At 36.8% G+C, this 115,343-nt stretch carries 98 protein-coding genes and 4 tRNA genes (1 of these 102 running past the window's edge); 21 read left to right on the forward strand and 81 right to left on the reverse strand.

Features of this window, described 5'->3' with window-relative positions; translation table 11 throughout:
* Positions 1–287: 287 nt before the first annotated feature.
* From K9B36_RS13215 to K9B36_RS13235, 5 genes are all read right to left on the reverse strand, one after another.
* A complete protein-coding gene (locus K9B36_RS13215; protein WP_223702670.1) occupies positions 288–1,241 on the reverse strand; it encodes an ABC transporter permease in 954 nt (317 codons plus the stop codon).
* 3 nt (positions 1,242–1,244) lie between these two features.
* Positions 1,245–2,318 carry an ABC transporter permease gene (locus K9B36_RS13220; protein ID WP_223702672.1) on the reverse strand — a complete coding sequence of 358 codons (1,074 nt, stop codon included), beginning with the start codon at positions 2,316–2,318 and terminating at the stop codon, positions 1,245–1,247.
* A complete protein-coding gene (locus K9B36_RS13225; protein WP_223702673.1) occupies positions 2,315–3,838 on the reverse strand; it encodes an ABC transporter ATP-binding protein in 1,524 nt (507 codons plus the stop codon). Before K9B36_RS13225 ends, K9B36_RS13220 begins: the two co-directional genes overlap by 4 nt.
* Before the next feature lie 135 nt (positions 3,839–3,973).
* Positions 3,974–5,068, reverse strand: coding sequence for a BMP family lipoprotein (locus tag K9B36_RS13230; RefSeq protein WP_223702674.1), 1,095 nt, complete (start codon positions 5,066–5,068; stop codon positions 3,974–3,976).
* A 367-nt stretch (positions 5,069–5,435) separates the two neighbouring features.
* Entirely contained in the window at positions 5,436–6,839 is a 1,404-nt protein-coding gene (locus tag K9B36_RS13235) for a mechanosensitive ion channel (protein ID WP_223702801.1), read from the reverse strand.
* Between the two features lie 142 nt (positions 6,840–6,981).
* On the opposite strand from K9B36_RS13235, the gene rluF reads away from it, so the two are divergent.
* Positions 6,982–7,698 carry a 23S rRNA pseudouridine(2604) synthase RluF gene (gene rluF, locus K9B36_RS13240; protein ID WP_223702675.1) on the forward strand — a complete coding sequence of 239 codons (717 nt, stop codon included), beginning with the start codon at positions 6,982–6,984 and terminating at the stop codon, positions 7,696–7,698.
* A 71-nt stretch (positions 7,699–7,769) separates the two neighbouring features.
* Here rluF and K9B36_RS13245 read toward each other — a convergent pair whose 3' ends face one another.
* The 4 genes from K9B36_RS13245 to K9B36_RS13260 form a co-directional block, all read right to left on the reverse strand.
* Positions 7,770–8,816, reverse strand: a complete 1,047-nt coding sequence (locus K9B36_RS13245) for an NAD(P)/FAD-dependent oxidoreductase (protein WP_223702676.1) — start codon at positions 8,814–8,816, stop codon at positions 7,770–7,772.
* Positions 8,817–9,409: 593 nt separating this feature from the next.
* Entirely contained in the window at positions 9,410–10,087 is a 678-nt protein-coding gene (locus K9B36_RS13250) for an ABC transporter ATP-binding protein (RefSeq protein ID WP_223702677.1), read from the reverse strand.
* Positions 10,087–11,727, reverse strand: a complete 1,641-nt coding sequence (locus tag K9B36_RS13255; protein WP_223702679.1) for an ABC transporter permease — start codon at positions 11,725–11,727, stop codon at positions 10,087–10,089. Before K9B36_RS13255 ends, K9B36_RS13250 begins: the two co-directional genes overlap by 1 nt.
* Before the next feature lie 140 nt (positions 11,728–11,867).
* Entirely contained in the window at positions 11,868–12,992 is a 1,125-nt protein-coding gene (locus tag K9B36_RS13260; protein ID WP_223702681.1) for a Fe(3+) ABC transporter substrate-binding protein, read from the reverse strand.
* A gap of 423 nt (positions 12,993–13,415) precedes the next feature.
* On the opposite strand from K9B36_RS13260, the gene K9B36_RS13265 reads away from it, so the two are divergent.
* The 4 genes from K9B36_RS13265 (at position 13,416) to K9B36_RS13280 (ending at position 18,539) form a co-directional block, all read left to right on the forward strand.
* Entirely contained in the window at positions 13,416–14,594 is a 1,179-nt protein-coding gene (locus K9B36_RS13265) for a glycoside hydrolase domain-containing protein (protein WP_223702688.1), read from the forward strand.
* Between the two features lie 329 nt (positions 14,595–14,923).
* On the forward strand, positions 14,924–15,892 hold the full coding sequence (locus K9B36_RS13270) for a TAXI family TRAP transporter solute-binding subunit (protein ID WP_223702690.1): 969 nt from the start codon (positions 14,924–14,926) through the stop codon (positions 15,890–15,892).
* 114 nt (positions 15,893–16,006) lie between these two features.
* A complete protein-coding gene (locus tag K9B36_RS13275) occupies positions 16,007–16,555 on the forward strand; it encodes a DUF1850 domain-containing protein (protein WP_223702692.1) in 549 nt (182 codons plus the stop codon).
* Positions 16,536–18,539, forward strand: a complete 2,004-nt coding sequence (locus K9B36_RS13280; protein WP_223702693.1) for a TRAP transporter permease — start codon at positions 16,536–16,538, stop codon at positions 18,537–18,539. Before K9B36_RS13275 ends, K9B36_RS13280 begins: the two co-directional genes overlap by 20 nt.
* A 55-nt stretch (positions 18,540–18,594) precedes the next feature.
* On the opposite strand, the gene K9B36_RS16905 is transcribed toward K9B36_RS13280, so the two are convergent.
* Both K9B36_RS16905 and K9B36_RS13285 read right to left on the reverse strand, forming a co-directional pair.
* A complete protein-coding gene (locus K9B36_RS16905; RefSeq protein ID WP_263399369.1) occupies positions 18,595–18,720 on the reverse strand; it encodes a hypothetical protein in 126 nt (41 codons plus the stop codon).
* A gap of 46 nt (positions 18,721–18,766) precedes the next feature.
* Positions 18,767–19,012 carry a hypothetical protein gene (locus tag K9B36_RS13285; protein WP_223702694.1) on the reverse strand — a complete coding sequence of 82 codons (246 nt, stop codon included), beginning with the start codon at positions 19,010–19,012 and terminating at the stop codon, positions 18,767–18,769.
* 169 nt (positions 19,013–19,181) lie between these two features.
* On the opposite strand from K9B36_RS13285, the gene K9B36_RS13290 reads away from it, so the two are divergent.
* Positions 19,182–20,642, forward strand: coding sequence for a M20 family peptidase (locus K9B36_RS13290; RefSeq protein WP_223702695.1), 1,461 nt, complete (start codon positions 19,182–19,184; stop codon positions 20,640–20,642).
* Positions 20,643–20,703: 61 nt separating this feature from the next.
* Here K9B36_RS13290 and K9B36_RS13295 read toward each other — a convergent pair whose 3' ends face one another.
* On the reverse strand, positions 20,704–20,895 hold the full coding sequence (locus K9B36_RS13295; protein ID WP_223702696.1) for a hypothetical protein: 192 nt from the start codon (positions 20,893–20,895) through the stop codon (positions 20,704–20,706).
* 339 nt (positions 20,896–21,234) lie between these two features.
* A complete protein-coding gene (locus K9B36_RS13300; protein ID WP_223702697.1) occupies positions 21,235–21,669 on the reverse strand; it encodes a ferritin-like domain-containing protein in 435 nt (144 codons plus the stop codon).
* A 303-nt stretch (positions 21,670–21,972) separates the two neighbouring features.
* On the opposite strand from K9B36_RS13300, the gene K9B36_RS13305 reads away from it, so the two are divergent.
* The 7 genes from K9B36_RS13305 (at position 21,973) to K9B36_RS13335 (ending at position 29,617) form a co-directional block, all read left to right on the forward strand.
* On the forward strand, positions 21,973–23,274 hold the full coding sequence (locus K9B36_RS13305; RefSeq protein WP_223702698.1) for a voltage-gated chloride channel family protein: 1,302 nt from the start codon (positions 21,973–21,975) through the stop codon (positions 23,272–23,274).
* 77 nt (positions 23,275–23,351) lie between these two features.
* On the forward strand, positions 23,352–23,963 hold the full coding sequence (locus K9B36_RS13310) for a DUF421 domain-containing protein (RefSeq protein WP_223702699.1): 612 nt from the start codon (positions 23,352–23,354) through the stop codon (positions 23,961–23,963).
* A gap of 585 nt (positions 23,964–24,548) precedes the next feature.
* Positions 24,549–25,628, forward strand: coding sequence for an iron-siderophore ABC transporter substrate-binding protein (locus K9B36_RS13315; protein WP_223702700.1), 1,080 nt, complete (start codon positions 24,549–24,551; stop codon positions 25,626–25,628).
* Positions 25,628–26,662 carry a FecCD family ABC transporter permease gene (locus tag K9B36_RS13320; RefSeq protein WP_223702701.1) on the forward strand — a complete coding sequence of 345 codons (1,035 nt, stop codon included), beginning with the start codon at positions 25,628–25,630 and terminating at the stop codon, positions 26,660–26,662. The genes K9B36_RS13315 and K9B36_RS13320 overlap by 1 nt, the downstream gene beginning before the upstream one ends.
* The gene (locus K9B36_RS13325; protein ID WP_223702702.1) at positions 26,659–27,696 is read left to right on the forward strand and encodes a FecCD family ABC transporter permease; all 1,038 of its coding nucleotides are present in this window, start codon (positions 26,659–26,661) and stop codon (positions 27,694–27,696) included. The genes K9B36_RS13320 and K9B36_RS13325 overlap by 4 nt, the downstream gene beginning before the upstream one ends.
* On the forward strand, positions 27,696–28,511 hold the full coding sequence (locus K9B36_RS13330) for an ABC transporter ATP-binding protein (protein ID WP_223702703.1): 816 nt from the start codon (positions 27,696–27,698) through the stop codon (positions 28,509–28,511). Before K9B36_RS13325 ends, K9B36_RS13330 begins: the two co-directional genes overlap by 1 nt.
* 203 nt (positions 28,512–28,714) lie before the next feature.
* Positions 28,715–29,617 carry a DUF899 family protein gene (locus tag K9B36_RS13335; protein ID WP_223702704.1) on the forward strand — a complete coding sequence of 301 codons (903 nt, stop codon included), beginning with the start codon at positions 28,715–28,717 and terminating at the stop codon, positions 29,615–29,617.
* A 119-nt stretch (positions 29,618–29,736) separates the two neighbouring features.
* On the opposite strand, the gene K9B36_RS13340 is transcribed toward K9B36_RS13335, so the two are convergent.
* From K9B36_RS13340 to K9B36_RS13485, 31 genes are all read right to left on the reverse strand, one after another.
* Positions 29,737–30,537, reverse strand: a complete 801-nt coding sequence (locus K9B36_RS13340; protein WP_223702705.1) for a TMEM164 family acyltransferase — start codon at positions 30,535–30,537, stop codon at positions 29,737–29,739.
* A gap of 350 nt (positions 30,538–30,887) precedes the next feature.
* Positions 30,888–31,280, reverse strand: coding sequence for an SMI1/KNR4 family protein (locus tag K9B36_RS13345; RefSeq protein WP_223702707.1), 393 nt, complete (start codon positions 31,278–31,280; stop codon positions 30,888–30,890).
* Entirely contained in the window at positions 31,280–31,843 is a 564-nt protein-coding gene (locus tag K9B36_RS13350) for an HNH/ENDO VII family nuclease (RefSeq protein WP_223702709.1), read from the reverse strand. The genes K9B36_RS13345 and K9B36_RS13350 overlap by 1 nt, the downstream gene beginning before the upstream one ends.
* Positions 31,840–35,079 (reverse strand): ATP-binding protein, encoded by a 3,240-nt coding sequence (locus K9B36_RS13355; protein WP_223702711.1) that lies wholly within the window; start codon positions 35,077–35,079, stop codon positions 31,840–31,842. Before K9B36_RS13355 ends, K9B36_RS13350 begins: the two co-directional genes overlap by 4 nt.
* 18 nt (positions 35,080–35,097) lie before the next feature.
* Entirely contained in the window at positions 35,098–35,694 is a 597-nt protein-coding gene (locus K9B36_RS13360; protein WP_223702712.1) for a hypothetical protein, read from the reverse strand.
* Positions 35,681–37,987, reverse strand: coding sequence for a dynamin family protein (locus K9B36_RS13365; protein WP_223702713.1), 2,307 nt, complete (start codon positions 37,985–37,987; stop codon positions 35,681–35,683). Before K9B36_RS13365 ends, K9B36_RS13360 begins: the two co-directional genes overlap by 14 nt.
* A complete protein-coding gene (locus K9B36_RS13370) occupies positions 37,987–39,150 on the reverse strand; it encodes a dynamin family protein (protein WP_223702714.1) in 1,164 nt (387 codons plus the stop codon). The genes K9B36_RS13365 and K9B36_RS13370 overlap by 1 nt, the downstream gene beginning before the upstream one ends.
* 706 nt (positions 39,151–39,856) lie before the next feature.
* A complete protein-coding gene (locus K9B36_RS13375) occupies positions 39,857–41,863 on the reverse strand; it encodes a putative dsRNA-binding protein (RefSeq protein WP_223702715.1) in 2,007 nt (668 codons plus the stop codon).
* 80 nt (positions 41,864–41,943) lie between these two features.
* On the reverse strand, positions 41,944–43,275 hold the full coding sequence (locus K9B36_RS13380) for a coiled-coil domain-containing protein (RefSeq protein ID WP_223702716.1): 1,332 nt from the start codon (positions 43,273–43,275) through the stop codon (positions 41,944–41,946).
* A gap of 32 nt (positions 43,276–43,307) precedes the next feature.
* A complete protein-coding gene (locus K9B36_RS13385) occupies positions 43,308–45,020 on the reverse strand; it encodes a hypothetical protein (RefSeq protein WP_223702718.1) in 1,713 nt (570 codons plus the stop codon).
* 16 nt (positions 45,021–45,036) lie between these two features.
* A complete protein-coding gene (locus tag K9B36_RS13390; protein WP_223702719.1) occupies positions 45,037–46,827 on the reverse strand; it encodes an Hsp70 family protein in 1,791 nt (596 codons plus the stop codon).
* A 1-nt stretch (position 46,828) separates the two neighbouring features.
* Positions 46,829–48,340, reverse strand: a complete 1,512-nt coding sequence (locus K9B36_RS13395; protein ID WP_223702720.1) for a hypothetical protein — start codon at positions 48,338–48,340, stop codon at positions 46,829–46,831.
* Positions 48,341–48,348: 8 nt separating this feature from the next.
* The gene (locus tag K9B36_RS13400; RefSeq protein WP_223702721.1) at positions 48,349–50,853 is read right to left on the reverse strand and encodes an MBL fold metallo-hydrolase; all 2,505 of its coding nucleotides are present in this window, start codon (positions 50,851–50,853) and stop codon (positions 48,349–48,351) included.
* Between the two features lie 194 nt (positions 50,854–51,047).
* Positions 51,048–52,676: a hypothetical protein gene (locus K9B36_RS13405; RefSeq protein ID WP_223702722.1), complete on the reverse strand. Its 1,629-nt coding sequence runs from the start codon at positions 52,674–52,676 to the stop codon at positions 51,048–51,050.
* A 200-nt stretch (positions 52,677–52,876) separates the two neighbouring features.
* Positions 52,877–55,081, reverse strand: coding sequence for a Z1 domain-containing protein (locus K9B36_RS13410; protein ID WP_317889877.1), 2,205 nt, complete (start codon positions 55,079–55,081; stop codon positions 52,877–52,879).
* 471 nt (positions 55,082–55,552) lie between these two features.
* The gene (locus K9B36_RS13415; protein ID WP_223702723.1) at positions 55,553–56,200 is read right to left on the reverse strand and encodes a hypothetical protein; all 648 of its coding nucleotides are present in this window, start codon (positions 56,198–56,200) and stop codon (positions 55,553–55,555) included.
* A gap of 21 nt (positions 56,201–56,221) precedes the next feature.
* The gene (locus tag K9B36_RS13420; RefSeq protein WP_223702725.1) at positions 56,222–58,141 is read right to left on the reverse strand and encodes an N-6 DNA methylase; all 1,920 of its coding nucleotides are present in this window, start codon (positions 58,139–58,141) and stop codon (positions 56,222–56,224) included.
* Between the two features lie 49 nt (positions 58,142–58,190).
* Positions 58,191–58,514, reverse strand: a complete 324-nt coding sequence (locus tag K9B36_RS13425) for a DUF2325 domain-containing protein (protein WP_223702727.1) — start codon at positions 58,512–58,514, stop codon at positions 58,191–58,193.
* A 412-nt stretch (positions 58,515–58,926) separates the two neighbouring features.
* Complete coding sequence (locus K9B36_RS13430) at positions 58,927–59,145, reverse strand: hypothetical protein (protein WP_223702729.1); 219 nt, start codon at positions 59,143–59,145, stop codon at positions 58,927–58,929.
* 288 nt (positions 59,146–59,433) lie between these two features.
* Entirely contained in the window at positions 59,434–59,625 is a 192-nt protein-coding gene (locus K9B36_RS13435) for a hypothetical protein (protein WP_223702731.1), read from the reverse strand.
* A 261-nt stretch (positions 59,626–59,886) separates the two neighbouring features.
* Positions 59,887–61,578 carry a recombinase family protein gene (locus K9B36_RS13440; RefSeq protein WP_223702732.1) on the reverse strand — a complete coding sequence of 564 codons (1,692 nt, stop codon included), beginning with the start codon at positions 61,576–61,578 and terminating at the stop codon, positions 59,887–59,889.
* A complete protein-coding gene (locus K9B36_RS13445) occupies positions 61,571–63,034 on the reverse strand; it encodes a recombinase family protein (RefSeq protein WP_223702733.1) in 1,464 nt (487 codons plus the stop codon). Before K9B36_RS13445 ends, K9B36_RS13440 begins: the two co-directional genes overlap by 8 nt.
* A 6-nt stretch (positions 63,035–63,040) precedes the next feature.
* Entirely contained in the window at positions 63,041–63,229 is a 189-nt protein-coding gene (locus K9B36_RS13450; protein ID WP_223702734.1) for a hypothetical protein, read from the reverse strand.
* A 207-nt stretch (positions 63,230–63,436) separates the two neighbouring features.
* Positions 63,437–63,559: a hypothetical protein gene (locus K9B36_RS16910; protein WP_263399372.1), complete on the reverse strand. Its 123-nt coding sequence runs from the start codon at positions 63,557–63,559 to the stop codon at positions 63,437–63,439.
* Positions 63,560–63,601: 42 nt separating this feature from the next.
* Entirely contained in the window at positions 63,602–63,775 is a 174-nt protein-coding gene (locus K9B36_RS13455) for a hypothetical protein (RefSeq protein WP_223702735.1), read from the reverse strand.
* A 49-nt stretch (positions 63,776–63,824) separates the two neighbouring features.
* The gene (locus K9B36_RS13460; RefSeq protein WP_223702736.1) at positions 63,825–65,336 is read right to left on the reverse strand and encodes a recombinase family protein; all 1,512 of its coding nucleotides are present in this window, start codon (positions 65,334–65,336) and stop codon (positions 63,825–63,827) included.
* On the reverse strand, positions 65,336–65,497 hold the full coding sequence (locus tag K9B36_RS13465; RefSeq protein ID WP_223702737.1) for a hypothetical protein: 162 nt from the start codon (positions 65,495–65,497) through the stop codon (positions 65,336–65,338). The genes K9B36_RS13460 and K9B36_RS13465 overlap by 1 nt, the downstream gene beginning before the upstream one ends.
* Positions 65,498–66,086: 589 nt before the next feature.
* Positions 66,087–67,439, reverse strand: coding sequence for a nucleotide-binding domain-containing protein (locus K9B36_RS13470; protein ID WP_223702738.1), 1,353 nt, complete (start codon positions 67,437–67,439; stop codon positions 66,087–66,089).
* Between the two features lie 15 nt (positions 67,440–67,454).
* Entirely contained in the window at positions 67,455–68,549 is a 1,095-nt protein-coding gene (locus K9B36_RS13475; RefSeq protein ID WP_223702740.1) for an SAVED domain-containing protein, read from the reverse strand.
* Between the two features lie 327 nt (positions 68,550–68,876).
* Positions 68,877–69,068, reverse strand: a complete 192-nt coding sequence (locus tag K9B36_RS13480; RefSeq protein ID WP_223702742.1) for a hypothetical protein — start codon at positions 69,066–69,068, stop codon at positions 68,877–68,879.
* Positions 69,069–69,442: 374 nt separating this feature from the next.
* Positions 69,443–70,954, reverse strand: a complete 1,512-nt coding sequence (locus tag K9B36_RS13485; protein ID WP_223702744.1) for an RES family NAD+ phosphorylase — start codon at positions 70,952–70,954, stop codon at positions 69,443–69,445.
* Between the two features lie 261 nt (positions 70,955–71,215).
* Here K9B36_RS13485 and K9B36_RS16990 point away from each other — a divergent pair, with 261 nt between their 5' ends.
* Entirely contained in the window at positions 71,216–72,928 is a 1,713-nt protein-coding gene (locus K9B36_RS16990) for a recombinase family protein (protein ID WP_223702746.1), read from the forward strand.
* Here the strand turns inward: K9B36_RS16990 and rlmH are convergent.
* From rlmH to K9B36_RS13620, 26 genes are all read right to left on the reverse strand, one after another.
* Entirely contained in the window at positions 72,872–73,351 is a 480-nt protein-coding gene (rlmH, locus tag K9B36_RS13495) for a 23S rRNA (pseudouridine(1915)-N(3))-methyltransferase RlmH (protein ID WP_223702748.1), read from the reverse strand. The genes K9B36_RS16990 and rlmH overlap by 57 nt on opposite strands.
* Before the next feature lie 82 nt (positions 73,352–73,433).
* Positions 73,434–73,589, reverse strand: coding sequence for a CxxH/CxxC protein (locus tag K9B36_RS13500; RefSeq protein WP_317889878.1), 156 nt, complete (start codon positions 73,587–73,589; stop codon positions 73,434–73,436).
* Positions 73,590–73,746: 157 nt separating this feature from the next.
* Positions 73,747–74,976, reverse strand: coding sequence for a S1C family serine protease (locus tag K9B36_RS13505; protein ID WP_223702751.1), 1,230 nt, complete (start codon positions 74,974–74,976; stop codon positions 73,747–73,749).
* Positions 74,977–75,082: 106 nt separating this feature from the next.
* Positions 75,083–75,877 carry an MBL fold metallo-hydrolase gene (locus K9B36_RS13510; protein WP_223702753.1) on the reverse strand — a complete coding sequence of 265 codons (795 nt, stop codon included), beginning with the start codon at positions 75,875–75,877 and terminating at the stop codon, positions 75,083–75,085.
* Positions 75,878–75,883: 6 nt separating this feature from the next.
* Complete coding sequence (locus tag K9B36_RS13515) at positions 75,884–76,672, reverse strand: two-component system regulatory protein YycI (RefSeq protein ID WP_223702754.1); 789 nt, start codon at positions 76,670–76,672, stop codon at positions 75,884–75,886.
* Between the two features lies 1 nt (position 76,673).
* Positions 76,674–77,996 carry a YycH family regulatory protein gene (locus tag K9B36_RS13520; protein ID WP_223702756.1) on the reverse strand — a complete coding sequence of 441 codons (1,323 nt, stop codon included), beginning with the start codon at positions 77,994–77,996 and terminating at the stop codon, positions 76,674–76,676.
* Positions 77,993–79,828, reverse strand: a complete 1,836-nt coding sequence (gene walK / locus K9B36_RS13525) for a cell wall metabolism sensor histidine kinase WalK (protein WP_223702757.1) — start codon at positions 79,826–79,828, stop codon at positions 77,993–77,995. Before walK ends, K9B36_RS13520 begins: the two co-directional genes overlap by 4 nt.
* A gap of 5 nt (positions 79,829–79,833) precedes the next feature.
* Complete coding sequence (gene yycF / locus K9B36_RS13530) at positions 79,834–80,535, reverse strand: response regulator YycF (RefSeq protein ID WP_223702758.1); 702 nt, start codon at positions 80,533–80,535, stop codon at positions 79,834–79,836.
* 276 nt (positions 80,536–80,811) lie between these two features.
* Positions 80,812–82,302: a peptidoglycan DD-metalloendopeptidase family protein gene (locus K9B36_RS13535; RefSeq protein WP_223702759.1), complete on the reverse strand. Its 1,491-nt coding sequence runs from the start codon at positions 82,300–82,302 to the stop codon at positions 80,812–80,814.
* Positions 82,303–82,591: 289 nt separating this feature from the next.
* Positions 82,592–82,664 (reverse strand) — tRNA-Phe (locus tag K9B36_RS13540).
* 208 nt (positions 82,665–82,872) lie between these two features.
* Positions 82,873–82,948, reverse strand: a tRNA-Asp gene (locus tag K9B36_RS13545).
* 31 nt (positions 82,949–82,979) lie between these two features.
* A tRNA-Glu gene (locus tag K9B36_RS13550) sits at positions 82,980–83,054 on the reverse strand.
* Between the two features lie 4 nt (positions 83,055–83,058).
* Positions 83,059–83,134, reverse strand: a tRNA-Lys gene (locus tag K9B36_RS13555).
* A gap of 489 nt (positions 83,135–83,623) precedes the next feature.
* Positions 83,624–84,913 carry an adenylosuccinate synthase gene (locus tag K9B36_RS13560; RefSeq protein ID WP_223702760.1) on the reverse strand — a complete coding sequence of 430 codons (1,290 nt, stop codon included), beginning with the start codon at positions 84,911–84,913 and terminating at the stop codon, positions 83,624–83,626.
* Positions 84,914–85,150: 237 nt separating this feature from the next.
* Positions 85,151–86,518, reverse strand: coding sequence for a replicative DNA helicase (gene dnaB, locus K9B36_RS13565; protein WP_223702761.1), 1,368 nt, complete (start codon positions 86,516–86,518; stop codon positions 85,151–85,153).
* A gap of 124 nt (positions 86,519–86,642) precedes the next feature.
* Positions 86,643–87,092, reverse strand: a complete 450-nt coding sequence (gene rplI / locus K9B36_RS13570; RefSeq protein ID WP_223702763.1) for a 50S ribosomal protein L9 — start codon at positions 87,090–87,092, stop codon at positions 86,643–86,645.
* Entirely contained in the window at positions 87,089–89,059 is a 1,971-nt protein-coding gene (locus K9B36_RS13575; RefSeq protein ID WP_223702766.1) for a DHH family phosphoesterase, read from the reverse strand. Before K9B36_RS13575 ends, rplI begins: the two co-directional genes overlap by 4 nt.
* 121 nt (positions 89,060–89,180) lie before the next feature.
* The gene (locus K9B36_RS13580) at positions 89,181–90,113 is read right to left on the reverse strand and encodes a YybS family protein (RefSeq protein ID WP_223702767.1); all 933 of its coding nucleotides are present in this window, start codon (positions 90,111–90,113) and stop codon (positions 89,181–89,183) included.
* 316 nt (positions 90,114–90,429) lie between these two features.
* A complete protein-coding gene (gene rpsR / locus K9B36_RS13585; protein ID WP_223702768.1) occupies positions 90,430–90,669 on the reverse strand; it encodes a 30S ribosomal protein S18 in 240 nt (79 codons plus the stop codon).
* A 67-nt stretch (positions 90,670–90,736) separates the two neighbouring features.
* Positions 90,737–91,264: a single-stranded DNA-binding protein gene (gene ssb, locus K9B36_RS13590; RefSeq protein ID WP_223702769.1), complete on the reverse strand. Its 528-nt coding sequence runs from the start codon at positions 91,262–91,264 to the stop codon at positions 90,737–90,739.
* 45 nt (positions 91,265–91,309) lie between these two features.
* Positions 91,310–91,600 (reverse strand): 30S ribosomal protein S6, encoded by a 291-nt coding sequence (gene rpsF / locus K9B36_RS13595; protein WP_223702804.1) that lies wholly within the window; start codon positions 91,598–91,600, stop codon positions 91,310–91,312.
* Positions 91,601–91,718: 118 nt separating this feature from the next.
* Positions 91,719–92,819, reverse strand: a complete 1,101-nt coding sequence (gene ychF, locus K9B36_RS13600) for a redox-regulated ATPase YchF (protein ID WP_223702770.1) — start codon at positions 92,817–92,819, stop codon at positions 91,719–91,721.
* A gap of 491 nt (positions 92,820–93,310) precedes the next feature.
* On the reverse strand, positions 93,311–93,493 hold the full coding sequence (locus K9B36_RS13605) for a hypothetical protein (RefSeq protein WP_223702771.1): 183 nt from the start codon (positions 93,491–93,493) through the stop codon (positions 93,311–93,313).
* A gap of 713 nt (positions 93,494–94,206) precedes the next feature.
* A complete protein-coding gene (locus K9B36_RS13610) occupies positions 94,207–94,407 on the reverse strand; it encodes a DUF951 domain-containing protein (RefSeq protein WP_223702772.1) in 201 nt (66 codons plus the stop codon).
* Between the two features lie 71 nt (positions 94,408–94,478).
* Positions 94,479–95,357, reverse strand: coding sequence for a mechanosensitive ion channel family protein (locus tag K9B36_RS13615; RefSeq protein ID WP_223702774.1), 879 nt, complete (start codon positions 95,355–95,357; stop codon positions 94,479–94,481).
* 110 nt (positions 95,358–95,467) lie between these two features.
* Positions 95,468–96,484, reverse strand: a complete 1,017-nt coding sequence (locus K9B36_RS13620) for a YkvI family membrane protein (protein ID WP_223702775.1) — start codon at positions 96,482–96,484, stop codon at positions 95,468–95,470.
* Between the two features lie 98 nt (positions 96,485–96,582).
* Here K9B36_RS13620 and yyaC point away from each other — a divergent pair, with 98 nt between their 5' ends.
* Positions 96,583–97,221, forward strand: coding sequence for a spore protease YyaC (gene yyaC, locus K9B36_RS13625; RefSeq protein WP_223702776.1), 639 nt, complete (start codon positions 96,583–96,585; stop codon positions 97,219–97,221).
* Between the two features lie 127 nt (positions 97,222–97,348).
* Here the strand turns inward: yyaC and K9B36_RS13630 are convergent, their stop codons facing one another.
* The 11 genes from K9B36_RS13630 to rpmH all read right to left on the reverse strand — a co-directional run bounded on the left by K9B36_RS13630 (position 97,349) and on the right by rpmH (position 108,818).
* Positions 97,349–98,053 (reverse strand): DUF554 domain-containing protein, encoded by a 705-nt coding sequence (locus K9B36_RS13630; protein ID WP_223702777.1) that lies wholly within the window; start codon positions 98,051–98,053, stop codon positions 97,349–97,351.
* 117 nt (positions 98,054–98,170) lie between these two features.
* The gene (locus tag K9B36_RS13635; protein ID WP_223702778.1) at positions 98,171–99,019 is read right to left on the reverse strand and encodes a ParB/RepB/Spo0J family partition protein; all 849 of its coding nucleotides are present in this window, start codon (positions 99,017–99,019) and stop codon (positions 98,171–98,173) included.
* Entirely contained in the window at positions 99,012–99,773 is a 762-nt protein-coding gene (locus K9B36_RS13640; protein ID WP_223702779.1) for a ParA family protein, read from the reverse strand. The genes K9B36_RS13635 and K9B36_RS13640 overlap by 8 nt, the downstream gene beginning before the upstream one ends.
* Before the next feature lie 318 nt (positions 99,774–100,091).
* Positions 100,092–100,952, reverse strand: a complete 861-nt coding sequence (gene noc / locus K9B36_RS13645; RefSeq protein ID WP_223702780.1) for a nucleoid occlusion protein — start codon at positions 100,950–100,952, stop codon at positions 100,092–100,094.
* Between the two features lie 380 nt (positions 100,953–101,332).
* Positions 101,333–102,049 (reverse strand): 16S rRNA (guanine(527)-N(7))-methyltransferase RsmG, encoded by a 717-nt coding sequence (rsmG, locus tag K9B36_RS13650; RefSeq protein WP_223702782.1) that lies wholly within the window; start codon positions 102,047–102,049, stop codon positions 101,333–101,335.
* A gap of 92 nt (positions 102,050–102,141) precedes the next feature.
* A complete protein-coding gene (gene mnmG, locus K9B36_RS13655; protein WP_223702783.1) occupies positions 102,142–104,031 on the reverse strand; it encodes a tRNA uridine-5-carboxymethylaminomethyl(34) synthesis enzyme MnmG in 1,890 nt (629 codons plus the stop codon).
* Between the two features lie 17 nt (positions 104,032–104,048).
* Positions 104,049–105,437: a tRNA uridine-5-carboxymethylaminomethyl(34) synthesis GTPase MnmE gene (gene mnmE, locus K9B36_RS13660; protein WP_223702785.1), complete on the reverse strand. Its 1,389-nt coding sequence runs from the start codon at positions 105,435–105,437 to the stop codon at positions 104,049–104,051.
* Between the two features lie 1,109 nt (positions 105,438–106,546).
* Complete coding sequence (gene jag / locus K9B36_RS13665) at positions 106,547–107,176, reverse strand: RNA-binding cell elongation regulator Jag/EloR (protein WP_223702786.1); 630 nt, start codon at positions 107,174–107,176, stop codon at positions 106,547–106,549.
* Positions 107,173–107,949, reverse strand: coding sequence for a YidC family membrane integrase SpoIIIJ (spoIIIJ, locus tag K9B36_RS13670; RefSeq protein ID WP_223702788.1), 777 nt, complete (start codon positions 107,947–107,949; stop codon positions 107,173–107,175). The genes jag and spoIIIJ overlap by 4 nt, the downstream gene beginning before the upstream one ends.
* 111 nt (positions 107,950–108,060) lie before the next feature.
* The gene (gene rnpA, locus K9B36_RS13675; RefSeq protein ID WP_223702790.1) at positions 108,061–108,408 is read right to left on the reverse strand and encodes a ribonuclease P protein component; all 348 of its coding nucleotides are present in this window, start codon (positions 108,406–108,408) and stop codon (positions 108,061–108,063) included.
* A gap of 275 nt (positions 108,409–108,683) precedes the next feature.
* Complete coding sequence (gene rpmH, locus K9B36_RS13680) at positions 108,684–108,818, reverse strand: 50S ribosomal protein L34 (protein ID WP_223702791.1); 135 nt, start codon at positions 108,816–108,818, stop codon at positions 108,684–108,686.
* Between the two features lie 815 nt (positions 108,819–109,633).
* Here rpmH and dnaA point away from each other — a divergent pair.
* The 6 genes from dnaA to gyrB all read left to right on the forward strand — a co-directional run.
* The gene (gene dnaA, locus K9B36_RS13685) at positions 109,634–110,980 is read left to right on the forward strand and encodes a chromosomal replication initiator protein DnaA (protein WP_223702792.1); all 1,347 of its coding nucleotides are present in this window, start codon (positions 109,634–109,636) and stop codon (positions 110,978–110,980) included.
* A 190-nt stretch (positions 110,981–111,170) separates the two neighbouring features.
* Entirely contained in the window at positions 111,171–112,307 is a 1,137-nt protein-coding gene (gene dnaN / locus K9B36_RS13690) for a DNA polymerase III subunit beta (protein WP_223702793.1), read from the forward strand.
* Between the two features lie 129 nt (positions 112,308–112,436).
* Positions 112,437–112,655, forward strand: coding sequence for a S4 domain-containing protein YaaA (gene yaaA, locus K9B36_RS13695; RefSeq protein ID WP_223702794.1), 219 nt, complete (start codon positions 112,437–112,439; stop codon positions 112,653–112,655).
* A 14-nt stretch (positions 112,656–112,669) separates the two neighbouring features.
* The gene (recF, locus tag K9B36_RS13700; RefSeq protein WP_223702795.1) at positions 112,670–113,791 is read left to right on the forward strand and encodes a DNA replication/repair protein RecF; all 1,122 of its coding nucleotides are present in this window, start codon (positions 112,670–112,672) and stop codon (positions 113,789–113,791) included.
* Between the two features lie 10 nt (positions 113,792–113,801).
* Positions 113,802–114,056: an extracellular matrix regulator RemB gene (gene remB / locus K9B36_RS13705; protein WP_223702796.1), complete on the forward strand. Its 255-nt coding sequence runs from the start codon at positions 113,802–113,804 to the stop codon at positions 114,054–114,056.
* A 100-nt stretch (positions 114,057–114,156) separates the two neighbouring features.
* On the forward strand, positions 114,157–115,343 hold the 5' portion of the coding sequence (gene gyrB, locus K9B36_RS13710; protein ID WP_223702805.1) for a DNA topoisomerase (ATP-hydrolyzing) subunit B. Its footprint extends 739 nt past the window's final position; the window shows 1,187 of its 1,926 coding nt (coding positions 1–1,187); it begins with the start codon at positions 114,157–114,159; its stop codon lies beyond the right edge, outside the window.

Genomic DNA, 115,343 nt, shown 5'->3' on the forward strand with positions numbered 1-115,343 from the left:
GCGTACCCAGCTGTGAATCGGAACGAAAGGCGGAGACTCCTGCGGGAGATAGTGCTTTGGGAAGACCCCGCAGGCGTTTAGCCGAGGAGGCTTCCCAAGCGCCCCGCGGACGCGAAGCCTTTCGTGAAGAGAAACAGCGGTCTATAGCCGAACCCTCCATTCACCATATAGAGCAATTTCACTAAAATATTTAAAGAGCACCCTTAATTCTAGACATTCCCAGCTAAGGATCGGAACGAAAAAAAGACATACTTCCCAAAAGGAAATATGCCTAAGTTAACAACTATTTATCTTTTACCAGAATCAAATGGTTCTCCGACAGCTTTTGGAGCTTGAGAAGACTTAGAGAAAATGATCAAGGCAATTAATGTTACAACATAAGGGAAAATCTTCAGTATCACCGGCGGAAACACAGCAAGATTAGGAATAACCTGAGAAACATTCGCGACAGTACTTGCAAACCCGAAGAATAAGGTCGCCGCAAGTATTCCCATCGGCTTCCACTGCCCAAAGATTAGAGAAGCAAGTGCTAAGAACCCAAGACCTGCCACCGTACCCGTGAACTCTCCACCGAAGGTTACGATAATAATCGCTCCACCTAAACCTGAGAACGCTCCGGAAATCATAACTCCGATATAACGCATCTTTCTTACACTGATACCCGCAGCCTCTGCAGCATGTGGATGCTCACCACAAGCTCTTAAACGCAGTCCAAATGGAGTCTTATATAGTACAAATGTACTGACAATCAAGATGGCAAGAATCAACCAGGTAGTCGGGTAGGTTCTTGTAAAAAAGAGACTTCCTATAATTGGAATATCCGAAAGAAAGGGAACATCAAAAGGACGAAACCCGCTATTAATTCGGATGTTTCCGCTTCCTGTTATATTACGTGCCAAGAACACTGTTAGAGCTCCTGCAATCATATTGATTGCTGTCCCACTGATTATCTGATTTGCACTCAGGTTGATACTGGCAAATGCGTGTAATAGCGAGAATAATAAACCTACTATTGTCGCTACTAGTAAACCAATCCAGATGGCCCTGGTCTGACCTGGCATCAACTGCTGCATTTTCAAAATAACGAGGGCACCAGAGAAGGCTCCTACTACCATTAACCCTTCTAACCCAATGTTAACGACTCCGCTTCGTTCACTAAAAAGTGCTCCTAATGCAGTAATTAAAAGAGGGATCGTAAATATAATTGCATACGGGGCTATTTGCTGAATAGTTGTCCACATAATCTATTCCCCCTCCTTCAATTTCGTTGTTGTGTTTTGTTTGTTTTTTCTTTTGTTCAACAAGAAGCGCACAAAACGTTCAATGAGAATACTTGTTGCAGCAAAATAAATGATGATCGCAATAATGGAATCTGCTATCTCTGGTGGAATATCTGTCATTGCATTCATAAAGCCACGACCAGAATATAGCAATCCAAAGAAAACGGCTGCTAATAGTACACCGATTCCTGTATTAGCACCAAGTAATGCCACAGCAATTCCGTCAAACCCTTGTGTTGGAAGAATACCTATCTGAATGCTTGTTGCATTTCCTGCATAGTAGGCCACTCCACCAAGTCCGGCTAGTCCTCCAGAAATTAGCATGGATGTGATGATACTGCGGTTAACAGCAATTCCTGCATATTCTGCAGCATCCCTGTTAAATCCTACTGCTTTAAGCTCATAACCGAGTGTTGTTTTATTTATAATAAATGAGAAGATAATTACTGCAATAACGGCTAGGAATAACCCTAGATTAATATAAGAACCGTCAAATGCTTCTGTTAGAAAAGATACTCTTAACGAACCTGAATCAGAAAGCTTTCTGGATTCTGTTTCCAAAAACTCCCCTTTGAAATAGGCTGGTACAGCATAATATACCGTCCAGTATGCAATCCAGTTCATCATAATAGTAGATACTACTTCATGAACATTAAACTTAGCCTTCAGGAGACCAGGTATAAATGCCCATAATGCTCCACCAAGAAAACCTGCAAAGATCATGATTGATAATAGCAATGGTTTTGGTAAATCGAAGGTTAAGCCCACGGCCACCGCCAAAAATCCACCAAAAAGCATTTGTCCTGCTGCACCGATGTTGAATAGTCCTGTTCTGAAAGCAAATGCCACAGATAATCCTGTAAAAATAAGAGGAGTTGCAGTAGCAAGTGTATTTCCTATTCTAGAAGTATTTTTCAGGCCACCTTCAAACAAATACTGATACCCTTCAATTGGGTTGTTTCCTGTGATAGCCATTAATATCGCACCTGCAAGTAAACCAAATACTACAGCAAGTAACGAGATAATTCCGCTCCTCATTCGTCTTCCCCCTTCTTCACTCCAGCCATCATTAGTCCAATCTCGTTTTCATTTGTCTCTGAAGCGTTAACAATGCCGACGAGTTGACCGTTATTGACGATAGCAATGCGATCAGATACATTTAATATTTCATCTAATTCCAAAGAAACCAAAAGTACCGCTTTTCCTTTGTCTCTTTGTTCTATTAATCTTTTATGAATATATTCAATGGAACCTACATCCAAGCCCCGTGTTGGTTGAACGGCAATTAATAGTGTAGGGTCAAGCTCAATTTCTCTTCCAATAACCGCTTTTTGCTGATTTCCACCTGAAAGAGATCTTGCAATCGAAGTGGCACCTTGACCAGAACGAACATCAAAGCTCTTAATAATATGGTCTGCATGTTTTCTTATAGCAGAAAAGTTTAGTAATCCTTTTTTTGAAAATGGTTGACGATGATAAAGTTCTAGTACCATATTTTCCTCAATGGTATAGTCCAGAACCAGTCCTCGTTTATGACGGTCTTCAGGAATATGGGCAATTCCTTTGGCAATTCTGGTCCGAACAGGCATCTTGGTAATATCATGCCCTTCATAATGGATGGAACCTGAATCTACATTAATCAATCCAGTTATGCTTTCCACTATCTCGGACTGGCCATTCCCGTCGACACCGGCAATTCCAAGTATTTCACCCTTTTTTAACTCAAGTGAAACATTATCCAAACCGATAACATCCTTGCCATGTTTTACTGTAACCGAATTCATTTTCAGTACCACATCACTTGGGGAGCTCTCTTTTTTGCTCACCTTAAAGTTCACTTCTCTACCAACCATCATTTCAGCCATCTTTTCCTTGCTTGTTTCCGATACATTGACTGTACCAATCGTTTTACCTCTTCGGATGACCGTGCATCTGTCGGCCATTGCTTTAATTTCTTTCAATTTATGGGTGATTATGATAATTGACTTGCCTTCTGCTATAAGGTTTTTTACTATTTTTCCGAGGTCTAAAATCTCTTGAGGAGTGAGCACGGCTGTTGGCTCATCCAAGATAAGGACATCCGCTTGACGATAAAGCATTTTCAGAATCTCCACACGTTGTTGCATTCCTACCGATATATCCTCTATTTTTGCATGGGGATCAACATTTAGGCCGTACATTGCCGATAACTCTTCTATTCTCTTACTCGCCGTTTTTGTATCAAGAGCGTAATAATTGTGTGATTCAGAACCTAGAATAATATTTTCCGTGACGGTAAAATTACTTACAAGCTTAAAATGCTGATGTACCATCCCTATTCCGAGCTTTGTTGCGACGTTTGGGCTAGCAACCTTCGTTTCCTTACCCTTCACTTTAATTGATCCTCTATCTGGTTGATACATTCCGAACAGTATGGCCATAAGTGTTGATTTACCGGCCCCGTTTTCCCCAAGCAAAGCATGTACCTCTCCCTGCTTCAGGCGCAACGTAATGTCATCATTAGCAACTATTCCAGGAAACTCCTTCCTGATATTGAGCATCTCAACTACATATTCCATATAGCGATTCTCCCTTTAATAGAATTTATCTCTTTTTTTGAAGAGGACAGACAACTAACCTCTATCAATATAGGCAACAAAAAAGACGGGACAACCCGTCTCTTTTGTTATTACCTCGTTCGAACTTTACTCGGATTACTTGATAAGATTGCCTTGTTCAGGAGAAACTGTTACTTCACCGGATTTAATTAGTTCAAATACTTCATCCACTTTAGTTGTTGTTTCATCGCTTAAGTTAGGGTTTTCTGCAGGTAGACCAACACCATCGTTTTTAGCATCAAACATTAGTGTTTCTCCACCAGGGAATTTCCCTTCTTTTTCTGCTCTAATCATATCAGCTGCTGCTTTATCAATTTGCTTCGTAGCAGAAGTTAGTACAACAGATTTTGTTCCATCTTCGTTTAAGCCGTCTTCATATTGATCAACGTCTACTCCAACGATCCAAACATTCTCTCCATCTGCTACACGAGTTTTCGCCTCATTAATAGCTCCAACCCCAACGCCGCCTGCTGCTGCGAAGATAACGTCTACTCCACGGCTGTACATTTGTGCAGCGATTTGCTGTCCTGCTGCCATGTCATCAAATGAACCTTGGTAGACAACATTCTCTTCTTTGATTGTTACGTTCGTACCAAGATTCTCGTTTGCATAAGCAAGACCTTGTTGGAAGCCCCAGTTGAACTTCTGTACAGGTGGAATTTCCATTCCGCCGATAAATCCTGTTTCACCTTCTTGAAGCTCAAGTGCAGTAGCAATACCAGCAAGGAATCCTGCTTCATGCTCAGCGAAGAAGATGGAAACCGTGTTTTCTCCTACAACTGAATTAAAGTCTCCGTTATGAGGAGTTCCATCAATTAATACAAATTTTGCATCTTCAAATTGACTTTGTGCATTAAAGATTGCTGTTTCGAATTTAAAACCAGGAGTAACAATAAATTTAAAGTCTGCATCATACAGGTTTGTAATTTCTGCCATGTAATCTGATTCTAAAGTACCTGCAGGTTTTAAATATTTGTTTTCTAGATTTAACTCTTCTGTAGCTTCCACTACACCGTTCCAAGTACCTTCGTTAAATGATTTATCATCAATGGTTCCAGCATCTGTAACCATACCTACTTTAAAACTTGTATCCTTTTCTCCGTCGCCGCTGCTGTTATCGCTGCCACAACCAACTAAAAAGAGCATAGTTGTCATTACTGTAATAATACTAGCAAGTAATCCCTTTTTCATGCTTGTACTCCCCCAAAAAGTTTAAATTTATTGTGTTTTGTAAACCCTTACTATTCCTACTATATTCTTAAACTTCTTATTTTTCAATATATGTTTATAAAAGATTTGTGAAAATTACTGATTCTTTTTTACTAGAAAACTATAACCTGCAAAAAATGTCGATTATTATTGGGTTTGTTCACGGAGTGTTGGTATTATTTACATGTTTGAATACGCTTAATTATTCAATCTGTAGGAGAGCACTTAAGATATGATAACTAACTATCTTCTTGATCTTATAGCAACAATCTTTAAGAAAAGAGCCTAAAAAAGACAGGAAGAGGTTGTCCCTTTTCCTGTCTTTTCAATATTATATCGCATTATTTTCTTATACTTTAGGTCCATTAAAGCCATTGTTGTCGAAGTTATTCGGTGTGTTTGGTGTATTAGGCGTATCCGGTGTATTTGGTTTCTTTTTATCTTTTTGGATTTTGTTTTCAAATCTTTCTAGGTTACGCTTTGCAAATTCTCTTCCACCGATACCGAAGGAGATAGCGAATGCGATGGAGAGACCTCCTAAGATTAGCAAGAACCCTATGTTTACAATGGTGCTTGCAAAGCCTAATTGGGAGAGAGCCATAAATACAGCAAATACGATAATAATATATTTCACTGTTGCTCCAGTAAATGGGCTGTTAGTGTACTTGGTGACGAGGTTTTGTAGGAAATTGCCCCCTACTAATGCCAGTCCGATAATGATCATTGCGCTAATTAACATTGGCAGGTAAAGAATAATCGCATTACCGATATTATTTAGCACGTCTAGCTGCAGCACATTTAATGCTTCTACTGTAAAGAAAAGAATAATTAATACTTTAACAACTTGTCCAATTACCAATGCTAGATCAAACTTTGGTTTCGGTTGATCTTGCATTCCTAATGACTGGTAGATATTACTGATTCCTGTACGTTTCAGTAGGCTTACTAGCAATTCAGATACAAATTTAGCTAAATAGTAACCTACAAGCAATAATATGATTGCGACAAAAATATTTGGAATCATGTTAAGGATTGTATTTAATACAGATACAATTGGCTCGGAAATCGTTTCAATATTTAGCGTTTCCAATGCAATTGTTACTATTGGAATTAAAATGATTACGAAAATAATGTTAGAAACAATTTTAGCTAATGTTCCTTTGTTGTCCTTTACTTCTGCTTGAAGATTTGTTGCACCTTGAGGATTGTTTGGTGTTTGCACTCTACTATTTCCAGCACTACCACCTATACGGTCAAACCAATGATCAATATTAAGACTAAGTAGTAGGTTATAAACAAGGTCTTTTACAAGACGTGCTACGAAATAACCAATTGCTATGATTATAGCCGCTGCAAATAGATTTGGAAGGAACGCCAAGAATTTCTGTACCATATCTGTTATAGGCTGGGATACGCTTCTCATATTCAACGCATCCAAAATACTAGGCAGGAAGAGGATGAAGACTAAAAAGAAAACGATTTTACCTAAAGAATCGATTACACTTTTCCCCTGTTCCTCGCTTCTGACCATACGAGACCTTGTCATCGCTTTATGCATTCCCGCTTTTTTAGAGAGCTTGACAACAATTCCTTTTACTACGGTAGCTACAATCCATGCTAGCAGTAAAAGCAGTAAAGCGACAATGACGTTTGGAATGGCTTCAATTAAAGAATTTATTGCTGATTGAAAACTGTGGTTTACATCGTTCAAAAAAATCACTCCTTCTATTTTTATGAGGGCAAGTGCTACAATCCATTAATCATGAACGGCTAGCACTCTATGGATTAAATAACCTATAATGCCCATCATTAAACAATGATTTGTAAGGTGCTAATTGATTGTTGTATGATGAGGGTATTGAAATGGGGAAGACAAACAATTTTTTCTTAAGGACGTGGGTACACTGAGAATTAATAAATTTATAAGCGATTCTGGAGTCGCATCCAGACGTGGTGCAGATAAATTAATAGAAGAAGGAAGAGTTAAAATTAATGGAAGAGTTGCCAAGATTGGCGGGCAGGTTGAGCCAGGAGACGAAGTTCTCGTCAATGGACAGCTTATCCGAATAGCTAGAGATAATGTGTATATCGCCCTCAATAAGCCGATTGGGATTACAAGTACGACAGAAAAAAATGTTAAAGGTAACATAATTGATCTGGTGAATCACCCTTTACGCCTGTCCCATATAGGCCGATTGGATAAAGAATCCGAAGGGCTAATTCTCCTTACAAATGACGGGGATATTATTAATGAGATTTTGCGACCGGAGAATAAACATGAAAAAGAATATATCGTTTCAGTAGACAAGCCGATCACTCCGGAATTTGTAAAGCAGATGTCAGAAGGTGTGAAGATTTTAGGAACAAAAACGCTTCCTTGTGAAGTGGTACAGCTTTCAAAATTTGATTTTCAAATCATCTTAACACAAGGGTTAAATCGCCAAATACGACGGATGTGTGGCGAGCTAGGGTACGAGGTACTCCGCCTTCAACGTACGCGCATTATGAACATTCAATTAAACAACCTTCCGATGGGACAATGGCGCGACTTATCTAAAAAAGAAAAAAGACAGTTGTTTGCAGAGCTTGATTACGAGCCAAAAGAATGGTGATCAAGCAACAATGTATACAAAAGGCGACCGGTCACAACGCTTAAAGCATTGTGACCGGTCGCCTTTTTCTATTAACTCATCATTTCCTTTACTAACTCCCTGTTGCGCTTTTTAAATACATCATTATGCGAGGAAACCATTGCCGCTTTTTCTGCTTCTGGCTGGATATAGAGTTTCGCCTTATTTACCGCATTCGCTGCATCCTGGAAGGCACCTGCAATCAGATGAAGCTTTCCATCGTGCTTTAAAATGTCCCCAGCGGCATAAAGCCCCTCCACCGATGATTCACTGTTTGCATTGCCAGCGATATAGAAGTTTTCTGCAATCTCTATATTTAACTCACTTTTTTGAAGCAAACTTGCATCCTGTTCGTAGCCATGATTGATGATAACTTCATCTATAGAGAGAAAGCTTTTCTCCCCTGTTTTGTTGTTTGTCAGCTCGACACGCTCGATTTCCTCTTGGTTCGAGGAAGCAATTAGCTTAGTAATGGAAGAATGGAAGATGCATTCAACCGAACTGTTTAACAACTGCGACACTTGTGCTTCATGTCCAGCCAATGCATCCTTCCTATAAGTTATATAAACTTTTTTTGCTATCGGTTCTAACTCATTTGCCCAATCAATTGCTGTGTTTCCTCCACCTGAAATGATGACGGTTTTATCCTTAAAATGTTTTAGGGATTTTACAGTGTAATTTAGATTGGACACTTCAAATCTTTCTGCGCCTTCAATATCAAGCTTTTGAGGATTAAGAATTCCGCTTCCTACTGCAACAATGACCGTTTTGGAGTAATGCTTTTGGCCTGAAGCAGCTTGCAGGATGAAGTTACCCTCTTCATCTTTTGTGATATATTCGACTTTTTCATTTAATACTACCTCTGGATTGAATGTCAGTCCCTGCTGAACAAGTTGATGGATTAATTTCGCTCCGGGAATCGGTGTCTGGCCTCCAATATCCCATATCATTTTCTCAGGATACACATGGATTTTGCCACCTAATTGTGGTTGAAATTCAATTATTTTGGTTTTCATTTCTCGAAGGCCACTATAAAAAGCAGAGTAAAGACCTGCTGGACCGCCTCCTATTACCGTAACATCAAAGATTTCATTCCCCATTACCGATCACTCCTGTTCCCCATTTAAAACTGATTATCATTCTCACTTAAGACCAATATACGTCTTTTTCTTCACTTTTACAACCAAAAAAACGGTGGACGACCAAAAAAAGAAGTGCTCTTCATAAAAGTTGCATATTACTTACAATTACAGAAAAACAAAACTGGAGAAAAGCGTTCCGTGCGCAAATCTCGAGAAGTGGTACGGAAAAACCGAGTTACGTGCGCAAGTCCCGAGAAGTGATACGAAAAACCCGAGTTACGTGCACAAGTCCCGAGAAGTGGTACGCAACACCGGAATACCGTATGCACGCAACCACGAAGTCTACCCACTAACCCCGTTCCATGGGTAATGTCCCCAAAATTAAAGGACGAAAACACCTCGTTTATAGTAGAAAGAAACCCAAATGGGAATTTATCGTTAACAGAATTAAAAATCAAAAACCCAAAACCAATAGGTTCTGGGTTTTCACTATTAAGATACAATTACTAAATGTACTTTATTTCTATACCTAATTTAGGTGTAGATTAAGGTTTTCTCTTCCAAAATGGAACCCCTTAGATTTTTAAAAGGGGTTTTCATCCTTAACTTAGTCAGCTCATCACTAGTTCACAAGGCTTTACCACGAGCTGCCCTTCATCAATAAACAAGATTCGGTCGGCAATTGCCTTTGCATCATTAAAATCATGGGTAACCAAGATCGAAGTGATCTGGGCCCTTTTTAAAATATCTTTCAACTCTTCCCGAATTTTTTCTTGTAAGTGTACATCCAAATTACTAAAAGGCTCATCTAAAAGAAGGAGGGACGGTGAAGGAGCAAGGGCCCTTGCCAAAGCCACACGCTGCTGCTGGCCACCGCTTAATTCATAAGGATAGCGTTGGCCATAATCCGCAAGATTAATCAGTGACAGCATTTCCTCTAACCGCTCTTGTTTTTGTTTACGCGACATTTTTCTTAGGCCAAATTTAATGTTTTGAGCGACTGTCATATGCGGAAATAGTGCATAGTCCTGAAAAACTACCCCAACCCCCCGCTTTTCTGGTGATAGTAGTGTCTTGGAATCAAAGATTTGCTTCCCATCAATCTTCATGGTTCCAACTTGGGGAGTTTCGAGTCCGGCAATAAGTCGTAGAAGGGTACTTTTCCCGCTCCCACTTTTACCAAGAATCGAGATGATTTCGCCTTTATTAATATCCACCGCAATGTCACGAAGCGTATGGCTTTTCGAGTTTTTATATTGAAACTGCAAGTCTCGTATTTGGACGAACATTATTTACCCTCCTTATCTAGCACACGATAAAAAATAAAGATACTTAAAGCGCTGATGAAAATAATCAATAGTGATGCGATGGATGCTTCTTGTACTCTTTCATCATTCGCATATTTAAAAGCCTGTGTGGCTAACGTCGAAAAATTAAAGGGCTGTAAAAATAATGTTAGCGGCAACTCTTTTAGGATATCAATAAACACTAAAATGAATCCGCTCACAATTGCTCCTTTTAATAGAGGAAGATCAACCTTTAGGAACGTTCTGAAAGTAGATGCACCTAGCGTTCTAGATGCTTCCGTAAATTTATTCCCTACCTTTTCAAAGCCTGATTCCACCGCATTAAATCCGATTGCAAGGAATCGTATCACATAGGCAAATACAAGCATAACCAAGGTAGTTCTAAGAACAAATTCCGGCTTTAAATTAAATAGCGCAAGAAACGAGACAATTTGCTCATCTAACATAATAAAGATTGTAATAACGGCAATGGCGATCGCTGCTCCAGGAATAGAATAGCCCAGTGTCGTTACTCGGGAGAATATTTTTGTTATGACACCCGGCTGCAGCCTTGTGTAATTCGAAATAATTAGTGCTATTACAATAATAAGTAACGCCGAAATACTCGCAACAAAAATAGAGTTTGCAGCCAAACTTAAAAATTCCTCTTTGAAAATTTGATCATACGTCATGGATGCCCATCGGATAAGTTGCAGCACTGGAATGATAAAAGCAATGGTAAAAATGCTAAAACAAAAAGCAAAAACAGTCCATCCTTGTACTCCTTTTAGATTCTTCGGTTGTATTGGACGAACTTTGGAGGAGGGATCAAAAAACTTTTTCCTTCCACGAAGCAAACGCTCCATGGATAAAATGACCATTACCATAATCATTAGGGTTCCTGCGAGTTTTAAGGCAGAGTCCAAATCCATCATGCCGTACCAGGTCCTAAAAATCGCAGTACTGACTGTTTGAATTCCAAAATAGCTTGCCACCCCATAGTCGTTTAATACTTCTAAAATGACAAGCGTTACACTTCCAACGATAGCTCCTCTGGCGATCGGCAAAGCGACACGGAAAAAGGTACTTATGCTATTACTGCCTAATAATCTAGCATTTTCAATAACCGAGGCAGATAAGCTTTGAAAGTAGCTCAGGGTAATAGAATACACATAGGGAAATAGCGTAACTGTAAAAATAAATATTGCACCTGGAATGCTCATGATATTAAAGTAGGCTTGATTGACCTGTAGCTCAAAGTTATTACGTAAGCCTGACTGGACCACACCGGTATAGTTAAGTATGCCGTGGTAGGTGTAGGCAGCAATATATGGCGGAATAGCGAGGGGTAAAATGAGCCCCCACTTAAGAAAGTTCCGAAATGGAAAGTGATAGATTGTTACCAGCCATGCTAAGCTTGTGCCGATGAACATCGTAGCAAGCGCAGTGAAAAGGATGATAATCAGTGAATTTTGAAGATAGTCTCTTAATAGATATTCTTTTATATGAAGCCAATTTTCATTAGGCTCTGTAAAAAACTCCACTGCAATCAAAATATTGGGAATAAGAATGATAGAAATGAAAAATATGCTAGCAAGGGCCCACCCTTTATGCTTAACCCTCGACCAATGGAACTTCTTCACAGATGACACATCCTTTTAAACATTAAAACTAAATTAATCCAGGTTAATTATAACGAAAATCATTCTCAAATGGAATGTAATGTGCAAAAAAAAGAATAGAACCGAATCATTGTTACAGATCCGGTTCTACTTCCTTTTTCTTATTTCCAACCTACTTCATTAAATAAACGTATTGCAGCTTGTTGGTTTTCCCCTAAAATAGAGAGCTTCACATCTTGTTCTTTGAATTCTCCCCATGATTGTAGAAGTTCGGAAGCTTCTACATTCTCTTTCACTGGGTATTCATAGTTTGCTTGTGCAAATTTCCCTTGTGCCTCATCACTAGATAAGAATTCAATAAATTTAATCGCATTTTCTTTATTTTTTGCATGTTTAGTCACACCAGCTCCACTGATGTTGATGTGTGTACCAGTTGTATCTTGGTTAGGGAAAAACACCCCAACGTTTTCTGCCACTTTTACTTCCTCAGGATCGTCAGAGTTTAACATCCCACCCAAATAGTAGGTGTTCATAATTGCTACATCCGCTTCCTCTGCTACTACTGCTTTTGCTTGGTCTCGATCTCCACCTTGCGGATCACGCGCCATATTATTTACAATTCCTTGTGCCCACTCTTTTGCCTTCTCTTCCCCCATCACTTCAATAAAAGATGCCAATAAAGAAATATTGTACATATTTTCAGAAGCACGTACCACTACTCGACCTTCCCATTCAGGTTCTGTTAGAGCTTCATAGGTTGATAGTTCCGACGGATCTACGCGGTCCTTGGAGTACACGATGACACGCGCACGCTTTGTTAATCCAAACCATTGGTTATCTTCATCACGAAGCTTTTCTGGAATATTTTCAGTAAGTACATCGCTTTCTACTGCTTGTAAAAGATCACTTTCTTTCGCTTGATAAAGGTTTCCAGCGTCTGCTGTAATATAAACATCCGCTTCAGTCGCTTCCCCTTCAATGTTTAAACGCTCCATTAATTCATCGCCTTTTCCTTCAACAACATTTACCTTAATGCCTGTTTCTTCTTCAAAAAGTTTGTATAACTCTTGGTCTGCTTCATAATGACGGCTTGTATATAAATTAACTTCTCCCGCTTCTTCCTCTTCGTTTGTCGCTTCATCACTGTTAGTCTCCTCAGTGTTTTCAGAAGAAGTATTTCCATTGGTATTATTCGTGCTGTTACCATTATTCGTGCTGCTGACACATCCTGTTAATGCTAGCACTAGTACAAGCATTAAACTAATGAATATATTTAGTTTTTTCATGTTTGAGACACCCCTTATGTAATTAGTATTGATAATCAATCTCATTTGTATATTACATTGATAACCGTTATCATGTCAACACTTTTTTAGCATTTTACTAGTTTATGAATTTTATATTTTGAAACGCTATTACAAAAAGAGCTTTTTTTGAAGAAACACTTGAAATTAGAGATAAATTGAGCTGAAATATATAGGATTCCGTTTAACACCGCTGTTGATCTCCATGAACAACAGCTAGGAGTGCCTAGTATCAAATAATGTTCTTTTTCTGCGCAGTTGCGAAAAGTTACTCGCTATTTATAAACAGATTCAAAGATGGCATATCCCTCTAATCACTCACTTATATGCAGTTACTTTCATAGGATAAAAAGAATTTCACAAACGCTTATGAGAGTGATTTGTATGAAGGAGGGATATGTTTTAATGCGGCTAGCAGGGAAGTATCCGTTACAGTTATTGGCAGCTTTCTTTGTTTTCCTTTCGTGTGTTGTTCTATTCTTTTGTTTCCTTGAGGTGGATATAAGAGACCGTCATACAAAGTCTGATAATATCAATATCCAGATTACAAATAACATTCAGAACAATATTAGTGGAGAGTCTTCGGCTACTATCCAAACAACGGTAACGAATCATATTGAGAAAGATGGGGAAAGTTCTATTGACAATAATTTGATTAATACAATAGATGGCAGTGGGGATGCAGATATTAACAATACTGTGGAGAATGATTTGGCTGGGAATGGAAAAGGGTTAGTTGAAAATACTTTAGAAAATAACTTGAATGGCAGCGGACAATATAATCTCAGTAATAACCTGGCTAATAATGTCGGATCCGATGTGAATGCAAACGTGCAGAACAATGTAACGAGTAGTGCAGATGGCAACTCAAGTGACGAAGATAATGGCAATGGCAACGGAAATGGCGAAGAGGACCAAGGTGACATCGTTTGGGGAATTGACTCAGCAAGTCTTACTACAGAAGATTTTTATGGCTGTGTGCGTGATAACTTTGGTGATCCAGTAGTATTTGGTCGTTACCTAGGTGACAAGGAGGGCGTTTCCTTTGGCCTTACCGAAGACCAAGTAGCATTGATTCATGGAGAACAAGATTATATTCTTCCCATCTATAATATGTTCAATGATGCTACAGGTTTTGATAATGGCGTTACTCAAGCAGAAAATGCGATTCAACTTGCACAAGAGATAGGCATTCCTGAAGGGGTCGCCCTATTTGCAGACATCGAGCCCAATTACCCGGTAGATAGCGAGTTCATCCGTGGCTGGTATGAGACAATCACCTCAGCAGGCTATGAATCTGGAATATACGGGATATTCGACCCGGAAAGAGCCCTCTTTGACGCCTATATTCAAGCAAACGAAAATAACTCGGAATTAGGCGAGAATAACATAATCTGGACTGCTTCTCCAAACATAGGCATTACAACTGAAGCAGAAGCACCAGACTTTAATCCAGAGGCACCGGAAGATACTCTAGCATGGGGCTGGCAGTATGGATTAGATGCTGAGACGTGTAATATCGATACTAATCTATTTTCCAGTGAGATACTGGAATTTCTATGGGCTCCTGATAGCGAACAATAAAAATTAAAGTTTCATAGAAAAGGCAACTGTAGACAAACTCGAAATATTTCGAAGATGTCTACAGTTTTTTGCGTACCTGCCTTAAAAAGCCCGTTGATTTCCGTTTCAGGCACTTCGCTTTGTCCCAGCTCAGCCGAGGCGGCTCGAGCACCGCCCCATAGAACGCGTAGCTTTTTGCGGAAAACAACCACGGCGTTTAACACATTCGTCTTTAAAAAACCCATAAAGAAATCATGATTACATCTTTAAACTATTTCAAATTATTTGATAAATCACTGTAATAATTGTAAAATAAGGAAAGTACTAAATATTATTTTAGGGGGAATTGGATGAAGAAGAAAAATGGTTTTTTACTCCTATCCATGCTTTTAGTGTTATCATTGTTTGTCGCTGCATGTGGAAATGATGAAGCGTCAACAGGAGATGATCCTGAATATTTAAGCATGCTAACTGGTGGTACGAGTGGTACATATTATCCACTAGGTGGGGCAATGGCAAAGATTATTACTGATGAAACAGGAGTTCAAACAGACGCAGTGTCTTCCAACGCTTCTGCTGATAATGTTATTGCATTAAAAGAGGGCAATGCTGAACTTGCATTTGTTCAAACAGACGTAGTGGCAAATGCCATCGAAGGTGTTAACGCATTTGAAGGAGAGCCTGTTGACAACGTAATGGCTATTGGATCGCTGTATCCGGAAACGATCCAAATTGTCACTACCGCTAATTCTGGTATTAGTAGTGTAGAAGACTTAAGAGGAAAAACCGTTTCTGTAGGTGCCCCTGGTTCTGGTACTTACATTAATGCAGAACAAATCCTAGAAGTCCATGGAATGACAATGGATGACATTGATGTACAAAACTTGGATTTCGGTGAATCTACTGGCGGAATTCAAGATGGTAATATTGATGCAGCCTTCATCACTGCTGGAACACCTACTGGTGCGGTAGAAGGATTAGCTGCTACTACAGAAATATCAATTGTACCAATTGCACAAGATAAAGTGGATGAGTTGATCGCAAGCTACCCTTACTATGCAGCAGAAGTTATTCCTGCAGGGACATATAATCTGGAGGAAGAAGTGAGTACGGTTGCAGTACTTGCCATGTTAGCTGTTACGGCTGATCTTTCCGAGGATCTAGTATACAACATTACAAAAGCAATCTATGAAAATACCGATAAAATTGGTCATGCTAAAAATGAGTTTATCACGCTCGAAACAGCAACCGATGGGATCGGAATTGACTTCCATCCTGGAGCAGAGAAATACTTTAAAGAAGAAGGATTAATGGACTAAGCAAAGCTATAAACTTTAGAACGACCGACTGTCAATCCTATAATTATAGGAAATTGCTGTCGGTCCTTCTTTTTTCAACCAGGACAGACAGAACTTATTTTTAGGTGGGTTACAATGAAATATGTTCTTAGAAGACTCAGAAATATAATTATGGCTGCTTTTATTGTTATTTGTGTGTTGTTGCTATTATTTGTTCCTTTCCGAACTGCATTAGTATTTTATGTAGAGAACACCTCCCAAATCAAGGCCTTTCTTCCGATTGACGAAGGTGACCATTTCCAAATCATATTCAAGCATTCCATTCATTTGAAAGATGTTGTAGAAAAGTACAAGGTCTCAGAAAAAGGAGAGATTGTACAATATGAAATCATTTATGAAGAATTCGGTATTGGAATGCCTTCTAACGCAGAAGAAGGATCTGAGTTTGTCTATGAAGATGGAAAATATCATATTAAAAATTTAAACAACGTCTTTCCTTCTATGAATATTCGTAACGGTAAAACCGTTTCAGAAAACCGCCTTCTTTGGGGAGAGCGTGGGGAAAAAATGGTTTGGTTTAATGAGGTCTTCACTCCAGGAGCTTGGTATAAAGTAAAAGTCGAAAAACTATCACTATGGCATTATTGGAAAGGGTTGAAAATTCATGAGCGACTCGAAGGATAAAAAGGAACTGACTGCAGAAGAACAAGAAAAGCTTTTAAAAAAGTATGATGCCGACTCCAATACCCGAGAAGTAACAGGGTATATGGCTAAAGTGGTCTTCTTTCTATTAATTGCTTTTTCTTTATTTCAGCTATATACAGGGATATTTGGACAATACACTGCCTATATTCAACGAACGGTTCACTTAGGCTTTGCTTTAACACTTATTTTTCTATTATTTCCAGCGAAAAAAGGAACCACCAAAACAAAAGTGGATTGGTATGACTACATCCTTGTGTTACTAACCATTATTGTCTGCGGATATTGGCCTGTATTTTATGAAACAATGGTGCAACAAATCGGCAGTATCACGACAGGTCAGGTGATTATCGGTGGGTTAGCCATTTTGCTCGTTATCGAGGGAACCAGACGGGCAATTGGCCTTCCGATAACCATTATTGCGGTCGTTTTCATGATCTACGCCTTGTTTGGACCGTATATGCCAGGAATGTTGGGGCATCGAGGTCTTAGTATAAATCAATTTGTCCAGTCTATGTTCTTTACAACGGAAGGAATCCTTGGTACACCTTTACAGGTTTCTTCGACCTACATTTTCCTATTCCTATTATTTGGAGCATTCCTCGTCCAGACAGGTGTGGGAAATTATTTTAATGACTTGGCGATTTCCTTTGCAGGCAGAAGAATTGGTGGGCCAGCGAAGGTTGCGATCTTTTCTAGCGCATTACAAGGAACCATCTCGGGTAGCTCTGTCGCAAACACCGTTACAACTGGTTCCTATACCATTCCTTTAATGAAAAGACTAGGTTATCATCGGAATTTCGCTGGTGCAGTTGAAGCAGCTTCTTCCACTGGAGGGCAGATTATGCCTCCTATCATGGGTGCTGCTGCTTTCCTTATGATCGAATTTGCAGGGGTAAAGTATTGGGATATCGCGAAGGCGGCTACCATACCAGCCATCCTTTATTTCTCCGGGATATGGATTATGACTCATTTGGAAGCAAAGAAACAAGGGTTGCTCGGCTTGCCAAAAGAGGAAATTCCTCCTAAGAAGGAAGTATTAAAGAAAATCCATTTATTGCTTCCGATATTAGTAATAGTAGTATTGTTATTCCAAGGTTTTAGTATTGAAAGAACGGCTCTTCTTGGTATTTTGAGTACGATTATCGTTAGTTTATTTAGGAAGGATACTCGAATTACGCCAAGTAAGTTTATTTTGGCTTTAACTTCAGGTGCTCGTACTGCACTAGGGGTTGCAGCAGCAACAGCCTGCGCAGGGATTATCGTTGGGGTTGTGACCAAAACTGGGCTAGGTCTTAAACTTGGAAATGGACTGGTAGATATTGCAGGTTCAATCGCTCCCACTCCGACCTTTCAATTGTTGCTCACACTATTCTTTACTATGATTACTTCTATCATATTAGGGATGGGGTCGCCTACAACCGCTAACTATATTATTACTTCGACAATTGCGCTTCCAGCAATTATTGCCTTAAATACACAATTGGATGTAGCCATTCCTATACTTGCTGCGCATATGTTTGTTTTTTACTTTGGTATCATTGCAGATATAACGCCGCCAGTTGCATTAGCAGCCTTTGCTGCAACAGGAATATCCAAAGGGGATCCACTCAAAACAGGAATAAATGCGTCTAAACTAGCAATAGCCGCTTTTATTATCCCTTATATGTTTGTCTTCCAGCCTCAGTTACTAATGATTGATACAACAATCCCTGAGGTCTCATGGATTTTGGTCACTTCTATTGTAGGTATGATTTCAATCGGTGCTGGTTTAATAGGCTTCTGGTATCGCAAGCTTTATCGAATTGAAAGAATTATTACCGTCCTTACCGGCTTGTTGTTAATTTATCCAGAGTCTTTTACTGATATTATTGGACTTAGCGTTTTTGCCGTCATGCTTGCATTACAAAAATTTCATAAAAAAGATAAAGGCAATTTCTCAAAAGGAATTGGAGCTTCTACCTAATAGTGCGCAGAATAAAAGCAGGTGCCTACAGTTGATAGTGTAGGCACCTGCTTTCTTATTTACGCTTTTGACTTTTTAGTTTATTCATTTCCAGCTCGGCAGCATACTCTTCTTTAGATTTTCCCTGCTTCTGGCTTTCGGACTCAATTTTTCTAAATTTGTTATCATTTCGGTTTGGCATGCTGACACCTCCAATATGTGGTAGAATTCCTTTCCCACATTTTATTTTATTCGTTATCGTCTATAACCCCATCTTCAGCGTTATTGTCTATTTCTCCATCTTCTTCGTCCAAAGGCTCTTCCATATTTTCTTCCTCTTCATCAAGTTCTTCTTCTGCTTCTTCAAGAGGATCATTTTCCGTGTTCATCATATTGTTGTCCTCAGGAGGGGGATTCCCGTTATCAGCTGCACATCCAGTTATAAGGAGTATCGCTAAGAAAGAACCCACTAATTTTAGTAGTACACTTTTCATTTTTTTATCTCCTTTTTTTTGTGATTAATTTCGTATGTAGTATGTCCATTTTTTAAAAAAACTTGTAGTTTTTATCACTTTTTTTGTTAATGGAAAATAGTAAGTTCGTAATAAAGGTATTTCCTCTTATAGTACGAAAATATACTTAGATAGAATGGGGGAATAGTTAATGAAAAAACGAAAGGTCATCACACTACTATTTGGAATAGTACTTTTTTTACTTTTGGTTGTAACCGCTTTTAATACTGTTACTTTAAAATCTAAACAACCGTTACCTACTCCTAAGAATTACGCTATTAATAAGGAAAAAGCACTTGCTCACTTATCCGAAGCTATCTCATACAAAACAATCTCCTATCAAGATCGAGAAAGAATGGACTTGGAGGAGTTTGATCGCTTTATCACTTTTTTAGAGAACAGTTATCCAACTGTTCATGAAAAACTGGAATTGGAAAAAATAAATGAATATGCACTTTTGTATAAATGGAAAGGCAAAGTTTCTGCTATAAATCCCATTGGATTGACTGGTCATTATGATGTCGTCCCAGTTTTAGAGGGTACAGAAGCGAATTGGGAGCAAGGTCCTTTCAGTGGAGCCGTTGTAGAAGATAAAATATGGGGCCGCGGGTCACTTGATGACAAAATTGGCGTAATCGGAATATTGGAAGCCATTGAGTATTTAGCAACAGAGGGATTTCAACCTAATAGAGATATGTACTTTATGTTTGGCTTTGACGAAGAAATCGGTGGAGAGCATGGAGCTATGGCTATTGCTGGCACTTTAAAGGATAGAGGGATACAGTTTGATTTTGTGCTAGATGAAGGTGGTGCCATTATTGAAAACATGGTTCCAGGAGTAGAGCAGCCTGTTGGAGTTGTAGGAATATCGGAAAAAGGCTCTGCCACCGCTGAACTTACAATTGAAGGAAGTGGCGGGCACTCATCTCAACCGATGGACCGCACCAATATCGGTAGAATTTCAAGCGCAATCGCCAAGCTAGAAGAAACTCAATTTAAAGCAAACCTTCAAGGCCCAGGTGAGGACCTATTTGAATACGCCGCACCTGAAATGAATTTCGGTATGAAGTACGTTTTTGCAAACAAATTTCTTTTCAAACCAGTTATAGAACATATTTTGCTTCAAGAGCCAGCCTCTGCTGCGTTAATCCGAACCACCATTGCACCGACGATTTTTCAGGCGGGAGAGCAATATAACGCTCTACCGGAACAGGCTTCCGCTTTCATTAACCTTCGACTTATGCCAGGCGATTCTTTGGAAGACGTCAAAGCATATATTGAAAGTACTATTGAAGATGATGCGATTCAGGTGTCTGTAACGGGAAGTGAAGCAACAAGTGTATCTTCCATTGACGGCTGGGAATTCGAAGCCATTCAACAAGCAGCCAGAAATATCTATAACGATGCTATTATTGCACCCTACTTAATGGTTGCCGGCTCAGATGCCAAGCACTATGACCTTGTTTCTGAGAATACGTACCGTTTTCTTCCGGTTCAAATCACTTCAAGCGATCTTAATAGAATGCACGGGACAAATGAACATGTAAGTGTAAAAAATTACTTGAAGGCGATTATGTTTTATGCAGAAATTATAGAAGAAGTGAATAAGTAAAATTTTAAAAAAGGCCAGCCCCTGTAATGATTTATCTACAAGGGCGAGCCATAGATATTACTTAACTTTTGGGCGGATCAAGCTCTTGGTAGTCTAGTTGATATTTCCCGCCTTCCGCCACTTCCGAATGATAAAGAGCCTTTAATGCAAAGTTTTTTTCAAGTCCGTGCTCCTCCATCAGCTCTCTTAATCGTTGTTGCAGTTCATTATTTTCTTTAATTAACTGTTTCATTTGTGATTTCATGAATTTCATCAATGTTAACTCCTTTAAGATACAAGTTTTAATTTGTTACTTATATCTTCTCACAGATAATACAGATAGTAAAAAAAGGAGTTAATATCGTTGTAGATTTTCGAAAAGACTTCGTTTTCCACTGGGCGGTAGGCTGGACGTTGGAGTCTTCCCCTTTTGCTCCAACCTTCTGCTGAAGAGTCATTAATATTGAACAGATCTTAAGGTAAATCTTCATAATATTTTTGTTGATTAATAACAAAAGAAACCATGCAAATCTGCTATGGTTTCTTTTTGTGGGATACTTTTTAACTCAGCCTATTCTCTATTTTACGTAATATTTTACACAGTTAACAAAGCTTAGTTAAAACGGGCATCTGTTAAAATGCGATCCATTTCTTCCATATGGTGTGTTTCATCGGAAATCATGTCTTCAAGCTTGACTACAAGCTCCGTTTGACCTAATTCTTCAGCCTGTTTTTTTCGTGTTTCATAGCGGTCAATGGTTGCCTTCTCTGCGTTACGTACTTCTATAAGCATTTCCTTCACATCATTCGTCTGTTTAACCTCAGCTGGTGTCGTCGTTGGAGTCCCGCCAAGAGTTTTGATTTTTTCTGCTAAATAAAGGGCATGTTTCTGCTCATCCGCAATTTCCGACTCGAATAGAGGCTTCAGTGTTTGTCTGTATAGCCCTGATACCACGGCAGCATAATTCGTATACATAATGCTGGCAGCATATTCATTTGCCAAATCTTCATTTAGACCATCAATTAACTCTTTTGTTCTGTTATCCATTTAACTCACCCTATCCTTTAGTTATTTGTCTCTACTATCTTTATACCCGGATATTTTTTGGATAAACAAATAGAAATTCCATCGTATACATTTGGTGTCATTATATTCACATAGATTTCTTTCTACCTATTTTTAAGATTAGGCTGTGTTAAACGACGCTGTTGATTTCCGCAAAAGGCTATATGTTGCTTGGGGGCAGTGCTGGTCAGGCAAACCCCGCCATCAGTTTAATAATTTCACTAGAATGGGCCAAAATAGAATCGATGAAACTTATTAGAGGCGGGAATTGAGGTGAGCTGAGAAATGCGGATAAAATATAAAAATTTTTTAACTATTATGGGGCAGTGGACCTTCTTTGGAAGTTTAATTGGGATAATTGTTGGTTCTGCAACAAACTTGCTTTTAGAGACAAATGATTTTCTAGGAGATGACATACGAGCAAAAAGAGATTGGCTTATTTATCTCCTTCCCTTTGCAGGAATTATTATAGGATATATATATATGAAATACGGAAAGGTAGTATTGAATAACACTTTAAATGACACTGCAGAATTAAACAATCTAGTGATCGATTCCGTCCATGGAGAAAAAGAGGTTCCACGTAGAATGGGTCTTATTGTCTATCTTGGGACCTTTATCACAGTTCTTTTTGGTGGTTCAACGGGAAGAGAAGGTGCAGCTGTACAAATGGGAGGAAGTGTAGCTGCAGCGGTCAACAAACTTTTTAAGGTAAACCGCGTCGATAAGAAAATTTTAATGATAAGCGGCATAAGTGCTGGTTTTGGGGCCGCCTTTGGAGCCCCCATAACTGGGGCTGTATTTGGTATGGAAATGGCTGCTTTAGGAAAGCTGAAATTTGAAGCACTTGTTCCTTGTCTTGTGGCTAGCTTTGTTGGCCACTATATAACTTCGGAAGCTTGGGGACATAAACACGAAGAATTTATTATACAGTACATTCCTGAAATATCGATTGTGACGTTTTTAAAAGTTATTCTTATGTCTGTTGTTTTCAGTCTAATCAGTGTTTTATATTGTCAGTTAAGACATGGAATCCAAAAATACTCCGAGAAAATTTTCAAAAAAAATCATATGCAGAGAGCCTTTTGTGGAGGAATCATTATTGTAGTATTAACATTGACTGTTGGTTCCCAAGACTATAATGGACGGGGATTAGATATATTAGAACAATCTTTTCATGAAGAAGTCCCCCCGTTTGCCTTCTTAGCCAAGCTGGTATTTACAGCAGTAACTCTCGGAAGCGGATTTGTTGGAGGGGAGGCCCTCCCTCTATTTTTCATCGGGGCAACTTTAGGTAATACCTTACACACGTTCATGGGTTTACCTATGTCATTTCTTGCTGCATTGGGCCTAATCGCCACTTTTTGTGGAGGTGCAAATACTCCTATAGCAGCTTTCCTCCTGGCAATGGAAATGTTCGATGGAAAAGGATTAGAGTACTTTTTTGTTGCTTGTTTAGTCAGCTATCTATTCTCGGGACATCATGGACTCTGGCCTTCTCAAAAAATATATGAACCAAAAAGCAGATTATATAATATCCCTCGAGCAGAAACTATTGAAAATGCTGAAAAAAAGAAAAGGCTTTAGAAACCCTAATTGCTATAGACTGATGAATTATAACTACAAAGCAGCATTTAGATATTGTTTGAAAAGAGGCGATGTTGGTGGATTTACACTTTATATGGAAAGCTGTTGTTGTCGTCGTTGGAGGAGTCCTTATTTTACGATTAGCTGGAAGAAAATCAATTTCCCAGCTTACGGTTGCTCAAACTGTCATGATGATAGCTGTTGGGTCATTAATTATTCAGCCTGTTGGCGATAGGAACATTTGGATTACCATGGTGATTACATTTCTCATGGTAAGTACACTTATCCTTATTGAGTATATTGTTTTGAGATCGAATGCTATGGAGACTTTTATTTATGGAAAATCCCTTATAGTAATAGAAAACGGCCAAATTAATGAAAGCAATTTGAAAAAACTGCGGTTAACGGTTGATATGCTTGAAGTCAGGTTGAGACAACAAAGCATTCAGCATTTTTCTGATTTACAATGGGCAACAATCGAACCGAACGGGCAGTTAGGTTATATGTTAAAGTCTGATAAACAATACGCTACGAAAGAAGATATTCAGATGCTGAAAGCGCTGATTGAATCATATCGATCTAATCCTCCGAGTGAAATACTAAAACCGCAAGCGATTGTTTCAGATAATATTTTTACTGAAGTGAAAAATAGAAAACATAGGGAAGAACCTAAAGAAAATCTTGATTAGAGCATGTAGCGGATAACAGGCAACATGCTCTAAGTCCGTATAAGGAAGCAAAGCATAAGCATCTCTTTTATAGAAGTAAACGGTCAAATGAACTCTGTCACAACAAATGGATCTGATAATATATTTCCTGACGTGAAATAATTTAATATGAAAAGAGCACGACAGTAACGATTGTAACGAGTAGTACCAACTTACGTAAAGCCAACAACCAATGGGATTAAAGTAACCTCTGCTACTAAACAAACCAAGATAGGCAAACAGCATTTATTCTGTTTGCTTGTTTCTCTCCTATATGTGACAAGTTAAACTGTAGAAGCAATCAATTTTTTTGATTTTCTATATATTTGAATATAATATAACTTCCCTCAACATCCTATAACAAGATCTCCTCATGCTTACTTATATCTTCTTCTACCTAACCTCTTTATGACCATAAATTATATTCTTACAACTAATCTCCTAATCTTCTTAATTTTATTTGTATTATTAAAATAGTATTGACAGTATAATTAATAAGATTTATATTTATGACAATGATAATCATTTTCACACAAAATATAATCAATTAAAGGAAGGTTTTTACAAATGAATTCAAAACGAAAAATGCCTTTTATAACAACATTATTAATTGCCCTGCTAATGCTTGTACTTGCTGGGTGTTCTAGTAATCAATCTAATTCAGATTCAGAGCAATCATCAAACAAAGAATCTAATTCTGAAACATCTCAAACAGCTGATTCTGAAGAAGCAAACGCTGAATATCCAATCGTGATTAACCATGCATTTGGCGAAACAACGATTGAAGAAAAACCGGAACGTGTTGCTACTATTGCATGGTCAAATCATGACGTTGCTCTAGCTCTTGGTGTTGTGCCAGTCGGATTCTCAGCTGCAAATTACGGTGTTCAGGATGATAGCGGAATGTTACCTTGGACTGCAGAGAAATTACAAGAGCTTGGTGAAGAAAATCCTAATATCTTTCAAGATACTGATGGTTTAGATTTTGAAGCAATTTCAGATTCTAATCCGGATGTCATTCTTGCAGCATACTCAGGTCTCACTCAAGAAGAATATGATACATTAAGTGAAATCGCTCCAGTTGTTGCTTATCAAACTAGCCCTTGGGTCGCTTCATGGAGAGAACAAGTTACTTTCAATTCAATGGGTATGGGAATGACAGAAGAAGGGGAACAACTGATTGCTGATACAGAACAGTTAATTCAAGATAAGAAAAATGAAAACCCTGAATTTGAAGGTAAAAAAGCTGCTTTCGTAAGTATTAATGCTGCTGATTTATCTAACTTCTATATTTACTCAGCCACAGACCCGCGTGGTGCCTTCCTTACTGAGTTAGGCTTTGAATATCCTGAAAGTATTTCAAGCCAAATTGATCCTAACAGCTTCTATATAGAAGTAAGTGCCGAAAATGCTGATATGTTGAACGATGCCGATATCTTCGTAACATATGGTAATGAAAATACACTTGCAACGTTACAGGCTGATCCTATTTTCGGACAAATTCCAGCGGTTAAGAGAGGTTCTGTTGTAGTTATTGAAGATAACACACCACTTGCAGCTGCAGGAACTCCAAGCCCGCTTTCCATTAATTTTACCATTGACGAGTACGTTACTTTACTCTCAGAAGCAGTAAGCAACGTGGAATAATGATTACTTCATCCGTTTCAGAAAATAAGCAGTTTCTTTTACCGAAGAATTTTATAAAGATATTGATTCTTTTTATCATCTTACTAGGTATTAGTGTATTGGCTTCTCTTGCCTTTGGTTCTCGTATGGTAGGATGGAATGAGCTGATGAATGGCTTTTTCCATCCTGAAGTGCAGACACACGGAGCTAATGTAGTCCGCCAAAGAATTGCCAGAACGGTATTTTGTCTTATGTGTGGTGCTGCATTAGGCGTTTCCGGAGCACTTATGCAATCCGTTACTCGTAATCCTATTGCGGACCCTAGCATATTAGGAGTAAACATAGGCGCAGCACTATTTGTCGTTATTGGTATTTCCTTTTTAAACATTGGATCTGCTGGTCAGTATATTGGGTTTGCATTAGTAGGAGCGATATTAACTGCGATTTTTGTATTCGGAATTGGTTCTATGGGGAGTGGCGGTGCCACGCCCCTTAAACTCGTTTTAGCGGGAGCAGCTACAAGTGCCGCGTTATCCTCTCTCGTTATGGCCATTATGATTCCTCGCTCAAGCGTTATGGACCAATTCAGATTTTGGCAAGTAGGTAGTGTTGGAGCAGGAAATTGGGACTCTATCTCTATTTTCACTCCTTTTCTTATTTTTGGGATACTTATAGCATTATTCACCGCTCCAGCATTGAATGCTTTAGCCTTAGGTGACGAAGTAGCCAAAGGCTTTGGAGTACGCACTGGCACACTTCGAATTATTGCTTCTTTTGGTGGTGTCTTATTGTGTGGTGTAACAACAGCATTGGCAGGGCCGATTGGCTTTATAGGGTTACTCGCCCCCCATTTGATTCGACTTATGATTGGTCCTGATTTACGTTTTGTTATTCCGATGTCAGCACTTTCAGGTGCCATTATTTTAACATTATCCGATGTCAGCGGCAGACTTCTTGGTAGTCCTGGTGAGTTAGAAGTTGGTGTCGTTACAGCCTTCATTGGTGCCCCTATTTTAATCTTATTAACTATGAAAGCGAAAATGCGTGCATTATGATGAATGAATCTATTACTTTAAATCATATTATGATAGGTAGAATAAAGAGGCGCCGCCGTTTTATTCTCGTAACTTCCTTACTTGCAATCATTTCCTTGGCACTTTGCTGTACGATGCTTATGCTCGGAAATACAATCTATCCCGCTCTTGATGTTGTGCGTGTTCTCCTAGGTGAGGATGTAAAAGGTGCCTCGTTTGCAGTTGGTACAATCCGCCTGCCAAGAATGGTTGCCGGTGTCTTTGCTGGCTTTGCTTTCGGGATTGCTGGAACGGTATTTCAGACGATGTTACGTAACCCTTTAGCAAACCCAAATGTAATTGGAATTACAGCAGGTTCAAGTGCTGCCGCTGTATTCTGTATTATTGTTCTTCAGACCAGTAGTATGTTCGTTTCCATTGCCTCTGTAGTGGGCGGCCTTGTTACAGTAATCATAATTTTTCTTTTATCAAAGGGAACTTCTTTTTCAATTGGCAGATTAATATTAGTCGGAATTGGAATTCAGGCTATGTTAAATGCTGTTATTTCCTATTTATTGCTTATTGGACAGCACCACGATATTCCTACTGCCATGAGATGGCTAACTGGAAGTCTAAATGGAGCTAAGATGGAGACTCTTTATCCTCTTATCCTAATTGTTCTAATCTTCGGGCCTATTATCATCCTATTTGGGAAACAATTAGAAATGTTAGAACTCGGAGAACAAGCAGCAACGTCACTTGGTATCTATACTGATAAGACGAGACTTATACTTATTGTCAGTTCTGTGCTTATTATTGCATTAGCTACTGCTGCAACAGGGCCGATTGCTTTTGTTGCATTCCTTTCAGGACCTATCGCCAAAAGATTAGTTGGTGTTGGATTTTCACCTCTTATTCCAGCAGGACTTATTGGAATTATTTTAGTTTTAGGAGCTGATCTGATTGGACAGTTTGCTTTTGTTGCTCGATATCCTGTAGGTGTCATTACAGGTATTCTTGGTGCACCTTATCTAATCTACTTGCTCATTCGAATGAATCGAAAGGGAGATTTATAATGAAACCCACTCATATTTTTAACTCTGAAGGAATTACCGCTGGCTACGATGATAGTACCATTTTACATGATGTTACTATCAGCATACCCAATAATAAAATTAGCGTGATTATTGGAGCCAACGGTTGTGGGAAATCTACACTATTAAAAACGATGGCCAGACTTATTAAGCCGACTTCCGGACAGGTTACTCTAGACGGAAAATCAGTTAATAAAATCCCCCCAAAACAACTGGCACGTGTGTTAGGACTTTTGCCGCAGTCACCTATTGTTCCGGAGGGAATAACCGTTGCTGATTTAGTTGGGCGTGGACGTTACCCCCACCAAACATTTTTAAAGGGTTGGACAAAACAGGATTATGAAGCTGTTACCGAGGCAATGGAAATTATGAATATCACTGAATTTGCTGACAGAAGTATTGATGAACTTTCCGGTGGTCAAAGACAGCGTGTATGGATTGCTATGGCTCTGGCACAACAGACAGACATATTGTTTCTTGATGAACCAACAACCTTTTTAGATATTACCTATCAAGTCGAAATTCTAGATTTACTAACAGATCTTAACAGAAAACGCGGAACAACCATTGTAATGGTCCTTCATGATATTAACTTATCAGCACGATACGCAGACCATATTTTTGCGCTTCAAAAAGGGCGGCTCATTGCAGAGGGGGCGCCATCGGAGGTTATTACAAGTACATTAATAGAAGATATCTTTGGCCTTCATTGTACAGTAGTATCAGACCCCGTTTCAGGTTCTCCTTCCGTAGTACCGATTGGACGTTATCATAATAGACTTAAGGTGTATTCATAATTTTAAATTTTAGCAGGTAGTGAAAAGGTCCATGTGAAAAGGGGCATTTTACTACCTGTTATTTTTTTCGGCTGAAATCTTCACAAGCTGTTTAGCCATTGTAATTGAAAGAAGAATTAACGATAAAAAACTCTTTAAAAAGGTAAATCATGTAATGCTGAAGAATAAATTAAGTAGTTAAAATTAAATTGGAGGGATTTATAGTGACTGAAGAGGATATTTTCGAGCAGATTGAACTCCTCGAGCATGAAATCATGGAAAAAAAGAAAAAGCTAGCTCAATTAAGAAAATCAGTTCCCGATAAAAAAGCAGCAAACTACCAATTTACTAATTCGGAGGGAAAAAAAGTAAATTTACTAAGCCTATTTCAGGATAAAGATGAACTTATTGTTATTCATAATATGGGAAAAAGCTGTTCTTACTGTACGATGTGGGCGGACGGCTTTAACGGTGTGTACGAACATATAACTCAGAAATGTGCCTTTGTCCTCTCCTCTCCTGATACACCAGAAGTACTAGAAGATTTTGCAGCCTCTAGAGGTTGGAAGTTCCCTATCATTTCCACTATAGGCACTACATTTAAACATGATTTTGGATTTGAAAAAGATGGACATTACTTGCCTGGGATTTCTATCTTTAGAAAAGATTTAGAAGGCTCCATTTTTCATCATGCAAAAGCGCCCCTTGGACCAGGGGATGATTATAATATTGTTTGGCATCTATTCGATCTACTGCCATCAGGTTCGGAAGATTTTCAACCTAAGAGTAGATACAACTCTCAATCTCTATTTCAATTAACTAATAATGTAGCAATACAAGTTAAAAACTATAAAGAAGCGATTAACTTTTATGAAAAGTCATTAGGTATGAAACTTGAAAAAAGCTATGAGAACGAAGCAAGATTTTCGGTAGGGAGAAACCACTTTTTTGTAGAAGACTCAAAAGGAAATAATGTTTTCTTTGAATTTGCTGTTGATGATTTTCAGCAGGCCATAGAGAGGTTAGTAGATCAAGGCTGCACAATAACAAATGAATATCATGAAAGAAGTGTTATGGTGGCAGACCCATTCGGTTTGAAGTTTCATTTATATGAGGTAAAAAAGTAAAAAACCAACCTATAGAGAGTGCACATTATTGGTGTGGGAACTCTATAGGTTTGATTTTGTAGTTTAGTAGTTTAGCCCATCCCATTTGTTCACCTTGCTTATTTAAGAGGCAAAAAAGCTTAGGTTATTGTGTTTCCGCCTTTATATATATTGGTAATCATTTCATACTTCGTGTTTATTTTAAGGAAATTCAACAAAGTATAAATTGCATAAAACAAAAACATAACACAAAGACCGATAAATAAAAGGGTTCCAATATAGATGGGGTTAAAATGAATTCCCAAGATAGTTGTTTCTTTACCCATCCTATAGAAAATTTCTAACGGCGTTCCCTTCTCAGGAGATATCGTGTAAAAGTAATTTGATTTGTAAGGAGACATCCATTTCATGAACAAGTTGTTCACAACGATTGAAATTAAGAACATTGAAGTTATAATCCACGCTGATTTCCACAAAATTTTAAAATTAATATGAATCAAGTTATTAAAGTAAGCCCACAATACGACTCCCACGATTAGCATATGCCCCCACAGATACGCCATTCCCTGCCATGTGAGTATCGTAGTATAGTTTGTAAGACTGTCAGCAAACACTATACTTAGCATAGCAGCTGGAAGGTTAAAACAAAATGCAATTGAAAATAGAATTTTACTTCTAAGTAAAAATGCAAAGAATAAGAGGAAATTAGCAAGATGGCAAATTTGTAGTGGAATTTCTTCAGGGATGATTTGATTTACTTTATAATAAATTTCAACATTACGCCCAACTAAAAGAACAATTCCTATAAGTGAGAATCCCATCCCAATTAATCGCAATGTCTTTTGGTTACAACGCTTAAAAAGAAAATAAAACAATAGTACAAAAATAAAAGGACTTATCATAAAAAAGAAATGAAAAGGACTCCACATTTCAAATGTCATTGACTCTACCTCCCTTTCCTAAAATTTTACTTTATACGTCTGTTTTATTTTAGTCTAAATTAAGGAAAGTAAGAAGCTAAAAATTATAAAATTTCATTAAGCTTAAATTAATGGGGTGCTCAGCAACAATAGAGAAATTATCTACAAGGATTAAACCATTAATAAAAGGAGACCGTTTTGTTCGGTCTCCTTCTCTTTATTTAAGTGTTTTTAATACATCACTATTTAATAATACTTCCACTCTCAATTTTACCACTATTTGTGATAAGGTTCACCGTGATTATTTAAGAGGCAAAAAAGGCATTGGTGAAACCTTTATCCAATGCCTTTTTCTTTAATATTTTAAATTTTTATTTTAGAATTTGACTCTTAATATATTCTTCTGTATTACTGAATAAATTTGTAAATGCTCCATTAGTATACTCAAAAATATTATCATTTTCATCCACAACAATTAAAATACCTTCTATTCCTAAATTTTGAATGACAATATACTTGTCTAATTCACCATTTGCTAAGGTACGTTCTTCTTTTGTGGATTCTACGACATTTAAATATCCACTCACACCTAAACCAAATATTTCATCCGTTCCTGCTGAAATTACTCCGTATTTCTTAACAATCTCTTTATAAGAACTCGGGAAAGCAACATTCAATTCTTTTTCAGCTTGTTTAATTACGTCCTCATCTATTGGCCCCACTGTTCTAATATCAGCATTATCTAAAATATTTAATACATCCATTATTCATTACCTCTTTCTTCTAAGACTTGTGCTGCACGCTCTTTCCAATGGTCTTCACGTTCTTTTTTAAATTCTTGACGGTTTATATCAGATTCAACCGTTTTGTCATGTAAAATGCCGTCATTCCCTGGCCCCCTATGCTCTTCAACCTTTAATTCAGCTAAAGGAGAGTCTGATTTTTGGCCAATATGATGTAATTCTATAGGTTTTCCATCAACCAGTGGCGGCAACCCTTGCTGCATTCTTTCTAAGTTTGTCCGTCCTAGAGGATCCACTGCATCATAGTCTATATCTGTACGTTGAAGTACTTCACGGCCATTTACTTCACCTTTTTCTAGGTTAGCCTCTTCATAGATAGCCTTTTCTTCTTCTGATGCTTCATCTAATGCTTCGTCCAAGGTTTTATATTCTTTCGCGTCCTCAGTTAACTCCCATACTTTTCCTTCTTTTAGTTCTCCGACAGAGGAATCATCCAACGGTAATTTTTCAATATCTGTATTCCACTTATCTTTATCACCTGTTTCAACTTGTAATCTTTCTGTCGTTTTTGCTAATTCAATCACTTGATTTTACCTCCCCGAACGGCTTCTATCCAAGACTCATAGATTTCACGGTTATTCATGATTCCGTCCGTATGTAACAAACATTGAATGGTCGCCATTAAATATTCGTGGGATAATCCAGGAATTTGTTTTTCGATAAGCTCATATAAGCATCGATTTAATTCCTTAATATTGTGACTTTCCTTCACATATTTGGGTACATTTGTTTTCCCATTCAATAGCTCATAGACTACTTTTGATAATTCACTAAACATATCCTTTTCAAATAATTTACTTCGATAGGATTCTTCATGGACTGCTCTTTGAATCGTAATTTTCACCTTTGTTGATAGTAGCAATCCTTCAGCAAATTGATTAAGGTGTTCTTGCTCATCAACTTCAGCTTCACGAACACGCTTTTGTAATAAAAACTTAAGAATTCTCTTTTTCTTCTCAGATGTATTTACAGTTTGTTTAAGAATAGATTCTTGATATAATTTTGAACTTTGATTAAAAAAATTGATTTTACATAACACTGGTTCAACCCAATCATTCTGAAACACAACAGCTACACCTTGAGGCAATTTGATAATTTCATCTAATTGCTCATCCTTCATACCTGCTGATTTTCCAATTAAACGTCGATCCGTTTCATCTGGTAAACGCATAATTATTTTCGTATTCGTGTTTCGGACTGCTGACATGTCTAACGTACTCGGAGATTGATCTGCAATAATAAAGCCTTCACCAAAAGTTCTCATTTCGGCAATTGCATTCGAAAGCATTTCTACAGATTTCCCTAATACATTTGAGCTTTCACTCTGTTGTTCTGTGCTTGTACGCTTTAAAATATTATGTGCTTCTTCTAACACAGTCACATGTTTCAATGGTTCATTCATGCCAATTGCATTCGCCATTCGATATTCACTTAGTCGCATCACAAGAATCCCCATAATTAATGCTTTTGTTTCTGAAGATCCGACTCTACTTAAATCAACAATAACATTTTGATCAAATAAAAGTTCATTATCTAATTCTTTAGAACAGAAGATTTGACCGTTAATACCATTTGTTAATGATTTAATACGTGTCACTAAAGACCCAGTGTAATTTCCTTTTGTCTCCGCATCGTATGCAGAGTGTTGGATGACTTCTTCTAAGCTGTTTAAAATGTCCTTAAATGTAGGAATACTATCTGAATGTTCATTTACAGAGTACTCTAAATCCCAGCCACATTGTTCATATGAATGAATGATCGCTTCTTTTAAAATAGCTGGCATTGCTGCATACATTGGCCAACACACATTGAATATTTCAACCAATCGGTCAATATGTTCTAAGACGTGAATATCTTCAGGGAACGAAAATGGATTGATTTTTAATAACGTTGATTTATTAGGATTAGTTCCTAGTACTCTTACATCTGAATTATGTCCAAAAACATGTTTATATTCACCCTTTGCAGGCTCGATTACTAAAAACTTAATTCCCTGATTTTTTAGTTGAAGCAGGATTTCATAAACGGTATTTGATTTACCAGAACCTGTCGAACCTGTTATAAGTGTGTGCATCGATAGACTTTGCAAATCAATTTTTACACGCGAATTGGTAGGTTGTCCCATATTGTAAATAGAACCTAAATTAATATTGCGCCCTTCCGTTTCACGATAAGTAACAACTTCTTGAGCAAATTCTGCATGTTCAATTACAGGGAAGCCATTTATCGACTTACGAGGTAAACTCATATGAATTGCTAATTCTTTCCCACTTACTAATGAAGTGGGCAAAATTGGCCACTCTATCCCCTTATTACTGTAAGTAAATACTGGATGTATGAAGTTCTTTACATAATTTTGAATTTCATGAGTTTCTTGCTTATTCCCAGACCAACTAGAGATATGAGATATCTCTACTCCTGTATTTTCACCTTGCATTAAAGATTTGTAAGTAGCAGCCGCGATGTCTGCCGCATACGGGGTATCAGACATAAAATATGCCGCACATTCCCACATACCTAAACTCTCAAATTCTTGAATTCTTTCTAATTGTTGGTCAATTTTACTTAAATAACTTTGAATGGTTTTATTATGTTGTGTTAGTTGAATTGTTTCTGTATTTCCAATTGTTGTACCTAAAGCATCTGAATGGCTCTCTGTAGTTGTTTGTGACACTGCCTCTGAACTACCAGTCGTTGTAGCTGAGCTAGTATTATTTGAATTCGTGGTTCCAACAGTTGTACTTATTGTCTCATGGGTAATTGCAGCAATCGCCCCACCAGCAAGTCCTCCAAGGGCTCCTCCAATTAATGTTCCTATTCCAGGTACAACACTTCCTACCATTGCCCCAGCAACCGTTAACACACCAGCTGCTGTTTTACCTGCAGCACTTTTACCTGTATTGTTTGAATGGCTAGTTGTCGTATTGGTAGATTCTGAAGATCCGACTGTATCCGTAGTAGACTTATTTTCAGTATGAGTCATACCTTCTGTGGTACCTTGAGTATGAGTTCTTGTCTTATTAGTAGATTCATTTAGTCCATATGAAACTTGTGTGGTTGCTAATGGCGAAAGCATCGAATAAATATTCTCATATTGTTTTCTTACTTCTATTAATTGGTTCGTATTTGTAGGATTGGCTAAAATAACTCCTGTAAAAACTTCACCCTGCATTGTTAAAGCCAATTTCTCTAAACCTTGAATGAAAAATTGATTGTTTTGTAATCCACTATCTTTGTAATTAGCTACTCCTGTAACAATAGATACAGCGTTTGTACCGATTCCATCTAATATCTCTTCAATCTCATCTTTTAAAACATTTTCAGTTTTAATCCCCGGAAAATGTCCATTCATTGCATTTTTCAACGTATCATATGATGTTTTTGTGCTATTACTTTCATTAAGTGAGCGGATTCCCATATAAAAGTCAACTTTCGTTCCATCGCTATCTACTAAAATAAAAACAGAACTTTCTGTTACAGCCCCTGCGTTTAACACACTGGATAATTTATACGTGGAATCCTCATCTTTAGCATAAACAATCTCATTAATTTTAAACATCCGTACTGATTTTGCTAGATTTTTTTCTAATACACTTTGATCTAACGGGATAATATTCATCTGTTCTAATTTCGAGATATAATTTTTAAAAACAACATCATCTACTACTTCAAAAGCCGTACTTACCTGCTCTTGGAAGGTATTAAATTTAGGTATGAAAATATCTTTTTTAGAAGATTCAACTAGTTGGATTTCTGACATATCAAATACATTCCTTCACTATTTTTTCACTAAGTAATATGTAATTCCACCAATGACACAAGTTGCAATTACAGTACTCGTTGCAATCTTACCAATAGTCGCATCTCTAATTACCCCGAATAAAATAGATGCGGCTGCTACTCCAACAGCTGTAATTAAAGAAACCATTGTACTACTATCAACATCTCTTGATGAAGATTGAGGGTGACCGCTTACTCTTGGATAAGACTGGTTATATTCTGACGGCTCTCTAGTTGATGAATTTGATACTGGTATTGCTTTCGCTTTCGGTGCTGCATATTGCTCTTGAGCCATTACTTTATCAGCATGTACAAAACGCTGAACTTCTTTAATATGGGCAATACGTTCAGAAGAAAAGTTATCCATCAAATCTGCCTTGATATCACTCGCATAATCTCCATTCCAGTTTTTCTTTCCTTCAAATGTTGTACCATCATGAACTTCTATTAATGCCGGAATCCGCGCAATTGAATAATCCAACATTTCTTGAAACTGTCTAAATGTAATATCCATTGTCAAACTATTTTTCATCATTATCCTAACCCGATTAGTATCCCCTGCCATTACAGCTTCTTTAAACTTATCTGAGAGCATAAGCTACCTCCTCAATTTCAATGATATTGTTTACTTTTCTTTCAATCTTTTCAAGCCATTCTAGTTTTTTCTTTGATTCTTCGATTAATTGTTGAACTGTTTCTGCATCATTTGTGAATTGTGTTAATTCATTTAGCTTTTCACGTAATAATTGGTCTACTTTTTCAAATTTACGGTTATATTCAAACTTTAATTTTTTCATCTCTTCTTTTGCATGTAGCTCAATTGATTTTGCAAGATTACGTGTATGTTCTTCAATTAATACTACATATTCATCTGCAATTACTTGTGCTTTAATTATCTCTCGATTTTCACAGACATCTTCTGTTACATAATATGGCTTCCAGACTTTAAAGAATCCAAAGAATCCTTTTCGCTCTTCATTTTTAACTTGCTTTTCTCCAACTTTTACACGCTCTGTATATTTAGCTGCTTCCATGATTCGATTTTCCTCTTGTGTGAAGTCTATTTCTGAAGAGATTAAATGGAAAGGTTCAAAGAAAATTTCATCTGTTTCTAAACCATCAATCAAATTTACAATCTTATTTTTATACTCTTCTAGTAATTGCATCGCCGTATTAACTAATTTGTTATCAACTAACTTTTCCAACTCAGTTGCTAGTTTTGCCTGAGACTGGTTTGCATGATTAGATAATTTATTTATAAAGGTATCTGCCTCACTTCGTGTGAATTCTTGGTTGACTGTACCAGTTAAAAACTTGTCCATTTCCTTTTGTTCTTCTCGTAATATTTTTTTTGTTTCACTTTTTACTTCAGTCATAACATCTAAAGCGGCAATTTTTCCTTTAAATTTCTTCGCCTCTTCACCAGAATTTAATTTATCTTCAATAATAGAAATTTGCTCACGAATTTGTGCGTGCTTTTCCGTATTTTTTGCAATCGCATTTTTCGTTTCTTCAAATGCTTTAGAGCTTTCCAGTTTTTTATGGAACGTATCAACTACATTTTTAATTTTTGCTGTGCGCGCGTATTTCTCAACATACAATTTAATAGTTTCCTCAATAGCTGGGATACCTGAGTGAATTAATGCTGTTTCTAAATTCATTATATCGCCATCATCAACTTGTTCTAATCGCTCGAAAATTTTCTTCTTCGTACTTGATGTTAATGTCGCATAATTTTCTAAATGTAACTGATTATTACGATTAAGTTTGCGTGCTGTCATTAATATCTCATCTTCTAAATCTTCATCAATTGCAGCTGGGTTTTTCATTAATTCCCTAATATCTAGTGCAGGAAGTGCTGCTGCTGGAAATAAGTTTGGATTATGAATATCACGATCTGCTAAGTATTTTCGAACTTTTTCTAAGGACTGTTGAACATCATCATCGCCTTTACGGAAATTATCGATTTTATTAACGACAAATAAATAGCGATCTTTTGATTGTTTTCCCCCTACTTTCATACTGTTTGCTACAGCGTCAAGCAGTTTAGAATCATCATTAACACCTAATTGTGTCGCATTTAAAATGTATAATACCAGCGCCTTTGATGATTCATCTAAATTTTTAAAAGTCGTTTTTAAATGGTTTTCGTTACGCGAATTATTTGGTCCAGGTGTATCAATTAAGACTAGTGACATTTCTTCAGTAGTGGTAAACGGAATATCTCCTTCAATATGAATTGTAGATACATTTTCATCAGAATTTAATTTTGACATATCTTCAAGTGTTACATCATTTACACTTTTAATCTTATTTCCATTATCATCATAAGCAACTGCGAAAAAATCTTGGTCATCCGTATCTTTAATCCTAGCAATTGTTGCTGTACATGCTTCTTGACTCGATGGCATGAATTTACGTTGTAGCAAAGAATTAATTAACGTCGATTTTCCAGCACTCATGGTTGCTACAACTGTAATTTCAAATTCACTATTTAACGCTTTCTTAAAAGCATCTTGCAAGTCTTTTGTCTTTAATTCATCAATTGGGCCATGAATAATTTCATCAAATACTTCTTCAATCGCTAACTCCATATGTGTGACTTCTTTTGCTGGAATATGGGATAAATAAGTCATAATTCCTTTTGCTTTTGCTTCTTCAACTGATTCTTGTAAATCTTCAAAGTCCATTAATGTTCCTTGAAAGGTTAAATCAAAACTGTCCTCATTACATTCCTCTTGCAATAACATTGGTAGGTCTCCAACCCACTCTTGTAAACGTTTGTCTCCTACATTTAGTTCACTGTTATCTGCTACTATTTCGCCATCAATTCGAACGACTGTTTCAAGTTTATACGGATTATACTTAATAAAAATTTCTGTCATCATTATCCGTCCTTTCCTACAAGTTCTGCTTCTAAATTTGCTATACCAGACTGTTTTAAAATGTTTTTTGTTTCAATTAATGAAAGGTGTTGGTGATTCCCATAAGGTGATAAATCCCATTCCTTCCGATTAAACTTACGTTTAAAGAGAGTTAATTCATCCGCTTCTTCTTCATCCAAGGCTTGTCCTAATAATTCAATTTTAAATAAAAAAGCCGCATAAGCTGAAAGCGGAAAAACTCTAGGCTTTTTAAACTTAAGTCCTTTTAGATGTTTTACTACTTGTTTAAAGCTTGTTTTAATTGAATCTTGTTCTTTTCGGAACTGGTCTACTTTATTAATTATAAAAATGATTTTTGAATGATCTACATGCTCTCTTATGAACTCTAAATGCTCTAAATCATCATTACTTCCCAAGTGATTTCCATTCATAACATAAAGTAAAAAATCAAACTGGTTTCTTTTAATCATTTCATGCGTAATTTGTTTATGTTCAGGGTCAACAGAAGAGTTAATTCCTGGTGTATCAATTAATTCCCAAAGGAGATTATCTCTCATGTGATACATGCTACTCCGAATTTTAATATTCGAATTTTCTTCGTTATGTATAATGGTCGCTACATCTTTCTTTAATTCTAGCTGCTTATCTGGAAAAACACAGATAACATCAGCAGCTTCTGGATCCTCCATGATTTCATAGGTTCTAGCAGTACATGATTCGTTTTTTGTTGCCATTATTTTCTTTCCAATAAGGGCATTAATTAAAGTTGATTTGCCCGCACTCATGGTAGCTGTAACAATTATTCTCTTTACTAATGTTCCATCTTTCGAATTTCCGTTGAAGCCGATGCTTTCCAACAGGTAATCAATTTCATTTGCTAATTTTATTGGATGTTTTGGATTGATCACAAATTCATGAACTAATCTTGGTAATTCATCCACATAATCTTTATATCGATGGATGTAAAACTTATTTCTTTTTAGTTGTGTGTACTTCTGATTAATAAACTTTGATTCATTAATTTGCTCAGAAAAAATACTAGATGCATATTTATTGATTAACTTCCTTGATTTCGTGAAATCTGATGAGTATTTTTTTGCAAAATAGTATAAAATGGCTAGCCAATTTTCCTTAAAACTATTAGTTTCTTCTATCAATTTAATCACCTACCAATCTACTTTTTCTATGCCACTCTGATTGCTATCTTTCTTGATCATTTCGACTACTAAATTCGGAGTGTGGTTTTATAGAATTGTTACTTATAGACAGACGACTTTAATTCATTTATCACTCATGCCTTTTTAACTTTATTCTAGTGCTATTTTACTAAAGAAACTTATAGAAACATGTCACTATTTGTCGATAATTATGCGCTTATGTAGGAAATTGTAATCAATTTCCTGTTCCACATACAAAGATAGCCTTAAAAATTGCCTCCCTGTACATTTCCACCTCTAAATATTATATCATTTCAGCTGATTATCTCGTTGATTATCCTTAATATTCAAAAAACTCCCGCAAGTCCTAAGACCCACGAGAGCATCATCCCTTACTCTTATATCCAACATCAACCGTCACACCAGATTATATTGACCGACGTTCTATGTGGAAGCTCCGATACTATCAGGCCAATCAAGTGCCGCTTCTGATGTTTGGTCCAAAAACAGCTTGTTATTATCAGGTATATGATTTACGAATAGTAGATAATTATCGAATTTCCCATATAATCGCATATGGAAAACTATTGATATTACAAAATATAGCATTTCTTGAAGCAGGAAAAAGGAGCAACCGACTTATTATAATAACTCTCCCTATTCTAACTTACTTTGAGTATACTTTAATTTTATACTTAATCTTTTCTTAAAACGATTATTTTGGTATGGGTTCAAAATCCAACAAATCACTTATATCGTCGTATTCTTCATACTCATCATATGCTTCATTCTCATCTTCTACTTGTTGATCAATAATTCCAATTTTACCGATTATTTTATTTTGATTTTTAGTAGGTTTAAATTCAAGGTCCTCAAGCAGTTTAAAGAAATCACCTTCAAGTTCTTCTTCATCGAGTAGATGGTTGTCTTTATTAAACTCATCCCTCTTCTTACTTGTTTCATTCCATTTTTTTAGAACAACTTCTTTTGCTTCAGAAGGGAATTGATTGATACATTCTTCAACAATCTCTTTAGAATATAAATACTCCCATTTAATTAATAACATTATTAACCTTGATATCAATCCTCTGCTATATAGATGATTAGCGATATTTACTGCATGTGCTAAAGACCATCGCTGTGTACAAAGCCCACCTATAACTTCAAGAAATTTTTGAGGATTTTTGTTATTTAATGCACTATAAACAAAGCGATCTAATGTGTGATTGAATATAAGTTTGTTTGGTAGCTCAAGTTCCTTATTATTTAAATTGTAAAGATTAATCATCTTTTCGATAATTTTTTTGCAAGCGATGTTTATACTTTCTTTTTTCGTAGAGGCTTTACCTGTCCCCTCTAAGTACTTTCCTCCATTAGCAAAAAAAGTAGACACTATTACTTCATGCTTGGATTGATGAGCGGGACCACTTGAAATTAGTTTTTTTGCCTTTGTCTCAATTCTCAGTTCTTGTATTAAAATTTGAAGGTAACTCCTATAGTCCACAGCTGATGAGTTATTGTCAAAAGACGCAATAATAAAGGTATGAATAAATGGCTTGATATTTTCAAATAATCCTTCATTATTCTGTTCTAGATTTTTTATAAACATTGCACCAACTAAAGTTTGTACGATATCAGCTCTAATTGCTAGTGAGTTTAGATCATTTGTAGTAGAAATTTTAATTGATTTATAAGTTGAATCAGGCAAGCAAGTACTTAAATGTTTTTTTGATACAAGACTACCCGTTAATTCCATTAAGCGGCTATACATTCCATTTGCCATATTCACAAAATCTTTAAGAATATATTCACCAAGCATAAAAGGGATGACAATAGCTCCAACCCAAGCAAAATATGATGGTTTTTCCATCGTACTTAGCCTTTTCTCATTCGCAAATGATTTATGGGTTAAGCATATATCTAATTCAACAAGACATATATCATCTTTTGATAAATTAAGATTTTTATATACTTGCATTAACTCAATTTCCCTACTTTTTGTAATCCTTAAATTCCCTTTTGCTTTTTGAACAGGTTGTTTCCTTTCTTTCGAAAAAATCATTGCTTTGCTGTTTTCAAACCAATTTTGTGCGGCAATTTGTTGTGCTTTTTTCTTTGAGTTTGCAACTCCCAAACCTTCATACCCATTTACACTTACCTTAACTGTAAATTGACGGTCATGAGGAGGTCCTTCTTCCTTTAACATTTCATATATAATAGATTCTGAGGTAATTTTCTGTTTTTGAACATGTTCCTGTAAAGCGGATTTATAATCAATCTGTATATCTACATTTTTACTTACTTTATAAAAAGGATAAATGATTTCCTCAAGTCCTTTAAAACCTACTTGTTTATATATATGATAAAAGAGAATTAAACAATGCTCTAAATAACGTTCCTTTTTATAGGTTAATTCCCCTTTACCAATATACATGAAATCATTCAGATTATTTTTATCGTAAAACTGAATTAAAATCTCATCCTTGTATTGAGCGAGTTTTTCATTAATTTCTTTATGATTTATTGTTTCTTCCTTTGCAATTAAGGATGCAAGAACTAGATGATAAATTAACTTCCCAGTGTGGGTATAAGCCTTTTGGATTTCTATTTGATGTTTTTCAATTCTAATTTCATTAGAATAACTTGCATGATATAAACATTCATTTAAGATATGAGGATCCATATTTACACCTAATTGATTCTTTAATTTTTCCCCATTCATAGAAACCACACTCCAATCTTTTATGCTTTCACTTTATGTTAAGTGGAAAAACAACAATTATCAGTAGCCTAATGGATATATTAATTTCTTGTTGGTTTGTTATCAAACTCAACAAAATCTTCTATATCATCTTCACTGAAACCTAATATGTTATCTTTAGAATTCTCTCCACTATTATTAAAAGCTTTTACTTTTTCAGCTAATTCATTTCGTTCCTGCTCAACCACACTTAAATCATTCTTAACGTTTTCAAGCTCCTTTATTATTCTTTCAACTTCAACTGAGTTCTCTTCGCTGTTCTTTTCTACTTGTTCCCTTTCTTTATTGTCCAGTTCTCTTTCTAATATATTTAGTCTTTTTTCATACTCATCCTTCATATGAAGAATTTTCAGGTCATATTCTCTTTTTAGTTCTTCCTTTATTTTTTCCCCAATGGAGTTTTGTTCATTTTCAAGTATGTTTACTTTTCTTTCAAGGTTATCTTTTATTTTTTCCAATTCTTCTTTTTCTTTACGTACCTCGCCAAGTGAAAGTCCTAATTTTCCAAGTTCTTTTTTTGTTTGATCTAGTTTTGTAGTTAGTGTATCAACGTTTTTGGATAGTGTTCTATTATCTTTTAAAAATGCCTGGTGTTGTGATTCTTTTGTTTTGATTTCCTGACTTAGATTTTCTTTTTCTTTGGTTAGCTTTTCTGTTTTCTCTTGCTCTTGTTGATAAAGAGTTTTATATTCTCCATATTGGCCCAATTCTGTTATTTGATTAGCAACCAAGTCAATTAAACTGGAAGCTAACCGCAAGTTTTCTTCAGGCTTTCGCTCAATATCTTCAGACAAATTTAGTTCCCCCGATTCAACTACATTTTCAACTTTTTTCTCATCAACTTTATCCCAATCAACACCATAGCCATTCAACTGAACTCCTGTTTCATAATAGAACTGTACGGTAAAATCCCTCATAATTAATTGAATTAGTTCCTTAAGCTCCCCATTATTATAAAAACGTAGAAGGTTAACAGCAGCAAATACTGGGATATCTTTATCTTGAATTAAGCTTCTAATCTCTTCGTCCCATTGCTCTAATGAAAATGAAGAAAGATCTGTTTTAATAAAGGTTTTAAGTGTCTTTATTTGAATATCATCCCATTTTTGAACTAAGTAATTATAAAAGTTATAGTTTTCCAGTAAATGTGGTGATACTAGCCTAACTAATTCTTCTTGATTAAACTTATTAAGTTTAAGTTCAGCGGGGAGAATACCCGCTTTTTTTAGAATCTTAAATTCATTCCTTAAAGTGAAGACTAAGGATTCATTATCTAAGCATTGTAAAAGGGCTGCATCTAGATATTGATTCTGTATTCCTTCCACTTCTATATAAGGAAACCTTTTACTTTTGTTACTTTTTTTACCTATCAAACTCTTCCCCATGTTTAACCACTCTTTTCCCTTTAATCTTCTTGTCTAATAGTGGAGATTCTACCTTTCTCTTTTCTCATATTCTTAATAATTTGGTCTAATTCTCGGACAATTCTTGGGTTAGTCTCTTCTTTTCTTGCTTGATATAGAATATCCTGAGAAAGAATTTCTCTTCGTTTATTTACATGTTTCCCAATCAATCGGTATATTTCAATTTTTAATGCAGGTATTGGGTTTTGATCAAGTTTCTTCTTTAATATTGGACCAACTTCTCGTGGTAATAGGTTTGCACGTTGGAGAGCAGTTACCAATAGAATTGCTTTTTCATCAGGACAGCTAAGTATTTGCTCCCCCATCTTGACAATGAGTTTAAAAGACATTGTTGCTAAATACTTTTGAAGTATATACTGTTCTTCTTCATCTCCATCTATTAATAGATTTATATAGTTACCAAATGCCTCTTGATCACCTAACCGAACTAAACAATTAAGAGCATCCAAATATAATTTGTTTCTTTTTTCATTTAAAAATGGTTTAATCGTCAGCATTAGGTTCATGTTTTGCTCAACCAGATACGGGATTGCTCCAAGACATTCTCCTTTTATCCTCAAATCTGAAGTAGTTTTTAATTCTTCCATAATTAGTGGGATGAGAGAGTTATCATTTGTATGACTAAATCCTCTTATGATGGCACGCCTCTTACTAGGATACTTTTGAAAAGCTTCCTTTAATAAATTTGTGGCAAATGACATTCTTAATCCACCTAGTGTCATACAAATTGGAATTAACCTATTTTCATCAGTCTCCTTTTCTAAGACTTCTGTTAGTACTGGAATCGCATCCTCTTTAAAGGAGCGAAGTGCAATTGTAAATATAGGTCTTAAGGGCTTCTTATCACCATCAAGGTATGCATTAAATACATATTTAACAGCCTCTGGACCAAAATCAGAAAAACGAGGTGCTAATTGAATCGCCTTGTCAATCAAATCATTTCTATTAACATCTACATCGTTAATAGCCTTAATTAAGGGGTTAACAGAATCTTTATCTCTAATACTCAAAATCGCCTCTAATCCCATACTAAAGAATTCAGGATTACGCATATGTTGTAAGATGCTATTTACAGCTTCTCTTTCACGAATAGCTCCTGCCCCTAGAATAGCCAATGAAATATGTTGATTACTGTTTGCTTTTTCAAGTACTGCCTTAATAATTTTACGTCCCTTTAAACTTCTTGCGGTAAGTCGGCTTAAAAGATGAACAAGCTCATGTTTTCGGTTTTCATCCGACAGGTCAAATTTACGACATTCTCTAAAAATCACTGTAACTGCTTTATCCCCAAACTTTTCCACCTCTTTGGTAGCATTCTTTCTTTTGGAGATGTCATCGCTATAAGCCATTATTTCTAGAGCATCTAGTATGATTGTGTAATCCTTCTCATCTAAGTCGTAATCTAAGTTCTCAAAGGATATATCAACATATCCTATCCTGCCAAGATATTCTATCTCAACCAGTTTTTCATTCCCTTCTTCATGAGCTGGACCTGATAATGACGAAAAGAAATCATCATCAATTCCCTCACTTTCCTCTTCTTGTTCTGCCTGTTTCAATAACTCTTTTCGTATAAGTTCGTTTTCTTCGTCTGAAAACACTTCTTTTTCTTTGATAGATTCTTTAGGTAACTCTTTCTTTAGTTCATTTAACTTTTGAAGGATGTTTACTGACATGCGATCTTGTAATGACATTATCACCATCTCCTAATTACTTTATCTTATTGATTTTCTCTTGTTTTGCCTTTATTGATTCAATCTCTTCAACAGTAAATTCTCTTGCTCCGATATTCACGTCAATTACTTCTGTTTCGTCTTCCTCGAGCCAAGCCTTAACAGATACTTCACGTTCTTTATTACATTCTACTTTTAGTACTAATTTTGAGTTAACTGCTACTGGTTTTTTGAAATTTACAATCGCAGATTTTAGCTTTTTAGTATGAATTGATTTAGCTGATGTTGCGGTGAATAATTCCAATTGCATTGCATTAACTTTAGTTGTATTACTAGGACCCGTGACTATAAATCTATCTTCAATAATGCGTTCAAATGGAAGTTTTGTTCCTTTTTCTAGTAATGCTACAGGATCTGCTCCAATTACATCAATATAAACATTATTTGGAACAGTGTTGGTGAATACCACTTCTTGACCTGAAATTTCTGTGTCAGCGATTTGCAATTTATCGCTTGATTTAAAATTTATATTGTCAATTTGATGGTGATAAATAGCTGCTCCTCGACTTACCGCAAACATTGGATTAATTGACTTAATTGGTTTGCTTCGACGGCCTAAGATTTCATATATACGCTCCTGTATGGTGTGATAAAATGTCATACCACCTACAAGGAATACCGCATCAATGTCCTCCATGGACATTTTTCCGATTTTTGAATGCTCAAGTGCATTCAGAATTGGCTCTTCAATATTTTTACCTTGTTTACTTTTTTCTTTATAAAGTAAATCTTCAATAATTTCGTCATACTCTTTCTTAGTGATTGATAGAGTTGTTACAAATTCCTTTGGTAATTGAGAAGATAACATTTCTCGATAAGTAATGTTGTTGAACTTTTCTTTATTTTCAAAATAGTCTATTTGCATTGTGCGAAGTTGATTTTCGATCTTGGTACTAAAACTCTTTTTAGCTCTTTCAGCAAAATCAAGAAGGTTTTCCAAAAGGCGTAGAATTTCTTTTTTATCATAGTTCGTTTTTAATTGGTTTGGAGTTACTCCTATTTGTTTTAATAGTTTTCTTCTTAGTTCAATTGCAACCTTTTTATCAAAATCAAGGCCACCTAATTCCGTGTACTGAGAAATAGATAGTTCTTGGATATCGATTCCCCCATTTTCCCCTTCTCCTACTTGTAAAATGGAAACGTCACAAGTACCTCCACCTAGATCAAATACCATTAAATTCTTTTTTCCATCTTCTAGTTTCAAACGACGTGCAGATGTTGCCATTTTCTTTTCTTCATTAAGAAAGTCTATTAGAGCAGCTGTCGGTTCGGGAATCATATGAATTTTTTCTTTATCAAATCCGCTTAAGACTCCTGCTAATTTTGTTGCTTGTTGTTGCTGGAAGTTAAAATTGGCTGGAATGGTAATTACTACACTATCAATCTTTTCACCACCATAATACTCCTCAGCTTGTGCTTTTAAGATTTTTAATACATAAGATGAGACAGTTTCAGGACGTATAGATTCCCCGTCTCCATCTATTTCCCATGAAACATCATCTCCAATATATCGTTTTGCTTCCTTTATTACACGTTGTGGATACACGCCATTCATCCTCTTTGAAAATCTTCCTACATATGGATGCCCTTGATCGTCAATATAAAGGACTGATGGAAGAGTCGGATCTAAAGTAATGGCGTTACCACTCTCATCTACTTGAGCAACCTCTAAAGTGTGAGCATCTATATCTCCTCTAACAGTTAAGTTTGCAACACTTACTGTAGAATTAGTTGTACCTAAATCAATTCCAATATATCTTTGTGACATGTTAATTCTCCTCCTTAACTTGTGTAACTAATGGCTGAACAATTACAATGCCATTCATCGTCCAACCGTATTTCAATAATTTAACTAGAATCTCTTTGTTAGGACTCTCGATTGGTCCGTCTATCCTATAATTTTTTATTAGCTCATCCTTTTGTATTTTGAATAATTCACCTAAATTATGGCCACCATTAAATTCCTCTAATCCAATTGCAAGACTTAAACTAGAGAATAGATTAACCAATCGTCCAGAGCTAATATTTGGATTGTCTGGTATTTTCCCTTGACTCTCCTCAAACAAGTCAGATAATAAGTAATTACTACTCTCTCCACCGATTGCTTGAAGAACAGTTCTATATGCTTTTTCCTCCGCCTGCGCTACTTTTTCCCGTTCCTGATTTAAAGCTATCTGCAAGCGATTTACCTCTTCCTCGGCAATCGCTAGTCTATGAGTGGAATTCATATTTTCTATAACCGAAGTCTTCTTTTCATTATCTAATAATGTAATCTGGGTGATTGCATGTTGTAAGGAACCAAAAGCTTGTTCTAATGAAGTAAGGATTTCGTCTCTTGGAGTAATTTCACAACCTATTTCTTTTGCAGTATTTTCAATACCAACTGTTTCCGCCGATGAATCCTTATAACCCATAAATTCATCCTTATCTTCCACAGCATTGGTTATATCTTCATTTTTTTCTAATTCTTTAGGTGTTAACGAATTTGGAGAATTGTTTTCAATTAAGTTATCTACTTCATAATCATCAGTTTTTACTTCTCTTGAATTTGGGGTTTCCAATAAACGCTTTAACTCTATTAAAGCTTCCGTTTCTTCCTCTTCCTTTAGAGAATCAAGTAAAATAGATTTTATACCTTCAGCAAATACGAGATTATCCAGCCTCATGTTTCGCTTATATTTGCCCATTTGCGGGAAACTCATCAAATTCTTATTCTTTCTGAATGCAAAACCTAATCTTTCAAATGAGTCTTGGTTTTCTGCTACTTTCCAATTCTCAAAGAATCTTGGCATAATGGCTTCCAACATAGTTCGCACACTAGCAAATTTTTTAGGATGACATTTGCATATTAGATAACGTACCAATAAATCTATAAATACTCTTGAATTGTTGTTAAAGGCTTTATAACTTTGTAGGTCCCCATCACAGACAGAAGCAAAAGCCTTTCGTGAATTTGGAAATTTAAAGTTAAGGACATACAAAAAGGATAAAACAACTGATGAATTCACTTTTATTCCTTTCGCTTGGTTCCAGGACTCTGAGATAATTTCAGACACTCTTTCGGAGTCATCTATTACAATATTTTCATATATTTGTTTCTCTACTTCGGCTTGAAGTTCCCAAAAAAAGATATTACGTTGATTAAATTCTTTAAGATTTAGTGTCTCTAAAACATTAAGGATTTCTTCTTCAGAAACTTTCTTAATGCTTGATAATAGATCCTTATCGGACTTTCCATAATTCCTTAAAACAGCTTCTATTACTTGTGATTTAATATCCATATTTCCTCCTAGTTCTTATATAAGTTATATCTTCTTCCATTAAAAGCTGGAATAACTTCAATCTCCTCTTTAAGGTTTGATAGTAGTTCTATTAAAGATGGATAGATTTTTTCTCCCTTAACAATTGTCTGAATTGGTTCAAATCGTTTTTCGTGTTCTCCATGCATAAGGAATACTTTTTTGGGTTGTAAATCGACAATTAGCTGTAAAATTTGTTCCCTGCTTGCATGAGCTGATAACCTAAACGATTCAATTCTTGCACGGACAACTTTATCACTTCCATTAACTTTTACAGAAGATTCATCTTCTATTTTTGATGTTTGAAGAATGTGTTGACCTGGGCTCTCTTCATCCATATAGCCTGTAAAGGAGATTGCATTTCGCTCTTCTTCAATTAAGTATTCTGCATACCGTGCAGATGCACTATAATCAGTTAGCATACCTGAACTTGCAACAATACAGTTGTTTCCTGGAGAAATGAAATCTTCTATGAAGTTATTAAACGTAAAATTACTGCCTCTACGATTTGAATAAATGTATTGTGCAGCTTGCACTCCTCCTCCCAAAAAAATCTGTTCTTCATCTTCGTTTTGATAATATGTTGGATTAATATACTGATGCTTCTCCGCATATCTTTGGTAGACTTGGCATACATCCGTTACCCTACCATCCAAGAAAAGATTAAAAGGGAGATATTTTTCCTCTCTAAAAGCTTCTCTCAAAATAAGAATAATTTCTTGCGCACGACCAACCGCAAAAGAGGGAATTAACATAGAACCAGCCTTATCCATTGTACGTTTGACCGATTCCAAAAATAGATGTTCCTGTCTTGGTCTAGCGACACTTGCATTAGTTGGAAGGAATCCATAAGTAGACTCTGTAATTAAAATATCGACCTTTAAACTTTCAGGTAAATTCATTCCCTTAACAGTTTTTTGATCATCGACTGAATAATCCCCAGTAAAAAGTATGGAAATACCTTTTAACTCAATGTGAATTGCCCCAGCTCCTAATATATGTCCCGATGGATAGTATGTTATTTTCCATGTATCGTTTTGAGTTTGTATTTGAAAAGTTTGATAGAAATCTATAGTTTTAATAGAAAATAATGCCCTCTGTACATCCTCCTCACTATACATATTAATATTAGATTCTTGTGCAATTCGAACTGTATCTGTGAGTAATAACTTCATTAAACTAGTTGTCGCTTCCGTTGCATACATTGGTAAATTGGGATTGAGTTTATGAACAAAAGGTACTGCACCTGTATGATCCATATGTGCATGTGAGATTAACAGGGCATCAACATCATCAAAAGTAATTCCTTTTTCAAACATTGGTGAATAATCAGGGTGGTATGGATCCTCATTTAAATGCATTCCAGCATCTAATAATAAGTTATTACCTTTTATACTAATTAAAATTGATGTGCCCCCGATTTTTTGACCTCCACCAAGAAACGTTACGTGGCAATCTTTTAAGTCCAATTTTGTTTCTGTATTACTTAACTGTTTAGAAGCATTCCAGTATGCTTTTATTGCTTCTGTTCGATCTGCATGCTTTGGAAATTCCAATTTCCAAAAGTTTCTCAAATTCTGTGGTAGGTTAGATTTTAAGTAGTTTCCATATAAAAGGGTTGTCAATAAATCATTAGGTGACTTTAAACGATCCTGCTCTATTCCGTCATACCAATTGGGATGACTACTCATCCTCTTGATTAACCTAATATAACTATTCCGTTTCTTTTCAAGTGCTTCATCTGCAAAACAATTATTTTGTAGTTGTTCCACAGTATTTTTAGTAAGGACATTTTGTGATAGTTCCTTATAAAAATGTCCAATGAACTTCACATCTCCAGTAATCTTAGAATCTATTATCGCCCACTCTTCTCGTGTAACAAAATTAGATATTTCATCCAAAACAATAGCCCAATATACGATATCCTGCTCTCTAGATAGTCGTTCATTATTTAAATAAATTAGCTTTCTTAAATGAAAACGGGCCTGTGTATAGTTCTTATAGAGAAACTCTATTTCAACTAAGTTGAGAACAGTATCAATATAAAGTTTGTATTCAGTAGAATTCCTACGAAATTCTCGATCCATCCTATCTGCTATTTCAAGTGAAATCATATAAGCTTTATCTTTTTTACCTTCAAAAAACAGATACCTAGCTATATAGAGTTGTATTTCAGTAACATATTCAATACCAGGTTGGGTAAGTAGCCATTCCAAGTAACTTATATCCCCTCTTAGCTTTTCCCATGAAGTAATAAACAAAGGGGCAAGGACCTGTATACTGCCAGAGGTCTCAATTGCTAGTTTACTAGCTTCAAAAACAATATCGTATTCTTTTTGTGAATGATAAAATTTACTGATTCTAGTAAGTCCTTCAATATCTAGCAGTTGTATATTTATTTTGAGTAAATCATAATATTTTTTTGCCTCTTTTTTAAATCCTCTGTTCTCAAGAAATATTGCCTCTTGCAAACATTCCTCAATGTTTTTTGACATTTCCGACCACCCACCAGATATAGCTTTTAATAGTAAAATGTTCCTGATTAAATTTTACCAAATACTCGCTATATTTAATACATTTATTAACAACTTTCTGCTTTTTTCCATTTTATTCGACAACTCCTAAATAATAAAAAAATAGACAACCGAAAAGTTCTGCTTTCGGTTGTCTATTTTTAAATTTTTAGATATTAAGTCTTCGGCCAGTTAAAATCTTTATTATAAAATGATTGTTTTAATTTAATTAAATCATGTTCCCACTCAGTTATGGAGTTTCTATTCCTAATTAATCCATTCTTCATGCTTTTTCTACCTCGCACTAAAAAAGCAATAGTATAAACAACTTTCTTAAGCCCAAGCTGTGGTACTGCTTTTTTAGAAAGTATTTCCCACCGCTTTTGTCGTGTTAGTCCTGTAATTTGATAACCAATTTTTTTTAAATCACTATTATTTCTTAGTTCCTTTTCACTTAATGGACTAGTAGCTTCTGAAATCTCAGTTGATGGCCATTTAAATAGTGCTAAGTTATTCTCTTGGAAAACACTCTCACTAATGGGCTCTCTTACATCAAACCAGAGATTGGTAGACTTGTTAATCTCTTTAACCATATCCTCTGTTATATAGTGTTTGCCTGTATTTTGACTAAATAAAGAATCTACTACTATTTCTTTTCTCACAATAAAATCTTGTTTGTTTTTATAAAGATTTAAAATAACATTTTCCTTAATTAAATAATTTATTAAATCTGTATACACTTTCATAATTGTATTGGGTATATAATAAAGTTGGTTTGTTCTTTTGAGACTTTGTTGTTCTAAAATCACCACCTCCTGCTTTACTTCATCTAGAAAGTTGGTTTGAAGTTTAGATAATTGTTGATATATCTTTTCTGAAATCCATTTAAAATGATTCTCATTAAAAATAGTTTGTTTAAGTTTTAGATCCTCTATTCTATCCCTACCAATTTGATAAGGGGTTTCTTTATTGATAATACTGTAAAGGGTGTTATATAAATTTATTTCTGGGGAATGTAATAATAAGAATTCCCTTCCTATTTTAGCTTTATTAACAAGCTCAATATCTAGTTCATTTAAGTATGAGTAGAATAATATTCTAGTGAATTCCGTTTCTGATACATTAGCATCTAGGAAAAGCCAATCATCTACTAAGTTATTCATTATCTTTGAGAATATCTCTTTATGGTTATAATCCAATATACAATCTATATATTTCAATATAATTATTGGTTCATTATTATCCATAATTAAATCATGGAAATAATCATAAAATCTCTCCAAATAGTCAAAAATCACATCGTGGTATTCTGAATATATAAGGTCATGTATAAATTGAAGAACAGATAAATACTTTTTATTTCTTTCTTCAATAACTCCATATTCCTTATCCATAATCTGATTTAAAACTTCAATTATAATTGGTGTCCATTTTTTCACATCAATAGTATCAGAAAACTGCAATGATATAATATGCTTGCTCCAATTAAGAACGAAGTCATATTCTCCTTGTTTCAATAATTTGTGTGCTAACTCTAACCTATTGGTAATATTGTCTTCATTATTTTCAGCTAAAAACAACTGAATAGCTTTAAAAGACGTGTTTTTTAACATGTAACTAAACAAAGATTGTAGTGTTGAATCCATTAAATTAGTTTTTTCCAATTCCATCTGTTGTTTATTGTTTGCCATTACAAGTCTTTCAATTTCTTCATTTAGCTTTTGAATCTCCAATTCATAGTCAACGTAAGCATTATCTAATTTATATAGGAGTTCCTGAACCATCTTATTATTAGCTTTTAGCACATATAACACCTCGTTCTAATTCGCTTCAATTTACTAATTTACATGTACACAAGTAGTATTAATACCATTATAAATGAAATTGTTTACAAAGTTGAAGATTATTGTTCGAAGTAAAAAAGTGTAAACAAAGGGGAACAATTTCCTTTATTTTAAGAAATATTGTTCCCCTTTTATAACCACAACCTCCCCCAGCCCTGGATCTACCTAATCGTCTTCTTAGCAAACACTGTAGGCGTTGTATGAGCTGGCGCTACAATTACCGGCCACCAAAACGGCGTGCCGTTCCATCCATTTTCTTTTAGCCCGTTCTGTCTTAAGAGAATAACTGCTGGTATATCTTGTGCTATATCTCGTGCAATACGTAGTTCACCTTTTTCGCCTTTAGGTGTGTCTGGTGAATTCTCATAGACTCCATTAGAATCAACTCTTTTAATATTACGATTTTGTTTGGTTACCACCCATACATTACCCGACAGTTCAGTTTCTTGTTCATAGGATAAATAATCGAGAATTGACTCATATTCTTCTAGATCCCAATCATACCCATCTTCCATGATAAGAGTTGAATGAATTATGGAGAGAATATATTTGACTTCATCCACAGGCATTAAGAAATAACCCTTACTCTTATCATGGGTTTGAGATTTATACTCTGCCTGCTCTAACAACTTATCTATCATCTCAACTTTTGACTTTATATGAGTTTTATAGCCGGTTTGGAAGCCAATTGGTAATAAACGTTTTTTGGGCTTTATAATAGAAATATTAGATAAGAGTATCTTATTAGGACTACATGGGATTATTTGATTAAGACCATCTTTTTGGATAAATACAACCCCTTGTTGATGTCCACCTTTTTCAAAAGCATTACGGAGCTCACTGTCAAACTCATGCATTCTCTTCATGACATTGTATATTTTTTGCGTTGTATAGAATCTTGTGACGGCTACATCTTCAATCGGTCTTGCACCATACATTCTTGAATGTTGTAATACGGTATCCTGTTGGAATGTCTTAGGATTACGACCATAATAAAAACCAATTAAATTCCCAATTGTTACACCACGATCTAAAATCTGGCCCCCAATAAAAATATTGAAAGGAGAGCGAAGTCTGAGTTGCCCAGTTTCATCAAGTAACTCATTAACGTCTTTTTCAGAGTTAACGATAGAGATAATTAGATATTCATCAACTAATGCTTCTTTAACTATCTCAATAGTTTCCTCAATAGTAGGTTGAGATATATCTATTGTTGATAAAGAATCCTTTAGATTGTTATAAGACTCTTTGATAAGAGAATAAAACAATTCATCATCAACTATGGCCACGTCTCTAAGTTGTTCCTCAATACCAATAACTACATTCTCCTGCCATGCATGGGCGGCTTTTCCTCTTTCAGTATGAATAATGAATGAGTATTTTAAGAGTTTTTCACCCATTTGTGACTGTTGCCATCTCCTGATTGAAGCACCAACTAAAAAGTTCACTATTGCTTTACGGATACCGGCAACTGATTTACTAGTTAAGAGATCATTGTTTTTAACCCGTCTTCTATCTTGCTTTTTGAGGACATCTAATTCCTTTTCAAGTACTTCTTGGTATAAAAACGATGCCATATGACCCTCTATCTCTGACTTTTCAAAGTACATGTCTCCGCCTACATATTTATCATGGATAGGCACTAATTCAGTAAAGGCTGGTCGTATTGGTTGAAACGACTTATGTTCGTGAACAGCCATGTCTTCTGGCTGAAGGTAAAGAGAGTATGGTGTTGCTGTTACTTGCAAAAATGAAGTAGAGGATAACTGATTTCTAAGACTATCAATCTTTCCAGCTATAACCTTCATCTCTGTTATGTTTGACTCTTTATTGTTTTCATAGGCAACACTTGCAAAGTCCGCCTCATCATCAATAAATAAGATACGCTTATTAGCAAGGTCCGGATATGTCTCGAATAAAGCATCATAGATTCTATCCAAATTTTTTGTCTCTTTTTTTACGATAAAAGCAAGTTTTTGAGAAAGGTCATATTTTCTTAGATTAGTTGGTAATGACATGATATCAAATATTCGCATTTGATCATCTTCAACAAGTTCACTAAACTCTCTTGATAGACGCTCGTATGTTTGTTTTACAAGAGCGTTCGAAACCTTAGTAAAAATTATAACTAAATCGTATCCATTATCATATGCAAGCCCCATTACACCAATAAACGTTCTAGTCTTACCGGATTGAATTTTACCTAGTAACATACCTGGGCGATTCGAAGTTGTTGGTTCACTAATTAGGTTTGTAACGGTACTTTCTATAGTACCTTTTAGGTTTTCATCATAATTATTTTGTTCATTTAAGTAATTGTAGAACATTCCATTTTTCTTTATATTTACTTTAGTTTTAGTATTCAAGGTAATAATCTCCTCCCCACAATATCCTTTAAAATAATTTAAGAACAAAATCATTAACCATTGGTCTGTGTTACTTTCTTATGCAGCACTAAATATACAAACGGTATATTTACTCAAAATTGATTATATGATTGTCAGAAATAGCCTGTTGAAGATCATAAGTATAAGTAAACCCCTCTAATTCCAGAATTCTTAAGACCTTATGATAATTAAAGTTAAACTAGCCAGAATTGAAATACTCCGCTTAGTTAGACAAGTACTGGTATTACCATTTGATTTAAAAAGTAACTCTGATGAATCATCCCCGTTGCAAACATGTTAAGCTTCTCCTCTGCCCAGTTGGTGTTTAAAAAGTAAACCAATAATTTAGGTAAGATAACTGCACCTTTAGGTTGAAAATTAGCAAGGTTATGATTTGCCAGTGCTCCCCTCTTTTTCCTTCTCTCTTCCATTCGCTGTAAGGCTTAATTCTTAACGAATAGTTTTAGAGTAAGTGTTTATTAGGAATTCTGAAAAAGCTAAAGCATCATCTTGTACTTTACCTACATCCCATCTTTCACTGGATAGACGTTTTATTCCTTTTAGAACAAAACCGACTCTTTCCTTTTTTACTTCCCAATCATAAGCAAAGCTGATTTCTTGACTAGCAAGTTTAATAAGATGTTGAACCTCTCCTAATTGGTCTCCGTTAAACCATATCTTTGCAGCTTCTCTTCCATGACCATCACAACTCATAGATGTATATAATCCGACTTTATTCAAAGAAAATACTAAACATGCAATACCGTAGTCTAAGTGGGAGATAGGAAGGCCATTTCTGGAACTCTCCTGAAATAACATAGGTAGATGAATCGTTCTGTTATACCATAGATCATCATTATAGCTAGCAGTTTCTATTTTAGTTAAAATACTGTCAGGGATAGAGGAATTCGATTTCACTAGAATTCCTCTATTACCTACTTCTAAAGAGAGTTCAAGAGAAGATAGAAGGGAAACCATCCCAAAATAATTCGAACTTGAAAACCAGCTATCTAAGACAAGTTCACCCTCAAGAATATCCACCCAAAAGCCACGTCTACGCAAACTATTTCTAAGGTCTATTAAGTGCCTCTTTTTCATATTAATCATTTCCTTTCTTATTTAGTTCTTTTGTAGCGCAGCCCCAAAACCTAGTTTTTGATATGCTTCTAAATATTGCTCTTTTCTATTTTCATTTGCTTGACGTATTAAATCATCAGCTTCTTCTAATTGTCTTACCATTTCATTCTGCTGTTCTAATGGAACTAATGGTACTTCAATCGACTTAATATCACTTGGTGTTAAGACTGTCGCTACTGAGCCACTTTGATTTACTTCAAAGTAATACTGGCCTACAGGACTCTCTAAGAAACGTTTAATATAAATTGGATTTACATCACTAGTAGAAGGAATGCGTATAATAATAAACATATTTGAAACTAAATATTCCCCTTCATACTCTGGTACAATTGCAATTTTTTGCTGAGTACCTCTACTTGAAACTAATATATCACCTGGTTTAGCTGTTACTCGATCTATGTCTCGGGTTTGAATTGGAAATTTATCAACTTTCCCGAAATTTATTTCCCCATTCTCTACATCTCGTATTTGAATAACCGGATAACCTTCACCATTTTGGGCTTCTATCTGTCTACGGCTCGGCAAGTTAACTCCTCTTATAATGCCAGCTATTTTATCCATTTGAACTAATGATTTAGTTTCTGTTTCATATTTCCTTTTGTTGAAAACAATCTTTCCTAGTTCAGTATCAAGTTCTACATTTACAAAGTAGAGAGAAGGATTGAGATCGAACTTATTCTCTGAAACCTCATCTATTGAAACAATTCTTGAATATCTCTCTTTATTTTCATATGCATCAACACTAGCTGTGACTTTAGAAATATGTTCTTGATTTAAAAACTTTTGTGTTCTAGTTCTTTCATAGTCACCTTCAGCGTTTATAAACTGTATTTTGCCTTTTTTATCTGTAGGTTTGTTTTTGTTTAAAATAAGAAGAGCAACTTGAATTCCTGTTCCGCTAAACAAATTGGTAGGAAGTGAGATGATTGTTTCAACTACATCATCCTTTAGTAAAATCGAGCGAATTTTTCTTTCTGTGGCTCCTCTTACAAGAGTCCCAAATGGTACAACTATTGCCGCTTTTCCTGTATTTTTTAATGCTGCTAATGCGTGAAGAATAAATGCATAATCACCTTGTGACTTTGAAGGGACTCCATACAATTCAAATCGACCAAACGGATCATTAACGGCGAATTCATACCCCCAGTCCCTAACCCCGAATGGATAATTAGTTAGCACATAATCAAACTGTTTTATCCGATTATTATCTAACCACTTTGGATCACTTATTGTGTCCCCTAACTTGATATCTCCCTTCTCTGGGAGGATGTTGTTTATAAATAAATTCAGCTTTCCTATAATAAAGAGCTCTTCGTTAATTTCTTGGCCGAATAATGATACTTCTCCTCCCTGCTGCTTTGCAAAGTTATAAGCAGAAACTGTTATATTTGAAATTCCAGCTGTCGCATCATAAACTGTTCCAGTACTTATCTTTAGAGATTGAATCATTAATTGGATAAGTCCTGGTGGGGTCAAATCAAGTCCCTTTGAGCCTCCGAATATCTCATCAATTAGTGTATTAAAAAACTCTACAACCGCCTCGTGATTTCGATACTCTTCTCTAGTCAATCCATACCTTTCGAAAAGAACAACCATTTTGTATAGATTATTCCCATCAATCCTGTCAAAGGTTTTATTTAAAAACACACCCGCTAATGTCGGCTCAACCATTTCGATTTTCTGATAAAGTTTGGTTAGTGTATTTTTCACACTCATTTGGTTACTGCGTAGTTCTTCTCTACTCACAATTTCAACTAATTCATTCTGAAATTTTGTATGTTCCATTGCAAAGAATAAAGAGTGTAATTTAAACACTTCTAATGCAAAATTGCCTTCAATTTCTCTTTTACCAAACTGACTTTCCAACTCTTCATTAAATGTAAGTGCTTTTTCTCTCAACATAATAATACCTCCTAAATTTCTTATAAAAGTATTTTTAATTCCTTTTTGTTTAAGATGCAAAAAAAGAGACTTTATTTTGAAATACCTCAATTGCTGAATTTATTGCTCCTGAAACACCTCTGCTTCTTGGGTAGGTCACAGGTACTTCATACTTCTTCGACAACTCCTTAACTTCCCACATCGTTTTATGAGAACATGCAGATTGTAACAAAACAACGCAATCTGATTGTTTGACTAATTTTTCAAATACTGAAGTACTTGCCCTTTTTATTATACCATCATGAAACAATACATTATAGTTTCCTTTTCTCTTACCTAGCTCTTGAAAAGTTCTTTCATTAAATCCACCTATTACAAGTATCGTTTTCTTCACCTTATTACCTCCCTAAAAGATGTTATGTATTTTACTGGTTGGTAACTTCTGCATTTATAATATAACATTTAACAAAATTCTTGTAAAGGGTATTTAAAATTCTTTTTAATAAAAATTATAATTCTTAAAATTTTTATTGCGGTATTTTTTAAGAAAATATATTTCTCAGATTCCTTTTCCCTTGACAATTAGGCCGTATTTATTAAAACGTTACCTTTGTATACTTGTTGATTTTATGAAAATCTTCTGAGCCTTTGCAGGTTCATTCACTAACAACGTAATCCTCCTAGTCTCCTCTTTTGTATAATTATTTTAAGGATCTCACGAAGAATTTTCCTAGCGCCGACAAATTCTGGATAGTTTTGATTACAGATAAGATGATATTGATCAATCACACTCAACTGAAGTTGATTCAGGTTAAATTTATTTCATAATGGGATAACAAACTTTTTATTATAGTCACTTGATTGGAATCTTTTAATACATTCAGACCCAATTTGGAATGCTTATTGGTTTTTACATTTAGAATTACGATATTATCGTTATAGATGGCTGCGCCACAGAGTTCACAATGGGCCTTGAAATTCACTTCAAACCTGGTGATGATACCTACATCAATCCACTCCAACATGGCATCATCTTATAAATCTGATACAATTCTCCCAATAATACCTTCAACAAAAATAGGTCAGGTTTACACATAATCATCTCACCCTTATGTTTATTATCTATACCTATCAAACTCGTTCTTAATTTCACACGCCCCTATTAAAACAATCTTCTGGATTAGGGAAGGTTTATATGTAAAATTAAAAACACCACTAACAATAGTCGAATATATATCTTCAACAGTTTATTAGCGGTGTTCTCAATAAGTTTATCAAGTAATTACCACATATTTAGTTGGCAATACTCCTATTTATTTCAGTAAGTGAGCGAAAATTACACTACCTTTATTCTTTGTTATTTCCATGAAGACTTCAGCATCTTCTAGTGTATCGAACACTTCCCTAATAAGTCTTCCGTTAGAAATTCCTATTTCACTTCCCACCTTATAATTAACGATATACTTCTTAGTATTTCCTTCAGTGCGTACTAATAATTCTGGCATATTTGTTTCCTCCATATTCCATATGTTTTTTGTGATAGTTGCGACAAATACTCTATTTATATTTTTTATTGTTATATGTTTACAACTACGGTAATTTGTCTACAATGAATAATAATTAAACGGTTACACGTATAGCGAGGTATACCTATCTATACGTATGACCGTACCCTTTCCTTGAAAAGGCCTTGATATCAAGACCTTTTCCATAAGGTACAGTGAGCGTTTAAATTAAACTATATTTTTCTGCGGTAATCTAAACACTCACACTGCTAAATCTGCGGTAATGTGACTAATCCACTTTTCAAGGTCAATGAATGGAGTAATTCTATAATCAATTGATGCATTCATTGTTGTTAGATTTAGCTCAACTTTATCAATTAAAAATAATGATAAGCTTCGTAATTCAAGATCATTTAAGGTATTACTCGTATGATCAAAGAAATTCATAAAGATTATATCCAGCTCACTTGGATTAAGCAATTTTTCAATTTTCTCAGATAGCTCTTCTAATTCTGATCCTTTTTCAGAAAGTCGATTATGTGTAAAAGCAATAGAATTAGCAAGCTCCATTTCTTCAGGGGTGGTAACGTTGACAACAAATCTTTCTTGTTCCTTTACATGCTGAATTGCTTTTGTTACGTTATCCTGTTTTTGTCTCAATATTTTTTTCCATTTTTTCAACATGTTTACTGCTTCTTTTTTCATGACAATACTGTTTTTTGACAAGTGCTCGAAGATCTTTTTAAAGACAAAATCATGTACTTTTTCAGCAGCCACAAACTTTTTACAATTTGCACATCGATATACATACTTTTGTATGTCACTTTTACTTTTACCGGATGTAAAATTCTTTGAAGTTAGTGGTGCATTGCAATTCTTGCATTCAAGTAAATTTTTCAGAGTAAATGGTGTATCCATGTTTCTACCATATTGGTTTTTAAAGATCTTCATCTGCTTAACAGTTTCTGCTAAATGCAAAGGTATAATTGCTTTATGGTTGTTTTGAAAGAGATCTATCTGGTCTATTTCATTCCTTGCACTGTTTGAACGACTTTGACGTACATTCCAAGTCAGATGCCCCTGATAAAAGAGATTCTGTGTGATTTTATCAATCATAGATGCTACCCATGTTTTACCTTTTGGTGAAGGAATACCACCCTCTTCTAACAGTGTAGCTATAAATTTATTGCTATACCCAAAACTAGACAAGTAATGAATTAAGTAAACGATGTCAGCCTTATTTTCAGTATTGTCGATGACTACTTCGCCATTTTCATCCTTAGCATATCCATAAGGAAGCTGTGAACCAGGTCTTGTTGGTTTTTGACCGTCTGAAGGGTATAGGCAACTTTGCTGATATCGAATTGTTCTATCTTTTTTGTATGCAGATTCATCCCTATAGATTAACAGCTTTGCTTGTATATGTGGTTTAGAAGGATTCCATTCACCCGGCTCACTTGTGCTAAAGAACTTTAGTGTTGGTTTATCCTCTTTTAATGGATCATGGGCATCTCTGACAAAATCCTTCACTTGACGGCTAACACGACTTTCTTCACAAAAGAAAATTGCTCCTGCAAATATTTCTGATGAAGCGCATTCAAAGAGTACTTTCATCCACGGGCGATTAATAGCATCTTTATGTGTAGCGGATACCGCTTTGTCCATACACCAAAGGATGATATAGTAACCTTCTTGATTCGCCTTATTTTCTATTTGCCTCTTTTGAATAATAATAGAGTTGTTGCCATCTTGTTTTTTGTCCGAATATCGAATATATCCGATTGCAGGCTTGAGATTTGTTTCCAAAACTATACCTTTAAACGGTGGGAAACATTGATCTTTATCAAATGCGCCTATTATATTCAGAATGATACCTTTAAACTCATCTTGTAGAGTTAATATAGTTTCAATAACACTAACCTGGTGGTCTTTTTTTAGACTGTCTTTAGGCAAGTTTATCCACTCCTAAAAATTCTGCTAGATATATCTCAAGTTCAACCTCGTCAATAGAAACAGTTACTTGCTTAATCATAAAGTTAACAAACAAATGTAGTTTTTCCTTACTCATTTCTTGAATTAACCTTGATCTCATTACATTAATCAAATCATTTACTAGTGATTGCGTATTAGTCAGGTCTACAATTTGACTGTTTAAACTCTCTATTTCAGCAAGCATGCCTCTGACTTTATCCATATGTTGATCGATATTTTTTTGATTATTCGGTTCATAATTCAAAACAAATTTTTCCCGTATATTCATTAGTTCATTACCAAGCTCTTTCTTCTTTTTACTCAATGCTTTAATAGTTTTGTTAATCACCCTTCTACAGACAACCTTTAAATCTTCCTCCCGAAAAGAACTAATTGCTGCAGTTACTGTTTCCGTTAAATTCTGACTAACTTCCTTTGTTGTAATACAAACTTTCTTGTGTTTGGGGCACTTGTAGTAAGCTGATTCACCTACTTTTGTATTTTTGTGAACCATTTTCTTGCCACACTCTTTGCATATTGGAGTGACATAAGATTGTTCTCTAGATGTAATTATGCTATCAATGAAATTTTGTTCAAACTTGTCTAGAACACTTTGAACTCTCTTATACAAATCCAAGTCAATAATTGGTTCTACATGCTCTAATAGGTAGAAGTGTGGACCCTTTTGATAATGACCTGCATAGAATGGGGAACGGAAGAACTTCCAGACATCCTCTACACCATTTCTGTTCAATTCCTTTTTATGTCTTAAAATAAGGTCTAGAAGCTCATCATAACCATTAACCAAAGAGGTACTTTCAAATGCCTTTATGATTTTGTAGTGGTACCTCTCATCAACGTAATACTTCTTATCCTTACTTTTCACATATCCGAACTTCGCGGGAGGATTCATATTATGAACATCTTGAAGCCTTGCCTTAATATTTGCTCCCTCACTCTGAATTTGTATCCCATAAATCCCCTCGATTAAATAATCCTTACTAAAAGGAGGAGTTTCTGTACATGTAAAGAATACATCGATATCCGGGGCATAAAATATATCAACAATCTCACTGTACTCAAAAAAGTTTCTCGCTAGTCTACAACGAGTGAAGACAAGTACACAAGTAACTTGACCCGATTTCACAGCGTTTAACAGTCTCATTAACTGTGGTCTATTTTCCATAACTACTTTATTAGCAGAAAGAGCATGCTCATTAAAGAATTCCACTTCACTTATCGGAATGCCGTTAGCTTCCAACCATTTCTTTGCCGCCTCTTTTTGGAGACTCTCACTCTGTGAGCTACCACTTACACGGATATAAACTCCATATCTCTTTTTGAGTCTTATTTCTTCAACTTTGTAATGGTTTGTAGAATGTTTCACATTATGACTGAGCAATTTATTGTCCTTACTATTCTTCTTTTGATTAACCACTAAAATCTAATCCCCTCTTGATATGATCTTGTTTAATCTGCTTTGATTTGTACGTAAGAGTTCAGCCTTTATAGTTGGATGTATATCCAGTTGGTCTAGAATAATCTTTTCCATCACTCTATACATCCATAAATCTGTTTCACTACTGTTTTCTTCAGAATAAGTAATCTTAACAACTTTTCCTTTTTGACCCATTGATCCATTCACCTCCCGACAATTTATTAAGATGATTGACGGGAAAGGCAAATTTCATACTATACTATTGTAATTTTATGATTTACTAGTTTTAAATTCTAATTGAAGCTGGTATTCAGTCTTCCTTTTATCTGTGCGTTGACGTTCTAAAACTACCTTTTCAGTCTTACTGCCAGGAAGACCTAACTTAACAAAAGTCAAATGCACTTACTTCACCTCAATTCTGTTTGTTACTTGATCTACATAAATTTGTATTACCCTTTTAGGAATACCAACTTTTTCAGAGTTGACTAGCAATAACTCAAAGAATTCTTTTCTCTTATCCTTCATTTATGTTTCCTCCCGCTTGACTACTGTTTATGTATCTTTTGGCTATCTAATGTTTCGAGCAACTTGTTGAGTAAGAAGTAAATTGAAGAACTCCTGCATACTACTACTCTTGTTTGGTAAATGAATTCTGTGTTCCACTAAGTTATCACTTAGCTTTAAATTAAACTGGTTAACTGTTTCTTTTTTGGAATATCTGATTACTCTTTCTGAATGCATAACTGCTTCTCCTTTTGATGTAAAATCCGCAAACAAGTCGTCATCTCCTTTATGTTTTAACAAGGTTACCTAAATCTTCTAAATCAAAATAATAATTAATATCTTTGATTTTTCGGTCTTTAGGTTTTTCACCTGTTTCTATATGGATTTCTCTAATAACACTGTGAAAGAACATCTTCTTTTCATCATCTGAGATTGTAAGATAAAAATCTTTAAAGTTTGTAATTGTAAACATAATAATATCCATGATAGATTTACTACGCTTAAACTTTAATTGCTTTTTAATGTCATCAAGAATTGATTTTTTCTTGTTGATTCCCTCTTGCTTAGTAACTAATTGTTCCTTTAACATGTCAGCATCAAGGTTAAGGGCATCATCATTAAACAAATCTATTATTGTTACCATTTCTTTTTGGAGTTTTTTTATCTCTTTATTTAAACTATTCACTTCTTCTTCCAAAGGCTTAAGCTCATAGTCTAAATTGTCCTTAGTAGTTTCATATAATAATGTTGGTAAAACCTCGTCTTTAAGATGATACAAGAAATCTTGGAGTACATGATCTTCCGCATATTCTTTGTTTACGAGATTAGAAGAACACACATTTGTACCACTATTTTTGTTTTTGCTACATTGATAATACTTATACCTTTGACCACTGTTTCCTTGGACCATTGATGAACCACATTCTGGGCATTTAAGCAGCCCCGAAAGTGGATATGAACCTGGATGGACTTTTGCTGGCATATAACTTCTTGTTCGCATAACTTCACTTGTTTTATCCCACAAGGATTTTTCAATAATAGGCACATGCTTACCTTTTGTGTATTCACCCCTCCATTTAATATTTCCCATGTAAAGCTGGTTCTGTAATATAGTTTTAACGGCGTTGATAGTCCACTCTTTATCATATTTTGTCCTAACCCCTTGCATGTTAAGGTTAGCGGCTATCCTTCTGTATCCCCAGTTGTCTATAGCATATTTTTCAAAGATATATTTAACTATGCTCGCTTCTTCTGAAACTATAGATAGTTCCTTATTATAAGTTTCATATCCATAGACCCTACCACCTAAGAAATCCCCATTTTCCGCTTTTTTCTCCATACCTAACCCTGTTCTGAAGGAAATAAACTCCCGTTCTAACTGAGCAACTAAGGACATAACATGAACAAGTATTTCTGCTTTAGGATCCTCGGTATTTATATTATCTGCTATCGAAATAAGGTGAACATCAGCTTCGTTTAGCCGCCTCATAATATATAAAGTATCTAATGTATCTCGTGATAAGCGGTCTTGTTTAAGGACAATGATGTAGTCTATTTCTTCTTCTTTACTAAGTGCTCTGTGGTACATTTCTTTAAATCCATCTCTACCTTCAAATGACTTTGCAGACTTAAGTTCATCAGTATAGATATCAACCAGTTCAATATTATTTCGTTCGCAATATTTGATTATTTCTTCCTCTTGCTTTTCCAACGAAGTGTTTCCATAATCTTCTTCAGGTCTTGGACTTATTCTTTTGTACGCCAAAGCTCGTTTTCTGCTCATTAGATATTCTTCCATTATTTATCATCCACTTTAGTTTCAAGTAAATTTGAATACTTAATGATTAAGTCCGAAAAGTAGCACAAGAAATCAGATGCTTGTACCTTATGCAAATCTTTATCCTTAGCTAGTATCGTTTCGTAATGTTGCTTGTAGTCAGGTTTGATTTTCCTTGCCATTTCTAACACCCTTTTCGATTTTTTCCACAAAAAAAGGCACCAGTAATAATACGATGCAGGTACGAAACCCATCGATTAATACTGGTGCTTCCAGATTTTGGTAAATTTAATTTTAGATTACTCTAATTGATGCTATATAACTATTAAATAGACTGATTTATTACTTGAAAATATTAAAACTATATACTTCTAATAAGACTTTACAATAATGATGGTTTCTTTGTCAAACATAAAATAGTTTTTAATCTGAAAATTTTCGATGCTAAGGTGCAAGAAGACCTCTCTTCATATAACTTTAACCAGTTTGAATAAAATTCTGGTACACAACAATTGTTTTGAATTTTAAATTTTTTTGTTGCAAAGGTGCATACTGTTGAATAACCTGATGCATAGTATATTTGTACTGCGCAGCAAAATGATCTGCAGTTCTTGCCCTTTTTCTTCTTAACATTAGATTAGTTTTTTTAAAGAAGTTAAATAATTTTTCTTTATTTCGTTCCAACTAATTTTATTTCTGACATTATTATTAACTATTTGTTCCGATAAAAAGGCATTATCCCAAAATATCACCTTTCACATAAATTACAAACTAAACGATATGCACTTCAACTTCTCGTTTGATAAGTGTCGAGTTGTTTCTCTTCACAGAGACAATCATCTTGTGAGTACCTCGATACTTTGAAGTTTCCGAATGGATAAGTGATTCAGTTTCCGTAACATGTTCAATGTCTTCCACTTCATGTGCTTCATCCCCGTCATTGATTACTCTCCACTCCATCACATAAGGCTTTGGAATGTTATGGGTAGCTTCAAAGAGAATACTGTAATGCTTCGGAACGAGACGTGTTCCTCTTCGTGTTTTTAAGTTTCGTATCTTTTCTGTTACGTTCAAATCAAAGATTTCATAACTCACTGATAAATTATATCGCTCCCCATAGTAACCAGTCTCATAGTGACGAGCTGCTGTTTCACTCTTTTGCACTTCTTCTGCCTTCCAATAATCATGGTTAAAGAACTTCTTCCAGATTTTCTTAGCTTTTTCCTCGTCACAATCTTCTTTAAACAATCCATCTAACTTAGGAATATACTCCTGCAACCTTTCTTTTAGCCTTCTTGTTTTACTTTGTTGCTTAGTGCCTGAGTTGAGCAATATGCTATCATCCGAGGGATTATAGACATCCAAGGAGTTTTCTAATCTACCCTTAATGTTTACTAAACTATTATAAAAAGCGACATCATCCCTGTTCTTGTCCGGTGAGTAACACTCTACCAGTAACGTTGAGAGTATCAGACCACCAGGGAGACTCCAGTTATTGTTTCGCTTACTAAACATCTTTAATAACCTTGTAAGTCGTCGCAACTGGTTTTTCTTCACTGTTACATCTTTATCTTCCACTGATGGACTATCATCTTTTATAGCCCCTAGATACCATTCTTTGATAGCTTTAGGAACTCTACTCGTCCATTGACTACCTGCATGTTCGTACTTGTAAGTATCGTCATCCTCATTTTCTTTATATCTTCTATATACAGCGAAGTCTACGTGGTATCCATCTTTATACCAAACCGTAACCGCGTTCGTTCGAGCTTCTGGGTCCTTTCTGAAATTAGAGCTTCTTTTCTTTAATGCATCACATACTAATTTCCTAGCATCCAAAGGACTTGACGGGATATTATCCCTGTCAAATATGACAGCAATATCAATATCATATTCACCCTCATCGTTTTGAGTAACGGTACTCATTGCCACGCTTCCTTGAGTATGACTATCAACTAAGTAATAACTCTTTTCCCTTTCGTCATTAATGTCCCCTAAACCATTCTCTAACCTTTTTGCATTTTTTCTCTTTAATTCAAACAGTTCATTCCTAGTTTCCTTTGTTATCCGAACCTCTTTTTCGTGAAAATCATAAATTTTATTGTGCATGTTGTACATAACCATCGCATTTTTCCTCCATTAATTTTTCTCTGCATGAAATTGAACGACACCACTGTTCCCTTCGCTTTCCTTATGCATGAGCAATCTCCAAGGATACACACCTTTGTAGTAGTCATAAACCCATGTATCAGCATTATTTTTTGTAGATATGCAACTACCTAAAGTAAATACTAAAGACGGTTGAGCGGAAATGAATATGTGCATCTTTTTCAAGTTCGGATATTTTTCATGTATGGTATCAATCAATTCTTGAAATTGATTCTTATACGTTGATAATTGTAACTCCGAAACAATAGCATCTCGTTTTCTTTCTTTTAAATGCAAATGGTACTTATCGCAGATGTCTAAATCCCAGCCTCTAAACTGTTCATTTTTTATATTGAAGGTAAGAGATACAGTTATGACTACTTCTTCTTTGAGTTCATCGGGGAAAGCTGTAGGGCTTTCTTCCTTCAATAAGAGTTCAGGATAGGTGAATCCAAATGGATTTAATCTTTTCCACGCCCCAGCATGTCTACGCCATTCAAAAAAACGAATATATTTCTTGTCTGACAATTGCACCCCTAGTAAAAAGACTAATGGAATGTGAGCAATGCCTTCATAAGCCTTAATCTTCTTATTATAAACTTCACTATACTTATCGAATTGCTTTTTTGCCCTATATTGTTTTTGTAGTGCTGCTAATACGTTTTCTTTGGATACCTCCTTCATTTCTTCTATTTGATTCAAATAGATAGATTGAGAATCCAAGTTCTCTTTGCTGTGGTCGGCTACGTAAAGGGACGAATGCTTAAGGATGATGAGTTCTGTAATCTGTGCCTCTTTTGCATGTTGCAAAGATAGATAGATTGAAAAGACTACCAAAGCAAATCCAGCCATCTCTATCCAAATACTTGAGCTAGGAAATAAGGGGACCTCCATACCCGAAACGCTTCTATCGTTATATATTCCTATAAAATAATTAGAGAGAAGCAATTTAAGATCAGTTAATATAAAAATGCCAAGGGCCAGAGGGACTGTCCGCTGCTTTCTTTTTCTGTAGTAGCTAACCCAATGCTTAATTATCGGAATGACTTCGTATACCCATATCTTTTTCAAATCTTCTTTTCTCATAGAGTTCCTGCTTTCTTTGTATGTGTTTATTTAATTATAACAAAATTTTACAATATTTTTAATTTATTACCTTTAGTAATGGAGCTCGTTTTAACTATTGTTTTTACCTACAGGCCGATGTTTGTTTTTGCGCAAGAAAAAGCCCCTTTTTAAAGGCGCTTTGCTGGGGGAACTATTAATCTCAGGATATTTTCTTACAGAACGTTGTAAGTTCTCTTCACTCTTCTACGGCCAAAGAGGGAACGGGGGGTATATTCTTTGAAGGATTTTGCCATTTATGGTTCGTTCATCTATTTAGTAGTATTCTGTAATGGAACCCTTTATCTCCTATACTTTTTTGACATCACAATGTGTAATATCTGGTGCCGGTCCACCATTAAGAACTAAAATCTCATATACTTTATTACTTAGTTTAATAGTTTCTCCAACTTGAGGAAGCGGAATAGATAAATGGAGATCACCTAACCATTCTCTATCATTCTCCACATCGTAAAACGACCACTTATATACTTTACTCATATGTATTCCCCATTCCATATTTTATTTAAATATATTTTAACAATAAAAGTTAATTTTTCCAATTAAATATTTATATCCTATTTATAGAAATAACCTTGGTTTATTATATATCCGATAAGAGGGCCTATCTTGTAATTCCCAATATTATTATTGGGTCAATTGAAATAAAGGTATTTAATGGGCAGTATAGGTCTACTGTGTACTAAAAGGGTTACTCTAAAATTATAGCCCAGACAAAAAAGACACGTTCCATACAACTGGAAAGTGCCTTTTTTTAAGTAAAATTATTTGTAACTTATTATCAGATATAGGCTCTATTATATAGTTTCATTTTGAAAGATATCTAGAAAGAAGTTTCAATAATTATGATTTTACTAAGCAGTTAATAATTCATAAAAATTTATAGTCTTAAACCAATTCTTTTGATAATCAAAAAAGACATAATTTAGTGCACTTTCTACTTGTGTACTTTGAAATACTATTCCTGTAATACCTCTGCTTTTCGCACATTGTGCTATGAAGTTTGGTACTAGATATTCTAGGCCTGAAGAAGTCTCAGCACTAAAACTACAATACTGTACAAGTGGAGATTCCTTATCTGTTAAATCAATTAAACTTACATTTTCATTTAATTCCCACTCTATTACATCGACTGTGGTTTGGTTGTCCTTAGCACACTCCATAATTGCTACTTCTTTATTATTACATGCATATAACTCCCCTTGCCCAACTAGATTATACCTACCTTGATTTGACAGACCAAAAGGAGCAGTAAACATCTCTTCTGGTGAGTAAGGTAATGCTCGTTTCTTTATATCCCTTGGCCTTGCCCTATAAAGGGTAACACATTTCGGTACTATAGTTTTTACTTTGTTTATTTCATCTATTATTCTTCTTCCAACCTCATGTTCCCCACCAAGCATTGGAAACCTAGATAAATATAAATAAAATGAAAGAATATCTTCTTTAGAAATACTTCCTAATAAATCAGTGGCTCCAACTGTACTAAAAACAGACTTAATTGGAATTTCTAATTTATTTTCACTTTGAATTATAACTGTTTTAATACTGTCATTTTTTATCTGACTTTTAACAGAAAAAGTATTTGATGATATCCCTTCAAAAATACTTTTAACTTCTTTTGAGTTAGTCATGGGATAATATTTTTCGACTGTCTGTGTTGGAAGTATCAGATTTTTAAATTGTATAGAAGAATTAAATTTCTTCAAAGAACTATCCATATGTAAAATTAGCCTTGTTGCTTCAACCAGCCCATTTTGTTGACTAATACCCATTAACCTTAACGGCTTTATTGCTTCAACCAGCGCACTTTGTTGACTAATACCCATTAACTTTAATGGCTTTGTTGCTTCAACCAGCGCATTTTGTTGACTAATGCCCATTAACCTTAACGGCTTCGTTGCATCAAATAGCGCATTTTGTTGACTAATACCCATTAACCTTAATGGCTTTGTTGCTTCAACCAGCGCATTTTGTTGACTAATGCCCATTAACCTTAACGGCTTTGTTGCTTCAACTAGCGCATTTTGTTGACTAATACCCATTAACCTTAATGGCTTTGTTGCTTCAACCTGCTCATTTTGTTGACTAATGCCCATTAACCTTAACGGCTTTGTTGCTTCAACCTGCTCATTTTGTTGACTAATGCCCATTAACCTTAACGGCTTTGTTGCTTCAACCAGCGCATTTTGTTGACTAATACCCATTAACCTTAATGGCTTTGTTGCTTCAACCAGCGGATTTTGTTGACTAATGCCCATCATCTTTAACGACTTTGTTACTTCAACAATTGGATTATTTTGATTAAAGATTAATGAAATTGAATTAAGCATTTCTTTATTGTTTTGATTACTTCTTTTAATCATTGTAGCAACTCCGATTATTAATATATTTCATGTCTTTATAATATCAAATCATTTATATATGTTGAATAAAATTCAAACGATACTAATACCAAAATTAAAGAAGAAGTTAAGATCTTTTTTCATACCTCGACTTTTTATCCAACCTTTCTAATATAAGAAACTTCTAAAACCATTGATCAAACAAACTCTATAAATAAAACAACGGATTTTTTTCTCCTTTATTACCAATACTGTTACAAAAGTTAAAGGAGAGATTACAAAGTGAATGAAATAAAAAGTGTCGCTATCTACTGTCGTGTAAGTACTGAAGAGCAAGCAACTGAAGGCTACAGTATTTCTGCACAATTGCAAACCTTACGTCAATATGCAAACCTTTATGGATGGCAGATAGCAGAAGAATATGTTGATGAGGGGATTAGCGGTAAGGATATAAAGGGCCGACCAGCAATGCAAAGAATGATATCTGATGTGGAAAAGGATAAATTCCAAGCCGTACTTGTATGGAAGATATCACGTCTTTCAAGAAATATGTTGGATACTCTTGTGCTACTAGATAAGTTCGAAGAATATGAAGTAAAGTTTATTTCCTACTCGGAGAATTTCGATACTTCGAGTCCAATTGGTAAACTCGTCGTCCAACTGATGGCATCCATTGCTGAAATGGAGAGAAATACTCTTTCTGAGAATGTCAAATTGGGCATGACTCAACGGGCTAAAGAAGGTAGCTGGAATGGTGGAGTGGTTTTCGGATACGACTCTTTTGAAAAAGAGCTTATTGTTAATCCAAGAGAAGCAGAGACTGTTCAATTTGTTTTTACTTTATATGCAGAAGGTAAAGGTCTCAAAGCCATTGCTAATCACTTAAACAAAGAAGGATATCGAACTAAGCTTGGCAGACACTTCTCAATCAATGGTATTGCTACAATATTAGATAATCCTATCTATGTTGGTAAAATAAGATGGTTACAAGTTGAGAACTGGGATAAAAAGAGAAGGCGTGGCAAAAATGCGAACCCTATTGTAGTCGATGGGAAACACAAAGCTATTATCACCGACGAGCTTTGGAATATAGTCCAGGCCCGTAGACAGAGTAAGTCTTTTAAGCAGCGCCAGTCCCACGAGCCTTTCCTATTAAATAGTATCCTTCGATGTCCCGATTGTGGTCAAGGTATGGTTCCATCAATCACTACATCTACTCGAAAAGATGGAAGTAAACGAAAACATCGCTATTATGTTTGTGGTGTATTTCACAACAAAGGATCATCAGTATGTAAAGCAAATTCAATTAAAGCCTACGATACAGAAGATGCTGTCATTAATCGTATAACAGCCTTCTTAAAAGATTCAGATGGCTTTAGTCAAACCATAGAAAATATTAATAAAGACACGGTTCATACAAACATGAAACTAAAAGAGCAGTTAGAGATCATTGAAATAGAACTCAAAGAAGCACAAGCCATGCAAGATAAATATATGGAAGCATTTGAGCAAAATCTCTTCCCTGTTTCCATATTACAGGAACGGTTGCAGAAGTTAGCTAAACAGAAGAATGATTTAGAACAAAAGAAAAATGAACTCAGCATTCAACTAAGCTCATCAGACTCGAAAGTTATACCACCAGATATAGTCAGGCATTTATTAGAAAAATATGTTAGAGCATTTCAACAGTCTACAAGAGAAAGGAAAAAACAACTCTTTCAGCTTTTGATAAATAAGATAACAATCACACAATTCGACCGTCGATCTCGAACTGTTGGTAAAATAGAACTCGATTTTGACTTTTCCGTAGTCAATCTGTCCAAAACATTTACACTTATTCACATCTTGTATCTTGAATCAGATCATTCAGAGCAAAATTCCTCTTCAAAACCTGATTCAAAAGACAATATGCCATCTTATCTTCAGATTTTTTTGCCTCTATTTATGGTACGGTTCCCCCCGATTAATCCGAAATGCACGATACACTTGTTCTAACAGAATCAAACGCATCAGCTGATGAGGAAAGGTCATCTTCGAAAAGGACAATGTATCATTGGAACGTTTCATCACCTGGTCGCTTAATCCGAGGGATCCGCCAATGACAAATGCAATTTTACTCTTTCCGTAGGTCGCGAGTTTATCTATTTCCTTTGCGAGACTTTCTGATGAGCGCTGCTTCCCTTCGATTGCCAGGGCAATGACATGTGTATCATCCGAGATTTTTGAGAGAATTCGCTCGCCTTCTTTTTGCTTCACTTGCTCCATTTCTGCTTCACTTAATTGTTCTGGTGCTTTTTCATCTGCAAGTTCGATTATTTCCACTTTTGCATAAGCTCCCAGTCTTTTTAAGTACTCATCAATTCCTTGTTTTAAGTATTTTTCTTTTAGCTTTCCTATTGTGATTATTGAGATATTCACAGTCATCCCCGCCTTGCAAACAGTTTATCCACAAAAGTTATCCACATATCAACAGTTATCTACCGCATTTAGTATGCGAATACTAGTTCCCCACCATATATACTGCGTTTTCTTTACAGAATTCACAGGGTGTGGATAACTTATCTTCCTCTGGTACCATTTCTAATATAGGTGCTTCTTCGTGTTCATCTATGTACATTTCCATCGCTAATTCTATATGTTCCAAACAACATTTCACAATAACTCCAGCCTTTCTTGCTGTATTTTCTTTAACTCTCTACAAAGATATCACTTATCCACATGTTTATAAATGGCTTTTTCGCATTAACTATTGCTTTTACAATACCAATAAAGCTTACCAGACACAAAAAAGGAGGATTTCTCCCCCTTAAGGTTTACTCGTTGTTTAACCTAACTGTCACTGTATTTACTTCTTTACCCCGGAAAAAGGTTACTTCCATGCTTTCCCCTATTTCCTTTTCATTATATAAATGCTTTCTTAATTCAATTACATCTCGAATTGGTTCCCCATCCAGTTCCACTATAACGTCATATTCTTGTAAACCAACTTGAGCCGCAGGAGAGTTGGACGCTACCTCTGTAACATATACTCCTGCTTGCACTTCATCAGGAAGCTTTAATGTTTCTTTCCAATGATAACTTGAAACATCCGCCAATGAACCAATACTGACACCGAAGTATGGCCTTCTTACTTCTCCATAGTGTTCAAGATCATTGATAATTGGTATGACAGAATTTGCCGGGATGGCAAGTCCGATGCCCTCTACTTCTTGTTGAGCAATTTTCATCGAGTTAATTCCAATTAGTTTTCCTTGAATATTAATTAAAGCTCCTCCACTATTCCCAGGATTAATTGCAGCATCTGTTTGCATCACATCAGCATGCCAGTCAAAGGTACCGTCCCGATTAATATCGACTGGAATACTCCGATCTGTTCCTGAAATGATTCCTTGCGTCACAGATCCTGAAAATTGAAGTCCCAGTGGATTTCCGATAGCAATGACAGGTTCCCCCGTACGAACATTGTCCGAATTCCCGAAGGCAGCCACCTTTGTAACAAGCTCATCTTCCATCTCTAGGACAGCTAAATCTGTCCAAGGATCCACCCCAAGCACTTCTGCAGGTACCCTCGTACCATCAATTAAGCTTAATTCCACTTGGTTTGCCCCTTCAATAACATGAAAGTTTGTCACTACATAGGCTTTACCATTTTCTTTCTTATAAATAACTCCAGAGCCTGTTCCCGCTTCGCCTTCCGCACTTGCTTCTCCTCCTTCATTATCCCAAAAAGAAGACTGTTGAAGGTTAATAACACCAACAACCGCTTCTGCTACGGCGTCTACTGCTTCTGTTACGCCTGATACCACGTTTACAGCAACATTACGTACTTCGGCATTTTCAGCCACTCCTGGCTCTGGTATTAGTTCTCTTTGTCCACTTCTAGCTTCTTCTAGTTCGGGTGTAAGGTTTCTTGAAAGAGAGGGAACGGCAACCATAATAAGAAAGGCGCCTAAAAGAAGCCCAATAAGGCCTGGAAAAATGATTCCCCTTCTATTTTTCTTTTTAGACTGTTTTGATTGGTCATGTTGATCATAATATCCCACTTATCTTCCTTCCTTTCTAGAAATGCAAATCCTCTTCCAAAAAGCCTTTCGTGGAATATCTTAAGCAAAACAGACAAAAAGAAAGGCGCTAAAAGCCTAAGATAATTTACACGAAAGTTAGCGCTGTCGGATTATTAGGATCTGTATCATAAATTTCCACTTGCTCCCCGGTGATAATACCCCTTGTTGCAAGTGTTTGTGAAACAGACATTTTCGCTAAATCTTTCATGTTATTATCTTTACTTAAATGCGCCAAATAAATACGCTTTGTTTGATCTCCTATGACATCTGCCATAGCAAGTGCTGCATCCTCATTTGAAACATGACCCACATCACTTAAGATTCTTCTTTTAATGCTCCATGGATAATGACACATTTGCAGCATTTGAACATCATGGTTGCTTTCAAAGACGTATGCATTCGCATTAGAAATAATGCCTTTCATGCGATCACTCACGTACCCTGTGTCAGTGATGACGACAATCTTTTTATCTCCTTGATGAAAGGCATAGAACATCGGCTCGGCCGCATCATGGGAAACACCGAATGATTCCACATCCAAGCCGCCAAATGACTTTACCCGTTCTGTTTCAAATCCAAATTTTAAATCCGCTGGAATGGCCCCAACTAAACCGTCCATCGCCTTCCAAGTTTTCTCGTTTGCATAGATTGGAATATGGTATTTACGGGCAAGTACGCCAAGACCCTTTATATGGTCACTGTGTTCGTGTGTAACCAGAATGCCGGAGAGGTCTTCTATCTTTTTATCTATTTTCGTAAATAGCTCTTTCATTTTTTTGCCGCTCAAACCAGCATCAATTAATAAAGAATGCTCCTCTGTTGCGACATAAATTGCATTTCCAGTGCTTCCACTGGCAAGCACGCTAAAATGCAGGCTCATGTCACTTCACTCCAATGTTCTGTTTTCTTTTCGTATAATCTGTCCCTCAAATGCATTGACAAAAAAATCTTGCTCATCGTTCACGACAATATGCCAGGTTGGTGTCAAGACATGTGAATTTGCGTACTGGACTAGTGTAAAATATCCAAACTCCACTTTTGCTTCACTTCCTGGTGTTAACTCGTTAAAATTGTACAAGTTTTCTAATGCATCAAAGGCTGTAATTAGTTCTTTCGCTTCATCCATTTCTTCTAGTTCTGTTATGAGCGTTTGTTCATAGGAAAGAATGTTGTTCTCTTCATCTAACATAAGTCTAAGCATTCCACTTTCATTACTATAGATCAGCTCATTATTATGGTTTTGAAAGAAAGTAAGTGTATTGGATTCTTCGCTATAACCCCAAAAAGTATATTGATTGCCATAAAGAATCTGGTCCTTTAAAAGCTGATTCATTTGTGTGGTTAGATTTGTTTCTGAAACAGGTATCGGTTCCTTAAACATTCCCACAATTTTGGTTTCCTGAACAATTTCCGCCATCTGCTCTTTTTCCACTAATTTTGTAACGTCCTCTTCGGTAAAGCGATAGCTTTTCCCACTTATATAGCTCTCTTTAACAGGACTTTTAGGAAGTTCTCCGTACGAAATCTCATCGACCACAAACTGTTCTTCAATGGATGCTTCTGATATAAATTCTAAACGATTGTTGTCCCTTTTTTCGCTAATTTGCATTCCCAAGAAAATATTTAACAGGAGAAATGTAATAATGAAAATGGTTTTTGTTTTACTCCAATCCATCTTACATTCCCCCTGATTCTGCATTATCTTGAAATGCCAATTCAAACCATCCGTTATTATCTTGGTACACCCAAATCGGTTCAAGAATATAGACACCCTGGTTACCTATATCCCGTTTCAACCTATAACCTATCCCAATATCTTTCAACATTTTAAAATCAAAATTAGAAAGATCCATTAATTCCTTTTTTACTTCTGTAACAGAGGGCAGAACAATCGTTTTCTGTTCCGTAGTAATAGGTACTCTTAACTCAAATATAGGACGCGTGTAACTGTAAACCTCATTATTTCTCCAAACTTGGGAAATCTCAGAAAGTCCTTCACGATTAAAAACTGGATAATCACCAACGTATAAACGGAACACTGCCTTTTCAACATCAAGTCCAGACTGATCCAGACCAGCGAAAAGATACTTATCCCGAGTCCAGCCACTATGCTCATTCACAAAATCAATACTACTTTCAATGACATTCAAGTCAGGGGAATTGCCCAATTCCGCATTTACGGTATTCACATATTGTAATAAAGAATAATTGCGGTCCACACTCATAATCCTCTGTCCATCGGTATAAACTTCACCCACTGACATTCGATCCTTTGTAACTACCGCATTAAAAAGAGCATCCTTAAATTCCTCTGGACTAATAGGATTGGAAATGTAATGCAACTGAGTGATCTCTACCGGTCCTTCAGGCACAAATATATAGCGGTCTGCTTCCGGTTGAATGCTTACATACTCCTCATATGTTGCAGCAGGTTGATAAAAACTATTTTTCAAAGAGGAAATAGACATATTATTAACCTTTGCCGTATATACTCTGCGATTATCATAGTTAACCAGGGAAATAACCGGATCACTCTCTTGACTATTGATGTCTATTAAGATTCGGTCGATCGAAACACTTGGAATTTCTTCCTCGCTCAATCCAATTACATGTCTAAGCGTCTCTAATGGAACTTCTGCAGGGAAAACTACTTCCATTTTTCCACTTGTGTGCATATAAGAAGTAAATCTCTCTTGCTCTATTGATGTGGAAATATTCTCTATGTCATATAAGCTCCATTTTTCCATCTCTTTAATAAATCGCGAAATCTCCTGGCTATTGCTCGTACCATAATGAGTTCCTTCATAGTGAAAAAGCATTTTTGTTGGTCGAATAATATTCTTCACTTCTAGCTTTTCACTTATTTCTACTTCTCGCAACAGTTCCTCATTATGAATATAATCAAGATCTGGTTGGTAGGTCCATAAATTCCATGTCAGCACAAGGCTTGAGAGAACCAGTATGGTTAATATTAAGGATTTTAAATTTTCATATTTCATGACCATTCATCCTCTTGTTCCACTTGTGTTATTGGAAGGGTAAAGAAAATCTTCGTTCCCTTACCTTCTTGGCTCGATGCCCAAATATCACCATCATGAGCATTGATCATCTCTTTGGCTATTGCTAACCCCAGTCCCGTTCCTCCGAGCATCCTAGTACGTGCTTTATCTACTCGATAAAAACGCTCAAACACTTTGTTTAAGTCCGCTTTAGGAATACCAACTCCTTGATCGCTGATACTTACGAGAATTTGATTGGTTTCCTCAATATGAACGGAAAAAGTGATGGTGCCGCCTTCAGGTGAATATTTCATTGCATTTGATATGATATTATCCAACACCTGCGTAATCTTGTCCCCATCTAAAGATACAAATACCTCTTGATTCGGTAAATCTCGAACAAATGTGACCTTTTGTGACTTAGAAAGTTCAAAACGATCAATAACCTTATTAAAAAACTCTATAAATTCAACCGAAGTTTTATTAAATCGGTAATCCCTAGAATCCATTTTTGATAACTGCAGGAGATCATTTACCAATCGGATCATTCGCTCCGTCTCTGTTTGCGTTACATCCAAAAACTTCGGAGCAATTTCTTTATCCTTCCAAGCCCCTTCCGCAAGGGCTTCTAGGTAGCTTCGCATTGTTGTTAAAGGAGTTCTTAGCTCGTGTGAAACATTTGCTACAAATTCACGTCTTTCATGATCTATCTTTTCTTGTTCTGTTATGTCATGTAAAACGGTAATCAAACCATTAATAAACCCTGTCTCTTTTTGGATAATAGAATTGCTCGCCCTCAATATGAGGGGTTTATCCTCCAAACTAAAGTCTAAAATGATAGATTCCTGTTCTGATACTAAACTTTCAAAGGTATGAGACTCATCAATTCCTAGCACTTCAACAATTGGTTTTTGCAGAACTGTTTCACGTGAAACATTAATCATCCCTAAAGCAGGTTCATTGATAAGAATAATTCTACCTTTGCGATCTGTTGCAATAACTCCATCCGTCATATGTGATAGAACAGAACTTAGCTTTCTCCGCTCTCCTTCAGTTGTTGCTTGGGCTTCCTGCAATTTTTTTGTTAAGTTATTAAAGGAAAGTGCTAATTGCCCTATTTCATCATTTCCGTATATATTAACTTTACGAGAAAAATTACCCCTCGCCATTTCCAGTGCTTGCTTCCTCATATCTGACATAGGTCTTGTGATAGTTTGCGCTAGCAGTATCCCTAGGACTGCTGTCACGGCCAGTGCAAGGATTGTTCCAGTGGTAAAAATACTATTTATTTGCCTCATCTGTCCATAAACATCTTCCATAGAAGCCTCTAAATAAATAGCACCAATAATTTCTTGACTATTTGTTTTGATGGGGGCTACTATAAGTTGCATTCTGTACCCTGTATTCGGATCAATCGCTATTTTTTCTGAAGGCGATCCCACAACAAGGGCTCGTTTAATAGAAAGCTCGGTCGTCCTCTTCCCTACCATTCTGGCCTGATTGTAAGGATCAGAAGTTCCCAATACTTTACTTTTGTTATCAATGACTCTGACCTCTGAAATATCTTCCATCGTAATATCCTGTAGCACGGTTCGGATATCCTCTTCTAGTTTAGGGGTCGTATCATCTCGCGGCTTTTTTATTTCCTGCTCAATACTATAAGCAAGTAATTGAATACGTTCTTGTAAGGATGTTGAGAAATTATCGACCAGCTGCCTTTCGACCTTACTGACGAAATACACACCAATTATTTGCATCGCAATTAAAATCAATAACACATAAATTAACACAAACTTTAAGTGAATCGATCGAAAGAAACCAACTTTTTTCATGAGAATTATTCCTGCTCTGATTGACGCAGGTAATAGCCAACTCCTCTTCTTGTTACAATCCAAGTAGGGTGACTAGGATTGTCTTCAATTTTCTCGCGAAGACGACGGACTGTAACGTCTACTGTACGCACATCACCGAAATAATCGTATCCCCAAACCGTCTGCAAGAGGTGCTCACGCGTCATTACCTGTCCGATATGTTTTGCTAAATAGTGGAGAAGTTCAAATTCACGATGCGTTAACTCAATCATATCGCCTCGTTTTGTTACCATATATGCATCTGGATGGATTATTAGTGATCCAATAGGAATCTCCGAAGGTTCATCCACTTCATTTCCTTTATTTTGGTGCCTGCGCATATTGGCTTTCACTCGTGCAATTAGCTCACGTGTACTGAATGGTTTTGTTACATAATCATCGGCACCCAACTCTAAGCCTAACACTTTATCTATTTCTGAATCCTTCGCTGTAAGCATAATGATAGGCATTTCATATTTCTTTCTTACCTCGCGGCAAACTTCCATGCCGTCTCTTTGAGGGAGCATGATGTCTAATAGAATTAAATCCGGACGAATTTCTTCAACCTTACTTATTGCTTCTTCGCCATCATAAGCACAATATACATCATAACCTTCTTTTTGTAAGTTGAACTTTAATATATCAGCAATTGGCTTTTCATCGTCAACAACTAAAATCTTCTTTTCCATCGCTATCCGCTCCTATCAAATCAATCTATCAGTAAACATTATAATTATTAAAAACACTTTATACTAAATACTTTACCATGTTACTCGTCTTAAAGCATCTAATATAGAGAAGCGATAGCAGCCAGGACTTCTCTAACACGCTCGTGAATGAAGGAGAAAAACCGAAGTTCTGACTGGGACTGCTTAGTTGAGTATCATCATCCTATATGGAACAGTTAAAGTAAATAAAAACCTCTAGCAATTAAGTGAGTGCTAGAGGTTTGGGTCTATCATAGGTTAGTTTAAGTATTGCAACGGATCCTTTAATTGTCCGTCTACGTATACTTCAAAATGCAAGTGAACTCCTGTCGATTGACCAGTTGTTCCCATCACACCAATTTTTGAGCCACTTGCTACTGTTTGACCTACTGATACGTCAATCGAAGCTAAGTGAGCATAAGTTGTTTTCATACCATTCTGATGGTTAATTACGATTTTATTGCCGTAACCTCCATCCCATCCTGCAGATTCTACTATCCCGTTGTCTGCAGCTTTTATTGTACGATCACTTGGTCGAGCGATATCAATACCCTTATGCATTTTCCCCCAACGATGCCCCATTTTACTAGAAATATATCCTCCAACAGCGGGCCATGCAAGGGATCCATTCCCGCGTGAGGCAATGACCTTTGTTCCTTTTACCACAATATGTTTAACAGGTTCTTTTACTAGTTCTTCCTGGGTAATTTCCGTTTTAATTGTCACGCCATTTTCTTTGGTTACAATAGAGTGTACATTTTTCTCACCATTCACACCCTGCTGCTTGATTTTCGTTTGGCCTTTAGGTAGATCTTCGTCTTCTACTACTTCTTGCTCATATGGTACTTCTATATTCTTTGAAGATTCTTCTTCCACTATTACACTAACAAAAGGCTTAAGCGCGGTAACATTCAAGGTTAAACCGATTTTTAATAGCGAATCTTCCGCAATGTCTGGATTTAATGCTAATAATTCTTGGGAGGTTAAATCATGCTTCTGTGCAATATCGCCCAGGACATCCCCCTCACCAACCATGTAAACTTCCTCTTCTTTCGCACCCTTTTTTAGGAAGCTTACAGCCTCTTCTACAGAAAGTACTTCTTCAGGGTTAATGTTTTTATCTAAAAATGAAACTTTTTCTTTAATCATAACGTCTAATATACGAGTCTGATCAACTTCAATAGGTGGCAGCTCTTCATCTATTTTTTTGCTTTGCTCTAACTCTTTTAACTGATCTTCTGAAACAAATTCTAATGTTAATTGTTTTATTACTTTTTCAGCATCTTCTTTGTTCTTTAACGCAACTACAACTTCCCCATCAATGGTGATAACAGAAGCGCTTGCTTGTACTTCCAGGTCTTTTGTCACCTTTTCAAGGATATCATTATTCTTCATTGATGGTCTGAAAACCTTCTCCGGGATTACAGATAAACTATTACCCGTAGTAAGTTCCAAACCTTTATATTCTTTCTTTATAGATTCAATCTTTGCTTCAATAGCCTCATCTAGAGCTTTTTTGTCATCCACTGCACCCACACGTTCTCCATCAAGATAGATATGATAAATTGTGCTTAACAGAGAGTTATCATTTGCGCCTACAGATACTGCACCAAGTGACAGTGTTCCTGCAACTATGGCCATTCCTACTGTTTTTTTAGTGAAAGAAGAAATGCGGTTATCTTTTAATTTATGTTTAATATTTAGTTTTTTTGTGTATGTACTATATATAGACTTAAATTGCGTGATCATGGATAAATCCCCCTGATTCCATTCCCTTAACTTAAAGAAACAAATAGTTTTATAGGTATATCGATACCCATCTAATTTTTTCGACTACTCAACCATACCATAAATCTGTAAAAGAATAGAATACTAGAACAAAAGATGTAACATAAATGTATTATTACTGTCACATAAAGGCGCTTTTTAGTAGATTTTCCTTATTTAGTTAGGGTAAATAGGACCTTGTCCTTACATAATGAATAATAAAAAAGCATTGTATTTCCCACTAATCAGGAAACTACAATGCTTTTTACGATGGCTCGGGACGGAATCGAACCGCCGACACATGGATTTTCAGTCCATTGCTCTACCGACTGAGCTACCGAGCCGTAATATAAGGTAGTATTGATAATATTGTTTTGATCTTCGTAAGATCACCCAAATTTTAAAGTTCAAAAATTTGTGCGCTGTAGAGTTGCTTCGAAGCTTATTCGAACGTGCTCTACCGACTGAGCTACCGAGCCGTAATGAAAGGTAGTATTGATAAAATATGTATGTTGTAAAAATGTTTTACAATTAAAGCTAGTAAATATAAAATGGCGGTCCCGACCGGGGTCGAACCGGCGATCTCCTGCGTGACAGGCAGGCATGTTAACCACTACACCACGGGACCTAAACTGTATGTCTACTTGTCAAAAAAGATATGGTGACCCATACGGGATTCGAACCCGTGTTACCGCCGTGAAAGGGCGGTGTCTTAACCGCTTGACCAATGGGCCTAAATGGTGTGCCATGAAGGATTCGAACCTTCGACCCTCTGATTAAAAGTCAGATGCTCTACCTCCTGAGCTAATGGCACATATGATGAGTAGTTGCATTTATTTTTCAAAGTTCTATGAACCTTTAATCATTCGAAGAAGCATATTCTGTACGACGTCCTCGTTTCTGCTAGAGGATTCAAGATGCTTTTCAACGAGTACGCTGATGCTTCGCTTCGCAGCTTATTCAACGTGCTCTACCTACTGAGCTAATGGCACATATGATGAGTTGTTGCATTTATTTTTGTACGACGTCCTGTCTACCAAACTACTATTTTAACGACGTTTTTAATAATAGCATACCTGTTTAGAGTAAAGCAATAGATTTTAAAGAAATAATCTCCTCTTTTTCCAAAGCTGTTTTAGACTGTAGGTATACTGTGAAACTTTAAGAGTAAAAAGCTTACAAGTTTGGCCCATCTAGATTGGTAGTATAGCTATAAATTTTAAAAGGATTCGAAATGTAAACAATTCGAACCCTTTTAATTCACAAACAGAATCCCTCTGTTTCCAGAGGGATTTTTCATTCATTATTTTGCGTAAACACTTCTTACTACATTTGTCTGCGAACGATCTGGTCCAACAGAGAAAATAGATAAAGGGATGCCTGTTAGTTGTGACACTCGCTCAATATAATGGCGGGCATTTTCAGGTAGTTCACTTAAGGTAGTTACACCTGTGATATCTTCTGTCCAACCTGGCATTTCTTCGAAGACTGGCTCACATTCAGCAAGAACCTTTAGGCTCGCTGGAAATGCCTCCATTACTTCGCCTTTGTATTTGTATGCTACACAAATTTTAAGCTTCTCAATGCCCGTTAGAACATCAATGGAGTTTAGAGAAAGGTCTGTTAATCCACTGACACGGCGAGCATGACGAACAACCACACTGTCAAACCACCCTACACGACGAGGTCTGCCGGTTGTTGTCCCATATTCTCTTCCCACTTCACGAATTTGGTGGCCTATTTCATTATCCAATTCTGTTGGAAACGGACCGTCACCTACACGTGTTGTATATGCCTTTGCTACACCTACTACATGATCAATCTTAGAAGGTCCCACACCGGAACCAATGGTTACTCCACCTGCTACAGGGTTAGAGGAAGTTACAAATGGATAGGTACCTTGATCTATGTCCAACATAACGCCTTGTGCACCTTCGAATAATACTCTACGCCCATCATCTAATGCATCGTTTAATACAACAGATGTGTCTGTAACGTATTTCGCAAACTGCTGTCCGTATTCATAATACTCATCTAAAATATCCTCTAATTTAAAGCCTTCTGTTTCGTACATTCTTTCTAATAAACGATTTTTTTCCGCAAGGTTATGAGCTAGTTTTTCTTCAAACAGCTCACGATCCAGTAGGTCGGCAATACGGATTCCGACACGTGCTGCTTTATCCATATAAGCAGGTCCAATTCCTTTTTTTGTTGTCCCTATCTTATTGGCACCTTTACGTTCTTCTTCTACCTCATCTTGTTTAAGGTGATATGGTAAAATTACGTGTGCGCGATTACTGATTCGAAGGTTATCCGTGCTGATACCTCGGTCATGTAAATACTTTAATTCGGTAATTAATGCCTTAGGATCAACTACCATTCCATTTCCAATTACGCAAATTTTATCTTTATAAAAAATTCCAGAAGGGATTAAGTGTAATTTATAAGTCTCACCGCTGAATTTAATTGTGTGTCCTGCATTATTTCCACCTTGGTAACGCGCGATTAACTCTGCATTTTCAGAAAGAAAGTCGGTAATTTTACCTTTTCCCTCATCGCCCCATTGTGTTCCTACAACAACAACTGATGCCATAGTTTGTACACCTCCGCTAAGTATGTAGACATTTTCTTTTTGAACCAAAATTAGTTTATCAGTTGCTTCTTGGAAAGTCAACCTAAACACGAACGATAATCAATACACCAAAAGTGTTTGTTCGTAAATATTACACTTTAATTTAGCTTAATTAAGATTCATACCTTTTTATAGGCTAACTTTACATTATTAGTATTAAAAATAAGCAAAAGGCATCTACCAGCGTAGATGCCTTTATTATGCCCCTGAGGGAACAGATTCATCATCGAATCTTCTCTCTAGGTTTACGAATTTATTATATTCTTTTACAAACGCTAGTGATACTGTACCAACAGGACCGTTACGCTGCTTAGCCAGTATAATCTCGATGATATTTTTGTTTTCACTTTCTTTGTCATAATAATCATCACGATATAAGAAGCCAACAATATCTGCATCCTGCTCAATACTTCCCGACTCACGAATATCAGACATCATAGGACGCTTATCTTGACGTGATTCCACTCCACGAGATAACTGGGATAGTGCAATAACAGGAACCTCCAGTTCCCTTGCTAAGGCTTTTAAGGAACGGGAGATCTCTGATACTTCCTGTTGGCGGTTCTCTCCGCCACCCCTACCGCTTCCTGCAATCAGCTGTAGATAGTCGATAAGAATCATCCCTATTCCACTTTCCTGCTTTAGGCGTCTACATTTGGATCGAATATCACTCACGCGAATTCCTGGAGTATCATCAATATAAATACCTGCATTGGAAAGGCTTCCCATCGCCATAGTCAGTTTGCTCCAGTCGTCTGCTGTTAATTGACCGGTTCTGAGGTTTTGGGCGTTGATATTGCCTTCCGCACAGAGCATCCTCATTACCAGCTGCTCCGCTCCCATCTCTAAACTGAAAATAGCTACATTTTCACTTGATTTTGTTGCTACATTTTGAGCGATGTTCAAGGCAAATGCAGTTTTCCCCACTGATGGACGCGCCGCAATGATAATAAGGTCGTTTCGTTGGAATCCAGCTGTCATCCGATCGAGTTCTGTAAATCCCGTTTCAATCCCCGTAACTTCTCCTTTACGGTTATGAAGCGTTTCGATATTATCATAGGTTTTCACTAAAACGTCTTTAATGTTTTGGAAAACACCTGAATTCTTCCGTTGTGAAACCTCAAGAATTTGTTTTTCCGCTTCATTTAATAGACCTGCCACTTCGTCTTCTCTTGAATATCCATCCTGGGCAATGCTTGTCGCAGTTCGGATAAGTCGACGAAGAATCGATTTCTCTTCTACAATCTTGGCATAATACTCTATATTTGCAGCCGTAGGAACCGAACCTGCCAAATCACTTAAATAAGAAACACCACCGACTTCCTCTAAAACTTTCTGATTTGCAAGCTCTGAAGTCACAGTCACTAAGTCTACTGGTTCCCCTCGATCGGACAATGTTAACATGCAATCAAATATCTTCTGATGTGATGCACGATAGAAGTCATCTGGCAACACAAGCTCAGCTGCCATCGTTAAAGCGGAGGGCTCCAAGAATATAGCTCCTAATACCGCTTGTTCTGCATCTATATTTTGCGGTGGTATGCGATCAGCAAAAAGATCACTCATAATGTTCCTCCCCTCCCTTAAAATTCACAGCCTAACCCTAATTTGGACTACTCGATAGCGTGTCCGTTATTTCTTTAAAGAGTTAATCTCATAAAGAAAACTCGGCTTATGCCGAGCATTAGTTTTATATTTGTTCGGTTACATGCACTTTCAAGGTAGCTGTTACCTCAGAGTGTAATTTTACCGGTACGTTTGTATATCCTAAAGCACGTATTGCATCGCTTAGTTCCATTTTTCTTTTGTCTATCTTAATTTTGTGCTTTTTTTGAAGCTCTTCGGCAATCTGCTTTGTTGTAATAGAACCAAACAGACGACCACCTTCCCCAGCCTTGGTTTGAAACTCCAATGTTAGGTTTTCAATGGTTTCTTTTAGTTCCTGAGCCTTTTCCAACTCTTGCTCAGCTTCTTTTGCTTCTTTGTTCTTTTGAGCTTCCACTGACTTAAGATTACCACTTGAAGCTTCCATCGCCAACCCCTGTTTTAGTAGAAAATTATGGGCATAGCCGTCTGCTACGTTTTTAACTTCTCCTTTTTTCCCTTTACCTTTAACATCTTTTAGAAATATAACCTTCATTCTTTGTTGCCCCCTTCAAGGTATTCATTAATTGCTTCTTTTAATCTATTTTCTGCTTCATCTATTGTCATAGTAAGTTGAGTTGCCGCATTCGTCAAGTGTCCGCCACCACCGAGCTTTTCCATCACAACTTGAACATTGATCTCACCTAGGGACCTTGCGCTTATGCTTACCTCGTCACTGCTTCTATACGCTATTACAAAGGATGTATTAATATCGCTCATTGCCAATAAAGTATCGGCCGCCTGGGCTATCATCACCTGATCAAAAGTATCCTGTGTGTTACCTTTGGCAATCACAATTCCACCCTCATATAGATACGCGCTTTCGATAAGTTTTGCCCGTTTTACAAAGCGCTCCAGGTTTTCTTTAAGCAACTTCTGAACTAAAATCGTATCTGCCCCTTGAGTACGTAAATAAGATGCTGCGTCAAAGGTTCTTGACCCCGTACGTACCGTGAAACTTTTCGTATCCACTATTATTCCAGCGAGTAGTGCCGTTGCTTCAAGCATCGTGATCTTGATCCGCTTAGGCTGATACTGAAGAAGCTCTGTCACCAGTTCTGCTGTAGAGGAAGCATAAGGCTCCATATACACTAATAGCGGGTCTTCAATAAAGTCCTCACCTCGGCGATGATGATCGATTACCACAACGTTATCTATCTTGTTTAACAGTTTTTCTTCCAACACAAGCGAAGGTTTATGGGTGTCCACTACGACAAGCAATGTGTCGCTTGTAGACATATCCAACGCTTCTTCAGGGGTGACAAATTTCTGCCACAGATCTTCATCGCTTTCCAACGCATTAAGTAATCGATGAATGCTCTCATCTATTTCATTTTGATCTAATACGATAAACGAATCTTTTTGGTTCAATTCTGCCACTTTAGCGATTCCAATTGCTGCTCCGATAGCATCCATATCAGGATATCGATGCCCCATGATAATCACTTTATCACTTTCGTTAATGAGTTCTTTTAATGCATGAGAAATGACACGTGCCCTTACTCTTGTACGCTTTTCCATCGGATTAGTTTTTCCGCCGTAAAAACGAACTTTTCCATTTGTTTGCTTGATTGCTACTTGATCTCCACCTCGACCAAGGGCCAAGTCTAAACTCGATTGTGCCAGTTGCCCGAGCTCCGGTAAAGAAGGTACACCCGTTCCAACCCCAACACTTAATGTTAAAGGCATACTTTGCTTTGCCGTTTGTTCCCTCACCACGTCTAAAATGGTGAACTTGCTTTTTTCTAATTGTATGAGAATGTGTTCATTCAACACTACGATGAACCTCTCCATTGAGGTACGTTTTAAAAATACCCCGTTTTCCATTGCCCATTTATTAATGATGGAAGTGACCTGGCTGTTAATTGTACTTTTGGATTGGTCATCCATGCCTTGTGTGACCTCATCATAATTATCTAAAAAGATGATACCAAGGACCGTCCGCTCATCTTCATATAATTTCTCTATTTGAGTTTGTTCCGTTATGTCAGTAAAGTAGATTAATCGTTCTGCTTTTTTTATTACCACTTTATATTTTCGATCGTAAAGTGGAATTGTATCTGTTTCTACATCTTGTTTGAGCAGCGGAATCAAGCTTTCCCCCACGTCATACAGTGATCTACCTACCAATGTTTCCTCATGAAAACACGACGCTAAGAACGGATTGGTCCATTCTATTTGATAGTCATCATTATAAAGCATAATCCCAATCGGCATTTCCATTAATGCCTCTTCTCCCACCTTTTTCAAACGGTACGATAAAGTGGAAATATAAGCCTCCATTTCCTTTTTAGCTGCTCGTTCTACTTTCATATAAAAGTACACAACTAAGCCGAGGAATAAAAAACTTGCAAGTCCTACTTCCCAGCGGAAAAACATAATGACTATAAATTGAATGAATGCAATAAGAAATAGCGTGTAAAAAGGATATCGGAAATTAATTTTCTCAAAATAATTAGGCATATACTGTTCAGCTCCTAATTAATAATTTTCTTGGTTTCTTTTCTCTCAAAAAAACCATTATCCTAAAGTTTAACATCCGTATTTAACACAGCCTATTCAAAATGTAACTTTCACACAATTACTACTTACCTTTTATTCGCTTTCTTAAATTAAACCCGATGTCAAAGATACCTACCATTCTTATTATATAGAGCAATGGTGGGAGAAGAAAGGATAATATAAGTGTGATGATCGGAACCGCCTTTGGAATTTTCTTCTCATGAGAGATGAAAAACAGGAAAGAAAGTCCCTGAATGGTCATTAGTAGCATGAGAATATAGGAGAGATTTACGGTTGCTAGATAGATAGTAGAGCCTTTCTCCATTTCAAAGAGGGATAGAAGAAGGACTATCAAGTAATACCATAATAAGCTTTTTGGCAGCTCCAGTTCTCGAAAAGGAGGGAAAGGTGTTACATCTACCTTTAATCGTTTAAGGATGAAGCCTGCAACCAATTGGGATATTAGAGCAAAAATAAAGGCGATTGTAACCAAGCCTGATGGCAACAAATAGATAAAACCATCCATCGTTTCCTGAACAAGGCCCATCGTTTCTTCTGTATTCTGCTGTCCCGTAAAAGTTGCGAGGGATTCTGCCGTTAAGTATAGCTGGTCCATAGACCCTTCCATTACCTTTTCTATATTAAAATCGAATAGTACAATTGCCACAATATATCCCAATAGAAGATTTAGTAAGTATACCCCTGTAGATGCACCAAGTATCACATATCTACTACTCTTCTTAGCAAACAGATAGCCCATTACCACTCCGACAGTACTCATTGGAATGCTAAGGCTGAGGGCAGCTATAGATCCTAGTAGTACACTTAAAATATTTGCAGCAACAACAAACCAGACTCCAGATTTCCAACCATTTCGAATGGTGTAAAGTACAAATGGAACTACCAGCGCAAATAGCGTCACTGTCCCAATAACAGGAACATATAAAGTCATCAGAAGAAGCAGCAAATATATCCCAAGGAGGCTGGCACCTTCTGTAATATTTTTGGTTTTCAACGTTCCTAACCTCCATTAATTCTTTAATAAAGGAACTCTTCGTAAAGATTATTGCTATAAGCCCAAAAAATCAGCATTAGAATTTTTAACTGTAAATTTAAGCGAAAAAGAACAAGTCAGTAACGATTGTACAGGGCGAAACCACTTTCATAAAAGCAACAACCAGTGCGAAAAGCCTTAATAAGCAATATGTATAGTTTATCCTTAAAATAGTATTACAAACAGAATACAAAAACAATCATAAACCATTGCTAGCAAAAAGGAAGGCAGCAAGATATTCTCTCACTGCCTTCCTCTTTTATTGTATAGGTGCGTTTTATTCACCAGTAACGTATGGTAATAATGCCATTTGACGAGCGCGTTTAATCGCGATCGTTAATTTACGTTGATATTTTGCACTAGTTCCTGTTACACGGCGTGGTAAAATCTTACCGCGCTCAGATACAAACTTTCTTAGTACATCAATCTCTTTGTAATCGATATTTGTAATACCGTTTGCTGTGAAGAAACAAACCTTACGGCGTTTGTTACGTCCACCTCTGCGTGCTCCTGCCATTTTATTCACTCCTTTGCTATAGATTTTTTAGGCTAATGCCTTTTTATCAAAACGATTCCTTCTAAAATTAGAACGGAAGATCGTCGTCAGAAATATCGATAGGTTGACCATCATTCGCGAATGGATCGTCATCAACACGTGTATAACCTTGGTTGTTGTTATTACTACGTTGGTTCTGATCGTTCCCAAACGGAGGTGAACCATAGCCTTGATTTTGGTTTGGAGTAGGACGCGATGTGTTTCCAGAACCACCTGAACCCCCAGATCCACCTGATCCTTTAGGCTCTAAGAACTGAACACCTTCTGCCACTATTTCCGTTACGTATACACGTTTTCCATCTTGGCCTTCATAATTGCGCGTTTGAACTCTGCCGTCCACGCCTGCCAGGCTTCCTTTTTTAAGGAAGTTAGCCGCATTTTCCGCTTGTCTTCTCCAAACAACACAGTTTATAAAATCAGCTTCGCGCTCGCCCTGCTGATTTTGGAACGTACGGTTTACTGCCAAAGTAAAAGTAGCAACCGCCACTCCACTTGGGGTATAGCGCAACTCAGGGTCTTTCGTTAAGCGACCCACTAATACTACGCGATTTAACATCAGAACCACTCCTCCTTGAGACGACGTCCGTGAAGAGGACAACTATTATTTTTCTTCTTTTTTAACAACAATATGGCGAATGATATCTTCGCTGATTTTAGCTAGACGATCAAACTCTTGAACTGCAGCTGGCTCAGTTGCCACGTTTACTATCATATAGTAACCGTCACGAAAATCATTGATTTCGTAAGCTAGGCGGCGTTTGCCCCACTCTTTTGAATCGGAAATTTCTGCACCGTTATCAGTTAAGATTGTGTTGAAACGTTCTACTAGAGCTTTTTTAGCGTCTTCCTCAATGTTTGGACGGATGATATACATAATTTCGTACTTGCTCATCACTGTCACCTCCTTTTGGTCTAAACGGCCCTCAATGGGCAAGGAGCAATCAATTATAAATAATCATTACTCACAAATTTAGATTATAGCAGAATACATGTCTATTTGCAAATATGCCTTAGACATTAAAACGGAAATGTATGACATCTCCATCTTTCACCAAATACTCTTTACCTTCTAAACGGACTTTTCCTGCTTCTTTCGCAGCTACCATTGTCCCAGCAGTCACAAGATCTTCATAAGATACTGTCTCTGCACGAATAAATCCACGTTCGAAGTCTGTATGAATCACTCCCGCACACTGTGGCGCCTTCATTCCGCTCTTAAATGTCCAAGCACGAACTTCTTGCACGCCTGCTGTAAAATAAGTCGCCAAACCTAATAGGTTGTAGGCTGCACGGATAAGCTGATCTAGTCCAGATTCTTCTATCCCAAGCTCTTCTAAGAACATGGCTTTCTCATCTGCATCAAGTTCGACTATCTCTGACTCAATTTTTGCACAAACGGTAATAACCTCTGCATCATCCTTTGCAGCAAACTCACGAACCTGCTTCACATAATCATTGTCCGATGTATCAGCCACATCATCTTCCCCGACATTGGCCACGTACAATACTGGCTTGCTCGTTAAAAGATGCATCCCTTTTAAATATTTCACTTGCTCATCTGTCACTTCTACCGTACGAGCAGGCAACTCTTGCTCAAGAGCTTCTTTCACTTTTACCAAAACCTCATGCTCAAGGACAGCATCTTTATCTTTTTGTTTAGCTAATTTGCCAACACGCTCTAAACGCTTATCAACAGATTCTAAATCCGCTAAAATCAATTCCAGGTTAATGGTTTCAATATCAGAGATAGGATCTACCCCACCCGAAACATGCGTAATATTGTCATCTGCAAAACAACGAACAACATGACAAATCGCGTCCACTTGTCGGATATGAGACAAGAACTTATTTCCAAGCCCTTCTCCTTTACTAGCACCTTTAACAATTCCTGCAATATCCGTAAACTCAAAATGAGTAGGTACGGTCTTTTTCGGTTTAACTAACTCTGTCAATTTTTGCAAACGCTCATCAGGAACATCTACAATCCCGACATTTGGATCTATTGTACAAAATGGGTAGTTGGCAGACTCTGCCCCCGCTTGTGTAATCGCATTAAAAAGCGTTGATTTCCCTACATTTGGAAGACCAACGATACCAGCTGTTAAAGCCATCTTATCCACTCCTAACTTTCCGCTAACACATATTTCAATCTCCCACAATTATAGATACAACCCACCAAAAAGACAAGTCGTTTATTCTCCCACCAAAAACAAAAACCAAAAAAACCCAAAAACAAAACCCGAAACCCAAATTACCCAAACCACTTCCACCAAACCACCTAAAAACCCCAACCCTCCTCCAAGCCAAAGCGCCCCAAGCGCTTCGCTACCCCAAACCAACCTTCCCCCGCCTCTCCAAACCTCCCCAAACACCACCAACCTACCTCCCCAACTCCTCCAACTAAACACCGCACCGCAGCCTGGTGCCCGACCCTTACAGCCGCCTAAACCTCAACACCACTCGGCAAGCGCTACCCTCCCAACCTAAACACCACCAACCAACCTCCCCAACTCCTCCAACTAAACACCCCACCGCAGCCTGGGGCCCGACCCTTACAGCCGCCTAAACCTAAACACCACTCGGCAAGCCCTACCCTCCCAACCTAAACACCACCAACCACGCACGGGTCAGGCCCCGGTCTTAAGCCTCCCACCCCCAACCTTACTCCCCCACCACCAACCCAAAAACCTAATTTCCCAACCCCGCCACCAAGCCAAAGCGCCCCAAGCGCTTCGCTACCCCAATCCAACCTTCCCCCGCCTCTCCAAACCTCCCCCAACACCACCAACCTACCTCCCCAACTCCTCCAACTAAACACCCCACCGCAGCCTGGGGCCCGACCCTTACAGCCGCCTAAACCTAAACACCACTCGGCAAGCCCTACCCTCCCAACCTAAACACCACCAACCACGCAAGGGTCAGGCCCCGGTCTTAAGCCTCCCACCCCAAACCTAACTCCCCCACCACCATCCCAAAAACCTAATTACCCAACCCCTCCTCCAAGCCTAAGCGCCCCAAGCGCTTCGCGACACACAACCAACCTTCCCCCGCCTCTCCAAACCTCCGAAAACACCACCAACCTCGCAAGGGTCAGGCCCCGGTCTTAAGCCTCCCACCCCAAACCTTACTCCCCCACCACCAACCCAAAAACCTAATTACCCAACCCCTCCTCCAAGCCAAAGCGCCCCAAGCGCTTCGCTACTCAAAACCAACCTTCCCCCGCCTCTCCAAACCTCCTAAAACACCACCAACCTACCTCCCCAACTCCTCCAACTAAACACCCCACCGCTGCCTGGGGCCTGACCCTTCACCCACACAAACCTAAACACCACTCGACACGCCCTACCCTCCCAACCTAAAAACCACCAACCACCCAAGGGTCAGGCCCCGGTCTTAAGCCTCCCACCCCAAACCTAACTCCCCCACCACCAACCTCAAAAAAACCCACAAAAAAAAACAGCCCCCAAAAGAAGCTGTTCTCCAATGTTCCACGTGAAACTATTCCGCTTCACTTCGAACCAATATCTTTTTAATTTTCCTCGTAAATTCCTTCCGCGGCATCATAACAGAATGCTGACACCCTTCGCACTTTATCCTAATATCCATTCCCATTCGAACAACTTTCCAACGATTCGTTCCACATGGATGTGCTTTCTTCATTTCAACTACATCATTTAAACCAAATATTTTATCATTCAACTATAAGACCCCCATCTGTTTAATTATTTATCTATAGATAAGGAATTTAATGGACCAATTTCCTAACAAATTTAATGACCTTTTTCTGTCGCAGGCTCGCGATTATAGAGCACAAGGCGTGGGAAAGGAATCTCAATTCCGTGTTCATCTAAGTGGACTTTCACTTCTTTCCTTATTTTGCGAGCAATATGCCAGTGTTTCATCGGCAGCGTTTCACATATAATGCGTAAAACTACTTCAGAATTACCAAGGGTTTGCACTCCCAATAATTCCGGAGGTTGGACAATTTCTTCATATTTTAATGGTAATTCCACTAGAAGTGCTTGAATAACCCGCTCCGCTTCCTCAATTTCACCTTCATAAGCAATACTTACATCCACGATTGCAATACTATTATGAATGGAAAAGTTTGTTACTTCTACAATACTGCCATTAGGTAGGATATGCAATTCCCCTGTCCAACTTTTAATCTTGGTTGTCCGTAATCCAATTTCCTCAACCACACCTTCAAATGTACCAGTTCTTATATAATCACCCACCGAAAATTGATCCTCGAAAATAATGAAAAAGCCAGTAATAATATCACGCACAAGATTCTGCGCGCCAAAACCCACAGCCAATCCTACAATACCTGCACCAGCAAGCAATGCCCTTACATCAATATGTACAATATCTAATACCATAATAAAGGCCATAAAGTAGATAACATAGGAAATGATGTTTTCCATTAATTTTACTAAGGTTGTCTCACGCCTGATTGAAACTTGAATAGGACCTTTTGCTCTAAGTTTAACGAAGTTCCTAATAAGCGTTTTCCCAAACCTTATAATTAACCCTGAAACTAGGATGATTACAATAATTTTTAGGAACCCTTCCCCAATGCTCAACCAAAGTTCCTCATTTGTTAAGGACTCATTTAGTCTACTGATAATGCGATTGATCCAATTCATTCGTCCTTCAACCTTTACTAAATAGTTTATTTCCTTGCCTTTATACCTTTATTTTACATAGTTCTATCATAACCATCAATAACGTTTTTCACTAACTTACTCATATGTACCTACCAACTTTCTCTGTTGGTAATAGGGTAGAGTAAAATACAAACGAGAAGATAAAGATTGATTAAGCCAAATAATGGGTAAAGTATTGCTACAAGAACAGAAAAACCAAATGCTGTGAAGGGTACCATACACGCTAGCATGATAATACATATTCCCCAAAGCGGGAGTGGAAAGCTTTCTCTAAATCTAGTTACAAGACCAAGTAGCCCAGAGGCGGCAGTGGTATAAATGGCAACCCACAGAAGAAGTGTCATGATGAATATCATGTAATAAGGGTAGCTTTGCACTATTGCAAAAAGAGGAATTTCAAAAAATTCAAGTTTACTTTGAACAATAAGCAGCGTTTGGTTGTAAAAAAGAGAAATTCCTCCTAAAATCACACCACTTCCAATACTTGCAATGAGTACTTCACCTCTAGTTTTGACTTCCTTCCCTATAACGGAGAGTACAGCAACTAGTGGCAAGACATTAAGTGCAGTAAAAGTGAAAGCTGCAGGCCAATTGCTTTGATTCTTATTTGTAAAAGAAAAAGCAAAAGGTTCCGAGGAAATCGTACGAAATAGAACAAAAGCCAAAACAAGAATGATGACGGGAATTATTACAACATTGACTGTAATCATTCCTTTTACATCATAGATAAACAAACTAATAAGTAAAAGGCATATAATTGCAATCCCTGCCCAATAGGGAATAAAAAATACCTTTAAAGCCTCTCCTGCCCCAGCTAACATAACAATAGTGGTCGTGAATAAATAAACGACAATGATTACATTATAAAGTTTCGATATTTTTGGTCCAACTAATTTTTCTAAAACCGGCAGAAAGTGTTCCGATTGTACATTGCGGCTAATTCTCAATACTACATAGCAGGCAATAGTAAAGAAAATAGTGAATAATAAAATAGCTAGTCCGCTTTCTGCGCCAAAAAATTCCCATAGTTCACGCCCAGATGCATATCCTGCACCAATTACAGTACCTAAAATTAAAAACATCCAACGAAATCCACTTTTCCACATTACATTTTACCTCCCACCATCAATAAACCGCAAAGTGCACGTATAGTTTCCAATAAATAGTCGTATACTGTTACTACTATTAAGAAGGAGTGGAACCTATGAATCTTAAATCTAATTTTTTCGAGAAGAAAGGAGGCAATATTCGTATTGCTCATGATGAAGTAAATGCATCTAAAGAGATTGCTATTACTTTAAAATCCAACCTTCCTTCTAGCTCGGTACTTCGTCCAATCGTATTTATTTGTATCGGTACCGACCGTTCCACTGGAGATTCATTCGGTCCACTTGTAGGAACAAAATTAGAAGAATTTAAACTTCATTCTATTCATGTATATGGTACTTTGGACGACCCTATTCATGCAGTTAACTTAGAAGATAAATTAGCAGAGATTCATTCACAGCATTTTAACCCATATATAATTGCCATTGATGCATGCTTAGGTAGATTGAAAAGTGTTGGACAGCTAACTGTAGGAGACGGGCCAGTTATGCCAGGGGCTGGAGTGAAAAAGGATCTTCCACCGGTTGGAGATATTCATATTACAGGAATCGTCAATGTAAGTGGTTTTATGGAGTTTTTTGTTTTACAAAATACTAGACTTAGTCTTGTGATGAAAATGGCGAAGGTAGTAGCAAGGGCTATTCAGGATCTCGATCTCTCCTTAGAACGCAAAAGCTTTCTAGCTGATACAGCCAAAAAAAGTATAGAAACCCCTCCCGCGCATCTTCAAGAATAATTATTAGTTTGTAGTGATTTTTAAAGTTTGTTTTCGCTTTGTTGTTGATTCATGTTTTTTCAGCAACGAATTTTTAAAAAAGCCAAACAAAAAAGGACTGATATGAATAGCAGCCCTTTCTATCTACTTAAAAATATAAATACTGAACTAGAACAAGTGAGGCCGCCACAAGCAAACCTGGCAAAAGGTTCGCAACTCTAATGGATGTAAGACCGAGAATATTAAGACCAATCGCCATAATCATGACTCCACCTGTAGCTGTTATTTCAAAAATAAAAAGTTCCAATAATTCTTCAGGTACAAATAAATTAATTTGTGTCGCAAATAGTGCAATGACACCTTGATATAGCATCACGGGAATCGCAGAAAAAAGCACACCAATTCCAAGAGTGGAAGCCAACACGATACTAGTAAAACCATCAATAATTGACTTAGTATAGAGAACTTGATGATCACCTCTAAGTCCACTGTCCAATGAGCCAACAACAGCCATGGCACCAATGACAAAGATTAAAGTCGCAGTAACAAAACCTTTTGAAACGGACCCATGCTGACCGGTTCCCACTTTCTTTTCAATCCACAAACCTATTTGATTGAGCTTTTTATCCAAGTCAACCCATTCTCCAATCACTGCTCCAAGAACTAAGCTGATGATGACAATTAGAAATTCATTGCTCTGAAATCCCATTTGAGTACCAAGCAAAAATACAGCTAACCCAATCACTTTCATGACCGTTTCCTTTGTTTTTTCCGGTATTCGGGTAAAGAGTCTTCCTAATAGTGTACCAGCAATAATACATATTCCATTAACAATGGTCCCTAATAAAACCATAGCATTATCCCCATTTCATTTTTCTTTCTTACTAATTACAAAAACAATTCTAACTTTGATTCAACCATTAGGATAAAAAAAGCAAACCATCTAAACCTTGAGATGGTTTGCTTTTTTTCATTCAGATTGAGCCAATAGCTCTAATAATCGATTTAGATCATCATCTGAAAAGAATTCAATTTCTATCTTCCCTTTATTCTTGGAACGTTTAATAAAAACCGAAGTTCCAAATTTATCGCGTAGATGGGATTCCTGATCTTTTAGAAATATATCGGTTTCGCCAGTTACCTTTTTTGTTTCACGTGGAACATTCTCATTTATTTGTTGTATTAACTGTTCTAATTGGCGTACATTTAAATGCTCATCTACCACTTTATCAATCAAAGCTTTAAGCTTTTCTTTCTTCTTTAACCCTAGAAGAGCACGACCATGCCCCATGGATAGTTTTCCTTCATTCATTAGCTCTTGCACATAATTAGGAAGCGTAAGTAAGCGCACATGGTTTGCAATATGTGGTCTGCTTTTTCCTAGCCTACTTGCGAGCTGTTCTTGGGTAAGATCGAGCTTTGCCATTAAAGACTGGTAAGCTGCTGCCTCTTCTATCGGTGTCAAATCCTCGCGTTGTAAATTTTCCAGTAACGCTAATTCCATCATTTGCTTTTCGGATAATTCTCGAATAACCACCGGAACTTTTGTTAACTTTGCTTCTTTAGCTGCACGGAATCTGCGTTCACCTACCACAATTTCAAAGCCTTTAATGCTTTTACGGACAATAATGGGCTGAAGAATTCCATGTTGAAGAATGGATTCCTTTAATTCCTGAATTGCCTCTTTTTCAAAAATCTTACGAGGCTGATATGGATTAGGACGGACGTCCTTTATATCAATTTCTTGTACGGTCTCTTCTTTGGAAGCTTCAATGGAAGGAAATAAAGCGTTTATGCCTTTACCTAATCCTTTACCCATGCGTTACCACTTCCTTTGCTAAATCTAAGTATACTTCAGCCCCACGTGATTTAGGATCATAAATAATAATTGGTTCTCCATGACTTGGCGCTTCACTTAACCGAACATTCCGGGGAATAATCGTGCGATACACTTTGTCTTGGAAATATTTCTTTACTTCCTCAATCACTTGAATACCCAAATTTGTTCTAGCATCAAGCATCGTTAAAAGAACACCATCTATCATCAATTCTGTATTCAAGTGTTTTTGTACTAGGCGTACAGTATTTAATAACTGACTTAATCCTTCTAGCGCATAATATTCACATTGTACAGGTATGATAACAGCATCGGACGCTGTTAAAGCATTAATGGTTAACAATCCCAAAGATGGAGGACAATCTATGATTATGTAATCATACAGATGTTTCACATCATCTAACGCTCTTTTTAAACGAACTTCTCTCGAGATAGTTGGTACTAACTCTATTTCCGCTCCCGCTAATTGAATGGTAGCTGGAATTATAGAAAGATTTTCTACTTTAGTAGGAAGAATTGCTCTTTTTGCTTCAACATCCTCTACTAAAATATCATAAATACATTGATCGACCTCTGCTTTAGCAATACCAACTCCACTTGTTGCGTTTCCTTGTGGATCAACATCGACCAGCAGCACTTTTTTACCAATATAGGCTAAACAAGCTCCTAAATTTACAGATGTTGTTGTTTTGCCTACGCCGCCTTTTTGGTTAGCAATAGCAATAATCCTGCCCATGCTGTCACCTGCCTTCAGAAAAAAACATACTTTTGTTATTCTCACTTATTTTATCATGAATTTACAGAAAGTTAACTTGTTTTTGATAATAATATTGTATGAAGTCTTTTTAGATGAATAATTATGGTAATTGTATAGATGAGAGGGACTCTGACTCGGGAAATTTGATAAAAATGAGGTTGTTTCGCTGAAAGGAAGAGATAAAATTAGGGCCGGCACGTCTACTAAATGTGATAGGTATCTATTACTCTAGGTAGCGATTAGATTCATATCCTAGTAGTTCAGAGAGAAGCCGAGCCCTCTATTGTTTAGTGCTACTTATTTTTTTGGAATGCGGATGGTAAATTGGTAATATTCCTCTGTTTCTTCTTCTTGTGAATCTAGTTTGATTCCGCTATCATTCACCATGGTTAAAGATTGTCGAATAGTATTCATGGCTATTCGCATATCCTTGCTGAATGCTTTACGTTTTGGTTTAGGTTTAGCAACTGACTGTTCCAGCAATCTAACTACGCGTTCTTCTGTTTGCTTAACGTTCAACTGTTTTTCTAATATTTCCTCAAGGATCGCGATCTGCTTTTCAGGCTGTTTTAACGAAATAAGTGCACGGGCATGCCGCTCCGTAATCTTCTTTTGAAGCAGTGCGTCTTGTATTTCCGAAGGCAATTTTAACAAACGAAGCTTGTTTGCTACGGTAGATTGACCCTTCCCTAACCGTTGTGCCAATGCTTCTTGAGTTAGATTATGAAGTTCCAACAATTTAGAATACGCAATCGCTTCTTCAATAGCAGATAACTCTTCCCGCTGTAAATTTTCAATTAGTGCAACAGAAGCTGTTTCTGCATCATTAAAATCCTTTACAATGGCTGGGATCGTATCCCATCCAAGCTTTTGGACCGCTCTCCAGCGTCGTTCTCCTGCTATTATTTCGTATTTTCCTTCATCAAATTGACGAACTACAATCGGTTGAATAATGCCATGAGTTCGAATGGTTAAGGATAATTCTTCTATTCTTTCGTCGACAAATACGGTACGAGGCTGATATCTATTCGGAACAATGTCCTTAACCGGTATTTGATTTATTTCTTCATGATTTGCCTTTTCTACGCTTGTCTTTTCTACTAAGCCCTGTTCTTCTTTTTCGCCAATTCCAAAAAATCGAGAGAACGGAGATTTCATAGTTCCACCACCTTATGGATAGAATCCCTTACACTAAATTCGCTATCATCCTACTTAATTCCTTCTCACCCTTTAAAAATGTTCCACATGAAACATTCATTATTCGTATAAGTTTACTATTTTTCTATAGTTTTGATTGGTCATGGTACCAATACTGAAAATCTAGAATTCTGGATATTCTAGATGGATAAGCTTCAGGATTCATTTTCCTGGCTTATAACTAAAGATGCTTCTTCTCATCTATTCTTCACGGTATAACTTTCCCCTATAAAAAGTCTATACCCTTAAAATTAGTTTGAATTCTAACTAATCGCTCTTCTTTCCGGGCCAGGTACTCGCTTTCCGTGGGGTTGTGTGGGAGCCACCTCTGGATTTATCATTCATTCTAGAGGTGATTTATTAGGTGTTCCAGGTTTACGTGGGTATTTCTTGGGTGTTGTATTTATCTTTTTTATAATTAAGATATTTCTTTCACTTTCTTCTAAAGGAAGCTGAAATGAATGAATCTTTTCTAATTTTCCACCTAAAATACGCAAAGCTTTTTTACCTTTTTCTACTTCCTCTTTTGCAGCAGCAGCTTTCATTGGAATAAAATAGCCACCTTCTTTTACAAGAGGGATGCATAGTTCACTCAAAACAGATAACCTGGCAACTGCTCTAGCGGTTACTAACTCGAACTTTTCACGATAATCGGGATTGTTCCCAAATGTCTCTGCACGATCATGAACAAAGTTTACTTCTTTAAGTTCTAATACCTTTGCCAGCTCTTGCAAAAAGGTAATACGCTTATTTAACGAGTCTACAATTGTTACTTTTAATTCAGGAAAACAAATTTTCAAGGGGATGCTTGGGAACCCAGCTCCCGCTCCAACATCACAGAGTGTTTGTCCTTTATTAAAGTCAACATAAAAGGCAGCAGTAATGGAATCATAAAAATGCTTTAAGTATACTTCTTTTTCCTCTGTAATCGCAGTAAGATTCATTTTCTCGTTCCATTCTACCAACATTTTGTAATATGTATCAAATTGAGAAAGCTGTAAAGGAGTAAGGGTAATCCCCTTCTCCTCTAACAGTTGGATGAATTGCTCTTTATTCATATGCTTGTATCCTTTCTGAACATTGTTTTCGTATAGATTGTTGTTTTCCGTTCCCAAATACAACAACTCCGGATATTACTGATATTCCGGGTTTATTCATTAGAGACTTTTGCTATACGGCCCTGTTCCAGGTATACAAGTAAAATGGAGACATCAGCCGGGTTTACTCCTGAAATTCGAGAAGCTTGAGCTACCGATAGAGGGCAAACTTCCTTCAATTTTTGACGTGCTTCATTCGCTAATCCATGAATGGCATCATAATCAATGTTTTCAGGAATCTTCTTATTCTCCATCTTTTTCAAGCGATCCACTTGTTGCAAGGATTTTTGGATATATCCTTCATACTTTACCTGGATCTCCACTTGCTCAGCCACATCCGGTCCTAATTCTTTTTCTGCAGGAACGAGTGCATGAATGTGTTCATAATTCATTTCCGGACGTTTTAAAAGGTCTGCTGCTCTTATTCCATCCTTTAATTCTGTACCACCTGCACTTCTGATGGTTTCCTGGACATGGGCAGTTGGTTTAATTATTATCGACTGAAGCCGTTCTTTCTCAGCTTCAATTTCAGCCTTTTTCACTGTGAACCCTTCATAACGTTCTGAAGAAATCAATCCAATTTTATGGCCAATTTCTGTTAACCGAAGATCTGCATTATCATGTCGCAGCAATAATCGATATTCTGCTCGTGATGTTAACAGACGATAAGGTTCATTGGTACCCTTTGTAACAAGGTCATCAATTAATACACCAATATACGCCTCAGAACGACTTAAAATAAGATCATCCTGACCGGTCGCGCGTCTGCCTGCATTTATTCCTGCCATGATTCCTTGTCCGGCGGCTTCTTCATACCCAGAAGTACCATTAATTTGCCCAGCAGTATAAAGGTTTTGTACTTTTTTTGTTTCAAGAGTCGGCCATAGCTGCGTAGGAACAATCGCATCGTACTCAATCGCATACCCAGCTCTCATCATTTGAACATTTTCAAGGCCAGGAATAGTAGAAAGGATTCTGCGTTGAACCTCTTCAGGTAAGCTTGTTGAAAGGCCTTGCACATATACTTCCTGCGTATTTCTTCCTTCAGGTTCCAAAAATATTTGATGACGTGGTTTATCATTAAAACGAACCACTTTGTCTTCAATGGAAGGACAATATCTTGGACCTGTTCCTTTAATCACACCAGAATACATCGGAGACCGGTGGAGATTTTCGTCAATTAGAGTATGTGTCTCTGTGCTAGTATACGTTAACCAGCATGGAAGCTGATCTGTAATATACTCTGTTGTCTCGTATGAAAAAGCACGTGGAACCTCGTCCCCAGGCTGAATTTCTGTTTTACTATAATCAATAGAAGCACTGTTAACACGTGGTGGTGTACCAGTTTTGAACCTTACTAAATCAAAACCTAATTCCTCCAAGTGTTCAGAAAGCTTGATGGATGGTTGCTGATTATTCGGACCACTTAAATATTGAACGTCCCCCATTATTATTTTTCCTCTAAGGAACGTTCCGGTTGTAATAACAACAGCTTTGGAATCATAGATTGCACCTGTTTGGGTAATAACCCCCTTACACACTCCATCTTCCACGATTAATTTTTCGACCATACCTTGTAGTAAAGTAATATTCGGTTCATTTTCAATCGTTTTTTTCATTTCATGCTGATAAAGGAATTTGTCCGCTTGTGCTCGTAAAGCTCTTACAGCTGGTCCCTTCCCAGTGTTCAGCATTCGCATTTGGATATGGGTTTTATCGATATTTTTCCCCATTTCTCCTCCTAATGCGTCTATTTCACGAACTACAATCCCCTTTGCTGGGCCGCCTACAGACGGATTACATGGCATAAATGCAACCATATCAAGATTGATGGTGACCATAAGTGTCTTTGCACCTAGACGGGCTGAGGCTAGACCAGCCTCGACTCCGGCATGACCAGCACCGATTACTATAACATCATAGGAACCTGCATGATATTTCATGTTCGTTCCCTCCTCTTCTATTTACCTAAACAAAATTGTGAAAACAACTGATCAATTAAGCTTTCATGGACCGCATCCCCAATAATTTCACCGAGTAATTCCCATGTTCTTGTTAAATCTATTTGCACGATATCTATAGGCACTCCACTTTTCACGCCTTCAATCGCTTCTTCTAAAGCCTGCTGTGCTTGCGTTAATAAGCCAATATGCCTTGAGTTTGAAACATAAGTTAAATCCCCTGCTTCTAAATTTCCTTGGAAAAACATCGAGGAAATGGCCTCTTCTAATTGATCTACCCCTTCGTCCTCTTTTAAAGAAGTGGTAATAACGGAGTGATCCCTTGCTAACGCTTGTACTTTTTCCAGATTTATTTTATTTTCTAAATCTGTTTTGTTGACGATTACTATAACATCCATTCCATCTACCGCGTGAAAGAGTTTTTCATCCTCCACGGACAAGACTTCATTATAATTAAGAACAAGAAGGATTAAATCTGCCTTTTTAAGCACTTCACGGGAACGTTCTACACCGATTCTCTCAACAATATCTTCCGTTTCCCTTATACCCGCTGTGTCGACTAGCTTCAATGGGACTCCTCGGACGTTTACGTATTCTTCAATAACATCCCGAGTTGTACCTGGTACATCCGTCACAATTGCTTTATTCTCATGTACGAGGCTATTAAGTAATGAGGACTTTCCTACGTTCGGTCTTCCGATAATAACTGTAGATAGTCCCTCTCTTAGTATTTTACCCTGTTGAGAGGTTTGTAACAGTTTTTCAAGCTCTTCTTTTACATAGGAAGCTTTATCCAATAAAAGCTGATGCGTCATTTCTTCGACATCATCATATTCTGGATAATCAATGTTCACTTCGACGTGTGCCAAAGTTTCTAATATTTCCTGTCGTAGCTTTTGAATCAGCTTAGATAATCGCCCTTCCATTTGTCCAAGGGCCACATTCATCGCACGATCTGTTTTAGCTCGAATCAGATCCATGACAGCTTCTGCTTGAGATAAATCGATTCTGCCATTAAGAAATGCCCGCTTAGTAAATTCACCTGGTTCGGCTAATCTTGCCCCCCTGCTTAATACTAGCTGAAGCAGTTTATTGACTGAAACCAACCCGCCATGACAGTTAATCTCTATAACATCTTCTCGTGTAAAAGTTTTCGGTCCTCTCATAACCGATACCATTACCTCTTCTACCGTTTGATCTGTTCTTGGATCGATGATATGCCCGTAGTGAATGGTATGAGATGCTACATCACTCATTTTTTTTGCCGATGCACTAACAAATATCTCATCGATAATGCGGAATGCTTCCTCTCCACTCAAACGAACGATAGCGATAGCTCCCTCCCCCATTGGAGTAGATATTGCTGCAATAGTATCTACCTCATACATATCATTCACCTCATTTCTACTTAATCTATGTTAAAAATATTTTTTTCGTCTTGTTTGTTATTTTGCGAATAACTAATTAAGGTTAGCACAAATTATTTCAATTTTAAAGTCTTCCTGCTCGACAGTTATCCACAAATATTGCCCGTACTTGTCTATGCTTATTATTAATTTTAACTTATCCACATGTGAATAACAACAATCAGAGATTTTTATAGCGCTATAGGGTGCTGAGGGCTCGCATGTAAGATTAGCTTTTCCTTTTAACTCCCTGTTTCTTTCCTTTTCAGGTGATCGCTTTCCGCGGGGCGGTGCGGGAGCCTCCTCGGCTGCGCCTGCGGGGTCTCCCGTCTACCGCTACCTCCCGCTGGAGTCGATCACCTTCCACTTCATTACACAGGGGAGTGCACTTTTTATGTCTGGTGACTTCTTTCCATTGCATATTGAAGTTTTCACTTTATGGGGTAGCCTGAAAATAAGTAGGGTTGTTTTAAATCCCTGTTCCTTTCCGTTCCAGGTGATCGCTTTCCGCGGGGCGGTGCGGGAGCCTCCTCGGCTGCGCCTGTGGGGTCTCCCGTCTACCGCTACCTCCCGCAGGAGTCGATCACCTTCCACTTCATTACACAGGGGGAAGCACTTTATATATGGTGACGTTATATAAATTCCTATTGGGGGGAAGTCTTTACATTAAGCGCTGCACTAAAAAAAAGAGTACCATTTGATCCTTGGTGCTCCCAGCTGTGGATCGGAACGAAAGGCGGAGACTCCTGCGGGAGATAGTGCTTTGGGGAGACCCCGCAGGCGTTTAGCCGAGGAGACTCCCCAAGCGCCCCGCGGACGCGTAGCTTTTCGTGGAGAGGGACAGCGGTGTTCAAAGAGACCTTAAAAAGTTCCTTTTACAAGTGGAGGCATNGAGACCCCGCAGGCGTTTAGCCGAGGAGACTCCCCAAGCGCCCCGCGGACGCGTAGCTTTTCGTGGAGAGGGACAGCGGTGTTCAAAGAGACCTTAAAAAGTTCCTTTTACAAGTGGAGGCATCCAACCCCTCAAAAAATAAAAAAATAAAAAAAAACTGGCTTCCTATTATGGAAGTCAGCTTGATTGCGATAGGTTTTTATTGCTTTACCCTTTTCGGAGTAATAACCAACGAACGGTTAGGCTCTTTGCCAACAGAATACGTTTCAACTTCAGAGTAGCGGGAGATGATCGCATGCATTACTTTTCGTTCAAAAGATGGCATCGGCTCTAAGTGCACATCCTGTTTTGTTTTTAATGCCTTCTGTGCGAGTCTCTCCGCTAAATGTTCCAATGTTTCTCGTCTCTTTTGCCGATAACCTTCTGCATCAATAACAACGGAAAGATACTGATTGGAATATCGATTAGCGACAATTTGTGTTAAATATTGCAGGGAATTCAGAGTTTGTCCTCTTTTACCGATAATCAGGGCGGTTTTCTCCCCTTCAATCGAAATAGAAATATTTCTTCCTTCTACTTTTGTTGTTAATTCCGCGACAATATTCATATCTTTTAGCACTTTTTTCAGGAAATTCGTTGATTCTTCGATGGGATCATATTTTAACTTTACGGATACAATGCTTGGTTTGGCCCCGAACAGTCCGAATAATCCTTTCTTGCCTTCTTCAACGATGGTGATTTCTGCACGGTCTCTTGATGTTTTTAGTTGAGTTAAAGCAGATTGGACAGCTTCCTCGACTGATGGACCAGTTGCAGTTATTTCTTTCACTTTTTCGTTCCCCCTGCAGTTCCAGCAGCTGCGGTTTTTCTCAGCTCCGGTCCTTTAATAAAGTACGTTTGAACAATCATGAAGATATTACCTACCACCCAGTATAGTGAAAGAGCTGCTGGGAAGTTAATCGCAAAAACAACGATCATGATTGGCATAATCCAAAGCATCATGGCCATTTGAGGATTATTCTCCATTCCTGCCATCATAATCTTCTGCTGAATGAATGTCGTAATACCAGCAACAACTGGTAAGATAAAGAATTGATCTGGTTCTCCCAAGTCAAACCATAGGAAATTATGCTCTGCAATTTCACGGGTACGCGTTATTGCATGGAAAAATCCGATTAGAATTGGCATCTGTACCAATAGTGGGAAACAACCTGCCAATGGATTAACTCCATGTTTTTGGAATAAACCCATTGTTTCTTGCTGTAGCTTTTGCTGTGTTTTTTGATCTTTGGAGCTATATTTTTCACGAAGTGCTTTCATTTCTGGTTGTAACGCTTGCATCGCCTTCGTGTTCTTTGTTTGCTTGATCATCAAAGGCAAGATAGCAAATCGAATTAACAAAGTTACAATAATAATCGATAGTCCGTAATCATTATTTAATAGTGTTGCAAAATAAGTGATGAGCCATGATAACGGATATACTACGTACTCATTCCAAAAGCCTTCGCTCTCATTAGTAATAGGCTCATTTATTTCCATACAACCTGTCAGCAAGACTACTAAACCAACAAGGCCCATTAGTAGCCATATTCGTTTTTTCAACCTCTTTTTCCTCCTTTATACACAAAAAAAATAATTCCTATTACATCCTACCATTTTTAATCGAATAATAGAATAAATGTCAAGACTATGACAAACTTTTTATTGCTGCATCTATTTTTTATTCGTTAGTACCGGAAGTTTTCTAAGTACATGCTGTAAACTTTTTTGAACTTCTTCATATGTCATATCTGAAGTGGGCTTTCTGGCGATTATTACAATATCCACTTCTTGAGAAAGTTGTTCTTTCATTTCAAGTAATGCCTGTCTAATTAGACGCTTTATTCGATTTCTTACTACAGCATTTCCTATTTTCTTACTAACTGACAAACCAATTCTGAAATAAGGTTGTCCCTTTTTTTCCAAGGCGTATACTACAAATTGCCGATTAGCCATCGATTTGCCTTTTTGAAACACATGTTGAAACTCTTTGCTTTTTTTTATTCTTTGTTCTTTTTTCATCATGTGTTCCCCCTGTCAAAGCCGCTTCTGATTCATCCCCATTTCCATTCTTTCTAAATTGAGGGGAAATCATAACTAAATTTTAAAAGTTTCTATCAGTATTAAATGATAAAAGGTAAGTTTCTTGTTTGTAGCCCCAGGACGAAAAGTGCGTTTTCTAAGAAGGTTGCACTTTAAACAGTAAAGGCAAAGCTATTTGCGCTAGACACAAATCAAACTATAAAAGTTTGCACTAACTTAAACAGTAAAAAAAAGACCACTGACATTCAGTGGCCTTATGCTGATAATACTTTTCTTCCTTTACGACGACGGCGTGCAAGAACTCTACGTCCGTTAGCAGTACTCATACGCTCACGGAAACCGTGTACTTTACTACGTTTACGTTTATTTGGTTGAAACGTTCTTTTCATTACTATGACACCTCCCTGAGGATTACTTCTAATAATAGAAAAACAATGTTTTCCTTCATATAATCTAAGGCTATTTAGGTTGTTTTTCTTTTTTGTTGGAAAGTCTTGCTTTCCTATAATATAAATTCTTAACAGACAGTCTTATTAATTATAGAGAATACATCATCGAAATGTCAACTTCCCATTAGTTAGTATAAATTCCATCGACGCTGAAAGCAACCTTTTCTTTTAAATAGACAAAAACTAACAACTTTTTATGAGCTCTAGTTTTAGCAGTCATAGATGTTCTAAACAATCAGTTGGATCTAAAGTCAGTGGAATATTGATTAAAGTTAATAGAAGAATTCTCTTCCATTCAAAAAAAAAATTATAATTCTTGTACACTGTTGATAACTTTTTTCGAGTTTTTTCGTCATCCACAACAGTTATCGACAAGGTTTACACAGTATATAGTGTTGTGGAAAACTTTCCTCCACAAGATGTGTCGATTGTGGATAATATCAAAAATACATTGCAACATAAGCTTTTTTTTGATATTATATTTGTGTTTTCACTCTTAATAATTATTAACACAAAAATACTTGTCCACAGATTGTGGATAAGGTGTGGATAGTTATTCATTGTTGTGTGTAACTAATTGTCCACAGACCACTATTTATGTCGAAAACTATTTTTCTACTATATTATATGTTATGCACAGTATACGAATGAATAAACATACATCGGGTGTTTTTCTTGAAAAGGTTTGTTGAACAAAACTTATACAGATGAGCACCTTTATTTATTTTATAAAAAGATAGAAAGGGGGATGAAGGTTGAAAAACATCTCGGATTTATGGCTTAAGGCGTTAAATGAAATTGAAAAAAAGATAAGCAAACCAAGCTTTGAAACCTGGTTGAAATCTACTAAAGCCTACTCTCTTAAAGGAGACAATCTTGTCATAACAGCACCAAATGAATTTGCTCGTGATTGGCTTGAATCTAGATATTCCAATTTAATTGGAGAAACCATTACAGATATAACTGGGGAAGAGCTGACAATCAAATTTATCATTCCTCAAAACCAATCGGATGAGGAAATAGAGATCAAAACTCCTCCAGCTAAGATAAAAAGAGACGATGATCCGATTGAAATACCACAAAACATGTTAAACCCTAAATATACTTTTGATACTTTTGTCATTGGATCTGGAAATAGATTTGCTCATGCTGCATCATTAGCAGTTGCAGAGGCTCCTGCTAAAGCATATAACCCTCTATTTATTTATGGGGGCGTTGGGCTTGGTAAAACTCACTTAATGCATGCCATTGGTCATTATGTAATTGAACATAATCCGGGAGCAAAGGTCGTATACTTGTCCTCCGAAAAATTCACTAATGAATTTATTAATTCCATTAGAGACAACAAAGCAGTTAATTTTCGTAATAAGTATCGTAGCGTAGATGTGCTACTAATCGATGATATTCAATTTCTTGCTGGAAAAGAACAAACACAGGAAGAATTCTTTCATACGTTTAATACTTTGCATGAGGAAAGTAAACAAATTGTTATTTCAAGTGATCGACCACCAAAAGAAATACCAACATTAGAAGACCGCTTACGTTCAAGATTTGAGTGGGGGTTGATTACAGACATTACACCACCTGACTTGGAAACTCGTATTGCCATCTTACGTAAAAAGGCTAAAGCGGAAGGCCTTGATATACCGAACGAAGTGATGTTGTATATTGCAAACCAAATAGATTCCAATATTCGCGAATTAGAAGGGGCGCTTATTAGAGTTGTCGCTTATTCTTCTTTGATCAACAAAGACATAAATGCAGACTTAGCTGCAGAAGCACTAAAGGACATCATTCCAAGTTCAAAGCCAAGAATGGTGACCATCCTTGACATTCAGAAAACAGTCGGGGAGGAATATAACGTAAGACTCGAAGATTTTAAAGCAAAAAAGCGTACTAAATCTGTTGCCTATCCTCGACAAATTGCTATGTACCTATCTCGGGAGCTTACCGATTTCTCTCTTCCTAAAATAGGAGAAGAATTCGGTGGGCGAGATCATACGACCGTAATTCATGCTCATGAGAAGATCTCTAGACTAGTACAAACTGATACATCCTTACAGAAACAAATAAAAGCAATTTCTGAGCAACTAAAAAACTAGACCGAAGAGTTGGACCGTGAATTGTGTGCATAACTTGACTGTAGTTAAGAACAGTTTGTCCACATGTGTATAACTAGAGCCAGAACACAAAAGTTCGGTTATCCACAAATCCACAGGCCCTACTAGTACTTCTACGGTTTTTTTATTAATAAATATATATAAATAGACCTGCAAATTTAGGAGGCTAACGATGAAATTCATTATCCAAAGAGACAAGTTGGTACAAAGTGTTCAAGATGTTTTAAAGGCTGTATCTTCACGTACAACCATTCCAATATTGACTGGAATAAAGATTGTAGCAACAGAAGAAGGTGTAACTCTTACAGGAAGTGATTCTGATATTTCCATTGAATCTTTTATTCCTAGCGAGGAAGACGGCACAGAAAATGTAGAAGTTAAAACATCAGGAAGTGTGGTACTTCAAGCACGTTTTTTCAGTGAAGTTATAAAAAAATTACCGATGGATACAGTGGAGATAGAAGTAAGCAATCAGTTTGTGACGACAATTCGATCCGGCCGATCTGAGTTTAATCTAAATGGATTGGATGCTTCGGAATACCCACATCTTCCACAAATAGAAGAGGATAGCGTATTCCGACTTCCGACAGATCTTCTGAAAAATATTATTCGTCAAACCGTTTTCGCAGTGTCCACCTCAGAAACACGCCCTATCTTGACAGGTGTAAACTGGAAGCTCGAAAATCATGAACTTATCTGTATTGCAACAGATAGTCACCGATTAGCATTAAGAAAAGCGAAGATCGATGCAGAAAATAATTTAGCTTGTAATGTAGTAATCCCAGGAAAAAGCCTAAATGAGCTAAATAAGATACTTGATGATACAAACGAGCAGCTTGATATTGTTATTACTGATAATCAAGTGCTTTTTAAAGCGAAGAATATATTATTTTTCTCTCGCTTGCTTGATGGAAACTATCCTGATACTTCTCGATTGATTCCTTCAGAAAGCAAAACAGATATAACAGTTACGACTAAAGAGTTTTTACAAGCCATTGACCGTGCATCCTTACTTGCACGGGAGGGAAGAAATAATGTGGTCAAGCTTGCTACACTGGAGAATAGTTCACTTGAAATATCCTCAAACTCACCAGAAGTAGGGAAAGTAGTAGAGCAGGTGCAGGGAAATAGCATGGAAGGGGAGGAATTAAAAATCTCTTTTAGTGCAAAATATATGATGGATGCATTAAAAGCTTTAGAAGGTAATGAAATTCTAATTAACTTCACAGGAGCTATGAGACCGTTTTTAATTCGTACCATTCATGATGATTCTATGTTACAGTTAATTCTTCCAGTGAGAACGTATTAAACAAAGCGCAAAATGCGTGAAACAACAATGATTCGGAAAGCTACTAGCGACACAACGCTGTAGCTTTCTTTTCTATATGAACAAGTTTTAGTACAATAAGAGAAAAGCCTTAAGGAAAGTGAGCGAAAAATGATGAAGGAAATTCAAATTTCTACAGAAATAATTACCTTAGGTCAGTTCTTGAAGCTTGCAGATGTCATTCAATCAGGTGGAATGGCGAAATGGTTCTTGCAAGAATATGAAATAAAAGTAAACGGCGAAATCGATTCAAGAAGAGGAAGAAAATTAAGAGATCAAGACGTTGTGGAAATCGAAGGCTTTGGCAGCTTTATCATTGTTCACTCATAAGTTGGTGATAAGTATTGTATATTGAAGAGCTATCTTTAAGAAATTACCGGAATTATCAAAGCTTGGACACAAATTTCGAGAGCGGTGTGAATGTTATATTAGGGGAAAATGCCCAGGGGAAGACAAATGTTATGGAATCCATCTATGTCCTTGCCATGGCTAAATCGCACCGTACCTCAAATGATAAAGATCTTATCAGTTGGGACCAAGAGTATGCTAAAATAGAAGGTAGGATACATAAGAAGAATGGCCCCTTACCATTGCAACTTGTAATATCTAAAAAGGGAAAAAGAGCAAAAAGTAATCATTTAGAACAATCAAAGCTTAGTCAATATATAGGAAACATGAACATTGTAATGTTTGCTCCAGAAGATCTGAACCTTGTAAAAGGCAGTCCTCAGGTAAGAAGACGTTTTTTGGATATGGAGCTTGGGCAGGTTTCCCCAATCTATATGCATGATCTAGCACGCTATCTTAAAGTGTTACAGCAAAGAAACCACTACCTAAAGCAGCTTCAATCAAGAAAACAAAAAGATGAAACAATGCTATTGGTGCTAACGGAACAGTTAGTAGAATCAGCCGCAAAAGTAACGATAAAGCGTCTGGAATTCATACAACTCCTACAAAAATGGGCGCAGCCAATTCATAAAAGTATCAGCAGAGGGTTAGAAGAATTGACTATTATTTATAAACCCTCTGTTGAGCATGTATCAGAAATATCAAATTTGTCGAAAATGATAGAAGCATATAACGAAAAATTTGATAAAATAAAAGATAGAGAAATTGAAAGAGGAATCACTTTATTCGGCCCACATCGTGATGACTTGGTCTTTCAAGTGAACGGAAAAGAAGTACAAACTTTTGGATCCCAAGGACAACAGAGGACCACTGCTCTTTCTTTAAAATTAGCAGAAATCGATCTTATCTATTCGGTAATAGGCGAGTATCCCATTTTACTGCTCGATGATGTGCTATCCGAGTTAGATGATTATAGACAATCCCATTTGTTGAATACAATACAAGGGAAAGTGCAAACCTTTGTAACGACAACAAGTGTTGATGGAATAGACCATAAAACACTAAAACAAGCAGCTACGTATGAGGTAGTCTCCGGTTCGTTAAAGAAATTGAACTGAGGTGAAGTAAGTGTATTTGCATATTGGAGAAGAGATCATGGTAAGAGCGGCTAATATAATTGCTATCTTAGACAGACGGCTTTTGAAGTCGGACTGGCAATCAAACCTGCCACCCTCTGCCGCTAATTCTATAAAAAATATCAGTAAGCACGATGTAAAATCAATCGTTATAACCGATGAGATTATTTATCTTTCTCCATTAGCTTCTACTACGCTAAAAAAAAGAATGGATATTCCCGTTGAGGAATTATCTCTGAAAGTGTAATGATGGGTTTCACAAGTTCGATTGGTGTCTAGCTCCAGCGGTGAGCCGCTCGCGCTTTCTAGCAGTTTTGAAATAAAAAGTGAAGGTGATAGATATGGCGATGGATCAAAAAGAGATGCAAGAAAACACGTATGATGAGAGTCAGATACAGGTACTAGAAGGACTAGAAGCTGTTCGAAAAAGACCGGGAATGTACATTGGCTCTACCAGTACGAAAGGACTTCACCATCTTGTATGGGAAATAGTCGATAATAGTATCGATGAAGCCCTCGCAGGATTTTGTTCGGAGATTAATGTTATTGTCGAAAAGGATAATAGCATCACAGTTACAGATAATGGTCGGGGAATACCAGTTGGAATCCATGAAAAGATGGGTCGACCTGCAGTGGAAGTTATCATGACCGTTCTCCATGCGGGAGGAAAATTCGGTGGTGGCGGCTATAAGGTTTCCGGAGGTCTGCATGGTGTTGGTGCTTCGGTTGTTAACGCACTTTCCTCAGAACTTGAAATCTATGTTCACCGTGATGGAAAGGTCCACTATCAAAAGTACAACAAAGGAGTTCCCCACGAAGATCTTAAAATTATAGGGGAAACCGAAGTTACAGGGACGATTATCCATTTTGTACCGGACACAGAGATTTTTACAGAAATAATAGAGTATGATTTCGATACATTAGCACACCGTTTACGTGAGCTGGCTTTTCTTAATAAAGGTATACGTATTACCATCGAAGATAAGAGAGTCGAAGAAGGTAAGAAGAACGAGTACCTTTACGAGGGTGGAATTGCCTCCTATGTAGAACATTTAAATCGTACGAGAGAAGTAATTCATGAAGAGGTTGTCTTTGTCGAGGGGGAAAAGGACGGAATTTCCATCGAAGTTGCTCTTCAATACAATGACAGCTATACAAGCAATCTCTATTCTTTTGCGAATAACATTAGTACGTACGAAGGTGGAACGCATGAATTTGGATTTAAAACTGCTCTTACAAGAGTAATAAATGACTATGCTAGAAAAAATAATATTTTTAAAGATGCAGATAGTAATTTAACCGGGGACGATGTTCGTGAAGGATTAACTGCTATCGTATCAATAAAACATCCTGACCCACAATTCGAAGGGCAGACGAAGACCAAACTTGGAAACAGTGAAGCTAGAACTGTAACAGATTCCGTTTTTACTGAGAAATTCGAAGGCTTCTTATACGAGAATCCTTCTGCGGCGAGAAAAATAGTAGAAAAAGGGTTAATGGCTTCAAGAGCGAGAATGGCTGCTAAAAAAGCCAG

Source organism: Sutcliffiella deserti (assembly GCF_020037475.1).
GTDB classification, from domain to species: Bacteria; Bacillota; Bacilli; order Bacillales; family Bacillaceae_I; genus Sutcliffiella_A; species Sutcliffiella_A deserti.

Bases quoted from the DNA above. Each gene is read 5' to 3' on its own strand.
- K9B36_RS13415 (WP_223702723.1), bottom strand. From the start codon at position 56,200: ATGAAAAAGAGGCACTTAATAGACCTTAGAAATAGTTTGCGTAGACGT.
- rpsF (WP_223702804.1), bottom strand. From the start codon at position 91,600: ATGAGCAAGTACGAAATTATGTATATCATCCGTCCAAACATTGAGGAA.
- K9B36_RS13360 (WP_223702712.1), bottom strand. From the start codon at position 35,694: ATGCTCTCAGATAAGTTTAAAGAAGCTGTAATGGCAGGGGATACTAAT.
- K9B36_RS13295 (WP_223702696.1), bottom strand. From the start codon at position 20,895: ATGAAATTCATGAAATCACAAATGAAACAGTTAATTAAAGAAAATAAT.
- K9B36_RS13435 (WP_223702731.1), bottom strand. From the start codon at position 59,625: ATGCCAGAATTATTAGTACGCACTGAAGGAAATACTAAGAAGTATATC.
- K9B36_RS13375 (WP_223702715.1), bottom strand. From the start codon at position 41,863: ATGAATGGGGAAAAATTAAAGAATCAATTAGGTGTAAATATGGATCCT.
- K9B36_RS13285 (WP_223702694.1), bottom strand. From the start codon at position 19,012: ATGAAAAGTGTACTACTAAAATTAGTGGGTTCTTTCTTAGCGATACTC.
- K9B36_RS13560 (WP_223702760.1), bottom strand. From the start codon at position 84,913: ATGGCATCAGTTGTTGTTGTAGGAACACAATGGGGCGATGAGGGAAAA.
- K9B36_RS13355 (WP_223702711.1), bottom strand. From the start codon at position 35,079: ATGTCAGAAATCCAACTAGTTGAATCTTCTAAAAAAGATATTTTCATA.
- K9B36_RS13460 (WP_223702736.1), bottom strand. From the start codon at position 65,336: ATGGAAGAATATCTAATGAGCAGAAAACGAGCTTTGGCGTACAAAAGA.
- K9B36_RS13400 (WP_223702721.1), bottom strand. From the start codon at position 50,853: ATGTCAAAAAACATTGAGGAATGTTTGCAAGAGGCAATATTTCTTGAG.
- K9B36_RS13260 (WP_223702681.1), bottom strand. From the start codon at position 12,992: ATGAAAAAACTAAATATATTCATTAGTTTAATGCTTGTACTAGTGCTA.
- K9B36_RS13345 (WP_223702707.1), bottom strand. From the start codon at position 31,280: ATGGATGTATTAAATATTTTAGATAATGCTGATATTAGAACAGTGGGG.
- rsmG (WP_223702782.1), bottom strand. From the start codon at position 102,049: ATGAATAAAGAGCAATTCATCCAACTGTTAGAGGAGAAGGGGATTACC.
- K9B36_RS13390 (WP_223702719.1), bottom strand. From the start codon at position 46,827: ATGTCACAAAGATATATTGGAATTGATTTAGGTACAACTAATTCTACA.
- K9B36_RS13320 (WP_223702701.1), top strand. From the start codon at position 25,628: ATGATTACTTCATCCGTTTCAGAAAATAAGCAGTTTCTTTTACCGAAG.
- rpsR (WP_223702768.1), bottom strand. From the start codon at position 90,669: ATGGCAGGAGCACGCAGAGGTGGACGTAACAAACGCCGTAAGGTTTGT.
- K9B36_RS13510 (WP_223702753.1), bottom strand. From the start codon at position 75,877: ATGAGCCTGCATTTTAGCGTGCTTGCCAGTGGAAGCACTGGAAATGCA.
- ssb (WP_223702769.1), bottom strand. From the start codon at position 91,264: ATGTTAAATCGCGTAGTATTAGTGGGTCGCTTAACGAAAGACCCTGAG.
- K9B36_RS13300 (WP_223702697.1), bottom strand. From the start codon at position 21,669: ATGGATAACAGAACAAAAGAGTTAATTGATGGTCTAAATGAAGATTTG.
- mnmE (WP_223702785.1), bottom strand. From the start codon at position 105,437: ATGTATGAGGTAGATACTATTGCAGCAATATCTACTCCAATGGGGGAG.
- K9B36_RS13250 (WP_223702677.1), bottom strand. From the start codon at position 10,087: ATGTTCGTCCAAATACGAGACTTGCAGTTTCAATATAAAAACTCGAAA.
- ychF (WP_223702770.1), bottom strand. From the start codon at position 92,819: ATGGCTTTAACAGCTGGTATCGTTGGTCTTCCAAATGTAGGGAAATCA.
- K9B36_RS13365 (WP_223702713.1), bottom strand. From the start codon at position 37,987: ATGATGACAGAAATTTTTATTAAGTATAATCCGTATAAACTTGAAACA.
- rnpA (WP_223702790.1), bottom strand. From the start codon at position 108,408: ATGAAAAAAGAACAAAGAATAAAAAAAAGCAAAGAGTTTCAACATGTG.
- K9B36_RS13515 (WP_223702754.1), bottom strand. From the start codon at position 76,672: ATGGATTGGAGTAAAACAAAAACCATTTTCATTATTACATTTCTCCTG.
- K9B36_RS13385 (WP_223702718.1), bottom strand. From the start codon at position 45,020: ATGTCATTACAAGATCGCATGTCAGTAAACATCCTTCAAAAGTTAAAT.
- K9B36_RS13615 (WP_223702774.1), bottom strand. From the start codon at position 95,357: ATGAATTGGATCAATCGCATTATCAGTAGACTAAATGAGTCCTTAACA.
- K9B36_RS13280 (WP_223702693.1), top strand. From the start codon at position 16,536: ATGAGCGACTCGAAGGATAAAAAGGAACTGACTGCAGAAGAACAAGAA.
- K9B36_RS13480 (WP_223702742.1), bottom strand. From the start codon at position 69,068: ATGAGTAAAGTATATAAGTGGTCGTTTTACGATGTGGAGAATGATAGA.
- K9B36_RS13215 (WP_223702670.1), bottom strand. From the start codon at position 1,241: ATGTGGACAACTATTCAGCAAATAGCCCCGTATGCAATTATATTTACG.
- K9B36_RS13475 (WP_223702740.1), bottom strand. From the start codon at position 68,549: ATGAGAAAAGAAGATTTGAAAAAGATATGGGTATACGAAGTCATTCCG.
- yyaC (WP_223702776.1), top strand. From the start codon at position 96,583: ATGAATCTTAAATCTAATTTTTTCGAGAAGAAAGGAGGCAATATTCGT.
- K9B36_RS13225 (WP_223702673.1), bottom strand. From the start codon at position 3,838: ATGGAATATGTAGTTGAGATGCTCAATATCAGGAAGGAGTTTCCTGGA.
- K9B36_RS13535 (WP_223702759.1), bottom strand. From the start codon at position 82,302: ATGATCACGCAATTTAAGTCTATATATAGTACATACACAAAAAAACTA.
- K9B36_RS13430 (WP_223702729.1), bottom strand. From the start codon at position 59,145: ATGTTGGAGTGGATTGATGTAGGTATCATCACCAGGTTTGAAGTGAAT.
- K9B36_RS13330 (WP_223702703.1), top strand. From the start codon at position 27,696: ATGAAACCCACTCATATTTTTAACTCTGAAGGAATTACCGCTGGCTAC.
- K9B36_RS13465 (WP_223702737.1), bottom strand. From the start codon at position 65,497: ATGGCAAGGAAAATCAAACCTGACTACAAGCAACATTACGAAACGATA.
- K9B36_RS13575 (WP_223702766.1), bottom strand. From the start codon at position 89,059: ATGCCTAATTATTTTGAGAAAATTAATTTCCGATATCCTTTTTACACG.
- yycF (WP_223702758.1), bottom strand. From the start codon at position 80,535: ATGGAAAAGAAGATTTTAGTTGTTGACGATGAAAAGCCAATTGCTGAT.
- K9B36_RS13340 (WP_223702705.1), bottom strand. From the start codon at position 30,537: ATGACATTTGAAATGTGGAGTCCTTTTCATTTCTTTTTTATGATAAGT.
- noc (WP_223702780.1), bottom strand. From the start codon at position 100,952: ATGAAATCTCCGTTCTCTCGATTTTTTGGAATTGGCGAAAAAGAAGAA.
- K9B36_RS13265 (WP_223702688.1), top strand. From the start codon at position 13,416: ATGCGGCTAGCAGGGAAGTATCCGTTACAGTTATTGGCAGCTTTCTTT.
- K9B36_RS16905 (WP_263399369.1), bottom strand. From the start codon at position 18,720: ATGCCAAACCGAAATGATAACAAATTTAGAAAAATTGAGTCCGAAAGC.
- K9B36_RS13395 (WP_223702720.1), bottom strand. From the start codon at position 48,340: ATGGATATTAAATCACAAGTAATAGAAGCTGTTTTAAGGAATTATGGA.
- K9B36_RS13640 (WP_223702779.1), bottom strand. From the start codon at position 99,773: ATGGGCAGGATTATTGCTATTGCTAACCAAAAAGGCGGCGTAGGCAAA.
- K9B36_RS13275 (WP_223702692.1), top strand. From the start codon at position 16,007: ATGAAATATGTTCTTAGAAGACTCAGAAATATAATTATGGCTGCTTTT.
- mnmG (WP_223702783.1), bottom strand. From the start codon at position 104,031: ATGAAATATCATGCAGGTTCCTATGATGTTATAGTAATCGGTGCTGGT.
- K9B36_RS13520 (WP_223702756.1), bottom strand. From the start codon at position 77,996: ATGAAATATGAAAATTTAAAATCCTTAATATTAACCATACTGGTTCTC.
- K9B36_RS13420 (WP_223702725.1), bottom strand. From the start codon at position 58,141: ATGTTGAGAGAAAAAGCACTTACATTTAATGAAGAGTTGGAAAGTCAG.
- K9B36_RS13245 (WP_223702676.1), bottom strand. From the start codon at position 8,816: ATGGGGAATGAAATCTTTGATGTTACGGTAATAGGAGGCGGTCCAGCA.
- K9B36_RS13305 (WP_223702698.1), top strand. From the start codon at position 21,973: ATGCGGATAAAATATAAAAATTTTTTAACTATTATGGGGCAGTGGACC.
- K9B36_RS13290 (WP_223702695.1), top strand. From the start codon at position 19,182: ATGAAAAAACGAAAGGTCATCACACTACTATTTGGAATAGTACTTTTT.
- dnaB (WP_223702761.1), bottom strand. From the start codon at position 86,518: ATGAGTGATCTTTTTGCTGATCGCATACCACCGCAAAATATAGATGCA.
- walK (WP_223702757.1), bottom strand. From the start codon at position 79,828: ATGAAAAAAGTTGGTTTCTTTCGATCGATTCACTTAAAGTTTGTGTTA.
- dnaN (WP_223702793.1), top strand. From the start codon at position 111,171: ATGAAATTCATTATCCAAAGAGACAAGTTGGTACAAAGTGTTCAAGAT.
- K9B36_RS13485 (WP_223702744.1), bottom strand. From the start codon at position 70,954: ATGATTAAAAGAAGTAATCAAAACAATAAAGAAATGCTTAATTCAATT.
- K9B36_RS13470 (WP_223702738.1), bottom strand. From the start codon at position 67,439: ATGGTTATGTACAACATGCACAATAAAATTTATGATTTTCACGAAAAA.
- K9B36_RS13635 (WP_223702778.1), bottom strand. From the start codon at position 99,019: ATGGGTAAAGGATTAGGTAAAGGCATAAACGCTTTATTTCCTTCCATT.
- rpmH (WP_223702791.1), bottom strand. From the start codon at position 108,818: ATGAAAAGAACGTTTCAACCAAATAAACGTAAACGTAGTAAAGTACAC.
- K9B36_RS13450 (WP_223702734.1), bottom strand. From the start codon at position 63,229: ATGGGTCAAAAAGGAAAAGTTGTTAAGATTACTTATTCTGAAGAAAAC.
- K9B36_RS13230 (WP_223702674.1), bottom strand. From the start codon at position 5,068: ATGAAAAAGGGATTACTTGCTAGTATTATTACAGTAATGACAACTATG.
- K9B36_RS16910 (WP_263399372.1), bottom strand. From the start codon at position 63,559: ATGAAGGATAAGAGAAAAGAATTCTTTGAGTTATTGCTAGTCAACTCT.
- rplI (WP_223702763.1), bottom strand. From the start codon at position 87,092: ATGAAGGTTATATTTCTAAAAGATGTTAAAGGTAAAGGGAAAAAAGGA.
- K9B36_RS13270 (WP_223702690.1), top strand. From the start codon at position 14,924: ATGAAGAAGAAAAATGGTTTTTTACTCCTATCCATGCTTTTAGTGTTA.
- K9B36_RS13325 (WP_223702702.1), top strand. From the start codon at position 26,659: ATGATGAATGAATCTATTACTTTAAATCATATTATGATAGGTAGAATA.
- K9B36_RS13220 (WP_223702672.1), bottom strand. From the start codon at position 2,318: ATGAGGAGCGGAATTATCTCGTTACTTGCTGTAGTATTTGGTTTACTT.
- K9B36_RS13630 (WP_223702777.1), bottom strand. From the start codon at position 98,053: ATGGTTTTATTAGGGACCATTGTTAATGGAATATGTATTATTGCTGGT.
- K9B36_RS13315 (WP_223702700.1), top strand. From the start codon at position 24,549: ATGAATTCAAAACGAAAAATGCCTTTTATAACAACATTATTAATTGCC.
- K9B36_RS13620 (WP_223702775.1), bottom strand. From the start codon at position 96,484: ATGTGGAAAAGTGGATTTCGTTGGATGTTTTTAATTTTAGGTACTGTA.
- yaaA (WP_223702794.1), top strand. From the start codon at position 112,437: ATGATGAAGGAAATTCAAATTTCTACAGAAATAATTACCTTAGGTCAG.
- K9B36_RS13455 (WP_223702735.1), bottom strand. From the start codon at position 63,775: ATGCATTCAGAAAGAGTAATCAGATATTCCAAAAAAGAAACAGTTAAC.